The organism is Saccharopolyspora dendranthemae, assembly GCF_007829955.1.
GTDB lineage: Bacteria > Actinomycetota > Actinomycetes > Mycobacteriales > Pseudonocardiaceae > Saccharopolyspora > Saccharopolyspora dendranthemae.
Map to the genome: position 1 here is coordinate 227,385 of NZ_VIWX01000001.1, position 115,343 is coordinate 342,727.

Genomic DNA, 115,343 nt, shown 5'->3' on the forward strand with positions numbered 1-115,343 from the left:
TACCCTGCACGACAGGTCGATGAGCAGACCCTGCTCGCACGAACGAACGACGAAGCCGACCGCGGGTCGGCGAGGGCCATCGCGTCGATCGTCCAGGAAGGCCCCGGAGTCGAGCCAGCCGGCTGGTTGCACAGCTTCGGCTGGGATTCGGAAGTAAAGACCATCGGTGTGCAGCTCGCCGAGCTCGGCCGTCCGGTGCCGCCACTGCTCGAGGTTACCGAAGACCACGTCGCCATCTGGCTGCTCAGCGGCAGTCGTTCCTGATACCGGTCACAGCGGACCTGGACAAATACTCGCGCTGGGACCACCGCGGCCTGTGATGGCTACCTGGCGACACGATCGAAGTTCATGGTGAGACGTCGGCCGACGTCGATGCAGATGGCCCCCCCAAGGTTACCGGCACCCGTCGGTCCCTAGCAGATGACCGCACGATTCTTGGCTCACCGCTGTCGCGAAACAGTCCCGTTGACGTACCGACGTTCACTGACCAGTTCCCGCCGGGAGGGTAGATGATCCAGCCGACTGATGAGCCGGACGATCAGACTCCGGAGATCGTGCTGCGTCGTCATCCCATTGGTCCTTGATACGGACAATGCTCGGCCGGGGCGCCAGCGCCCGTACTCAACCGAGGTATTTGCGAACCCCTCAACCACGACGTCCGGATGCACCGGGAGATACACAACTGGCTCACCACCAGGGAGTCCGGCGACCAAACCGGGCAGTTGTGCTGGCGTAGGGCCCTCGTCGTCGGGACGCAGCCGGGCAGCCAGCTCGGCGCGCAGTGGAGCCGCGAGCGGCTGGGATACCCCGCTGGCCCGCCAACCCCCGCGTGCAGAAGGGCGGCCAAGCACGAGGGACGCGGCACCGACGACGCCGAGTACCACCGCCTCCGTGGTCACCAGTTGGCGGATCTTGAGCCTACGTGATCCCGGCATGTAGCGCGAGGCAACCGGTTTGGCCACCAGGCCCCCGACTCCGGCCTCACCCCAGCTCGGGTCCAGCCATTCCCGAGCAGCACTGGGGTCGAGGGTGTTGGTGACGAGTTGCAGGTGTGGTCGGGATTCGGCGAGCAGTTCGGCGAGTGCGGCACGCTGGTCGAGGGAGGGCTGGGTGCGAAGGTCCGCATCGGCCGTGGCCAGGAGATCGAAGGCCATGTAGATGACGGTGACGTGCTCGCGGGCGCGGCGTGCGGGTCCGGTCTGGAGCGCGGCGAACTCGAGGTGTTCGTCGCGTAGCGCGACCAGTTCTCCATCGAGGACGACGTCGCGGCCGAGGGCGGCGAGGTCCGCAGTGACTTCGGGAAACCGGGTGGTCAGGGCGGTCCGGCCCTGCCGGGATTGCAGCAGCCTGAGTCCAGCGAACGCGATCACCCGGTAGCCGTCGAGTTTCGGCTCGAACGCCCACCGGTCGCCGCTGGGAATCTCCCGGGCACGGGAAGCCACGGCCACTGGCACCGGCGGATGCAGCACAACCACCCTGGTCAGCCTGCCCCTGCCGCTCTCTGCTCGCCGGATGACGCGGGAGCGGATCTTCGGTTCCGTGATGACCGTGCCTCGAACGCACGCCGGTGCTGGGCGGTTCCACCCGTCCGGCACCGATCTCTAGACCTCTAGTGGTGTTGGTCAGCAGAAATAGGCAGGCCCCTGGCCTTGGTGAGAGAAGAACGCCGATACCCCGGTATTCGGCACTCGACAACAAGCGATCACCTCAGCCCGACTGGCCCGGCGCTGTCCACCCGGCGATCAGGCAGGCTGAACCGCGCGCAACGCGTCATCCCCGTCCCGCTCCGCACTCACACGCGCATCAGTAAGCAGACGACCGCACCACGCTCGTGTCGGCCCCAGCTCAGCGCGTGGGAAATGGTGGCGGAACTCGGTTTCCACCAAATGGATCGACATCAAGGTCCTCATGGTCGCCCCGCGCTTAGTCCCCTCTACGTGCCCGCTGCGCCATCTGTGTGGGGGTCGGCCATGCGCACCGCTGTCGAACTTGCGTTCCCTAGCGTGGAGTTGCTGGTGATCTTCCAGAAACTCCACACATAGGGAGAACGTGAAAGATGCGAACGCGAAAGCGCTCACAGTCGTTAGCTCGCGGTTGGTTATGGTCCGGTCGAGCGTTAGGGGCCGTGCTGGCTGCGGTCCTGTGTGCCGCGCCTGCCATGGCGGTGCCCGCAGAACAAGCCGTGGCAGCTCCGGCTAATGCACCTACGGCCGTCCAGGATGAGTGCGACCGACTGCAGACCCGACTGCCCGAGCTCGCCGAACAAGGACAGCGCCGGGCTCTGTGTGTGGAGAAGCAGCGAACTCCCGACACGGGGAGTTTTGCGGGTGCAGTAGCGATGACGGATACGGCAGTGCCCGAGCGTTGCTTGGGCGACTATCCCGGGGATGCGTGGATCATCGACCGCTACGTGGGTTGCCACCGAGAGCTGGTGTTGCTGCGCGTCATCGAGGTGCCCAGCGGCGAACAGATCGGCGAGGTTGACCTCTCGGTGGTCAATTCGATCACAGCAGACCCCCGTGCGCTGGCTTGGACCCACGACATTTCGATTTCCCGAGTGGGAGCTCGGGGCGATGTCAACGGGGTCATCGCCAACCCCGAGGCCGCCTGCGATGCCGGCTGCACCGTCACCGCCGCAGCTCCCCCGTCAGGCTTGGTGATGAACAATCCGCAGGGGGGGAATGACCGCCACGTCGATCGTCGATCCCGCTCTGCCGGGAAGCATTTCAGCGGCGACCACGAGCTGGACCATCCGCTACACTCAGATGGGCTCAGCCCCCTCGGAACCAGCCGTCTACGCCAGCGAGCCGGTGCGTTGCGATACCGCAACCCCCAACGCCGCGGCGGGTTGCGTGCTCTCGCGCTTCACCCCCACATTGACTTACACCCACGCCCGCAATGGGGAACTCGCCGCGCACGTCGCTGATGCCCAGGCCTCGGGATTGCCGGGCTCGCCGCTGCACAGTCCGTTAACGCGCCAGACCGACCCGGAACTGATCACCAAGAATCGCGCCGTTGCGTGCCCATCGAGTCGGCCGCGACCGCCAGGCGACGAATGCGATGAATACCCATTCGCCAGTACCAACCAGGGTGCTTTCCTCGGCGAAGGATATAGCCGGCGCATGATCCTCAAGGAGGACAACCGGCAGGGCGGGACCGAACTGGCGGTGTTCTACCTCGACAACCGCGTCATCAACTTCGATCCGTTTAATGTCGAAGTGACCGCAGGCTAGCCTGATCGACATGACACAGCCACTGCTTCGTCTCTCGGGAACAGTCCCAGTAAGCCATCACCAGTTCTTTTTACTGGACGCACGGACCTATCCCACCGACGGTGGCCGACTGTCATGGCGGGACAACGGACTGGCCACCAGCGCAGCCGGCATCCTCGCCCTCAGCACTGGGATTCATACCGGAGAGATCAACCTGGTGGTGGAGCGCTTCGACAACGCTCCACCACCAGACCTGCACGGCTGGGAAGACGTCACCGAACTCGACCTGCAAGTTCCGCACGGTGAGCTCCACGTCGCGGGGCTGATGCTGGAACCAGCTCCCGAACTACGCACACCGCTGACGATCGTCGGCGGGCGGTGCCGCGCCCGCATCCACGCCACCGGGCGCGACACCGACATCGACGGAGCCCCACCCGAACCCGTCGAGGACTACCTCATCCAGCTCTGGGACACCGACACCGACGCACCGGCCAATCTCTTGCGGTCCACCAGCCACTACGGAGCAAACGAACGAACATAGGGCTGCCCAAAACCTATTTGGGACGTGTCGGGACACGCCGCAACATCCGTCCCAGCACCTTCTTACGCGACGTTTCCGCATTTCACACAGCTAAAGTCCCTGTCCCAGGACGTTCTCCCAGGCATGCTCGCGACGGGACACCTGGGACAGCAAACACCCTCTGCTTCATCGTCTGTCGGGCAGCTGAAGCCGTGTGGTTAGTGCGCAACTCGCTCCTCGGACACGCGCACTATCCCTACGGCCCAGATTCACGGTGGCTTCCACAATCCGTGACTCTGGGTCGTAGGTCATTTCCAGGCCCATTCTCTCGTAGAGCTCCTGCAGCTTGTGCGGATCGGCCCTGTTCAAAGCTCCCCCGACATCGCCGAGTGAGTCGATCATGGCGTAGAGCTCGGCATCGGTCAGAGCGTCAGGTTTCGGAGCGTTGGCCAGCTCAGCTTCGGCAACCACCTACCGCCCACGTTCCTCGTCGGAGCCCACATCAAGAAACGCGCCACGTGCAGCGAGGACGAGCGCAAGGACTTCGACAACGTCGGCAACCGTCGCCCCCACCGTGCGTGCGCACGGGTTCGGATGCGCACCGGTCATCGTCCATTGCCGGCGACTGCCGCGTGGCCGTGCTCGTCCGCGCGGTTTCATCGATCCGCGCGGAGAATCTCGGATCGCCGCTGCGCCCGGGCGGACAGATGGAAGACTGTCTTGGTGCATCCCGCTCCAGCCCCTACCGCGACCACCTTCGTCATCACCCGTTCTCCGCACGCGTACCAGCGCGAACTCCGGCGCATGCGGATCCCGATCATCGCGCAGTCCGTGTTGGTCGTAATCCAGTTGGCGGCGGGGACCACCCTCACTGCACTGGGAAGCATCAGCGGCTTCGTGTACTTCCCACTCACGCTGCTCTTGGCTCTCGGTCTCGGCCTCTACCTGCGCGTGTACCGGGTGCACGCCGCGATGCGTGGTCTCCAGTTGGTTTTCGCCCCAGGCGGGGTGACCTACATGTCGCATTCCGGTGCGTTCACAGCACCTTGGTCCGCGGTGAAGCGGGTTCGTCTACGGCGGGGCCGGTGGATCTCGGTGCGGGTGCCGCACTGGGGAGGCCCGATCGGCAGCTTCGGCCTGGCCGGTGAACTGATCATGCCACTCCAAGACACGGGACTGAGCTGGCACGACATCCGTGGCGCGGTCACCTACATCAGCAATGGCACGGTGACACCGCACTGACGTTGGAATCAGCAGCCAGCAGGCAGCAGGCAGCAGGAGGGAATGCAAATCCCTCTCCGATACGCACATACCCGAACTCATCTTCAGCCTCACCACGCCTCCGCCAAGAACATCTAGGCCTTCAGCTCAGCGACTGCGGCGACCCGGCACACCTCGCGGGGTCCATCAATTCAGGCCTTCGGCGGATGGTCGTCTGCGACCAGGCGATCTAGCGTTCCGTCTGGCGAACCTGGCGCAGCTGTTGAATCGAGCTGTGATCGTGGCCCAAGAGTTCAGCGCACTGGTGGCGCTTCATGCTGGTGTTCAGACGCGCTAGGTCGTTGCCTATTACGCGCCCTCGTGAACCCTGTCGATGTTGGCTCGGGACCTCCGGGTGTCTGCTCAGTCGTTGACCAGGCCGCCGTCGACCACCAGGTTCTGGCCCGACGAGATCTCGCGCTCGCAGCCCACGGGAAGCCGATCATGTTCTACAGTGCCCCTTGCTCCGAGCGGTAATCGCATGAACACACTGCGCGACGACACTAGGGGAATTCTGTGAGTGACAACCGGTCTGCGAACATCGTCCGGTTCTGGCGAAGCATCGAGATGCTCAGTCCGCAAGACGTGCCGAAGACAAAACCCTACCGCCGCGGTGCCCACGAGCAGATCTTCGACCTGGACGCGGGGGAACTCGCCCCTTGGGAGTCGGGGCACCCGCTCCTCGACGATCCGATCCCCCCTCGGTACACGTGGCAGTTCACCGTCTACGGCGGCCTGTACTCCCGATCGGCCGTGGCCGAGGCGCTGGTGGAGGCGTTCGGGCAGGACACTAGGGAGGAACGACCGAGCGACGGGCGCACCGCCCTGTTCGCGCTCACGATCGACGCCGACGGGTGCCTGATCGAGAACGGCGCGACCCTGTCGGCCTGCGCATGGACACTGGGGAAGCTGACGTCCTCCAGGCTGGATCCCAACACCCTCGACGGGTTCGACGAGGAGGAACGGGCATTCGCCGAGGCGATGGACAAGCTGGTGCCGCCGGAACGTCGCTCCTCCACCGACGAAGAACACGACGGCAAGACGACCTCCGGCCCGTTCGATCGAGTCGTGCGCGCCTTCGGCGACCGCTTGAAGTCCGCGGGCATTGATGCGTGGAGCGCCGGAGCCGAAGCCGCGGGCACGGCTGTCAAAACAGCGACGGAGACCGCCGTGGGCCCGGTTCTCGGCGGTGTCGCCGGTGCCGCTGCGGGAGCGTTCACCGAGAGCGTGCTCGGCCCGGGCGACGCTGCGGACGACGGTGCTGGGTCCGAGACCGCCACCGCGCAACCGAGCGCACCTCGCCTTCTCGTCACCGCCTCGGCACTGCACGATTTCGTCGCCGAGATGGCCGCAGCGCTGGGCGTGCGCGATTCCCTCTACCCCACCGGAGTGCGCGTCCGGTGCCGTGCGATACCGATCCGCGACGACTCCGCCGATCAGGACTTCCTCAACAGCCACATCTCCAACGACCTCAGCCATGTCGCGGACGCGGTGGCCAGGGACGACATGGGCGCTGCCTTGCGGAACTACCTGACCGACGAGAGCGCGCTCGACACGGCGCGCCGGGTTGACGTCCGGGCGCACCCGGACGCGGTGATCGCCGGTGTCGAACCTCAGCACGTCCCGGCCGCGCGGTGGCCCGGCGACCCGGGCAAGCCGCTCGTGCTCAGTCAGCAGTTCGCCGTCAACCGCGTCGTCAGCGAGCTCAAGGACGACGCAGGGCTGTTCTCGGTGAACGGTCCGCCGGGCACGGGCAAGACCACGTTGCTGCGCGACGTGCTCTCCGCGATCGTCCTCGAGCGGGCGGACCGGCTCGCCGAACTCGCGTCCCCGTCGGAGGGTTTCACCGAGCGGCTCGAACTCGTTCCGGTCGGGCCGAAGAAGATCCCCACGCCGGTCCACGGCGTGTCCTGCGCGTTGAGCGGCTTCGAGATCGTCCTCGCCACTGCCACCAACGACGCGGCGAAGAACGTGACCGCTGAGGTGCCCGGGATCGACGCCGTGCGCGGATACACCGACGAAGCTCTCGACGCCGACTACTTCACCGACCTGGCCTCGCACGTCCTCGACGCCGAGGCGTGGGGGTTGGTCGCGGCAACGCTCGGCAGTCTCAAGTACCGCAACACGTTCGCCAAGCGCTTCTGGTGGGGCAACTACAGGACCTCGCGGAACCAGGACTCCCAGGACGCTGAGCCATCGGGCGCCGTGGGCATGTACCAGCAGCTCAAGGAATCCGCCCACGATCCCGACGCGGTCGACGACTGGGACACCGCAGTCGCCGAGTTTCGCCGTGCCCGCGAGGAAGTGGAGCGCCTCGCCCAGACGCGGCAGCACGCCGCTGACGCGATCACCGCGGAAAGCAAGTGCCGTCGGCGCTGGGATGAGGCCAAGAGGGCGTTCGCCGACGCCGACGCGTTGTGCGCCCTCGTGAGAAAGGACTTGGCGACCAGCGACGCCGAGGCGAAGCATGCCGACCGGGTGTTCCGCGACACCGACGACGACTACGAGAGCCACCTCCGGCACCGGCCGGGATTATGGGTCACGTTGGCCACGTGGTTCCGCGCACCGCGCGAATGGCAGGCCAAGCACGAGGGTCTCGAGGAGGCTCGGGATGCGGCGAAGAAGAAGCTCCGCGACGCCGAAGGGACGCAGGAACGACTCCAGCAGCGACTGAGCGCGAAACTGACCGAGCTGCAGAAGGCTGAAGACGCACGCGCCGCGGCCTCGTACGAGCTCGACCTGGCTCAGGGCAAGGTGACTCAGGCGCGCGACCGATGGCCCGGCCATGTGCCGATCCCCGACGATTTCTCCGGCGACGACGAGTTCCAGAAGTGCGCGCCGTGGTCCGACGAGGAGTACGTCACGGCCCGCAACCGGCTCTTCCTGAAGGCGCTGCGATTGCACCGCGCCTTCATCCTGCACTCCAGCAACCGGATCCGCAGCAACCTCAGCGTCATGACCGAGATCCTGCAGGGCAACGCCAAGCCCTCCTCGGCAGCGAGATTGGCGGCCTGGCAGTCCTTGTTCCTGGTCGTGCCGATGATCTCGACGACGTTCGCCTCACTGCCTCGCCTGTTCAACGGTCTCGGGCGCGAGAGCCTGGGCTGGCTCCTCGTCGACGAAGCAGGCCAGGCCACCCCGCAGCAGGTGGTCGGCGGTATGTGGCGCTGCCAACGGGCGGTCGTGGTGGGAGATCCGCAGCAGCTTGAGCCGATCGTGACGCTGCCGACCTCGGCACAACACGCGCTGCGCCGTCATCACCAGGTCGACGAGCAATGGACTCCGGAGACGACCTCGGCTCAGGGCGTGGCCGACAGGCTCACCCGTCACGGGACCGCGCTGCCCCTCCAGGACAGCGACGAGCAGGTCTGGGTGGGCGCTCCGCTGCGCGTCCACCGACGTTGCGACCGACCGATGTTCGAAGTGTCGAACGACATCGCCTACGGCGGAACGCTCATGGTCTACGGAACCCAGCACACTGGTCAGTTCCCGGACGAAAACCGCTGGATCGACGTCCGAAGCCAGATCTCCACCGGCCACTGGGTTGGCGATGAGGGAAACGCGCTCACCGATCTGTTCGAGCAACTGGTGGCGCAGGAAGTCGACCTGGATGACGTCCGGGTGATCAGTCCGTTCCGCGACGTCGTCAGAGGAGCCAAGAACCGGCTCAGCGCGCACGTCGGCCCTGAGTTCGCGAAGCGCAACGTGGGGACCGTGCACACCGTGCAGGGCAAGGAGTCCGACGTCATCGTCCTCGTGCTGGGGAGCGCTCCGAAAAGCCCCGGCGCACGGCTGTGGGCGGCCGACCGCCCGAACCTGCTCAACGTAGCGGTCTCCAGGGCCAAACGACGGTTCTACGTCGTCGGCAATAGACAGCTCTGGAAGGATCTCCGCTTCTTCGATCGGCTCGCTGCGTCGCTCCCCGTTCACGAGTGGCGGTGAGGCGCTCGCGCACAAGTGGTGTCGCCGCGGCCGCCTGATCGAAACATCTGACACCAGCACGAGGGAGATCAAGGCGAGCATGGGATCAGCCAGGTTACGTGTGTTCGAGTACGAGGCGACCGGCAGTCGGTCCCCGAAGTTGAAGGGGACTCCTACACAGGTCGGCAAAGATTTCCTGATCCCGGTGAACCTCGCCTCAGTGATCAAGACAAACGCCCTGGCCACCCCGCTGAAGAGCGCCAAACTCGACTACCGGACAAGGCGAAGTGAGCTTCAACTGTTGACCTCGTTCCTTGCGGACGAGGCCAACGCGATCAGACTCCGCAGGGCCGAGTTCAGTTCGAGCGCACACCACATCCAACGTTTCGTCAGCGAGTCCGGCGGGCTTGGCGTGCTCACCGCAGTAGTCCAAGCATGCTGGAATTGGAGTACGGGACACGGCCCCGTCCACAACGTCGACGTGATCAATGGAGCGCTGGCAAAGCAGTACAGGAGCGGGAACGGATCGCGGCCAGACCTGCTGTTCGACCTCGGCTTGAAACGCATGCTCGCGGGCGAAGCACGGGGCCGATCGAACAACCCGCATCGCTTGGTCACCTCGAAGCAGTACCAACGACTCGAAAGCTTGCTGCCCTGGAGCGCAAGCACCGGCACCCCGCTGTTGATGACCTGGGCATATTTCACCGACACTGAAACCGTTGTCGATCTCTTCGTGCCACGTGATCCGGGAGGGCGCGCCTTCACGCCGTTCACATCCGAGACGTGGTCGGGAACAACGAATCCCAACGTGAAAAGCCTGTCATCGTTCCTCACACCGTGGTGGCCGGAGGAGTCGAACGAAGTCCGTCATCGTAACAGCGGGCCGGAGGGCACCTTCACCATGGCGGCTCAGGAGCTACACCGGTTTGAATCCGAGCTCTTCCACTCAGCCGAAGAGGAAGACTCGGTCGGGTTTGCGGGGCGGAACCTACGGGGAGGCTGGGTGCCCACTGACCTGTTTCGCCGCGGACCGGGAAGGCTATTCCTGGGAGTGCTCAACGAGCAGCTCAGGCCCTCGGAGACCGCAGACATCATGCCCGAAATGCAAACCCGCTACGAACGTTACAGCGACGGATGGTTGGCCACCCGCCCCACCGTCGCTATCGGCGGCCGCATTGTCGTCGTCCACGACCCGTACGGAGCAACCGGCTGGGATCTTCTTCGGCTGTAGACGCGCGGCCACGGCATGGCCGCCGGCACCGGTGCACCGATTGAGATCGTGCAGCCGGTTCAGGGACACATCGGGACACCCAGCAACACCCGTCCCACCACGCACCCAACCCCTGTTCCTGCAGTTCGGAAGACCCGACGACCTGTCCCGTCCGGGTGTCCCAGATGGACTAGAGCTGGGACACCCGGGACAGCAAAAAGCCCTCTGCTTCAGGCTGTTTCGGGAAGCAGAAGCCGTGTGGTTAGTGCGCAACTCCCCCCCTCGGACACAAAAATGCGTGCAATTTCACCGACGCACGGCAGACACTTTGGGACCGCAGCGATCGCTTGATCGCTGCGGTGTTGCTGCGTTCACCAACCACCCGCTGAGGCGGTCGGCGCCGTGAACGAGCAGATCATCAGCAGGCGCCGACGTTCGTCGACTACATCCCCGAGGTCGCCAAGGCCGTTTCCCCCGGCACCAAGCATGTGTAGGGCACCTACTGGAACCGCATCCTCCAACACTGGGGACACCGACACCTCGACGAACCCACCACCCTCGAAATCCAGCAGCTCGCCGAAACCATCAGCTCACAGGTTGTCGTGCGCCGCAACGCCCGCGGTGGACGCGGCGCCGCCGAGCACTTCATCACCGCCATCCGCTGCCTCTACAACCACGCCGTCGCCGACAAGCTCATCACCGAAAGCGACAACCCGGCCAAGAACGCCACCAAGCCCCGACGGCTCGCCAGCACCCGCCGAGGACTACCGGACAACCGGCTCAACGAAATCAACCACATCGCCGCCACCACCGGCGACGACCCCCGCACTCGACACCCTCGTCCTGCGCCTGCACATCGAAACCGCCCTCCGAGTGGCACGCCATCGGCGTTCGAACGTAGGTTCTCTGGTGCGTGCTCCCAGCCGGACCTGGTGCTGACCGACCGGATCGGAGGCGTGGCGTCAACGGTTTCGAAGTGCGTAGCGCCTTTCGGCGTAGGCCAGATCGTCACGCCACAGCCTGGCTGCTCTCCGCTTCATGATCGGGCGAAGCGCTCCCGCGGCTCGCCGAGCGACCGCGAATCCCGGTCGAGTGGAATCGGCGATCACCGCCTCGACGACGGCGGTCCGGAAGCGGCCGTCGGCTCCCCGGCCCAGCGGTGTCGCATGTGTCTCGACCACGCTTCCCACGCCTTCGCCCTCGACGATGCGCATTACCACCGTCCTGGGCTCCGGGCAGACGAACTCGGCGCGCACCGGAACGCCGAACTGGCCGGCGACGCGGAAGGTCACCTCCACCAGGAACCGGTCCTGAGACTCGTCGTCCAGGACGGGCGGCGGAGCGCTGAGGACCGTCAGGCGGGTGAACGAGTAAGGGTGGAACCAGGCCCCGTGCCAGGGGTCCAAGCGGTTGGCGACGATGTCCGAGGGTTCGCACGCCCCGGCCATCGAGGCCACCGCTACGACGCCGGAAGCCGCGGGTGGCCGCGCGGCGATGACGGGTGTGTCCAGGGGCTCCTCTCCACCGACGTGATCCAGCCGAACCCACGCGAGAACCCCGTCGTCGTGACACGGCAGCGGTTTCCAACCCCGGCCCGCGCCCGGGCCCACGCGGAGCCCGTGCCATCTGCACACCAGTGAATCGCAGTCCACAGTGGCCTGGCTCAGCGGTGCGCCCAGGTGCGGGCAGGTCCCCGGGCCGACGCGGAGGGCCCCTGCCGAGTCGCGCCAGGCGACCAGTTCGATCCCGGCGACCTGGAAACCGCGGGGTCTCCTGGTGTCGATCTCCCGGCTGGCGGCCAAGACGTACCAGTTCCCGGACGGTCTGGTTTCTGCTCGCTTGAGCGCGGCGTCGATGATCGCCGGTTCGGCGTCGCGGTAGGTGGGCGCCTGGTCGGCCCACTGGCTCTCGACGACCGGTTGCACCGGCCAGTTCTGCGGCCAACGCCGTTGCAGCGCGCGCCAGGTCGTCATCGCGTGCCCTCCTTCACTCGCGTGGTGAGCCAGCGCAGCGCCGCCGTTCGCCCTGCTGTCGGTACCGAGAACAGGTCGTGGCCGCGCAATCCCCACCTCGCCAACAGGTGGTTGGCGGCGTGCCAACCGGTCGTGGCCGCACGCTCCATCAACGCCACCGGCAGGTCGATCCGCACCCCGTCGCCGGCCAGCACCAGACCGGGGTGCGGGGTCGCGACGAGGGGCCGCCGGGCGAAATCCCCCACCCCGAACAACGGGCAGTCCTCGCGCCAGAGGAACGATTCGGCGGCGATGCCGGACCGTGCGGTCTCCGGGTAGATCTCGTGCAAGCGGCGCAGCAGGTCCCGGCGCAACCGCTGGGTGCACGCCTCCTGCCCGACTCCGGGGTCCGCGGGTATTCCGTAGGCGTGCAGCTCGACGGTCGAGCCCCCGCGGCGCGCCGACCAGTCCTGCGCGTCGCGGTCGTAGCGGTCGAGCACGCTGATGTTGTCCAGCGGCGTCCGGCCTGCCGTGCCCAGGAATGCGGGGCGGTGAGGCGCGACGGGTTCGTCGAGCCAGAGGCGCTGGACGAAGAACGGCGGAGCCGATCGCAAGCTCCGCACCGATTCGGTCCAGTGCGGTGCGTGCAGGTCCGGGGACGCGTCCACCACCTCGCGAAGGCCGGGCACGTCGGCGGCCAGGACCACGCCGTTCACCGCGTCGGTGTTCCCGGCGTCGTCATGCACCCGGAACGACCGCCCGCCGTCCACGAGATCGATGCGCTGGACGGTTGTGCCGACCCGGAATTCGACGCCGCGGGCGGTCAAGTACTTGTGCAGCGGTGTCCACAGACTGCGGTCGAACCCCGCGTCCGGGACGTCGAAGAGGATTCCCTCGTTGGAACCGAGGAAGTAGATGTGGAACATCGCGGCCAGCTCCGCGGCCGACATCTGAGAGGGGTGCGCGAAGAAGCTTCGCGAGAAGACCTCGAACGCCAGGTGCCGGGCGGCAGGCGGGAAGTTGATCGACCTCAGGAAGCTCTCGGCGTCGACGTGGTCCAGCCTGTGGTAGATGCCGGGCACGGTGACGTTGCCGAGCGGTGCGGCGGCGCGGGGATCCAAGCGGAGCAGGTCCCGTTTGCGGAAGGTCGGACTGCGCAGTGCGAAGGCGACCGCGTTCCACGGCGGGTTTCGAGGCAGGCCGCGGAAGCTGTCCAGGCGTCCGCGCGAGTCGATCAGGGGGTAGTCGTCCAGCGCGGTCAACCTCTCCAGGCCGGGGTCAGCGCGTCGTAGCAGCAGGCGCAGGTTGTAGTACTGGCGGAAGAAGGCGTGAAAACCGCGGCTCATGGCGACCTGCCCGCCGTCGCCGAGCTGTTCGGTCCAACCGCCTGCCCTGCCGCCCAGGTAGGACTCGCGCTCGATGAGCCGAACTTCGACGCCGCGTTCGACGAGTCCGGTCGCCGCGCAGAGCCCGGCGATTCCGCCCCCGACGACGACCACTCGCGGTCTGCCCGCTCGTTCGACCGGATGCGTGCTCGCGCGGGGTCCCGGGTGGCGGACGATCCTGCGATCCTTGGCGATCTCACCGCTCATCTCGACCTCGGCCCGACTCCACCGGGCGCTCGGCGACGAAGGTGTGCACGATCCGCCGCTGCCAGCCCGTCATGGTCGCGGTGCGCACCGCCGTGAACCCCGCCTCGGCCAATCTGCGGCGGAAGCGCCCCACCCCGTCGAACTCCGCAACGCTGCGCCGCAGGTATCGGAACAGCGCGGTGTCACCGGTGGCTGCGAACCCGGAGGGGATGATCACGCCGCAGCACACCGCCTGCCACGTCGCCCGCGCCAGGAGCGAGTCTTGAACGGAGTACTCGTGGACGCCCAGCGCGCCGCCGGGCCGGAGCAGCGCCCGCAAGGCGCGCAGCCGTGCGTCCGGATCGGTCACGTTGCGGATCAGGTACGCGGCGAGGATCCCGTCGAACGGTCCGCGCACACCTGCTTCGGCCGGCGATTCGATCGGGGCGTGCGCGAACCGCACCGACTCCGGCCAGTCCTTCCGCCGCGCGCGCGACAGCATCTCCGCCGACGCGTCCACCCCCACGATCTCCGCGTGCGGGTACACCTCCAGCAGCGCCGCGGTCGATGCTCCCGTCCCGCACCCGGCGTCGAGCAGCCGCAAGCCAGATCCCGCCCCGGGCAAGCACATCCGGCGCGCCGAGGAGCGGAGGTGTCGGTGGTAGCCGGGGTTGGCCGCCACCAGCCGGTCGTAGGAACCCGCGGCGCGGTCGAAGGCCTCGGTCACAGCAGGGCCGCGCGTGCCGATCTCGCCTGGCTTCACGGCGCTTCCCCTCCCCTCTGCGGTGGCGTTCTCGCGCCCCGCTGGCGTTCCCAGAGCAGCAGCACGGAAGTCACCAGCGAGAACCCGAAGAGGAAGTCCTCGACGGGGATGTCCCACGGGAACCGCACACCGCTGAGGTGTTCCGCCGCGTAGATGACGGTGGGCTCGTCGAGCCTGGTGAGCAGGCCGTCGACCGGGATCTGGAAACCGAGCACGATGACCGTGGTCAGCCAGTAGCTCGGTTTGGCGAACAGCCCGGTGCGCAGCACAGCGGCCTCCCACACCAGCACGATCAGGACCGAGAGCACTGCGGGCACGGTGTAACCGATGCCGATCACGATGCACGCTCCTTCCGCGCCGGTGAGCTCCCCGTCCGGCGGAAGGCGGCCAGCAGCGCCTCGACGCAGCCGAAGGTCAGCAGGGCGCAGAGCGGGATCACCGCGAAGAACAGCACTTCCTCCAGCGGCAGGTGACCGAGCACTTCCACCCCGGAGACCCGGCGCGCGTCGAACGACCACACCCCAGCCGCGATGGCCACCGCATCCCAGACCAGGAACACCGCCGCGACCGGCAGAACACTCCTGATCGCCCGTCGCGGCCTGCGGTAGACCCTGGCCCCGAGGAATTCCAGCGGAGCTGTGATGGCCACGCACATGGCGAGGATGAGCAGGTAGCGCAGCTGATCAGGTTCCATGGCCCGCCTCCGGATGGTGGTCGTCCCGCTCCCCGGTGCTCGCGCCTCTCCCGATCGGTGGTCCGATCATGCGATCTCCCCTGCCCGCTCGGCCGGGCCGCGGTGCGCCCCTCGACTGCCGGGCCAGCGCCGCGCGGAGAAGGCCGGCGGCCGCGACCCGGCCCCGACGCCACCTGCCGACCACCGCGCGGCTGTGGAACACCGCGAAGTCCTGCTCCTCGATGCGGTCCAGGATCTCGGCGTAGAGGGTGCACGCGGTCTCGATGCAGGGGCGCGAAACCGGTTCCAGCAACTCGATCCCCTTCCGCGCGAACCGGTAGACCTCCCTGGCGGCGGCGTGTTGCTCTGCCAGGGCCCGGCGAACGCGCGGGTCAGTGCGCCGGTGCTGCCTGCACCAGGTGAGCAGTTCCCGGTCCACGCCGTGCGCGGCCAGCTCATCGGCCGGCAGGTAAACCCGGTCGCGGTCCAGGTCCTCGGCTACGTCTCGCAGGAAGTTGGTCAGCTGGAAGGCCTTCCCCAGCGCCGCAGCGTGCGGAGCCGCGTGCTCAGGCGGGCCCGTGGTGCCCAGCACCGGCAGGAGTTGCAGCCCGATGGCCTCGGCCGAGCCGCGCATGTACCGGTCCAAGGCTGCTCGATCCGGGTAGTCGGTCACCGAGAGGTCTGTGCGCATGGACGTCAGGAAGTCCTCGAACAGGCTTCGGTGCAGCCCGTAGCGCCGTGCGGTGTCCACCACCGGGGCGATCAGTTGGTCCCGGCTGCTCCCGCGATCGAGGCCGGTCAGCAGCTCGCGTCCCAGCTGGGCCAGCTCAGCACCGCGCTCGCCGGTGCTCGCCGGCGAGCGGGGCTCGTCGACGATGTCGTCGGCCCACCGGGCGAACCCGTACAACGCGTGCACCGCGGGGCGCCGCCCGCGGGGCAGCAGCCGAGTCGCCAGGAAGTAGGTCCGCCCGTGCCGCGCGTTGAGCCCCCGGCATCGCTGGTAGGCCTGCCGGAGCCCCGGGTCGGTGATCCCGGCGGCGTCGAGTTCCGCATCTCTCATGGGCGATTCCTCATCGCTCTCATCGGACCGCGCTCCGCCGAGCGCGGCGAGCCAGCTCCGGTGATGCGGTCCGCCGCCAAGCGCCCGGACACCAGCGCAGTCGGCACCCCGACCCCCGGAACGGTGGACGAACCGGCCAACACCACGTTCTGCGAGGATCGGGGGAAGTTTCTGGGCCGGAACGGACCTGTTTGCGCGAACGTGTGCGACCAGGCGAACGGGGTCCCTGCGACCATGCCCCTCTCGGCCCAGTCCGCCGGGGTCAGCACGTGCGAGGCGTCCACCGATGCGCGCACACCTGGGAGCAGCCGGTCTTCCAGCAGGCTGACGAGTTCGTCGGCGTAGGGCTCGGCACGCGTCCGCCAGTCGATGGGTCCGCGGCGGAGATGGGGAACCGGGGCGAGCACGCTCAACAGATCGCGCCCCTCGGGCGCGAGGGCCGGGTCAGTCGCCGTCGGTCTTGTCACCAGCAGCGAGGGATCGCGCATCACCCTGCCCTCGGTGATGAGCTCGTGGAAAGTCGAGCGCCACGCGTCTCCGAACGAGATCGTGTGGTGGGCGAGGGCCCCGGGTTGAGCGCGCACTCCGAGGTGCACGACGAAGGCCGACGGCGAGGGACGCAGCGGCACCGCACGACGCGGTTCACGCCCGAGCAGCCGGTGGGCCACCGGCGAGTCGACCGTGAGCACCGCTGCGTCGCAGGCGAAGCGCCTGCCGTCCGAGGTCCGGACGGCGCGGACCCGTGACCCCGAGCGTTCCAAGGACTCCACCTCGGCGCCGTAGTGGATCTCCACGCCAGCGTCCTCCGCCGCCCGCGCCAGTCCATCGGGGACCGCTCGCACGCCGCCACGGGGGAACCACACCCCCGCCACCGTGTCCATGTAGGAGATCACCGCGTACGCGGCGAGCGCTCGGTGCGGCGACACCCCAGCGTAGAGCGCCTGGAAGCTGAACACCCGGCGCAGTCGAGGGTCGGACAGGAACCGGCCGATGGCGCGGTCCAGCCGCCCGAACGCCCCCATCGCCACCAGCCGCGGGAGCTCAGGTGCGAGCAGGGACAGCGGAGAATCCAGGTTGGCGGCGATGAAGCGGTCGAACTCCACCCGGTAGAGCTCCGTCAGCCACGCCCGCAGCCGCTGGTAACCGGCTGCGTCGGCAGCACCGGAAAACGCCCTGATCTCCTCCGTCATCGCCGCGGCGTCGCTGTGCACCGCCAAGCTGCTCCCGTCCGCGAACACAGCACGGTAGGCCGGATCCACCGGGAGCAGTTCGACGTGATCGGACATGCGCGCCCCGGCCGCCGCGAAGGTCCCTTCGAGGATGTCCGGCATGGTCAACACGGTCGGACCGGTGTCGACGCGGTAGCCCAGCATGTCCAGCCGCCCGGCGCGCCCACCAGGAACGCACTCCCGCTCCAACAGCTCGACGCGCCTCCCCCGCCCTGCCAGGTGCAGCGCGGCTGACAGCCCGGCGAAGCCGGCGCCGACCACCACCACCCGATCAGTTCGACCACTCACCGTGCGCATCCGTCTCCCCCTGGGGACGGGGCGAGTCGGCCCTGGGCCCGGCCGGTCAACGCGTTCCGTCTTCGGTGCATCGAATCGCCATGTCCGCCAGCACTTCCCCGAGGAAGGGCTCCATCGGTGCCGAAGAGACCACGCGCAACGCCTCCGACACCCGATCGGCGATGAGTTCCTCCGCGCGGTCCCGCGCGCCCGTGCTCGCGATCAGATCACGCCACCGCTCGACAGCGGACGCGTCGAGTTCAGCGGCGGAGAACAACTCCGACATCCGCTCCCGAACAACCGGAGAAGCGAGGTCGCGGGCGAGAACGACGACGGTGGTCGCCTTGCGGTCCCACAGGTCGGCGCCACCGGGTTCACGCGGGGTGCCGAACACTCCGATCAGGTCGTCGCGCAGCTGAAACGCCTCACCGATGAGCGTGCCGTAGCGGCGGAAGACTTCCAGCACCTCCGCATCGCACCCGGCGAGGAGCGCGCCGATCTCCAGCGGCCGCTTCACGGTGTAGTTCCCCGACTTGCTGCGAGCGACCGCCAGCACCTCGTCGAACCCCGGCAGCCTCCGGGCGTCGTTGACCAAGTCGGCCAACTGCCCCACCGCCAGCTCGCTGCGCATCTGGTCGTAGGCCGGCCAAGCCCGGTCGAGAGCGGAGGCCGCCACCCCGCTCTCGCGGAGGAGCTGTTCGGCCCACACAAGCAGGAGATCCCCCAGCAAGACGGCGGAGGACGTGCCAAACCGCTCCGACGATCCAGACAGGCCTCTCGTGCGATGCCAGTCGGCCAGGCGCACGTGCGCCGCAAGTCGGCCTCGGCGAACCACCGAGCCGTCCATCACGTCGTCCTGCACCAGCGCGAACGCGTGCAGCAGTTCGGCGCTGCCTGCGGCTCGCAGCGCGCTGTCACCCGGCTCCCCGGCGCTGAGCCAGCCGAGGTAGGTGAACGTCGAACGCAAGTACTTTCCGCCCGTGCTGAACTCGGCCAGCAGGTCGGCCACGAAGTCGGGATCCGGCAGAGCGCGGACGTGGCACGCGCACCGGGCGCGGACGAACTCCCGCACGTGCTCGGCCACCCGGTCGCGCACACCGTCCAACCAACCGTCGAGACCGACTCGACGGCCAGCGGCCGACGGATCGGCTTCCGACCCCGCCGCGCTCGCTCCCACGATGGACACTCGGCGCACCTCGGACCTGCCTTTCGATCCGGATCACCCGGCTCGAACTGCTCTCGCTGCTGCGTCACCCGGTCGCGCGACCCCTCAGGCCTGAGCGCCTGCATCGATGCGGTGCACGACGTGCACCAGATGACTTCGGCGAGCAACGTCAGCCGTGGCGTCAGCACCATCTCCAATCGGAGAGGCGCACGACCGTTCCCAGCGGTAACCGTAGAAAGCAATGCACCACCGATGCAACTCGAATCGAGCGCTATCCGTCCAATGGGCGTCGGACAACACACGGGTGGTTTCGCACGAGCACCGTCGGATCACGACGACGTGACGCACCGACTCACCCGTGCCGGACGCCCTGCCCGGCGAGAACCGCCGCGTACCCCTCGCGGTAGGAGGGGAATTCGAACTCGAAGCCCGTCGATCGCAGACGATCGTTGCGGCACCGCTTGTTCGATCTGGCAGGCGCAGACGGAGCGGCGAGCGGGAGGTCGGCCACGCCGAGCTCGCGAGCCAGGAAGGCGAGCACCTCGGCGCGCTCGGCGGGTTCGTCGTCGACGCCGATGTAGAGCGGTTCGGGACGGTCGACCCGGGTCGCCAGGTGCACGATCGCGGATGCCGCGTCGTCGCGGTGAATCCGGTTGGTGTAGGTCGTCTGCCGAGGGACACTGGCCTTGCCCGAGCGGACCTGGTTGATCAACGAGTCGCGCCCGGGCCCGTACAGCCCGGCCAACCGCACGACGACCGAACGGCGGTCGTGCGCGTGCAGCATGCGTTCGGCGTTAAGCAGGGCCTCCGCGGTCGCCGATCCCGGTTCCGGCGGCGTCCGCTCGTCGACCCAGCCGCCTTCGGCGTGGCCGAACACCGAGACGGAGGACACGAAGATGATGCGCGGTCGAACCCGGCGCGCGCTCAGCGCGTCCACGACGTTGCGCAGACCGCCGACGAAGGTCCGCTGGTAGGCGTCCCCGCTCCGCTCCCCGGCCGCGAGGATGCAGATCACGACTTCGGTGTCCGCGGGGATGTCCGGTCGCTCCACCGACAGGTCGATCGCCCGCCCCTCGATCGCGGACGGGATGTGGTCGGGATTCCGCCGCATCCCCACGACACGACGTCCAGACCCGGCCAGCCGCAATCCGACCTCGGTACCGAGATCACCGCACCCCGCCATGAGCACCGTCATGAAAACCCTCCCTTCCCGGCCCACACCGGAGAAATCGATGCACCACCAAGAACCACGTGGACCGGGTGACCCCGTCCCGCGGAGACTCGGCTGGCGAACCGTACTGCGCAGCAGGATCGTTCGGTGCAGTCTGTGGCAATGCGCGATGACGCACCACTGTGGCTCTTCGGCGATCAGCTCGGTCCGCACTTCCACTCCGGCCCGGAGCACCGTCACCGGGAGATCGTGTTGATCGAGTCCACCAGCGCGTTGACCCGTCGCTCGTGCCATCGGCAGAAGTTGCACCTGGTCCTGTCGGGGATGCGTCATCTCGCCGACGAGCTGGGAAGCAGAGCCCGCATCGTGCGCGCGGACACGTATCGATCTGCCCTGCGCGAGCTGGGCACGTCCGTAGTGGTGCACGAGCCGGGATCGCACGCCGCAGCAGCGCTGGTGGACTCGATGTCCGACGAGGGGCTCGTGCGTGAGGTGGTGCCGACAGCGGGTTTCGCGCGGTCGAAGGATTCCTTCGCGCGCTGGGCGCGGGCGCAACGGCGTTTCCGGATGGAGGACTTCTACCGGGATCAGCGCCAGGAGTTCGACGTCCTGATGGAGCCAGGCGGCTCACCAGTTCAAGGGCGCTGGAACTTCGACTCGGAGAACCGCCAACATCCGCCCAAGAACGCCTCGGATCTCGGCGTCCCCGTTCCGTGGCACCCCCGCGAGGATCCCGTCGACGATCAGGTGCGCGGCAACCTGGACCAGTGGGAGCGCGACGGCGCTCTGCGCGCGATCGGAGCCGACGGTCCGCGGCTCTTCGCGGTGACCCGCGCCGAGGCCCGGGCAGCGCTGCGCCGCTTCCTCCGATACCGGCTGCCGGAGTTCGGGCCGTACCAGGACGCGATGCTCGACGCCGACTGGTCGATGGCGCACGCGCTGCTGTCGGTACCGATGAACCTGGGATTGCTGGCACCGCTGGAAGTCGTGCGCGCGGCCGAACGCGAATACCGCAGCGGGAAGGCGTCGCTGTCCAGCGTGGAGGGCTTCATCAGGCAGGTCCTCGGCTGGCGGGAGTACGTGTGGCACCTCTACTGGCACTTCGGACCGTCCTACCTGCGCGCGAACGAGCTCAACGCCACGCGTCCGCTGCCGGAGTGGTGGAAGGAGCTGGATGGCGATCACGTCGACGCGGAGTGCCTCCAGGTGGCGCTCAACGGCGTCCGCGACCGCGGCTGGGCGCACCACATCCAGCGGCTGATGGTGCTCGGCAACCACGCCCTGCAACGCGACTATCGACCTGCCGAGCTGACCGAGTGGTTCGCGACCGCGTTCGTCGACGGCTTCCCATGGGTCATGCCCGTCAACGTCATCGGGATGAGCCAGCACGCCGACGGCGGCCGGGTCGCGACCAAGCCCTACGCCTCCGGTGGTGCCTACATCAACAGGATGAGCGACTCCTGCCGCAGCTGCCGCTTCGATCCCGCCCAGCGCGTGGGTGAGGACGCCTGTCCCTTCACCGCAGGTTACTGGGCATGGATGCACCGGCACGAGGAACAGCTGCGGGGCAATCACCGCATGCGGCAGCCGCTGGCGACGATGCGCGGGCTCGCCGACTTGGACGCGATCGACCGGCAGGAACGCGGACGTCGCGAATTCTGAACCTTGGTGCGTATCAGAACTCGTTGGCGCTGACGCAGATCACCGAGAACACGCGACGGAACCCCGCCGAACGTCGGCCCACCGGAGGCTGCCGGGTTGCACGGGTTCTGCATAGAATTATCCCAGCCGTGCTGGCGGGCTCGGATCGCGCGTGGGCGTGTGTTCACGCGCGGCCCTTCGGGTGCGCCGGGTCGAAGAGGAGGAGCGCGGAGCGTGGAGCTGACTCATTCGAGCGTGGTCGACGCGCCTGTCGAGGAGGTGTTCGCCTGGCACAGCCGGCCCGGGGCGATCACTCGACTGACACCTCCGTGGCAACCCGTGCGGGTGCTGGCCGAATCGTCGTCGCTGCGCGACGGCCAAGCCGTGCTCGGCCTGCCCGGGGGTTTTCGATGGGTCGCCGCTCACCAGCCCGACGGTTACGACCCGCCCCACCGATTCGTGGACGCACTGGTGTCGCGGCCACCCGTGGGCGCTCTGCCCTGGCGCCACACCCACCGGTTCACAGCGGTGGGCGATCAACGGACACGCGTGGACGACGCGATCGACACACCCGTGCCCGGCTGCGCGCTGCGAGCCATGCTCCGCTACCGCCACGCTCAACTCGCCGAGGACCTCGCCGCCCATGCCCGATACCGCTCGCTGAGCGATCGGGCGCTGACCGTCGCCGTCACCGGATCGAGCGGCTTGGTCGGCAGCGCGGTCACCGCCCTGCTGAGCACCGGGGGGCACCGGGTGATCCGGCTCGTGCGTCGTGCCGCCCGCCATCGCGACGAACGCCGCTGGGATCCCCTCGACCCGGCGGTTGATCTCCTCCGCGGTGTTGATGCCGTGATCCACCTGGCTGGTGAACCGATCGTCGGCCGGTTCACCCAAGCCCACAAGGCCGCTGTCCGCGACAGTCGCGTCGAACCCACTCGGCTGCTGGCGATGCGAGCGGCCACCACTCCTGACGGGCCCGGCGCTTTCGTGTCCGCCTCCGCGATCGGGATATACGGGCCCGACCGGGGAGAGGAGCCGCTGACCGAAGACAGCGAGCGCGGCGACGGGTTCCTCGCCGAGGTGGTCGCCGATTGGGAGGCTGCGACCGCGCCGGCCGAGCGGGCTGGTCTGCGCTGCGTTCAGGTGCGAACCGGAATCGTGCAATCGCCTGGAGGCGGTACGCTGCAGCTGCTGTACCCGCTGTTCGCCGCCGGTCTGGGCGGTCGTCTCGGGGACGGGCGCCAGTGGCTGTCCTGGATCGGCATCGACGACCTCGCGGAGATCTACCTGCGCGCGGTGTGCGACCCGGCCGCAGCCGGTCCCCTCAACGCGGTTGCGCCGAACCCGGCGCGCAACGAGGACTACACCCGCGTGCTCGCCACCGTGCTGCGCCGCCCCGCGGTCGTGCCCGTCCCCGCGCTTGCACCGCGGATCCTGCTCGGACAGGAAGGAGCCGGCGAGCTCGCCCTGGCCGACCAGCACGTCCGGCCCGCGCGGTTGCTCGCCGCGGAGCACGTGTTCCGCCACGCCGAACTCCGCTCCGCGCTGCGGCACGTGCTCGGAGCCCTCCCGCCGAGCAGGGCGAGTGACGCTGCCTGAGGCGTTCGACGGCGACATCTCCCCCGCAGCGCTCGACTCCGCGTGAAGAGAGGAGGAGGCGATGAGCACACCAGCGACCGACGTGATCGTGGTGGGCGCCGGATTGGCCGGGCTCGCCGCGGCGACCGAGTTGCAGCGCGCCAACGTGCCTGTGCGCGTCGTGGAGGCCTCCGATCAGGTAGGCGGCCGTGTTCGCACCGATCAGGTCGACGGGTTCCTGCTCGACCGCGGATTTCAGGTGTTGCTGCCCGCGTATCCCGCCCTGCGGGAGATGGTCGACCTGACCGCGCTGAAGCTGCACCCGTTCTGGCGCGTGCTGCGGGTCGTTGGGGACCGCGAGGTGCGTTCGCTCGGAAATCCGCTCGACACCGCTCGCGCCCTGACCGGTGCGCTGCGGCCAGGGCAGCCGCGGTTCACCGATATCGCGAGGCTTTCAGCGGTCACGGCCCGGGATGCCCTCGCCCCGTCCCGAATGCTCACCCGCGCGGCGGACCATTCGGTCACGGAGGAACTCGACCGGTGGGGCCTGCGCACCGAAACGGTCAACGAGGTGCTGCGACCGTTCGTCGCCGGAATCTTCGGTGATGAGGACCTGGACACCTCGGCACGAGTTTTCCACCTGGTGTGGCGGAGTTTCGCACGCGCCGCACCAGCGCTTCCCGCCGCGGGAATGCAGTCCCTGCCCGACCACCTCGCGGACCGGTTGACGCCAGGCACAGTTCGGCTGAACACACCCGCTGAAGCCGTGGCTCCAGGGCAGGTCACCATCGCCGACGCCCTCCACCGCGCCCGCGCGGTGATCGTCGCCGCCGATGCCACGACCGCGAAGCGACTGCTCCCGGGCCTGTCGGTCCCGAAGTGGAACGGGCTGAGCACGTTCTACTACACGACCCCGGATCCGCCCCTGGCGCAGCCGACGATCAGCATCGACGCCCTTCGCCGCGGACCGGTGGTCAACACCGCCGTGCTCTCCGCTGTCGCACCCGGCTACGCACCCTCCGGGCAGGCGCTGATCAGCGCCACCGTGCTCGACGCAGCTGATGAGGCCCTGGAACCGGCGGTGCGCAGGCAGCTCGGCGCGATCTACCGGACCAACACCAGCAGATGGGAGTTCCTCCGCCACTACTCGATCCCGCAAGCGCTGCCCAGCATGCGGGCTCCGCACCCGTTGCGGCGCTCGGTGCGGCTGGAACCGGGACTGTACGTCTGCGGCGACCACCGCGACACCAGCTCGGTGCAAGGCGCCCTGGTTTCCGGTCGCCGCGCCGCCCGTGCCGCGCTGCACGACCTCGCCGAGGGCGAGGGATCGGGAAGCAGACCGCACTGACCGCACCACACCGCTTCGCCGGTCCGGTGTTTCGCGGAAACCGCTACCAGGCAGTCAGTTCGGTTCAGTTCAGCACGACGATGGACGAGTACAAGGCCATCGCGAACAAGCTCCACCCCAGATAGGGATAGAGCAGCGAGGCCGCGATCCGATCCAGACGAGCGAACAGGACGATGGTCACGATGATCACCAGGTTCAGCAACACGATGTCCGCCAGTGCAATGACCCTCGCATCAGCCGCGAAGAACAGCGGCGTCCACGCACCGTTGAGAACGAGACCGGCCGCGTAGATCAGAAACTCCGGTCGCGCCGCCTTCATGGTGCCCGCCACCCACCACAAGCGCCACCCCGAGGCAGCGATCATCAGGTACAACACCGTCCACACCGGACCGAATACCCACGACGGCGGCGCCCACGAGGGTTGCACCAACGCGGCGTACTCGGAGGAGGACGAGCCGGCGGCTACAGACCCGGCAGCGGCAACGGCCGCCACGACCAGCACGAACACCGTAGCCCCCAGCGTTCCCCGAACCAAGGGCCGTCGAACATTTCCCACGCTTGCCACAGCCAACCTCTTCAGCAGCTTCCGCGTCCTGCCACGACATCGACGCCGCCATTATCAACCAAGTTGCACTGGTTTTGCAACGATTTGGACGAGGGAGCGGGGCACCGCCGAGAGGTGGAATCACGAAAGCGCGATGAACGCGCACGAACGCACTCCGCGCATGTCCGTTCACTCAGCCCCTATCCCTGACGGGGACCAAGGATGGAGGCTCATGAACCAGCAGTTCCCGGGCGAACCAAGGCGAGGGCCGTGATCAGTGCGCTCGCGCCTTCTTCGACTCCTGCGACAACTCGGGCAAGCGCGGTCCTGATTCCAGAACGACGTTCACGGTCTCCTGCAACGAGCCGGGGCTCCGGTGCTCCCGCGCAGCGCGCACACCGGACCAGCCGGGCCCGCACAGCAGCAGGGACGGGCACAGCTCGCCGACCGCATCGAGGTCGACCTTCCGAGCGGTCCGCGCGGCGTGGGCCCACACGACCACGTTCCTGGGCCGAAGTTTGTCGACCGAACGGATCAGCACGTCCGCCGGTACGCGAGCGCCGAGAAATCGAGAGGCGCAGTCGCGCCAGGCGAGCGCGGCCTGCAACGCTTCGAGCGGAAGGCTGTGCTGCTCGTCAGGAGCGCACGCCAGCAACGCCGGCAGTCGACCGTGCTCGGGCGCAGGGCGCACACCGTGCAGAGCGGCGAGGATTCCTGCTGACGCAGCATGTTCCACCTCGACGATACCGTCCGCGCCCCGCTCGAAGCTCTCGCCGATGCTGCCCAGCAGGGGCATGAGAAGCTCTTCCCAGGTGGCCAGCGCACCGCGCTGCACCAGGCGCTCCTCGACCCGCTCCCGGATCGCTGCCACATCGAGCCGGGTGGCGGCCCGAGCCAAGCCGCGCACGGCCCGGTCGACCCGTCCCACCGCCAGGGCTCCGGTTCCCCCACCATCGCGCGCCGGTTCGGGATCAGATCGCGATTCCAGGACCACGCGTGCGGCGGCAGCCAGTGGTACTCCTTCGCCCATCAGCGCCAGCATGCGTCGAAGACGTGCCACGTCCTCGACGGTGTATCGGCGGTGCCGACCCGGATCGTGCTCGCTCGGCCCCAGACCGTAGCGGCGGTCCCAGCTGCGCAATGTCGGCACTGCTACGCCGAGCTGCCTCGCCACCGCACCAGCGGTCAACACCACCCCCGGCGCACCAGCCATGAGAATAAGCCTTCCGAACATCTGACGTGCAACGACACCAGCAAGCATAGTTGCATCGCTTGTGCACTGTTCGGGAGTGTCCTGATCTTTGTGTGTGGGGCGGTGATCCGACAGGCTGGAAGCGTCCGCTTTCGGCTGGAAGGGGATCATCGTGACCGATGACGACACGACAGCAGCGCAGGATGGCGAACCCGACGAGAGCGCCTCGGGTGGGTTGGATGTGCAGCTGGCCAGGGATTTGATCGAGCGAGCCCAAGCCGAGGGCGTGTCCCTGGTGGGCCCGGACGGACTGCTGGCCGGGGTCACCCGGACGGTGTTGCAGACCGCGCTGGAAGCCGAGATGACCGAACACCTCGGCTATGACAAGGGCGATCCCGCCGGCCGCGGAGCTGGTAACCACCGTAATGGCAGCTCGGCGAAAACGGTGCGGACCGAGGTTGGGCCGGTGCCCATCGAGGTCCCGCGGGACCGGCGGGGTGAGTTCGAGCCGCAGATCGTGCCCAAACACGCTCGCCGTATCCAAGGTTTCGACGAGGCCATTATCTCGTTGTATGCCAAGGGCTTGACCACCGGTGAGATCCAGGCGCACTTGGCTGAGATCTATCAGACCGAGGTGTCCAGGGACTTGATCAGCCGGGTCACCGACCAGGTCGTCGACGAACTCAAGGTCTGGCAGAACCGGCCACTGGATCGCGTGTACCCGGTCGTGCTCATCGACGCGATCCACGTGAAGATCCGGGAAGGCCAGGTCACCAACCGACCGGTCTACGTCGTGGTCGGCATCAACTGCCAAGGCGAACGCGACGTGCTCGGACTCTGGGTCGGCACCGGTGGTGAAGGAGCCAAGCAGTGGATGAGCGTGCTCACCGAACTGAAAAACCGCGGTGTCGCCGATGTGCTCATCGCCTGCTGCGACGGCCTCAAGGGACTTCCTGAGGCGATCAACGAGGTCTGGCCGTTGGCCACGGTGCAGGAATGCGTGGTGCATCTGGTGCGGGCCAGCCTGCGTTATGCCTCCCGGGCTCATTGGGGTGCGATCACCAAGTCACTGCGCACGGTCTACACCGCCCCGACCGTCGAGGCCGCCGAAGAGCGGTTCGACGAGTTCGAGCAGGTCTGGGGCGCGAAATACCCGGCGATCATCCGGTTGTGGCGCTCGTCGTGGGAGCAGTTCACACCGTTTTTGGCGTTCCCTCCGGAGATCCGAAAGATCATTTACACCACGAACGCCGTGGAGAGTCTCAACGCCCGGTTCCGTCAGGCCACCCGCCGGCGCGGGCATTTCCCGTCCGAGCAAGCCGCGCTCAAGGTGCTCTACCTGGTCATTCGCTCACCGCAGCGCAACCGGACTAACGTCACCGGGCGGACGCACGGCTGGAAACAGGCCCTGAACACCCTCGTGATGTTCTACGGCGACCGGATCAGCCTCAACTAGAAACCGACCACCGCCTCACCCACGAAAAATCAGACAGACCCCACTCAGAGTGGGTGTCCGCGTTGTCGGTAGTGGCAGTGTCGGGCTTGGTGTTGGCGTCGTCGGCGCCAGCGTGACCAGGACCAGACGTGCTCGGCTGGGTGTGGTGTTCGGGTGACGAGGTTGATCAACAGGCGGCGGAGCTCTGCTAAGGTGTAGTCGATCATGCCTTGTTCGCTGATGCTGGTTCCCCTTTTGTCGCAAGGGTTCTGGCCACGGCCAGCCATGCGAGGGCGAGCATCGACAGGGTGGTGTGGGCGTACCAGGCTCGCCAGGAGCGTGCCTGGTAGTGGTCGAGTCCGGCTTCGTTTTTGGCCTGTTGGAAGCATTCCTCGATATGCCAGCGGGATCCAGCGATCCAGGCCAGGTCGAGCAGCCGGGACCGGCGGGGCCCATAGGCGAGGTAGTAGGCGATCTCGTTGGGGTCGCTGATCGAGCGCCGCGCCAGCAGCCAGCGGCCCCGTCCGGGCGGCCAGCCGGCGCCCAGCGGCACGCGAGCCCAGTCGTAGATGCGTGGCCCGTGGGCACCGGCCCCGACCGACAACCGCCGCCAGGATTGCTCGGACAGTCCGTTGATGAGCTCGTCGGCCCGGTGCTTGTCACCGCAGGTGGTGGTCAGGGTGTCGTTACGTTTAGTGGCCAGCACGTACGCCGCGTCTTGGGCTTCGAGCCACTCCCGCAGGTAGGGGACTTGCCCATATGCCTCATCACCGGTGACCCACGAAAACGGCACCCCGGCGTCGAACGCCCGGGCCAGCATGGCCTGGGCCTGCTGGGGTTTGGTGGCGAAACCGACCTCGTCGGGTATCCCGGCCGCTCGGCAGCGAGTCCGGTCGTCGGTCCACGACCTGGGCAGATACAGCTCCCGATCGATCAATGCATGCCCGGACGCCGAAGCATAGGTCAGGAAGGTGCCGATCTGGCAGTTCTCGGTGCGCCCGGCCGTGCCGGAGTACTGACGCTGCACCCCGGCCGAGCGGGTGCCCTTCTTCAGAAACCCCGTTTCGTCGACGATCAACACACCCTCGGGCTCGCCGAGATGCTCGATGACGTAGTCGCGTACGTCGTCGCGAACCCCGTCCACGTCCCAGTCCGCCCGCCGCAACAGCCGCTGCATCCCATCCGGGCTGACCTCACCGGCCTGCTCGGCGATGGTCCACCCGTTCTTCCGCTCCAGCCCCGCGACCAGGCCCGACACGTACTCACGCACCCGCGCACGCGGCTCCGACCGCACGAACCGGCCCGCGATCCGCGCATGCACCCGCTCCAATTCCACCCACAGCACATCCAGCACCACACCCACCATGATCCACTACCGACCCACACGAGTGCCGTTGCAGTATTAAAGGCCCCCACGCCTGTGAACGACCATGCTGGGTCGCCTGACACCACGCGTCCCAGACCAATCCACCCGCATGTATTCCCAGTTCACAGCGGTGGCTAGCCTGTCCTGCCAACGTGTCCCAGGCGGCACTCCGACGAGACAGGTGGGACGGCAGAGAAGGCCCGCCTTCACGGCTACACCGGCAGCTGAAGCCGTGTGGTTAGCGAGCAACTCCCTCCTCGGACACAGAATTACCCCACGGGTTTGACCTTGGGGTCCTGGATATCAGCTGAGGCGAGGCTACGGTCTCGCCTCAGTCGCGTCTACGGCTGTTGTCGCAGTTCGCCGGCCTGGCGCTCGGCACTTCGACCGCGCCAAGGTTGTTCGCGGCACCCGGCCCGTGCCCTTGGTCCGCACACCGGAAAAGCCAGCTGTGTTCCGCTGGGCGGCAGCAGTGTGGGCGCCGTTTGCGCCTGGTGTTCTTCGAGTATCCAGTCCGGGCCGAGGTAAACGATCATCAACCCGTTCACGCGAAGATGCTCGGCCACCTCCTCATCGCCGCCCTCCGAGCTCGACCAACGATTGGCAACCGCCCACAACCGAGCGGGATCATGCGCGGGAACAGATCCACACCCGCCCCGGAACAACACCATGATCATGGTCCCGCCGCAGTCAGATGACGTCTCACGAGGACGCATCACGCTCTCGGAGGCCGGGCACCAGATCGAAAGTTCGCTAGTCGGGTCTACTTCGCCGTCGGCGTGCTCACGTACTCCTCGCCGGCCCTCGACGTCGGCCTGGATCTGCGCGGCTAACGGACGGACGCTCGGAAGGTGCCCGGTGGCAGGCCGGTCCGGTGCTGGAAGAACTTGGCGAAGTTGGTCGGGTCGGCGAAGCCCAGGCGGGTCGCGATCGAAGTCGCGGGCAGGTCGGCGTGCGCGAGCAGCCGTTTTGCCTCGAGGGTGACGCGGCGGTCGATGAACTCCTTGGCGCCGACACCGGCCGCGGTCTGTGTCGCCCGGCTCAGCGTGCGGGCGGAGTAGCCGAGCGCGGCGGCGTAGTCCGCAACCTGCCGAGTGCGGGCGAAGTCCTGTTCGACCAGGGCGCGGAACCGGACGAAGGTGGTGTCGTCTGCGCTGACCGGCTGAGCACACAGCGCTGCCACCCGCACCGCGACGACGGCGAGCAGATTGCGCAGAACCTCCCGCCGGGAGTCCACCGGCAGGTCTCCCGCATCGGTGAATTCCGCGGCCAGGTGAGCGACGGCCCGCTGCAGCGCGTCCGTGCCGGGGTCCGCGGCAGCGGCGACGGCGCGGCCGAACGGGTCGTCCAGCCGTGCGGCGGCCGCAGTCGCAGGACCGACCGAACTGGCCTGGAACACCGCCAGCACGCCGTCGGCCGCGGTCAGGTCGCCGAACTGCTGGACCTGCCCCGGTCGCACCCACAGGACCGAACCCGCGGCGACCCGGTGCGTGGTGAAGTCCACGCTGTGCCGCAGCGTGCCGCGGGTGACCGCGAAGAGCAGGTGGAACTCCGGGCGCTGAGGTGCGCTCAGGTCGGCAGAGCCGGCGCGGGCCGCCAGGTCGGCGAGCGTCATCACCTCGAGCCCGGGCAGCGGCGTGCCCTCAGGCGGCGCGAACCCGATCAACGGGATCGGATGTCTGTTTTTCACCATGACTGGTCGGCATTCTACCTGTCCGAACACTCAGATCGACGGAAAACTACAAACCAGGAACCCCCAAGAAGGAGCAGAAATGGCACACATCGCCGTCTTCGGAGCCAACGGAACGATCGGCAACCGCATCGTGGCGGAAGCCCTGAGCCGCGGACACGAGGTCACCGCGGTCGTCCGCAACCCGGCCAAGATCAGCACGGAGCACGAGAACCTGACGGTCAGCGAGGGCAACGTGCTCGACCCCGCGTCGGTGGCGACCGCAGCCAAAGGCCAGGACGTACTGGTCAGCGCAGTCGGTGGCGGCGACGGCCCGAGCACCATCGCCACGATCAAGCCCGCGGCCGAGGCGCTCGTGGCCGGCCTCCGCTCGCTGGACACGGACGCACCCCGGCTGATCGCCGTCGGCGGCGCCGGCTCGCTGCGCACCCCGGACGGCAATCAGGTGTGGGACGCCGAGGGCCTTCCCGAGTTCCTGCTGCAGATCATGCACGCACACGGCGACGCCCTCGACTACTACCGCACGGTCTCCGACGTCGAGTGGGTCAACGCCACGCCGCCCGCCACCATCGAGCCGGGCGATCGCACCGGGACCTACCGCACGGCCACCGACGACCTGCTGACCGACGACGCCGGGGACAGCCGCATCTCCACAGAAGACTTCGCCGTCGCGGTCGTCGACGAGATCGAACGACCGCAGCACACCGGCCGCCGATTCACCGTCGCCTACTGAGCCCGCATTCCTACCAGCCAGCGGTTGGCCAGCACGGCGGTGGCTGTCCGGGAGCGGCCGGCGACGGCGGTGCCCAGGTCGCGTTCTCGCTGTTTCCCGACTTTGAGAATTTCAGCGAGCTCACGCCGGGTGAGCACCACCTGCCCCCGCTCGAGGCGGTGGTCGACCAACTCGTCGCGTGGAGCTGTGCCCTTGCTCCGCTCCGCGTCGATGCCGCGGCGGCCTGACCACCGCCGCCGCCCACAGCGCCGCAAAATTCTGAATCGTCGAAGAAGGGAATCAGCATGTCCAGCAGTTCAAGCCCGTTCGACACCGCCACGGCATACGGAATCGCGTTGCAGGCCAGGGACAAGTCCAGCATCCTGGCCCTCTACACCGACGATGCCGAGATCGTCCCCGACCAGATCCCTAGCTTGTCGGGCCGGGCAGCCATCTCCCAGTTCTACGACGACACCTTCGCGGCCATCTCCATGAAGGTAGACCTGCAGATCGTCGACGTTGTAGAGCACGACGGGATGGCGATCGTCCGCTCCGAGCAACCGGTCGATGTCGTTGACGTCGCAGGCGGCCAAGTGACCAAGTCCTACTTCCGCGAATTGTTCGTGCTGAAGAACGACGACGGCTCTTGGAAGATCTTCAAGTACATGTTCTCGCAGAACCTCGCCCAGGCGCCCACGGACGTTCCGCCTCACGCACGCTAAGACGCGGCGGGAATGCGGGAGAAGGCACGGAAACCAGAAGACCTCGGCCGACTGCGGCTCGAACCGCCAACCGTCGGCGACATCGACGGGGTCCTCGCCCGCTACGAATCCGATGCGACAACGTATTACCAAGGCACCACCAGCATCGGGTTCGATGCGCTCGGCGCAGCGTACGAGGTGACGCTTGCCGGAAACAGCTGCCCGCGTTCCCCGCAACTTAACTCACGCCGGCGCCCCCGGACTTCCGAGGTCGGGGGCGCCGGCGTGTCCGCGCCGGGTCGGGTTTCGTCTCGCCCGAACCGCCTCGATCAGTCCAGTGTGACTGGCGACCGTCAACAGAACCGAAACCTGGCCCCATTCAACGAAACCGTCCGTTATTCCGGATGTCTTCGTTCGGAAATCACCGGTGGCTGGAATGGTTCCCAACAGCAGCGACGAGGCGCTCCCTCGAACCCCTGCTCCTGGAGGACCAATGCCCGAAATGCATTTCCAAGTGCGTTGGCCGGACGGTGCGGTCCAGCAATGCTACTCCCCATCCACGATCATCGAGGACTACCTCGAAGCTGGTGGTGTCTACACCGTCGCCGACTTCGTCGAGCGAAGCCGGCAGGCGCTGGAGATCGCCAGTGATCGCGTGCGGGCCAAGTTCGGCATGGGCTGCACCGCCGCGGCCGGTCAGCTGGCCGAGATCACCGCGACCTCCGACGGCCATCGCGCCGACGACCGGGTCACCGTCGAAGCGCTGATCCACCCGCCCGGGAGGACGTCATGAGCCTCACCGACATTCACTACCCGGTCGTGGTGGTCGGTGGCGGGCAGGCAGGACTGTCCGCCAGCTATTGCCTGCAACAACGGGGAATCCGGCACGTGGTGTTCGAAGCCGAGCAGCTGGGCCACGACTGGCGGTCCCGCCGCTGGGACTCGTTCTGCCTGGTCACACCGAACTGGCAGTGCGCTCTGCCGGGGTTCGCCTACAAGGGCGCGGACCCGGATGGCTTCATGGTGCGAGACGAGATCGTGGCTTACCTGGACAGTTACGCCGAGTCCTTCGGCCCGCCGCTGGTCGAAGGCGTGCGCGTCACCAGGCTGCGGCGCACCGAGACGGGCACGTTCCTGCTGGACACCACCGCCGGGGAGCTCACCGCTGAGCAGGTGGTCGTCGCCACCGGCGCCTACCACGTGCCCAGCACACCGCGCATCGCCGAACGCGTTCCGGCCCGGATCACGCAGCTGCACTCGGCTGATTACCGCAGTCCCGATGCGCTGCCACCGGGCGATGTGCTGGTCGTCGGCAGCGGCCAGTCCGGCGCGCAGATCGCCGAGGACCTGCACCTCGCCGGGCGGGGCGTGCACTTGGCGGTGGGCAACGCGCCTCGGGTGGCGCGGTTCTACCGCGGGCGCGACTGCGTGGCGTGGTTGGACGACATGGGCCACTACGCCAAGAGCATCGACGAGTTCGCCGATCCTGCCCAGGTGCGCAAGCGGGTCAACCACTACGTCACCGGGCGTGACGGCGGGCGTGACATCGATCTGCGCCGGTTCGCGTCCGAGGGCATGCGGCTCTACGGTCATCTGCTCGATGTCGACGACGGCAGAGCTGGTTTCGGCGACGACCTGAAGTCCAACTTGGACTCCGCGGATCAGGTGATGGAGTCCATCAAGGATGCGATCGACGCCCACATCGATGCGCGTGGCATCGACGCTCCTTCCGAGGCTCGGTACGTGCCGGTGTGGGAGCCCGACCCGGCGACCGATCCGTGCGAGTTGGACCTGGTCGCAGCGGGGGTCACCTCGATCATCTGGTCCACCGGGTTCCGGCCGGACTACACCTGGATCGAAATTCCAGTGTTCGACGGTCGCGGCTACCCGACGCACTGGCGCGGGGTCACCAGCGCTCCCGGCCTGTACTTCCTCGGGCTGCCCTGGCAGTACACCTGGGGATCCGGCCGGATGGAAGGCGTGGGTCAGGACGCGCACTACCTCGCCGAGCGGATCGACGCGGCCCGCCGCATCACCGACGTGTGCGGCACGCTGACCGGCCCGCCGTCGTCGCTGTCCACCGCACCCCTGATGAGCTGAGGAGAACGGTGAACGACCGACTGGTCTTCGACGCCCACCGGCACCTCGGCGTGCTGCCCGCATACCCCTTCTACGGTGGCCCGGCCATCAATCCGGATACCACCGCGCGGGCGACGGTCGACCAACTTCTGTCCGATCTGGATGCCGAGGGAACCGAACGGGCCCTGGTTCTGCCGAACTACGGCGTGCCGGATCCCGACGTCGCCTTCGCGCACAACGAACTGGTCCTGGAGGCCGCGCAGCGCGACGAGCGGGTCCGCGCCGGACTGTGGGTCTCGGCGCGGCCCGAAGATCGGGAGCGCACGGCCAAAGCCCTGGCCTTGGCGGGCGAACGGGGTGTCCGGGCGTTGAAGCTGAGCTTCCTCCTCGGTGGCTCGCCGACGGCGCCTGAATGCCGTCCGCAGCTGGACGAGATCTTCGCCGTCGCCGAGCGCCACGACCTGGTGGTGCACGTGCACACCTCGCCGGGGGCGGCTTCGGACATCGATCAGGTGGGAAACCTGGTCGAGTGGTACGCCGACCGGGTGCGGGTGCACCTGGTGCACTTCGGCGGCGGCATGAGCGGCCACATCAAGCTGGTCGGCTCGCGGTTCTTCGACTGGATCGCCGCCGGCAAGCACGTCTACACCGACCTCTCCTGGGCCATCGGGTTCGCCCCGCACTGGCTGGCTCGGGAGATCGAGCACCGCGGCATCGGCCACGACCGCGTGCTCTTCGCCAGCGACCAGCCGTGGGGCGACTTCCCCGGGGAATACGCCCGAATGCGCGCCGCGGCAGGTGATGGCGAACTCGGCGATCTCGTGTTCCGCGAGACCTTCGCCGCGCTCTACGACTGAAATCCCCGCAACCAGAGGAGACAACCATGTCCGAGGCCGTCGATCTCACCGACGTCGAGCAGAAGTCGCGCGAGGAGATCCCGCACCCGTCGTTGCCGGAGGGTTCCAGCATCTACGGGTCGACCAAGGTATTCCCCGACTACCAAGCTGAGAACGGCGAAACCTACTTCACCCTCGTGCACGGCATCGCGCACGAATCCTCGGTCAGCTTCGTGGCCGTGCTGCAGGCGACCCGCGCGCTGCGCAAGGGCTTCGAATCGGCCGTCTACTTCTACGGACCGGGTTCGCTGAACTGCCTGGCCACCCGCGGATTCCCGACCACGGGCAACTCCGCGTTCCCCGGTGAGCACAACATCAACAATCAGCTCAAGACCTTCATCGCCGAGGGCGGCAAGGTCTACTGCTGCCGATTCGGCCTGTCGCTGCACGGCGCGCGGGAGGAGGACCTCATCGAAGGGGTCATCCCGACTCACCCGCTGGACGTGCAGGACGCGATCATCCACTACGCGCGCAAGGGCGCGATCATCAACTCCACCTACCAACTCTGAGGTCCTGCCCTCGCGCGTGCTGCGAGGCGGGACCTGGAGAGAGGCCCGCCTCGCAGCGAGCGCCGACGTTTTCCGGAGGTGTGTCGTGAGCGTGGGTACCGAACGGACACGCAACAGCACGACAGTGGACGTGCGGATCACCACCCGCGCGGAGCTGGCCCTGCGCGGGGTGCGGCTGGACGCCGAGGTCGCGCGACCGGCGGGCGCGGGCCCCAGCGACGACGGGCACGTCCTCGTCGACGGTGCCAACGCCGCGCTGCCCACCAATCCCGCCAGCCCGTACTCGGTGCGTGACGGGCGGGTCTGGCTGGGCGAGGAGGACACCGGGATCGAGCTCTCCCCCGTGCGCAGACCGAAGTTCTACGACCTGACCACATCGGACGGTGTGCGCTACGAGCAGATCGCCCGGCTGCACGGGTCCGACGTGCTGGCCACGACCGTCGTGCAGACCTGCATCCGCTACGCCGAGTCGGACCGCTGCCGGTTCTGCACCATCGAGGAGTCGTTGCGCGGTGGTGCGACGGTGGCAGCCAAAACACCAGCTCAGCTGGCCGAGGTCGCTGAGGCCGCCGTCCGGCTTGACGGCGTGCGGCAGATGGTGATGACCACCGGCACCACCACCGGCCCGGACCGCGGCGCGCGCAACCTGGTGCGCTCGGTGCGCGCCGTGCTGGAGGCGGTTCCGGGACTGCCGATCCAGGTGCAGTGCGAACCACCCGGTGACCTGCGCTGGATCGGTGAGCTCAAGGACGCGGGCGCCACCGCGATCGGCCTCCACGTCGAGGCGCTGGACGAGCAGGTGCGGCGGCGATGGATGCCCGGCAAGTCCCAAGTCCCGCTGACCGAGTACGAAGCCGCGTGGGACGACGCGGTGCGCGTGTTCGGCCACAACCGGGTCTCCACCTACTTGCTGGTCGGGCTGGGAGAGGACCCCGACGAGCTGATCGCCGGCGCCGCCGGGCTCATCAAACGCGGCGTCTACCCGTTCGTCGTCCCGTTCCGCCCGATGGCGGGCACGCTGGCGGCCCGCGACGGCCTCGGTGCACCGAGTGGTGAGCTGCTGAGCTACGTCACCGACGCGGTCGCCGAACTGCTCAAGGCCGCTGGGATGTCGGGCGCCGATCAGGGTGCGGGCTGCGCGGCCTGCGGTGCCTGCTCGGTGCTCAAGACGGCGGGCGGGTGAGGACGTGATCGCCTACGAGGAACTGCTCGCCCCCGGCAGCGGTCAGGTGCCGGACATCCTGTCGCTACTCGGCGACCGCGCGAGCCTGGCCAGGCGCCCGGCGTTCCGCATCGAACCCGCCGACTCCACGACCCTGCCCGCCTACCAGAGGCTGCGGCACGAGGTGTTCGTGCGGGAACAGGGTCTGTTCACCGGCACCGATCGGGACGACCGCGACGACGACCCCCGCACGGTGGTGCTGGTGGCCCGATCCGCCGACGGCGATGTGCTCGGTGGCGTGCGGCTCGGCCCGGCGACCGACGGCCCCGATCTGGGCTGGTGGCAGGGCGGACGGCTGGCCGTCGACGGCCGGGCGCGCGGTACCGGCGGGATCGGCGCGGCGTTGATCAGATCTGCCTGTGCGCATGCCGAGACCGCGGGAGTCCTGCGGTTCGACGCGGCTGTTCAGGTCCGCAACGAGCCGTTGTTCGACCGCCTCGGGTGGCGGCGGGTCCGCGAGGTCGAGGCGGCCGGTGAGCCGCACGTGCTGATGCGGTGGCCGGTGCGCCGGATTCAGGACCTCGTCGAGGGCACCAAGGCCGCGCTGGGACCGCTGCTGGCCACTGCCGCAGGGCTTCCGAAAGCTCTCGGGGGCCCGGGTTTCGTCGGTGACGACGGTGCTCCGGTGCCGGGCAGCGACCTGGTGGCGGCCTGCGACGCGATCGTGCCCGCCATGGTCGAACGCGACCCGGACTGGGCGGGCTGGTGCTCGGTGCTGGTCAACATCAACGACCTGGCGGCGATGGGTGCCGAACCGGTCGGTTTGCTCGACGCGCTCGGAGCCCGCAACACCTCGCACGCCACCCGGCTGCTGACCGGGCTGCGGCGCGCCGCCGAGGCCTACGGCGGCATCCCACTGCTCGGCGGGCACACCCAGCTCGGCGTGCCCGCATCGCTGTCGGTCACCGCGCTCGGCCGCACCACCAGCCCGGTACCGGGCGGTGGCGGTCGTCCCGGTCACGAGATCCGTCTCACCGCCGACCTCGGCGGCCGATGGCGGTCCAACTACCCAGGGCGGCAGTGGGATTCGACGAGTCATCGGCGAACCCCCGAGCTGCGAACGATGATCGGATCGGTGGCCGCCGCGCGACCGGCGGCGGCCAAGGACGTCTCGATGGCCGGGATCGCGGGCACCCTAGGCATGCTCGCCGAAGCCGGTGGCTGCGGCGCGGTGCTGGACGTGGCGCGAATTCCGCGTCCCACCGGAGCGACGGTGGCGGACTGGCTGACCTGCTTCCCCGGCTTCGCGATGCTCACCGCCGACGGAGCAGGCAACACCCCGCCACCGGCGGGACCGGCCACCAGCGCGGTGTGCGGCGAACTGGTTCCGGGCAACGGTGTCGGGCTGCGCTGGCCCGACGGGGACATCACGGAAGCGGTCACCTCGACGGTGACCGGATTGGGGAACGCGTGAGCACGCTGCGAATGGCCGCCGTCGCCGCCGAATTCGGCCGCGACCTGGAACAGGACTTCGTCATCGTCGAGAAGCTCATCGACCAGGCGCGAGCAGCCGGTGCCGAGCTGCTGGCCCTGCCCGAGGCCTGCCTCGGCGGCTACCTGCTCAGCCTCGACGGCGCCGGTGATGACCCCGGACCGCCCGCGCTGGCGCTCGACGGACCGGAGATCCGGAGGCTCTCCGCGCTGGCCCGGGAGATGACGGTGGTCGCCGGCTACTGCGAACAGGCCGGTGACCGCCGCTTCAACAGCGCCGTGTGCGTCAGCGGCGACGGGGTGCTGGGAAACCACCGCAAGGTGCACCAGCCGCTGGGCGAGAACGCCAGCTACGACTCCGGCGACGTCTTCGGTGCGTTCGACACGCCGGCGGGGCGGCTGGGCATGCTGATCTGCTACGACAAGGCCTTCCCGGAGGCGGCGCGGGCGCTGGCGCTCGACGGTGCCCAGATCGGGGTCTGCATCTCGGCCTGGCCGGGCTCGCGCACCAACGCCGCCGCCGACCTCGCGGAGGACCGCTGGAAGCGGCGGTTCGACCTGTTCGACCGCGCCAGGGCTCTGGAGAACCAGGTGGTGTGGCTGTCGGCGAACCAAGCCGGGACCTTCGGTTCGCTACGCTTCGTCGGCAGCGCCAAGGTCGTCGACCCGGGCGGCGACGTGCTCGCCGACACCGGTGTCGAGGCAGGAATGGCGGTCGCCGAGGTCGACGTCGCGCACGCCCTGGAGGCCGCCCGTCGCCACATGGGCCACCTCCGCGACCGGCGCCCGGACACCTACCCCGCAGGAGCACGCATTTCATGAGCACGGTCCGCATCGGAGCGGCCGCCGCCCACTTCGGGCGCGACCTGGAGTTCGACCTGGCCCGCATCGCCAAGCTCATCGACGACGCCCGCCAGGCCGGAGCCGGGCTGCTGGTGCTGCCCGACGCCGCGCTCGGCGGCTACTTGGCCGACCTCCGCCACCCCGACCCCGACGCGCTGCCCCCTGCGCTCACACCCGATGACCCAGTGATCCAGCGGGTCGCCGCGCTGGCCGCCGAAATGGTCGTGTGCTTCGGCTACAGCGAGGACGGCGGCGACGCCCGCTACAACGCCGCGGTCTGCGTCAGCGGCGACGGCGTGCTGGGCAGGCACCGCAAGGTGCACCTGCCTGCCGGCGAGGTCGCTGCCTACTCCCCCGGCGAGAGCTTCGACGCCTTCGACACCCCGGTCGGCAGGCTGGGCATGCTCATCGACTACGACAAGACCTTTCCGGAATCAGCGCGGTCGCTGGCCCTGGACGGCGTGGAGATCCTGGCATGCCTGTCGGCGTGGCCGACCAGCATCACCAACCGCGCTCCCCGGATGGCGCAGGACCGCCAGGCCAAGCTCTTCGACCTCTACGACCAGACCCGGGCAGCCGAGAACCAGGTCGTGCTCGCCTCGTCCAACCAGACCGGAACCCTGGGCGGTATGCGCTTCCTCGGCCAGGCCAAGGTCGTCGGACCGGGCGGCGACATCCTGGCCCGCACCTGGTCGAAAGCCGGACTTGCGGTCGCCGAGGTCGACGTGGCCGCCGAGATCGAACGCGCACGACGAGTGCTGCGGCACCTCGATGAGCGACGACCGTCCGCCTACCGAGGAGGTGCCGTGTGAAGATCGCGCTGCTGAGCTACTCGACGAAACCCCGTGGCGGCGTGGTGCACACCCTCGCTTTGGCCGAAGCCCTGGCGGCGGCCGGTGAGAACGTGACGGTGTGGACGCTGGGACGCGGTGGCGACACGGGGTTCTTCCGTCCGGTCGACCCCGCGGTGCGGCTGCGGATCGTGCCCTTCCCCGACGGCCCGGACGACGAAACAGTCGGCGAACGGGTGTTGCGCTCCATCGACGCCTTGGGCGCGGCGTTCACCCCCGACGCCTACGACGTGGTCCACGCCCAGGACTGCATCAGCGCCAACGCCGTCGGCGACTGCGTGCGCACAGTGCACCACATCGACCACTTCACCACGCCCGAGCTGGCTGCCTGCCACGAGCAGGCCATCGTCACCCCGCACGCACACGTCTGCGTCTCCCAGGCCGTGGCCGGCGAGCTCGCCGACGGATGGGGCATCAAGGCCGAAGTCATCCCCAACGGAGTCGCCTACGAGCGGTTCGCCACCACCACCGAAGCAAGCCGTCGGCGCTGGAAGGATCGGCTGGGCCGCTACGTCCTGACCGTTGGCGGCATCGAGCCGCGCAAAGGTTCGCTGGATCTGCTGGAGGCCTACGCGCAGTTGCACGAGCAGAACCCGGACGTGTCGCTGGTCATCGCCGGGGGCGAAACTCTCTTCGACTACCGCGACTACCGGCAGCGCTGGGAGGCCCGCGCGGCCCAGCTCGGCATCGAACCGGTGGTGCTGGGACCGGTCGACGAGGACGAGCTGCCCACGCTGGTGGCCTCGGCCGACGCATTCGCCTTCCCGTCCACGAAAGAAGGATTCGGTCTGGCCGCCATGGAGGCGCTGGCCGCAGGAACTCCCCTGGTGGTGCGGGATCTGCCGGTGCTGCACGAGGTCTTCGGCGGCACAGCCCGATTCGCCGCCACCCCGCACGCCTTCGCGACCGAACTAACCCACGCGCTCACCGATGACGATCCCGACCGGCGCGCAGCAGGACGGGTGCTGGCCGCCGCCCACACCTGGCAAGCAGCGGCCGAGCGCCACATCGCGTTCTACGGGACGCTGATCTAGATGGGGTGATCGGATCGTCGAGCAAGGCCGACACCAAGATCCAGATCCTGTCGGCACGATGGAGCGCGCTAGACGGATACCTCGGCTCGAACTGACACTTTCGTGCGCCACGCTCGCCTTCACGACGGATGGAACGGCGGGCCTTTCTCGATTTTCGCCTCTACGAGGTCATTGTGTCGAGTTTCTCCGATCAGTGCGACGGAAACGAGCGAGATCGCGGCGACAGCGGCGATGCGTCTAGGGTGGTTTTCGCAGCTCGCGTGCCTGGCGCTCGCTCGGAGCCTCGACCACGCCAAGGTTCCTCGCGGTACCCGGCCGGTGCGGCAGTCAGCACACCGGAAAGGCCAGCTGTGTCCCGCTGGGTGGCAGTGCCGTTGTCACCGCTTCCGGCTCGATCCGTTCGAGCATCCAGTCCGGGCCGAGATAGACGATCACCAACCCGTTCGCGCGAAGGTGATCGACCACATCGGCATCGCCGGTAACCTCGGGCAGCTGCGAACGCAGCCCGTCGAGGAGGTGTTCCTCTCTGACATAGACGCTCTTGAGACCCGGTGCCTCGGCCCGGGCACTCGTGCGGCCGTGACGGCAACGGTAACCGGGGCGGTTGTGCGCCCAGTGCGAATCCAACCGCCGATCACACGCCCCACACACCACAAACCCCGACAGCAGATACGTTCGCGTTCCACCGTCCCGGGATTGCCTCACCGACCGGATCCCCTGCACTGACCGAAACGTCTCCTCGTCCACCAACGCCGCATGCGCAGGCGCGGTCGACACCACCCACTCCCCCGAGTCCGTACGGCGCCCCGTACCACCGGCACGACGAGCCGCCCCAGGACTCCCGGTCGTGCCGGTGCGGTTCCACACCTGTCTGCCCGTGTACCGCGGATTCTCCAAGATCCCCGCAACAGTCGGCGTTCTCCATGCCCGCCCCGAACGATGCCGATTCCGCCCCGGATCAGCACCCGACGGACACACCACCCCACGGTCATTGAGCTCCCGCGCGATGCCGGCAATGCTCCGGCCTGCCGCACGCTGCTCGAAAATCCACCGCACCCACGACCCCGTCACCGGATCCGGCTCCAACTGATGCAACCGACGACCCCACCGCGCATGCTCCGCAATCGGATGCGGCCCAGCGTCGGCAAGCCGATACCCATACGGCGGCCTCCCACCCAAAAACCGCCCTTGCTCGCACGCCTGCGTCCGCATCGCCGCCAACACCCGATGCCGCGACCGCACCGCCTCACGCCGCGACTGCGCACCCAGCAACACCATCAACGCCCGATGTTCCGGATCAGCTAAATCCACCGGCCCATCCGCCTCCGGCAACCACAGCTGTATGCCGCACTCCCCCAGAGCCGCCATCACCTCCCGGAACTGATTCCCGCAAAACGCCCGCTCATACTCCCCCACAATCACCGCATCAAAACCACAATCGGAACTCCCCGCCGCGGCCAGCAGAGCCGCCGCAGCCGGTCGTTTCCACCAAGACGCCCGGCGGGAACAGCCCTCATCGAAAAACTCCTCCACGACCACCCCACGCCCGGAGATCGTGGCCTCGGCAACCTCACGCTGCCACGCCAGCGACGTCTCCCGATGCTGAAACTCCCTGGTCGACATCCGACCGTAAAACGCAAACCGCACACCCACCTCGCGGTACCCACTAGTACGACATCGCCTCCTGCGACGACCACGGCCGGACACTCCCAATGACCCCGTCTCAGTCACAGCGCACCTCACATCCCGAACTGACCAACCAGCCCTGGAACGCCGGCACACCACCCCCATGACGACACCCACAAACACAACCACCCGAATAGCCGCACCCCACACCCCACCGCCAATCCCGCAACGACGACACCGCCGGCCGCCGGGCCCTGCGGATTGCCGAGCGCTTTGCGGCACCACACCAATGCCAAGGAACAGGGCCACACCGCGTGACCGGACGACCAACGCTGGCCGAAACACGCCGACAAACCCTCACGGGACGCGCACCGCACGCGCCGACACATACTCAACGCGAAAACAGCTGTGCTAACTTGACGGACATGGAGATGAATCCCACGAACGGGGATTCCTCCCACTGGAAGGGGTTCAAGTCCCCCCTCGGACACAAGAATAACCCCAGGTCAATCGGCTGACCTGGGGTTTTTGATGCAGATGTTGGGAACCGCTCAACTCCTGAGCGCCCTGACCTGCGTCGTTACCGGTGGGGTGCAAATCCCTCTCGGATACGCACCCTCCCAAGCTCTTCTTTGGCCTCGTCACGTCTCCGCCAAGAACAACTAGGGCCTCAGCTCAGCGACCACGGCGCCCCCGCACACGATTCGCGGTCCATCAATTCAGGCCTCCGGCGGATGGTCGTCTGTGGCTAGAAGATCTAGTGTTCAGCGTGGTTGAACCTGGCGCAGCTGCGGGATGGAGCTGTGATCGTGGCACAAGACTTCAGCGCGTTGGTGGCGCTTCGCGCGAAACGAGGCGAACTCACCGCGCTTCGCAGATGGAACCGAACGTCGCAGATCCGGCGGGTGCAACCGCTGCTGGAGCTGGTACCGGGTTCCTCACCGCACAGCCAGCTCGGCAAGGTCGACGAAGTCGCACGGAGCCTCCACGCGGCCGGGCGCCATCTGATGATCGATGCAACCGAAGTCGCTCACATGCCGAGCTTCGGCAGCGGACCCGCTGGCGCCCTGCGCACGCTGGCGGACCGACTGGACGGGCCTGTCGACCTCCTCGATTCATACCCGGTCCCGTTCGAACCCGTGATTCGCTCTGACGTCGAAGCCGACGTGCTGTCCGCATGCAGGAATCTGAGCGAGGAGATGGGACTCGGTGGCGCCATCCGCATGAGACCAGCCGAGTTCACCAGAGCGCGCCTGTCTGAACTGCTCGAAAGAACGCGGCTTGACAACGCCGAGCTCGATCTGATCATCGATCTCCAGTACGTTCCAGAGAACTCCCCGCGACTCCAGGAGCTCGCTGGCAAGGCTCTGCGGATCGTTGCCGAATTTGGACCGTTCCGCTCCACCACACTGCTCGCCGGCTCCATCCCGCGCATGCTCAACCGGACCTCCACGTGGGAGGAACCGCGCGTCGAGGAGGAACTGTGGCGGCAGCTGCGCGATGAGACCGCCGTCGACGTCCAGCTCGGCGACTACGGGGTGGTCCACCCGATTCCGGGCAAGGGATACCGGAGCAAGCACGTCAGTCTCAAGTACTCGTGCAACAAAAGCTGGATGTACTCCCGGGAACCGACGGGACAAACCCCGGAAGACGCCACAGAGTCGGTGCGCGCTTCCACGCTTCGCTCGATCTGCCGTGAGCTCGTCCATTCCGGGCGTTTCTCCGGCCCGGAATTCTCATGGGGAGACGAGGAGATAGCAGCCGCATTCAACAACGACACCTCGGCGTGGGGCGCCACGAGCCGCCCCGTTGCACTGGGGACCTCTCATCACCTCGCGTATCTCGCCAACACAAGCGAGGCGATGCCCCGGTGAACGGCTCTCGAGGCGTCTTCTGCACCTGTGCCTCGATGTCGGACCCAGCCAGCGACGCGTGCGTAACCATCAACCCGCACCAGATCTCGACGACCCAGCGTTAAGATCCACTTCGCGACCGACTCGCTGGAGTGACATTGCTGGGGGATCGTTTGCGGCACGTTCGTGGGAGCGCAGCCGAGCTGCTCACCAAAGCCGAGCAGGGAACGCTAATCGAGGAAGTCGCCACCGCCGTCGGTGGCCGGTACGACCTCAGTTCGAACCGCGGCGAAGTGGGGGCGTGGCGCAACAGCCTCCCGGTGCTGCTCGAAGTGCTTCGCGACGCCGGGCTCAGCCACGTCGAGGTGTTGCTCGAGCACAGGTTGCCCTACAGCCCGAAGAGGGTGGACGCACTTCTGTGCGGATGCCACCCAGAATCGGGCGAATCGTCATACGTCCTGGTCGAGCTGAAGCAATGGAGCCGGGCCGACGCCGTGGGCGACGGGCTGGTGAGGGCGTCGGGCTTGAAGAAGCTCCAGCTCCCTCCTGTTGCGCAGGTACGCCGGTATTGCCAGCAGCTGCTCGACTTCACCCCCTCGCTCGCGCGACGGGCCTAGCCTGTCAGCCCGACGGTCTGGCGTGGGCGTCAAAAAGGATAGGAATGCCAGGGATTCCTTTACTACCCGCACAGGACGACTACCGGGTCTGGTGGCCAAGAGCTTTGAGAACGTCGGCCAGCCAAACCAACGCGTAAGCCGGGACCTCGCCAGCAGCTTCGTTCAGCCGGGCGAGGTTGCTCCAGGACTCCGAGAGCTGGCCGACGGTCAACTGTTCTGGCTGCGGCTGCGTGTAGACGTCGTAGGCGAGCTCCGGCGGCACGGACCAGAAGAAGTCGTTGTCGAGTTCCACCCGCTCGCCCACCTGCGCCTGCAGGTTGTCCAGGGCTCTGTTCATCACCTGGCGCAGGTCCTCAACCGACACCACGGATTCGTCGTCGTTCATTGCGCACCCTTGTCGATTTTGTCTCGGAAAGTCCGAATCTCGTTGTCCAAATGCCTGACGCGACCATCGATGATTCGCTGGCGCCTCGTCATTCGGAGCCTTCCCACATTCGTCGTCGTCCACGCGGCCACCTGCGGCGATCACACGGCGGTGGGTTGCTGCTCGCCGCGCACACCACATCAGCACGTTGCTGGCGACCCTGGTCAGCTTCTACAACCCGTCGTTGTTCGTGATCGGCGGCGGCGTCGCCAAGGCGGGCGACCTGCTTCTGGCCACCATCCGGCAGAACGTCTACCAACGCTCCCTCCCTCTGGCCACCCGGGAACTCCGCATCGAGCAGTCCGCCCTCCACGACCGCGCCGGACTCACCGGCGCCGCATTCATGGTCCACGACGAGCTGTTCACCCCGTCCGCCTTGCCCGATGGCTCGACGCCACCACGCCCCACGAACAACCCGGGGCTGGCCGAGATCAGCGCTCGAGTTCGCCCCGGACGAGGACGGCGTCGGAAGAAGCACGGGCAGCCCCAGCAACTCTGGGACTGCCCGTCTTGCGCGCCATGATCGGGCCTCTCATTCGACCGCGGGCTGCACCTCTCGTCGCTCGGTCTCCTCCGCGTTCATGGCGCCACGGGTCTCCGGGCTCAGCGCTCCCGCGACGATGAAGACCAGGACCATGACGAAGAGGAACACCATGAGCCGACCCGGCACGTCAGCCAGCTCCGGACTGGCGAGGTTGACGAAGCTCGGCATCAGACCACCGATCATGAAGCCGAGGTTCCAGCAGATCGCGGTGCCCCGCCCTCGCAGCGCCGTCGGATAGCGTTCGTTGAGGAACACCAGAACCGGGGCGTAGGCGGCGTTGGCGAAGAAGGCCAGGGCCGACGCGTAGAACATGATCAGCCCGGTGCTCGCCGGATCGGTGCTCGTGATCAGCCACACCAGCAAGGGCAGAGCGATGAGGTTGAACGATCCGATCAACAGCATCGTGCGTCGGCGCCCGAAGTGCTCGCTGAGCTCCCCCGCGGCAACCGCGGCAACGATCACTCCCAGACTCGAGACCAGCAGGATCGTGCCCTGAGCGCTCTGGGCGACACCGCTGACCTTGCCCAGCAATGTCGGGAGGAAACCGGAGGTCAGGTAGTACTGCGAACCGGCACCGGAGACCAGCACCAGGTTCAGCACGAGCAGGCCGCCCCTGCCACCACGAGCCAGGTCGGTGAAGCGCGTCTTCGGACCGGGAGCCTGCTGCTGCGCCTTCCACAGCGGTGATTCCTCGACCCCGCGGAGCACGAGGAAGCTGATCAACGCTGCCATGAGCCCGGAGAAGAACATGACGCGCCACCCCCAGACGATGAACTGATCGCCTGGGAAGAGCGCGCTGACCAGGATGAAGACGCCGCTGGCCAGGGCCGCACCGATGCCCGCGCCGCCGCCACCGATCAGCCCGGACATCAGGCCTCGCCAGCGCTGCCCGACGCTCTCCGTGCCCAGGGTGTGCGTCGCCGCGACGACGCCGCCGACGAACACGCCCTGCACCAGGCGCAGTGCGAGGAACAGCAGCGGTGCGGCGATGCCGGCTGCGGCGTAGGTCGGCACGGCACCCATCGCCGCGGTGGACAACCCGACGCCGGCCAGGACCATGACCATCGTCTGCTTGCGTCCGCTGCGGTCGGCGACCGCTCCGAAGATCGCCGCTCCGGCCGGGCGGAGCAACACGCTCACCGCGAACGAGGCGTAGACCGCGGCGAGGCTCAAGGTCGGGCTCGCCACCGGGAAGATCAGATCGCCGATCGTGCTGGCGACGTAGAGCAGGATGAACAGATCGAACAGGTCGAACGCCCATCCTGCTACCGAGGCGAAACTCGCGTACAGCGTGGCTCTTCTGGACAGTCCGGTGTTCGTCGTGGACATGTCCACCTCCTCATCGAGGTCTGTTGGTGTGGTGTTGCGGAAGGGCGTTCGTGCGGGTCAGCGTGCGGACTGCCAGTCCGCCGGCGCGGGGGCCACCGCACGCTCCAGGTCGATGTCTTCGGCTCCAGGAACGCGGATCCTGGTGAACCGGTCTTCGTCGTCGACGAGCGGAATTGTCGCGTCGAGACCCATCTTCGCTCCCACACCGTCCGTTGTGGACGGATCGAGTCGTGAGCCCTGCGCGCCACCGACGAGCACCAGATCGCGGTCAGCCTGGAATCGGGTGGCGACGGCCCACTCGACCTCGTTGGGGTCGAAGACGTCCACATCGGAGTCGACCACCGTCACGTGCTTGATGTCGTAGTGCGCTCCGAGCGCTGCGAGGATGAGGTTCTTCACCTCGCCGGGTTCGGGATCGCTGACCTGCACGTGGAGGTGGTAGCGGCACACACCGCCGCGCGGCAGGTGCACGGCCCGCACGCACTGGAAGTTCTGCCTCAGGTGCGCCAGGAAGGAGCCTTCACGCGGAATGCATCCCAGCAGCAGGTGTTCCAATCCACCGCCGACGACGGTGTGGTAGATCGGGTCTCGGCGATGCGTCATCGCGTCGACGCGCACCACGTGGCGGTCGGCACGAGGACCGTAGTACTGGGGGAACTCGCCGAAAGGCCCCTCCGGCTCCCGGACATCGGCGAGCAGCCTGCCTTCCAGGACGATCTCCGCGTCGGCGGGAACCCGGACCTCGTTGGTGACCGCCTTGGTCACCGGCAGCGGGCTGCCGCGCAGCGCCCCGGCTATCTCCAGTTCGTCGTGGTCGATCGGTACAGCCGCTTGCGAGGACATCAAGGTGAGCGGATCGACGCCGATGGCGATCGCCACCTCCAGGTCGGTTCCCGCCGCTTCGGCCTGCCCGAAGAACGCTGCCGTGTGCCTGGGCAGCAGGAGGACCCCGAGCCGGTCCGGCCCGCTGACCTGCAGGCGGTGGATGGACACGTTCTGGGACCCGGTCGCCGGATTGCGGGCGATGAGCAGGCCCGCGGTGATGTACGGGCCGTGGTCGTGCTCGTTGTGCGTGGGAACGGGCAACGAGCCGAGGTCGACCTCTCGGATCACCTCCTCCTGGCAGGGGGCGTGCTCGACCTCGGTCCACGGAACGGGGTCCTGGCACGCCTGCTGGAAGCGGTCGATGAGTTCGGTCTCGGCGACCCCGAGCGCTTCTGCCATCCATTCGCGGCGCGACAGCAGCCCGGACACGACGGTGATGTCTTTCCCGCCGGGCTTCCCGAAGAGCACCGCGCGGTCGCCGTCGAGCCGGCTGGCGATACCGGGCAGCTCGAATCGCAGGTCCGCTCCCGGCCTGGCCGCGGACAGGCGTCCGGTCGCCTGCAAGTGGTCCAGCCAGCCGCGCAGATCAGCGCCGACGGGCAGGGCGTTGTTCGTCATGTCTTCTCCCCGGTGACCGCAGGGACGGTCTTCGACCGGCCCGATGTGAGGTGGGTGCAGGTCATCACCAGCAAGGGTGTGGCGACCGCGATGTAGGCGTTGTCGATGCCGAAGGGGTCACCGAGCAGGAACCAGCCGATGGTGGTCGGCAGCGCGAGCACGACGGCCCAGAACGCACCGGCCCTCGTGCCGTAACGGGGCGCGTAGAACATCAGCAGCACCAGCACCGCCAGTGCCGCGCGCAGCGATTTCGCCAGGAAGGTCACGGTGAGCACATCGGTGGCGAACAGCGCCAGCGCGATCGGAACCAAACCGGTCACCACCGTGGCCGCCCGGAGGAACAGCACGTCGCGGCGGTCGTCCCCAGCGGCGTTGAAGTGCGGTTGGTAGAAGTCCTTGAGCAGCAGCGTGGAAGCGCCGATGACGAGGGCCGCGATGGTTCCGAACATCGCGCCGGCGAGCCCTGCGACGACAATCCCGGCTAGAACCGGGTCGATGTCCACGGCGAACGCGGGCATGGCCTGGATGCTTTTGATGTGCGGGTAGACAACGGCGCTGCACATACCGATGAACGCGGCGAGCAGACCGTAGGGAACCAGGATCAGCGCCGAGTAGAACCCGGCTCGCTGCGCGCGGTGAGCGTTGCCGGCGGTGGTGATCGCCTGCACGACGTACTGGGTCGCGAAGATGGCACCGACACCGGCGATCAGCCACGCGAAGATCTGCCCGAAACCCACCCCGTGCCAGGAGAACATCGTCGGCGGCAGCGCTGCTCGCAGCCCGTCCACGCCTCCTGCGCGCTGAGAGCCGACGATCGCGAGGATGACCACCCCGGCCATCTTCACGATCGCGTGCACGACGTTGGTGTAGACGACCGATCGCATGCCGCCCACCACCACGTAGAACGTGGCGAGCACACCGACCAGGACGACGGCCAGGTCGTGGTCGATGCCGAGGAGTCCGCTCAGGATCGCACCACCGCTGGCGTAGACCGAGACGGCGACGATCAGCAAGGAACAGACCATGATCATCGACGTCGCGGTGCGCACCCTCCTCCCGTAGTAACGGTCGAGGGCACCGGAGATCGTGTTCTCCCCCAGCTCGCTGAACTTGCGCGCCAGCAGGAAGGCGAAGAGCACGAACCCGATTCCCAGCGAGACGATGTTCCACGCGGCCGAGATACCGGAATCGTAAGCCTCCTGCGCGGTCCCGATGCTCGCGCTCGTGCCGATGAACTCGGACGCGAGCAGGAATCCGATGAGGACGGCGGGAAAGCTCTTGCCGCCGCCGGTGAATCCTGACGCGGTCCGTGTCGACCGCCCGGCCAGGAAGCTGATCAGGGCGAGCAACGCGATGTAGCCCGCGACGATGAGTACCACTAACCAACCTGATTGCAAGGGAACCCTCCAACGCCGCTCCGTTGCGGCCAGAGAAACTACGAGCGAAGTTAGGCCGGTGCGAGAGGACCAGCCAGAACCTGTTGCGCATAGCTCCTATTGGCTCGGGTTATAGCCCGACCGGGAAGTGCACGTGCTTGAGTTCGGTGAACTGCTCGACGCCCTCGACGCCGCGGGTGCGGCCCATCCCGGACATCCGCACGCCGCCGGAGGGCATCTCGGCGTAGGAGTGGTTGTACCCGTTCAGCCACACGGTTCCGGACTGCAGCTCGCGGGCCACGGCGAAACCGCGCGTGAGATCACGCGTCCACACCGCTGCGGCGAGCCCGAAGGGCGTGGCGTTGGCCAACTCGATCGCCGTCTCGTCGGAGTCGAAGACCTCCAGCGACAGCAGCGGACCGAAGATGTCCTCCTGCACCACGGGTGATCGCGGATCCAGTTCGGACACGAGGGCCGGGGTGAGGAAGTGGCCTGGCAGGCCGTCGGGGTGCACCTGCTGTCCTCCGACTAAGACGCGACCGTCCTCACGCGCACGGTCGACGGCGGTGAGGACCTTGTTCACCGAGGCTTCGGATATCAACGGACCGAGATCGGTGCTCTCGTCCCTCGGATCTCCCGGGTTCAAGGCGGCCAGTCGTTCGCGGAGCAGCTTCTCGGCGTCCGTCGCGTGGTGCGCGTGCACGAGGATTCTGGTGCACGCCATGCACATCTGTCCGCTCGTGATCACGGCGGCACGGGCGGCCGCCTCCACCGCGGCTTCCAGGTCGGCGTCTTCAAGCACGAGCATCGAGGCCTTGCCGCCCAGCTCCAGCAGCGGCCTGGTCATGGTGGCGGCAGCGGCGCGCATGACCGCTTGCCCGGCCTCTGTCGAGCCGGTGATCGCGACGGCTCTGGTGTCGGGGTGCGCTACGAGCGCAGCGCCCACCTCGGCGTCGCCGGGGAGCACGTGGAGCACCTCCGGTGGTACTCCGGCCCGGTGGCCGAGCGCGATCACGCGTCGGGTGATGTGCGTGGTCTGCGGGGCGGGCTTGACGAGCGCCGTCACTCCGGCGGCGAACGCCGGAGCCAGATCGCGCAGCAACAGCAGCACGGGCCAGTTCCACGGGGTGATGAACACCGTCGGGCCGACCGGTTCGCGCACCAGGTGCGCTTCGCTCCCGTCGGGCAGGCCGGCGGCACGGCCCAGCGGTAGCCTGGCGAGTCCGGCGTTGAACCGGAGGGAGTCGATCGCGCCCGCGATCTCCTTGCGTGCCTCACCGATGGGTTTTCCGGTTTCTCGCACCAGGTCGTCGGCGAGTTCCGAGCTGTGGTCGCTGAGCAGGTCCGCCCAGGCGTTCAGGGACTGTGCCCGGAGCCGGTGATCTCGCGGCCACCCGGTGCGCATGGCGCGCGTCGCTTCCGACACCGCTTCGTCGATCTCGGCGTCCGCGGCTTGTTCGGCGATTTCCAGAGGTTCGAGGGTCGCCGGGTTGACCGGCTGGAGCGGTGTTCTCATCACTTCCCACCTCGGGAACGGCCGATTCGCTTGATCCGGTCCAGCAAGGTGCCGAACATCATCCGGAACGCGCTCGGTGCGGCGTGGGACTGTTGCGGTGCTTCTCCGGTGGTGGCGGCCTGGTGAACCGAGTCGGCGAACTGCTCGAACATGCGTCGGCTGATGTCACCGGCCAGCGCTCGGCCGAACTGGGCGATTCGCCCGGTCAGGTACACGGCCGCGTCGGCGCGGAGTTCCGTCCCCGCTGCGGTGGCGTGCGCCCGCAGCGTGATGTCGGCCTGGGTTTGCGCTCCTCCGGTGTCCTGCCCCTGCGCGAGCACGCGGATCGTCCCGGTTTCCCGGTCCTGCTCGAGCACCCGGGCGATCCCGTGGAACGAGAGCTTGATGGGGCCGACCGCGATCCGTGCGCGTCCGGCGTAGAGCTGCTCGCCGAGTTCCTCGGTGAGCTCCGCCCCGGGGAGGCATCGCGCCAGCACGTGCACGTCATCGAGAACGCGCCACACCTCGTCGAACGGCACGTCCAAGGCGGTGTCGACTTGCACAGCGATCGTCGGGTCTCCCTCGGGGAGCACGATCTCCACGTTCCGGTCAGGTTCGCCCGAAGGTTCCGCGCGCTCCTCGACGACCGTCGCCGACTGACCGCCGGAACGGCCGACCAGCGCCCGCCGAGCGCAGTTGCCCGGTCCCGGGATTCCTTCCGGGTGCTCGGCGCGGGTTTGGGAGACGGCGGTCAGGATGTTCCGGTATCCGGTGCAGCGGCAGATCACGCCGGACAGCTCCGCGGGGAGCTCCTCGTCGGTGACCTCGGGCTTGTTGCTGAGCAGGTCGTAGGAGCTGAGCAGGAAGCCCGGGGTGCAGAAACCGCATTGCAGGGCGTGGTTCCGGCCGAAGGACTCCTGCAGCGGGTGCAGGTCGTCCGGGCGCCCGAGCCCTTCGACGGTGACGACCTCGGCTCCGTCGAGCTGGCAGGCGAACAGCAGGCACGCGCGGGCGGCTTCGCCGTCGACCAGCACGGTGCACATCCCGCAGACCCCGTGCTCGCAGCCGACGTGGGTCCCGGTCAGCCCCAGGTGGTCCCGCAGCGCGTCCGCCAGCGTGACGCGGGCGGGGACGTTCAGCACCGCAGGCGTGCCGTTGACGGTGAACCTCACCTCGACGGTCTCGCCGGCTTCTGCGCGGACCGGTCGAAGGCCCTCTCGCACGGGTTCTTCAGTGCTCGTCATGATTCCACCTCCGCTGTGCCGCGCACCGCGCGGCGGTGCGCCTTGGCCGTTTCCCGGGCCGCCAGCGCGCGCAGGAGGCGCCGCCGGTAGCCGTTTGAGGCATGCACGTCGCCGTCGGTGTCGACGACCTCGCGCACCACGTCGTCGAGCGCATCGGCCAGTTCGGTTTGGTCTCCCCCGGTCGTGCGGACCAGGCTGGTCAGGTCACGGGTGACGGGCCGGTCGGAGACGCCGAACGCAGTCAAGGTCGCGGCGGACACGCCGCCGGCGTCGTCGACGCGGACGCGCGCTGCCACCCCGGCCAACGCGAAGTCACCGTGCCTGCGCGCGATCTCCGCGAATCCGAATCCCTCGCGCGACCTCGCCACGGGGAAGGAGACCGCGGCCAGGACGTCCTCCGGGCGCAATGCGGTCGTCATCGCCCCGTCGAAGAACTCACGGGCTCGAACGGCGCGTTCGCCTTCGGGACCCGTCAGCGTCAGCTCAGCGTCCAGGCAGCTGGCGACGGCCGGGAGCTCGGCAGCCGGGTCGGCGTGCGCCAAACTCCCGCACACCGTGCCGCGACTGCGCAGTTCGCGGTGCCCGACCCAGGGCAGCGCGAGCCGCAGCAGCGGCACCTGAGCCGACTCGGGCGCGTGCTCCACTCGACGCTGCCGGACGGTGGCGCCGACCTCCAGCCGGTCGCCGACCGTCCGCAACGCGTCGAGCCCGGTGACCGCGTTGATGTCCACCAGGGTGGTCGGCCGCGCCAGCCGCATGGCCAGCGCCGGCACCAGGGACTGACCGCCGGCGATGACCTTGCCGCCTCCGTCGGCGTCGACGAGTTCGGCGACGGCGTCGGACAACGCCGCGGGGCGTGCGTACGCGAAAGGTGCGGCCTTCATCTAGATCCTCACCGCCCCTGGAACTTCGGTGCGCGCTTCTCGTTGAACGCGGCCACGCCTTCGGCGAAGTCCTTGCTGGAGCGCAGCATCGCGTAGGCCTTGCGCTCCAGCTCGATCCCGCTGTACAGCGGGGCGTCGACGCCGCGGTCGAGAACTTCCTTGGCGGTGCGCGCCGCCAGCGGGGAGAACCCGATCATCTTGGTCACCAGCTGCTCGACCTTCTCGTCGAGCTCCGCTCGATCGGCGGCCAGGTCGGCGAGAAGTCCCCAGTCCTTGGCGTCGTCGGCGTTGATCCGCGACGCCGTCAGCACGTGGTACTTGGCGCGGGAGAGCCCGATCAGCCGGGCGAGCCGCTGCGTGCCGCCCGATCCCGGGATCATGCCGAGGTTCATCTCCGGCAGCGCGAACTGGCTGCGTTCGGTCGCCACGCGGATGTCGGAGGACAGCGCGAGTTCGAACCCGACGCCGAAGCAGTAGCCGTCGACGGCGGTGACCACGACCTTGGAGCTGCGGGCGGGCGCGGTCACGTTGTGGCCGAGGTCGGTGAAGTCGATCGGGTCGACCTCCATGAAGCCGGCGATGTCGCCGCCGGAGGAGAAGTGCTCGCCTTCGCCTCGGATGACCACGACCTGGATGTCGGCGTCGGCGTCGATCTCGGCGAACCGGTCGGCCATGACCTGCCGGGTCTCCCAGGTGATGATGTTGTACTTGCCGTGGTCCAGCGTCAGGTACGCGACCCGGCCGTCGTGGCCGCGGGTCAGCTTGATCTCGCCTCCGGTGAGGGCCATGTCGTCAGTTCTCCCCTTCTGTTCCTTCGAGCACCGCGGTATTCGTTGTCGCCGCGGTGAGCAGGCGGTGGATCACGTCGCCGTGGATCGGCAGCGTGGTGATGTCGGCGCCGGACGGCGCGAGTGCGTCGGCGACCGCGTTGGCGATGGCCACGGGCAGGCTCATGCAGCTGCCTTCGCCGCAGCCCTTGGCGCCGAGGCGGGTCAGCGGCGAAGGCGTTTCCAGGTGGTCGCTGCGCAACTCGTAGCCGACCTCCGCGGTGGTCGGGCACAAGTAGTCCATGAACGTCGCGGAGACGGGCTGGCCGTTGTCGGAGTAGCGCAGCTCCTCGTACATCGCGCCGCCGATGGCGTGCGCCAGGGCGCCGTGGACCTGTCCCTCCAGCAGCACCGGGTTCAGGACGGTGCCCGCGTCGTGCACTGTGGACACCAGCTCCAGGGTGAGCTCGTAGGTCTGCGGGTCGATCCGGCAGACCACGAGCTCGGCGACGAAGCCGTAGCACAGGCTGGAGTTGATCTGGTCGTCGCGGCTGGCGGCCTTGGCCTGCGGCGGCGTGAAGGCCGCCTCCTCGTACAACCGGGCCGAGGTGCCGTCCGGCAGCGAACCGGGATCCCAGTGCACCACGCCCGCGGCGTGGCGGAACTCCACCGCCCTCGAGTGGTCCTCGCGGTGCCGGATCCGCCCGTCGGCGAGTTCGAGTTCCTCCGGATCCAGTGCCAGCATCGACCCGGCCGCCGTCCGCATCGTGCGGGCGAGCCGGTCGCAGGCCTCGACCAGCGCGCTGGTCAGCAGCGGCGCGAACCTCGACGAGTAGCTGCCGGAGCTGATCGTCCACGGAGTGGTGGCCGTGTCCATCTCCACCACCGGCCGGACCTTCTCGAGTGGCAGTCCGAGCCTGTCGGCCACGACCTGCTGCGCGACCGTGGCGTGTCCCTGGCCTTGCGGGACGGTGCCCAGCAGGACCGAGACGACCCCGTTGACGTCGACGCTGACCCGAACGTGCTCGGTGGAGCCCGACTTCCCGCGCCCCGGTGGGCGTTCTTCGGCCGGAGTGGCCAGTCCCACGTACCCGATGTTGGTCGCCGACGGGTCGACGATGGTGGCCAGCCCGATGCCGAAGTGCTCGCCGCGCTCCCGCGCCTCCCGCTGGCGCTGCCGAAGAGCCGGGTAGTCGGCGTTCTTCAACGCCATCTCCAAGGCCTGCGGGTAGTCACCCGAGTCGTAGATGCCGCCGGTCGCCGTCTGGTACGGGAACGCGTCGGCCCGCACCAGGTTGCGCTGGCGGATCTCGACGGCGTCGACCCCGCAGGTCGCGGCGATCTTGTCCATCAGCCGTTCCAGCCCGAAGTAGAGCTGCTGGCCGCCGAAGCCGCGGTTGAGCCCGGTCGGCGTCTTGTTGGTCACCACCGCGCGCGAGCGGATCTGCACGGCTTCGACGTCGTAGGCGCCGGTGAGGTTGCCGAAGCAGCGGTAGAGCGTGCTCGGCTCTGGCGGGCGCAGGTAGGCACCTACATTGTCAACGAGATCCGCCCGCAGTGCCTGGACCTTGCCCTCGGCGCTGACCGCCGCTTCGAAGCGCATCGCCCGGTCCGAGCCGGCTGAACTGGCCAGCAGGTGTTCGCTGCGGTCCTCGGTCCAGCGCACGGGCCGTCCGGCGTGCTTGCTGGCCAGCGCCATCAGCACCACGTAGGGGTAGATCCCGGCCTTGATGCCGAAGCTGCCGCCGTTGTCGGCAGGGATCATCAGCCGCACGCGCGAGGTCGGGACGCCCAGCGCTCCCGCGATCACCGGGACCATGGAGAACGGACCGTGGAAGTTCGCCCAGGCCGCGATCGCCGGACCGTCCACTTCGTCCTGCCACTCGGCGATCACCGAGTAGCACTCCATCGGTGTCGACGAATAGCGCGGAAACCGGTACTCACCGGTGACGACGTGATCGGCTGCGGCGAAGAGCTCGTCCACGGGACCGAAGTGGAACGTGCGGTCGGTGGCGACGTTGCCATCGGCGTCCTCGTGAAGTCGCGGCGCCTCAGGGCGCACCGCGGTCTCGACGTCGACCACCGGCGGCAGCGGTTCGTAGTCCACCGCGACCAGCTCGGCGGCGTCCTCGGCGGCGTAGCGGTCGGCCGCGACCACGACCGCCACCGGTTCGCCGACGAAGCGCGCCCGATCGGTCGCCGTCGGGTAGTACGGCATCGGCGTCTTCAGCGACAGGGGGAACGGGTTCAGCGCTTCGAGGACCTCGTCGGGCCCGATCACCGCCGCCACACCGGGGTGCGAGCGAGCCTGGGTGAGGTCGACCCCGCGGATGCGGGCGTGCGGGTGCGGGCTGCGCACGATCGCCGCGGTCAACGTGCCGGGCAGCGGATCGAGGTCATCGAGGAACCGGCCGCGCCCGGTCAGCAGGGCCGGGTCCTCGATGCGTGCCGTGGTGCGTGCAGGGGTCATCGAGGTGCTCACTTTCGCGATCCGATCGAAGCGGCAGACAGCTCTGCCAGCGGGTTGAACCGCCCACCGGCGAGTTCGCGGCGCAGGATCTTGCCCACCGCCGACTTGGGGACTTCTGCGACCGCGACCACCTTCTTCGGCCGCTTGAGCGGCGGAAGCCCGGAGCCGGAACGGATGTAGGCGCTCAGCGCGGCGGCGGCGTCTTGCGGGGTCAACTCCGCTGCGGGGACGAAGAAGGCGGTGACGGCCTGTCCCCAACGGTCATCCGGCATCCCGACGACCACGACGTCGGCGATCTCGGGGCAGCGGATCAGCGCGTCCTCGATCTCGTCGGGATAGATGTTCTCGCCACCGGAATTGATCATGTCGTCGACGCGTCCGGACACCCACAGGTCGCCGTCATCGTCCGCGACGGCGAGATCGCCCGGGAAGTACCAGCCTCCGCGGATGGACTTCGCGTCGGCGTCGGGCCGGTTCCAGTACCCGGCGAACGCCTCCGGCGACTCCATCGAGATCGCGATCTGCCCCTGCTCGCCGGCACCGACCAGCGCATCCGGCATCGCCTGCGGGTGCGGGTCGACCAGGCGAACCCGCGTGAACACGCCGGGGCGTCCGGCGCATCCCGGTTTGGCGGCGACGTCCGGCCCGATGGTGAAGGTGTAGATCTCGGTACTTCCGAAGTGGTTGACGAACACCTCGGGTTCGAGCGCGTCGACGAGCGCCTCGGCCAACGCGGGGGTCATCGCGGCTCCGGCGTAGGCGAGCTTGCGGACGCCGGTCTCCCCCAGCCGGCCCGTGCCCAGCAGGCTCCAGTAGATCGTGGGCACCAGGTACAGCGCGGAGACGCGCTCCCGAGTGATCAGCTCCAACGATTCCTCGGCGTCGAAGCGGACCTGCGGGACCCACGTCCCGGCGCTGACCACGCTGGACAGCAGGGTGCGCAGACCCATCGTGTGGAACATGGGCATCACACCGAGAGTCGTCTCGAACGGACCCGACCGGCTCTGGTGCAGGTGCGCGACGGCAGCGTGGAACTCCGCCCGGTGCGTGCGCGGAACACCCTTCGGCTTCCCGGTCGTGCCGGAGGTGTAGAGCATCACGCTCGTGTCGGAATCGCGGACCTGCACGTCGATCGCGGTCTCGGTCTGAACGGCGGCGAGCTCCCGCAGCCCCGCGACACCAGCCGGAGCGCCTTCACCGACGTGCGCGTGCGGCACGGGCTCGGTGAGTCGCAGCGCCTCGCTCGCCGTCTCGACCGTGGACTGATCGGTGACCAGCAGCTTCGGTGCCGCATCGGCCAAGCAGTAGGCGAGCTCGTCAGGGCCGAAGCGGAACGACAGCGGAACCGAGACCGCTCCGAGCTTCTGCGCGGCCAGGTGCAGCGAGGCCATCGGTTCGCCACCGGCGAGTAAGAACACGACCCTGTCCCCGTGCCCGACACCGAGCCCGGCCAAAGCCCGAGCCAGCTGATTGGTGTGGGCGTCCCATTCCGCGTAGGTCATCGCGAGCTCGCCGCCGACCGCACGTCTGGCGGGGTACCGCTCGGCGGTCCAGCTCAGCACTGTCCCGAGATCCATTCCCAGTCCTCTCGCAGCATCAGCGATGCGAAACAAATCCGACACAGATCATCCGTTTCACATCGTCTGAAACAGACGATCGGAAACGTACTGTAGGGTTTGGAGCGTGTCAACGGTTCGGCTTTCCACGACCTCGTACGTCGTGCTGGGGATGATCGCCATGCGCGGGCCATCGACCTCGTACGACCTCAAGCGGGCCATCGGGCACTCGGTGGGCTACTTCTGGCACTTCCCGCACGCCCAGCTCTACTCGGAGCCCAAGCGGCTCGAACAGCTGGGACTGCTCGAGGTCGAGGAGGAGGACGACGGTCGCCGCCGCCGCACCTACACGATCACCGACACCGGCCTCTCCGCTCTTCGCTCGTGGCTGGCCGAACCCACCGACCAGCACTACGAGCTGCGCGACATCGCCGAGATCAAGCTCTTCTTCAACGAGCTCGCCGACCCCGGGGACATCAAGCGGCTCGCACAGGACCAAATCAAGCAGCACGAGGACCGCATCGCCGAGTACGAGCAGATGCAGGAGCGCTTCGGCCACGAATCAGCCATCTCACGACGCATGGTCACGCTCGGCCTCGGCCTGGAGATGGAACACGCGGCCTTGCGGTTCTGGACCTCGCTGGCAGAACGCGCCGAGCGGGGCGAGTTCGAGGATTAGCTGCGAGCGGGGCGATCGGCGGCGGCGCCGGCGAGCAGTTCCAGGAACAGAGCGGCAGGCGGTGACAGCGGGGTCCGGGCGCGGTGAACGATGCCCAGTTCCCGGGCCGCACCGTCATCGTCGATCGGAATCGTGACGGGATAGCCGGCACCGGCGAGTTCCGGCAGCAACGAAACGCCCAGACCGCTGGACACCATGCCCTGCAGCACCGACAGCTGAGTGGTCTCCACCGTCACCGTCGGCTCGAACCCGGCCCGGTTGCAGATCTGCTCCAGCAGCTCCCGCAGTCCGTAGTCCCGTTGCATGGCAACGAACTTCTCGGACTTCAGCTCGACCAGCGCTATATCGCTCCGCTCGGCCAGCGGATGCTCCGGCGGGAGCAGAGCGACGATCGGTTCGCGCACGATCGACCGGCCCGCGAGTCCGGGGCGCGCCCAAGGGGCCCTGATCACCGCGAGGTCCAATCGCCCGTCCTCCACCATCCGCTCGAACTCGGCGGAGACGTTGTGCTCGGTGAGCCGGACCTCGACATCCGGGTACTCGCGGCGGAAATCCGCGAGCACTCCCGGCAGCAATCCGGCGCCGACGCTGGGCAACACACCGATCGACACTCGCCCACCTTGCAGGCTGCGCACTGCGGCGGCGCCCGCCCGCGCCCGGTCGAGGTGCGCCAACGCCTGCTGGACGTGCGCGACGAACTCCTCACCGGCCGCGGTGAGCACCACCCTGCGGCCCAGGCGGTCGAAGAGGGCGACGCCGAGCTCCTTCTCGAGCTTGCGGATCTGCACCGACAACGACGGCTGAGCCAGGAAGAGGTCCTCGGCCGCTCGGCTGAAGCTCCCGGCGCGCGCGACCGCGAGCACGTAGCGCAGTTGGTGGAGCTCCATGCCGACATCATGCGCGAACGGACCGTCGATCGGTAGCCGACGACGCGCTCCGCTCTCCGGACCACCGGGTCGCGTGCGGGTGCGGCAACGACAGGGCGTCCAGCGCGCGAGCAACCGTGTGGGTGACCATCTCGTCGATTGACGACGGCTGGGTGTAGAACGCCGGCACGGGCGGCATCAGCACCGCACCCGCCTCCGCGGCCTGGGCCATCAGCCGGATGTGTCCTGGGTGCAGCGGTGTCTCGCGCAACATCAGCACGAGGGGCCTACGCTCCTTCAAGGTCACATCAGCGGCGCGCACCAGCAGGTTGTCGTCGAAGCTGTTGGCGATCGCGGACAACGTCTTGATGCTGCACGGTGCCACGAGCATGCCGTCGGCCGGAAACGAGCCGCTCGCGATCGCCGCACCCAGGTCGTGCTCCGAGTGCGTCACCGACGCCCGCTCCCGCACGTCCGCGACCGTCCAAGGTGTCTCCTGCGCCAGAGTGGCCCGTGCGGCGCGGGTGACCACCAAGTGCGTCTCGACGCCCAGTTGTGCCAGCAGCTCCAGCGCGCGGACCCCGTAGATCACACCGGAAGCACCGGTCATGCCGACGACGATGCGAGGGGGGAACTCCTCGGGCCGCATCACACGAACACCCCTCCGCCGTCGACCACGAGCGTCTGCCCGGTCACGAAACCGCTGCCGTCCCCGCACAACCACACCACCGCGCCGACCAGGTCCTCAGGATCCATGGAACGCGGCACGGAACGCGTGGACTTCATGCGTTCCAAGTAGTTCGCATCGTTGATGTCGCGAGTGGCCGCATCGTCAACCAAGCCGGGCGAGACGGCGTTCACCGCGATGCCCTCCGGTCCCAGCTCACGCGCCGCAGCCCTGGTCAAGCCCTCGACCGCCGCCTTGGACGCCACGTAGTGCGCGAAACCGGCCGCCCCGGTCCGGGACACGACTGAGGCGATGTTGACGATCCGCCCACCTCCTCGCTCCCGCATCGCGGGGACAGCCGCGCGAATCGACTGCCAGCAGCCGCGAACGTTGACCCGCAGCACGAGATCCCACTCGTCGTTGGTCAGCTCGGTGAGCGTTCTCTTCGGCCCCAGCGTCCGGTAGATCGCCGCGTTGTTGACCAGGCAGTCCAGACCGCCGAACCGGTCCCCGGCCACGTCCACGACACGCTGCAGGTCTTCGTCCGAGGTGATGTCGCAACCGGCGAAAACCGCTTGACCCGCACCTTGCGCCGTGGCCTTGTCCGCGATCTCCCGACCCGTTTCGGAGAAGCTCTCCAGGTCGGTGGCCACCACGTTCGCTCCCTGCTCGGTCAGCGCCATGATGTACGCAATGCCGATATCACCGGTCGCACCCGTGAGCAGAACAACCTTTCCGGCCAGGTCAGCACCCATTGCCGCACCCCTCTCCATCCGCACGAGCCCGCCAGGCGCTGTTGCCTCGCGGACGCCCTGTCATCGACTGAGTCAAAGCGCTCGCCCGGGGTGCCGACAATGAGCGATGCCCTACTCCGGCCATAGGCAACGCGTATGGGAGATCTCGCGTGAACTCGCTTCCCGCCTTGATCGTCTCGACGGCGCCGAAATTGCCCGACCTCCAGCCATCGAGTGGAACCGCACACGTGTCCCTCGGCAGCCGGCACCCGGTCCTTCCACCGCGGTCCATGTCTGGGGACGCGAAGGGACACCTAACGGCGGGCGTCCCTTCGCGCGCTAATCCGACATTTTTGCCGTTCGCACGGAAAGCCCAGCCTGTCCCGGACCATGTCCCAGGAAGACTGGTGAAGGGACGGGTGGGACACCGAAAACTCCTGCCTCAACCTGTTTCGGAAAACAGAAGGCGGATGGTCAGTGCGCAACTCCCCTCGGACACTCTTTTACCCCACGGATCTTCTAGACCCGTGATCAGGGATCACCGTCGCTGAAAGCCGATCTGCGCTCACCGGGCTTGGGGATGGAGTTCAACCCGAGTTCTAGCGGGACCTGACCAGGCTCCACCATCGGTCCAGCGGTCGCGTGGTGTGGTCTCGGCTTGAGTTCCCAGCTTCCGTGACCGCACACGACTTCCAGCCCGTTGCTCGAGAGATGTTCACCGATCGCGAGCCCCACAGCCGGGTCCAGTTCGCGGGAGTTGCGCATGCGGACGAGATCGTGGTGTCCGAGGACGACTCCGACGAGAAGGGATTCCTGGGCCTGTACCGCCGGGGGGACCGGCTCGTCGGAGCACTCGGGGTGAACCGGCGCAGGTCGACGGCTCGCCTGCGGTCAGCGATCAGCCAGGGGATCTCGTGGTCCGATGCCCTCGCATCGGTCCGCCAGGATCAACCCGCGCTGACCACGCGCAGTCCGGCCTCGTAACCGCTCAGCCGGTTCAGCTTCGTCTCCGTGGCCATGTCGCCGGGAAGCAGGACGATCAGTCGCTGCAGATCGTCGGCGAGCCGCATTGTCTCGAAGCTGAGCGTGAGAGTTCCGACCTCCGGATGTTCCAGGGTGCGGTTCCCGGTCCGCCTCGCTCCCACCGGGCGCCTACCCCAGCGCCGTGTGAACTCCTCACCCGCGGTGTGCGACAGCCGTTCGACGAAGGCGTCGACTTCGGGGTCGCCGCGCCGCAGTTCGTGCAGGTCTGCGACGTGCTCGTCGGCCACGCGCTCCCAATCCGGGTAAGCGGTGCGGGCACGTGAGTCCGTCAGCGTGAACCAGATGAGGTTCGGCTCATCCGCTTCGAACACCCCGAGCGGGCGCACCAAACGGTCGTAGCCGTCAGTCCACGCCAGCAGGTCCGCCATGTGGTTGACGACGAAGCACGGCGCGGGCTCCAGCTGGCGGAGGATCGCCTGCATCGACCGCGTGACGACCCGGGAGCCCTGATGCCGACGCGGGGAAAGCTCGGTTCCGCTTCCAGCGACCGCCAGCTGGTTGAGGAATCCGATCTCCTCGTCGCTGAGCCTCAAGGCCTCGGCGAGCGCCGTGAGCACCTTGCCGGACGGACGCTTGTCGCGGCCCTGCTCCAGCCGCGTCAGATACTCGACGCTGATGCCGGCGAGCGTGGCCAGTTCAGCCCGGCGTAGGCCCGGCGTCCGCCGTCGTGAACCGCTGGGCAGCCCCACTCGCTCCGGCGACACCGATTCACGTCGACTGCGAAGGAACGCCCCCAGTTCACCTTCGGTCATGGCCGCAGTATCGCATCCGCTGGGTGGCCCTACCAGAACTATCCACATCACGGTCTCCCCCGCCGTGCGGTGTTCGCCGCCGGCTTGGCCGTGGGCGCGGCAGGACTCGCCGTGATCGGTCAGGGAAGCGGTCTGGTCGTCGTGGTGACCGGTCCCGTCCTGGTTTTCAGGGGGATCATGCCGATGCTCGCGACCGGCGTGGACATCGTCATCGGTGCGACCCCACCGGAGCGCACCGGGGCGGCTTCAGCGCTCACCGAGACCACCCAGGAACTGGGCATCGCACTGGGGATCGCCATCCTCGGTAGCCTCACCGCCATGGTGTACCGCGCGCAGATGGGCGATCTCCCGGGATTGCCCGAAGCCGCGAAATCCACTCTCGGCGGCGCCAAGGCGTCGGGTCTTCCGGCCGAGCTGCTCGGCCACGCCGAAGGAGCGTTCACCGATGGCCTGCGCCTGGCCTCGGTGGTCTCCGCCATCGTCCTCGCGCTCGCAGCGACCGCCATCGGGCTCCTCCTGCGCCGAGCGCCGACGGACCCGCAGGCCTGATGCTCGGGGTGCTCACGGTCACCGGCCGGGTGAAGGCGGTTCGCCGGAGCGCCAGACGAGTTGGAACGACAGGTGTTCCAACCGCCACCCGGCTGGAACGCGCCGCGGCCGACCGCCAACGTCCCAGTCGTAAGGAGCGCGGGAGGGTCAGTACGCAACACCTGGGTGGACACCACGTTCGCCCGCAACCGGGCTCGGTCGCCGTCGACATCGACGACAGCACCGGAGTTGCGGTGCTGGGTGCCGGCGAACTTCGACAACGCAGCCCGGTGGAACTCCGCCATCCCGATCAGACCGCGGTGCGAGCCGAAGCGTCACGCAACTTCCGAACGTTTCAGAGATCAGCGGGCGGGGCGAAATGCACTTCCCGTTACTAGCGATGGCACGCATTCCTCTCTCCGATGAGAATCGGAAAGCTAGACGGCATGGTGCAGGTCCGCGTCCAGGTCTGCGCATAGTTCTGCCCCGCTCGTGCACACCGGGCACGAGCGGGGCAGGTGGGAAGTCTTGAGCTATCGGCCGTTCAGTCCTGGGGCGGCGGGCCGCTGGCTCCGGAGCCGACGGCCCGCGTCGACTTCTCGCTGCAGCGCGGCGCACGTCTCAGGACGGGAACCCGTAGGACCCAACAGGGTGCAGAAAACCTGTCGTCCTTGATTCGCACCGATCCTCCAGCCCCGCACGGAAGCGCTGGAAAGACACCATCCCGGGCAGCGGACCGGGCAGTTCCGGCGCCGCAGCGAGCTCGACGAAGTCATGCGGATCGTCCAGCTGGTAGCTGATGAACACGAGACTGCCGGGGTCCGTGTCGTTGATCTCCTTGAACACCTCGTTCAACAGCTCCAAGTGGCGTTCGAGCTCGTCCGGCTTCACCCGGTAGCGCATCAGCAAGTGTTGCATCGGCCCCTCCTTCCGCCCGCCCCCAGTTGAGTCCGTCGGGCGCGACGTGCTGATCGTGCACGCCGAACGCCCGCACCGGGAGGCCGCCCGGAGACTGGTCCTGCCAGGGCCACCCTGACCACGCATCGCCGCCAACACCCGATGCCGCGCCTTCAACACCTCACGCCGCGGACTGCGACCCCAGCAACAACATCAACGCCGGATGCGCCGGATCCTCCAGATCAACCGGCCCACCGGCCTCCGGCAACCACAACTCGATCCCGTGGTTCTGCTCGGGCCGCCGAGCCGAAGGGCACGGGACGCCGTCGCGGTTCAGCCCGTCGGCGATCGCCCGGTCTCCCCTGCCACTGAGGTACTCGGCAAAGATCTGCTTCACAACGTCGACGACATCCTCATCGATGGCGAACCCTGGTGGCGGCCTTCGTTGAGAACCTGAGCGTCGATGGCCGCCCGTACCCGGGCCTGCACGTGCTGGCGCTCCGATTCACTCATGCCGCCCAGCACGTTCATCAACATCTTGTGCGACGGGTTGCGCTCGTCGAACTGATCCGAGCGACGGGTGTGCACGGAGTCCCGGTAGTGGCAGAAGTTTCTCCCACCGGTGTGATGTGTTCGCCCCCACCGCGCGGACAGGCAGGATTAGGTTCTCCGGAGGGAAGACGTACGTCCTGGTTCCGCGAGCCAGGACAACCATCGGAGGGAATCAAAGATGCCCCAGCCGCCGGTCACCCGCACCGATCAGACCGTTCCCGACGAGATCGCCCGGCAGATCGTGCTGCCCGAGGGCCACCGCGACGAGGACAAGCTTTTCGCCGCTTACGCTTGGTTGCGCAGGAACGCCCCGCTGTCGCGCGTCGAGGTCGAGGGCTACGACCCGGTCTGGCTCGTCAGCAAACACGCGGACATCATGGAGATCGAGCGGCAGCCTCACATCTTCACCAGCGGTGGCGGCGAGCAGAAGGGTTCGCACAACCCGATCTTCCAAAACAGGGCGGGCGACGAGTTCACCAAGACCCTCACCGGCGGCAGCCTGCGGAACCTGGACACGTTGGCCTACCTGGACCCGCCTGAGCACACCACGATCAAGGCCATCACCAACGACTGGTTCCGGGTCGCCAACCTCAAGAAGTGGGAGGTCACGATCCGGGAGCTTGCTCGCAGCGCGATCGACAAGTTCCTCAAGCCGGGAGTCAACGAGATCGACTTCGTCAAGGACTTCTCGATCTACTACCCGCTGCACGTGATCATGAGCCTTCTCGGGGTGCCCGAGGAGGACGAGCCGAAGATGTTGGCACTGACTCAGGAGTTCTTCGGCGCGGACGACCCGGACCTGGTCCGCGATGACGTCGAGGCCCTGAGACCAGAGGCCGCCGCCGAGCATTGGGCCAACGCGGTGCGGGCCTTCTACGCCTACTTCGACTCCATCGTGAAATCGCGCCGCGAGCACAGCGTCGACGACCTCGCCAACGTCATTGCCAACGCGCGGACCGAGGACGATGAGTTCTTCGCCGAGGCGTACACCTCGAGCTGGTTCGTGGTCATCTCGACCGCCGGGCACGACACCGCGTCCAGCACCCTGGCCAGCATCATCGAGGCCCTCATCGAGAACCCGGACCAGCTGGCCCGCGCTCAGCAGGATCCGAAGACCATCGGCGACCTGGTGAACGAGGGTCTGCGGTGGGCGTCGCCGGCGAAGCACTTCGCCCGTCGCGCTACGCGGGATTACGAGATCCGAGGTGTCACCATCCCCGAGGGCGAGCGGCTGATGCTGCTGTACCAGTCCGCGAACCGGGACGAGGACGTCTTCGAGGACCCGACGATCTTCAACATGGGGCGCAGGCCGAACAAGCACATCGCATTCGGCTACGGCCCGCACATGTGCATCGGCCAGCACCTCGCGAAGATGGAACTGCGCATCATGCTGGAGGAACTGCTGCCTCGCCTGACGTCCATCCAGGCCAACGGCGAGCGGAGGGTCGTGCAGACGAACTTCGTCGGTGGCCTGAAGAACCTCCCGGTCCGGCTGGAGCTCGTGTGAGTCCGGCAGCGGGCGCCGACGCAGTGTGGTCGTGATCGGCGCCGGTCACGGAGGTGCCGCCTCGTGATCCTTGGAGGCGGGTACACAATCACAGATGCTTTCCGACACGAGACGGCGCGGTGCATCGCATCCGCCGTCTTGTTGCGTGTTCTGTCCCTGAGATTCGCTGTTCCAGCGATCGAGCTGCATCCGCTGTCGGTGGATGAGCGCGCCGAGTTGATCGCCGCCCGCGGGACCGCCCGGCGGGTGCCGCTCACGCAGCCGGCGCGCTGCCCAACGCCACCCCGATGGTCTACCGGATCGCCTCGCTGGATCCGCAGGGCCGCACCGCCAAAAGCAGCATCGTCACCGCCCTGGACTGACAAGCCGGGCGACGGCTGCACCTCGAGGTGCTCTCCCACACCACGGCTACCATCCAAACCGACTCCGACAGGGTGTTCACCCTCGCCCGCCGGGTTTTCCGGCCGCTTCGAACCGGGCGCCGCCAGGACTCCCGACTTCCTGGAAGGACCTCATGCTCGCGCCTGCGGCACTGCCACCGGAAACCCTCCTGCTCGCCGCGATCTCGCTGGTCCTGCTGACCGGCATCATCGTCATCCCGCTCACGATGAAACTCGGCCAACCGCCCGTCGTCGGCGAGATCGTCGCCGGGATCGCGCTCGGGCCCAGCGTTCTGGGGCTGCTGCCCGGAAACATCGTCGAAACGCTGTTCCCGCAGGAGGTCCGACCGTACTTGCATTCCGTCTCCCAGATCGGCCTGATGCTGTTCATGTTCCTCACCGGCTGGGAGCTCAACATCGGTCTTCTGCGCAGGCGCGCGCGAACGATCGCGTTCACCTCGGTCTCGTCGATGCTGGTCCCGTTCGGACTGGGCATCGGCGCGGCGATCCTGCTCTACCCGCAACATTCCACCGTGGAAGGACAACCGGTGGACCGGACCGCGTTCATGCTCTACATCGGAACCGCGCTGTCCGTCACGGCGTTGCCCGTGCTGGCACGGATTCTGTCCGACAGGGGAATGCACACCAGCCCGCTCGGTTCACTGGCCCTGGCCTGCGCGGCGGCCGCCGACGTGCTCGCCTGGTCCCTGCTGGCCGTGGTGGTACTCATCGTCCACGCGTCCGGACCCGCTTCTCTGATCGCCACGCTCGCCGGATCGGTGCTCTTCGTGCTGGCGTGCACTTTCATCGTCCGTCCGATGCTCGTGGCGCTCGTTCGCCGTTCGGCCGCGGGGAATTCGTCGGCACCGCTGTTCGTCATCGTCAGTGCGGGAGTTCTGCTCAGCGGCTACACGACATCCCTGCTCGGCATACACGCGATCTTCGGCGCGTTCGTGTTCGGGCTCGTGATGCCGAGATCACCCACCGACCTGCTGCACCGCTCCGTGGAAGTACCGGCCCGCAACACCAGCACCCTGCTGCTACCGATCTTCTTCATCGTCACGGGGCTGTCGGTGGACATCACCGCACTTGACACAGCGGGGCCCATCGATGCACTGCTCATCTTCGCCGCCGCCTGCGCGGGCAAGCTGATCGGCGCCGCCGCGCCCGCCCGCCTATCCGGCATGAGCTGGCGCGACAGCACGGCGCTCGGCGTCCTGATGAACACCCGCGGTCTCACCGAACTCGTCATCCTGGAGATCGGACGCCAACTGCACATCATCGACGGCCAGCTGTTCACGCTGATGACCCTCATGGCGCTGAGCACCACCGCGATGACATCGCCGCTGCTCAGCGCTCTGCGGCTGACGCCCGAACACGCCAGGACCTTCGCACCCGCGCACACCGCGCCGAAATGATGACCGCGCACAGCTGGGCGGTCAGGCCGTCGCCTCTCAATCCAGCGGTCGGTCGCTCGCGGTCCGCGCGAAGAAGATTCCCGCCGTGACACCCTTCCTGCGATGGTTCGGAGATGCACAGCGCAGATCGACTCGACCCCGGGCCCGCGCCGCTCGACCAGCCGATCGCAGCGGGCATCGATGCAGGCGTTGGCCACCGCGAGCGGAACCTCTCGAGGATTCGCCGGAATTCTCCGGTTCCTTCCCGAAGGAGCCTCGCCCAAGGCATGGCCCTCACCGCTCGGGGGATCGCCCCTCTCCCCCCGCAGCGCGGTCTCGAGCATTTTCTTCGTCATAGCCACCGTGTTCCCGGAACGCCTCGTACTCGCCGAGGAGCGTTTCGAGGCTGCGCACCATGAAGGTGTAGAACTCGTGCATGTCGCGCAGGCGCGCACGCTGCCGCTCGGGTAGCGCCGCGTCTCGTGCCTGCGCGTTCTCGGCCAGCGCCAGCAGCTCGGTCGTGCCCTCGATCTGGTGCTGCAAGCAGCCGATCCAGGCATCGTCGCGCCATTCGTACACGTACCGGCGAGATCCCGGTTCCTTGAAACGCCGGACGGTGCCGCTCAGCACCAGCAGGCGCGTCGTCTCGGACATCGAGCCCTTGCTCGCGTGGAGAGCGTCTTGGAGCTGCGCCATCGTCATGGGGTTCTCGCTCAGCATCAGCACCCCCGCGGCACGCCCGGCCATCGGCGGCCAGCCCATCGCGCGCCCGATGTACGAGCCGAAGTCGTCGATCAGGGAGTTCGCATCGTCAGGAGGACCGTCGCCGACACCGCTGGACACCACCGAACTCCCTTCGGTCAATCAGAAATGAACATTCACTATTGACTGAACTTAGCCGAGGCAGAACTATACGGGCCAGCAACGGTCCGGAGATCCCCGGGCCGGTACTCCTGATCCGAAGCCAGGAGGTTCACCGTGACAGACCCGGGCTGGGACATCATCGTCGTAGGAGCGGGCTCCGCAGGCGCGGCCCTCGCCGCTCGGTCGGCCGAGCGCGGCAAGCGCGTCCTCCTCCTGGAAGCCGGTCCCGACTACCGGACGGCGCAGATGCCTGAGGCGTGGCGGTCGCCGAACCCCGCCCGCGCGCTGCTGGATCCCACCGCCGTGGCGGGCTTGGTCTGGGAGGGCGTCAACTCGGCTCGGACCGACGAGCAGCCCCAGGCACCGTACTGGCGCGGCCGGGGTGCGGGCGGCAGCTCGTCGATCAACGGGCAGATCGCCATCCGCCCGCCGATGGAAGATTTCGATGACTGGGCTGCCGCCGGTTGCACCGGATGGTCGCCCGAGGACGTCCTCCCCTACTTCGCCAAGCTCGAGGACGACGAGGAGTTCGGGGACGAGCCCTACCACGGGCGCGGCGGACCGACGCCGATCTTCCGGACGCCGCAGGAACGGTGGGGCGGGGTGGACGGCGCATTGGCGGCGGCGGCCCGGGCCGCCGGACACCTCTGGGCGCCGGACGTGAACGCGCCTGGCGCGTCGGGGGTCTCGCCGTACCCGATCAACTCGCGTGGCGGCCGCCGGGTCACGGTCAACGACGGGTACCTCGAACCGGTTCGGTCGCTACCCGGGCTCACCGTCCGCGGCGACGCGCTGGTCGACCGCGTCGTCTTCAAGAACGGCCGCGCCGTCGGCGTCCGCGTGATCGCGGAAGGCTCGGTGACGACCGAGCACGCCGACGAGGTCGTGCTCAGCGCCGGTGTGGTCCACTCACCGGCAATCCTGATGCGCTCGGGGATCGGCCCGGCGGAGGACCTGTGCCGCCTCGGCATCGCGGTCCTGGCGGATCTCCCGACTGGTCACGGCATGCAGGACCATCCGATGATGGTCGTCGGGCTGCCGCTGACCGCGGGCGCCGCGAGCAAAACCGAGGACGACCGCCACACCAACGTCTGCGTCCGCTACAGCAGCGGTGCGCCCGGCGCAGTCCCTCACGACATGATGCTGGTGTCGCTGAACATGAACGTCCTGTCCATGGCCAGCGCTGACACGCGGTTCCCGATGGGCGGTTTCGGGGTGTGGCTGAACCACAACCACTCGCGCGGAGTGCTGACGCTGACCTCCACCGACCCGCAGGCTCAGCCCGAAGTCCGGGAGCGCATGCTGTCGGACGAGCGCGACCTCGCGCGACTGCGCGATGGTGTCCGCACCCTGGTGGAGATGGCCCGCGGCTCCGAGGCCGCGACGGTCGTCGACGGGTCGATCGAGGACGTCAACAGCGACCTGTTCGCGGTGCTGGACAACGATGTGGCGCTCGACGGCCACCTGCTCGCGACCGCGGTGGACGCCCAGCACGGCACCAGCACCTGCCGGATGGGGGCGCCCGACGACGCCTCCGCGGTGGTCGACCCCTCCTGCCGCGTGCGCGGGGTCGACGGCCTTCGCGTGGTGGACGCATCGATCTTCCCGTCCGTTCCGCGGGCCAACACCAACGTCGCATCGATCATGCTCGGCGAACTGATGGCCGGCCGCCTCAGCTGACCGCCCGCCGACTGGCGAAGGAGTACACCTTCGCTCGCTTCCTCAAGGACGCAGCCGCGGCGCACGGCGACCTGGCCGTTCTGGTCAACAACGCCGGAATCATGCCCAACGGCGGCTTCGTCGACATCGACGAACCAACCAGCTGATGGTTGAGGTGGACCTGTTCGGCGTTCCCTCCGCGGTCGACACCGCGCTCTCCTGTGGTTTCGACGTGAAACCCATCCCCAAGGCCATGCCGGACGACATCGCCGAGGCCGTCCTCCCATCGCTGACCAGCCGCAAAGCAGAGATGGCGGTGCCGGGCTACGCGGGAGTGCTGGCAGCAGTCGCGGCGGTGATGCCCGAACCGGTCCTCAACGCCGTTCGACGACTGCTCCGCGACGACCGCGCGCTGCACCCCGACACCGAAAAGCGCGCGGCGTACCGGGCCAGCCTTGAGAACCGCTTCGGAACCTCCGAGGTACCTGGTCAGTCGTTGACCAGGCCGCCGTCGACCACCAGGTTCTGGCCCGTGACGGCCCGCGACCAGGGTGAGGCGAAGAACAGAGCCGCGTCGGCGAACTCCTCGGGTGTCACCACGCGACGCAGCGGCGTGTTCGCGGCGATCGCGTCGAACACCGCCTCGGGAGTGGCGGCGCTCGCGTCGGTGGTGCGCAGCAGCCCACCCGAAACCATGTTGACCGCGATGCCATCGGGACCGAGATCGGCAGCGAGGGTGCGGGTCAGCGACAGTAGAGCCGCCTTCGCAGCCGTGTAGTCGTGATAGGGAACGACCGGGTTCTGGAACAGGTTGGTGCCGACGTTGATGATCCGGCCAGCACCGAGTTCTCGCATGCCCGGCAGAGCCGCCTGCGTGGTGTGCAGCGCACCGCGGACGCTGCCCTCGAACTGTCCGGCGAACTCGCCCCACGTGATCGGGTCGGCGTGCGAGCGGGCGTCGCCGTTGAAAGCGAAATCGGCAAGAGCGTTGTTGACCACCGTCGTCACCGGAGTCCCGAAACGCTCATGGGCCGTGGCGAACAGGGCATCGACCTGGGCTTGGTCCGTGACGTCGGCCGCGACAGCGATCACCTGGTCGCCGAGCTCGCCGGCCAGAGCTTCAGCCTGTTCACGACTGCCGCGATAGTCGATCACGACGCGCGCGCCCTGCTTCGTGAACGCGCGCACCAACGCGGCGCCCAGTCCGCGCCCGCCTCCGGTCACCACGACAAGCTGGTCGGCGAAATCCATACGCCGCACGGTAGCGGCCAGAAGTCAGACACCGGTGCCGCGGTACCCGTGACGCCCTAAGAGGAGAACGCGTCTTTCGCTTGGCCCTCAGCCACATTTGGCATCGAACCCATCCCGTCGCACTGACCTTGGAAATGCACGCCGCTTGATGGCGATGACCAGTGGCCGCGGCGGTCACCGCCCATACCGGCGACTGCCGCGTGGCTTTGCTCGTCCGCGCGGTTTCATCGATCCGCGCGGAGAATCTCGGATCGCCGCTGCGCCCGGGCGGACAGGTGCAAGACTGTCTTGGTGCATCCCGTTCCGCCCCCTACTGCGACCACCTTCGTCATCACCCGTTCTCCGCACGCGTACCAGCGCGAACTCCGGCGCATGCGGATCCCGATCATCGCCCAGTCCGTGGTGGTCGTAACCCAGTTGGCGGCAGGCACCACCCTCACTGCACTCGGAAGCATCAGCGGGTTCGTGTACTTCCCTCTCGCTCTGCTCTTCGCTCTTGGCCTCGGCCTCTACCTGCGCATGTACCGGGTGCACGCCGCGATGCGTGGTCTCCAGCTGGTTCTCGCCCCAGCCGGGGTGACCTACGTTTCGGAAGCCGGTACGTTCACAGCACCTTGGGCCGCGGTGAAGCGGGTTCGCCTGCGCCGGGGCCGGTGGATCTCGGTGCGGGTGCCGCACTGGGGAGGCCCGATCAGCAGCTTCGGCCTGGCCGGTGAACTGATCATGCCGCTCCAAGACACAGGACTGAGCTGGCACGACATCCACGGCGCGGTCACCTACATCAGCAATGGCACGGTCACACCGTCACCGCACTGACGTTGGCTCGATTGGTGAGACGTGGTCGAGCTGGGAGTGTCGTCGCTGGCAGTTGCAGAAGATCTCGATGTAGCTGAAGATCTCGTTCGCCAGGTCGAGCCGTGCCCTGCCTCCGGCGAAGCGAGGAACCTCAACCGGGGCTCAGCCGCGCAGCGCGTACTGGCGGATCCAGTCGACCTCCATGCTTCCGGGCCCGCGCGGGCCGTCGCCAGGGAACCAGTCGAGCTGGATGGTGGGGTGCATGGGCCGCGGTGGGAAGGTCGCCGGGTCCTGGGAGCGGAAGAACTCGACGCCGTCGACGTAACCGACGATGTGGTCCGGGGTCCACTCGACCGCGTAGACGTGCCACTGGGTGGTGTCCACTGGCCGCGTGGCGGAGACCTGGTCGTTGTCCGACCCGAAGTGGAGGAAGAACTCCAGATTCTGCCGCTGCTGGTCGGAGACCTCGGAGTAGTCGACCTCACCGCCTTCCGGGAAGTCCTCCGCGTCCGGCCACAGGGTCAGCACCTGGTGGTAGGCGGCGGTTCCCGGCGCGTAGCGGGCACGGGTTTCCCAGCGTCCGTACCGCTGTCCTGCGTTCCAGGACATGCCACCGGTGGTGCCGTCCGCGGTGCCGTCGATGTGCAGAACCCCGTTGACGACGTTGATCTGCTCCGGAGAGCGAACACCTTCGCCGGCGTGGCCCGGGCCGTCGTACCGATACCAGCTGGGGTCGAGCGCCGGCCGGTTGAAGTCGTCCTCCCGCACCAGGGACCAGCCGGCCTCGGCTGGTACGGCCTGCGGCGGTACCGCGAGGAGGGACCCGAACAAGCCGCAGCTCAGGGAGATCAGGCATCGGGCGTGGAAAGCGTGCACTGGATCCTCCAGATGGGTGAGAGTGCGTCACGCTAAGCCCTGCCACGCCCGGAAATCCCGGGATCGGTGACAAAACCCCTCTCACCTGCCGTAGCGCTGCACGATGTCGCGGGCCATCTGGTAGGTCTCCGGGCTGGACTCGACGTACTTCTCCTGCCAGAAGCTCCACGCGAACAGCCCTCGCGCGGTGAGCGAGGAAATCCGATCCGGTGCGAAGACCTGGCTGAGATCGCTGCGCGCCCGCGCGCCCGATTCATCCTTGTTCGGGCCGAAATTGGACACCATGATGGGGCCGTACCGACCGAGCTCGTCGACCATGCTGGTGACGTCGCGGGAGTTGTCCTCCGACTCGAAGGCGTTGAAGCTCTGGAAATCCGAGATCGCCAGGACGTCGGAGAAGTACTGCATGAGCGATCGACCCTCACCGATGTCAGGATCGTCGTGCGAGGCCTGCCAACCGTTCCAGTTCAGCGCGACTCGTGCGTTCGGAGCGTACCGGTGGAAGATCTGCCGCACCTCGCGGTAGCGGTCCTTGAGCGCGTCGTAGTAGTTCCGGGTCTGCGGGTCGGCGTTGTAGCCGGTCTGGTCCTTGCCGCAGATCGTCTTCTCCGGCCCGTCCAAGACCGAGACGTACAGCGGTGGACCGTCGGGTGCGCCGGCGAAGGCCGTCGCGAGCCTGCGCATGTCGTCCAGGAATCCGGCCGACAGCGGGTACGCCAAGCCGCAGGCGGGACCGTGCACGGTGTCGACCTGCTCCGGGGACTCGAAGCCGGGGTGGATGATCAGATGCATCGCCTTCCCCCGGGCGTAGTGGCCTGGGACGAGATCACGGCTCCAGGCCTCGTACCGCGGTAGTTCGTCCGGCCCGTCGAACCAGGTCGTGAGCATCCCGATGGGTGCTTGGCCGACGAGGCGCTGCTGGTCCGCGGTCGAGGCCTTGGGCCCCATGCCGAACAGCAGCCGGGGCTGTTCTCCGGGGATGGTCGCGACGTGCGGCACCGAACGTCGGGGGGCGGTCCCGCCGAGTCGAAGTTCGGCGGGCACCGGATCTTCCTCCGTGTTGAACAGCGCGGGAGCGGCCACGGCAGCGCCGAGAACGAGCATCGCGCACGCGGTCAGCGAAGTGGCCAGCACCCATCGGTCTCGCAGTCGCCCCGGGAAGCGCCGCTGGGCGCCCTCGGCCGCCGCATCGCCGGGCTCGGGCTCCGCCGCGGCTCCCGCGCCGGCGGTGACTGCCTCCGTCTCGGGTGTCGGGTTCCCGACCACTTGGGGCTGCGGGTCTGCCAGCGTCTCCTGGAGCTGTGTCTCCCGGACCGGCTCAGGGATGGGCTCGTTGCTCTGTTTCACGAGTTCGGGGAACACTGCTCGCAGTGCCTTCCCCGGGCCGCCGCCGGTGGCGGCCCGGATGTGTTCCAGCGCCTCGCCGTACTCGGTCGACGCCTCGGCGCGGCGACCATCCTGCATGAGCGCGGTGATCAGAAGCGCCCAGGCCCGTTCATCGATCGGGTTCTCGGCTACGACAGCCCGCAGCTTGGACACCGCCTCGTCCGGACGCCCGGCGGCCGTGCGACAGCCAGCGAGGTGCATCCTGGCCGCCCGCCGCACTTCCTGCAGGTTCGGGGCCCCGGTGCCGACATGCCTGTCGGCGAACCCCGGATCCATGAAGCCTTGCCATAACGAGAGTGCGTCCTGCAGGTAGCGCTCGGCCCGCTCGGTTTCGCCGTCGTCCAGCGCTGCCTTGCCGCGGGCGACGAGTCGCTCGAAGACATCGGCGTCGAGCTCATCCTCGGAAACGGTCAGCCGGTACTTGCCCACGCCGCTGGCGATCGGCGACGTCTCCCCTTCTCGTGCCAGAAGCCCCCGAAGCCTGAAGACATAGCCCTTCAGGTTCGCGTTCACCGTCTTCGGCGGTGCCGCGCCCCAGAGCGCCTCGATCAGATCCCGGGAGTCGACCCAGCCGTTGCGCCGCATCAGCAGCTCGATGAGCAGTGCGCTCAGCTTGCCCTGCGTGACTTCGGTGATCGAGCCGTTGGACTTGCGCACGCGCAGCGGCCCCAGCACGAAGTACCGGATGGTTCCCACGTGGGGCTCGCGCACTGTTCCACACTCCTCGCCGCGCTCGGACCGCGGGCAGTCTACCGATCTGTCACTCACCGTATGCATGCCGTGTGACCTGCGTGATGTACCGCGGATGCACCGGATTCCACCGGTGATCAACCGGCGTCCGCAGGATCTGTCCTGCGATCGGCGCACGGCCCGGCCCGGCAGTGCTCGGGGGCGGGGCAGCCCGGCGATGGATGAGTTGTTGCTCGCCTCCACTGCGCGGGGTGCGGAGGCGAGCAGCGGCCCTCGCGGAGATGCCCCGGCCGGCCAGGTCGGCCCGATCGTGGTGCGGGTGGAGCCGGACGGTTCCACCCGCACCGACCGACCACCCGAAGACATCGCCCCGCTGCAACGAGCGTGGCGCGGAACTGATCGCAGGAGGATTCGATGCGGGAGAACACCAGACTGGAGATCCGCGAGATCGCCCACCACGTCGCTTTCGACGTGTTCCGGGCGCACAACGTCGAGAACATGACGTCACGTCTGGCCGAGCCGGCCGTGGCCAGGGCGCTCTCGGAGCAGGTGGAGGTCACCGCCGCACTACTGCGCGGTCGAGCAGATGAGGAGGTGCGCAAGTCGCTTGCCGAGGTGGACCTCGATGGTCGCCTGGTGGCCCAGAACCACGTCGTCGAGGAGCTCACGCGACGCGTCGCGGCCGAGGCTTGCGATGACCAGCGCCAGGAGGTTCTCCAGATCGCCCGGGACGAAGCGGCCCGAGCCTACGCCGAGGCGAACCCACCGGTCTTCAACATCACCTTGCCCGATGCCACCAAAGTTCGGTTGGACGAGGCCACTCACGAGGTGTTCCCCGACCTGCTGATGGCCCTGCGAGCCCGCTGTCACGCGCTCCTCGTGGGACCGGCCGGAACCGGCAAGTCGATGCTGGGCAAGCAGGCGGCCAAGGCGCTCGACGTCGAGTTCCACGCGCTCTCGCTCGGGCCGACCACCCCTATGAGCAAGGTGTTCGGCTACTTCGACGCCCACGGCAGGTACCACGACACGCCGTTCCGGCGGGCCTTCGAGTTCGGTGGGGTCATGCTGCTCGACGAGCTCGACAACGGACATCCGGGCCTGGTCGGCGAGCTGAATCAGGCGTTGGCGCTGGGCAGCTGCGCCTTCGCGGACGGGATGGTCGACGTGCACCCGGACTTCCACGTCGTGGCCACCGCCAACACGTACGGCAACGGAGGCGATCGGCACTACGTCGGCAGGCAGGCTCTGGATGGTGCGACTCTGGACCGGTTCCTGGTGCTCGACGTGCCGGTCGACGAGGTCCTGGAACGTCGGCTCGCGCTGTGCCACGCGCCCTCCGAACCAGAGGCGGTCGAGGAGTTCGTCTCCTTCGTGCAGGACCTGCGCGAAGTCGCCGAGCGTAAGCGGCTGCCGGTCGAGTTCTCCCCGCGCACCAGCATTGACGGGGCCAAGCTGCTGGAGGTCGGTGCCACCTTCGGAGAAGTGCTGCGCTGGCGCGTGATCCGAGGGTTGTCCGAGGCGCACTGCCACGCGCTCGGGTTGGACGAGCTCGCCGAGGAGGCATGACCGATGACCGAGTGCACGCTTTTCCCGCTGCGGTCTTGGCAGGAATTCGTCGAAGCCGCCCAGGCGCCACCCACCATCCGGCACGGCGCCGGGCGGGAAGAAGGCGATGACTGGTGCGGTGCGAGCTGGGAGGAGGCCCTGCGGATGGCGGTCGACGGTTGGCACGTACCGCTGCTGGAGACCGCGGCCGCCGTCGCCGAGCTGGGCACGAGGTCAGGCCTGGGCGTCGGAAGTTCCCTTGAGCCTTCCCGGGACGTCACCGGCAGCGAGGTGGACGTCGGCGCGTACCTGGCGGGAGAGCCGGAGTGCATGGTGGACGCGGTGCCCCGGCAGACCTCGCACCGCGGACGTGTGGTGACCTTCCTCGTCCCAGCCGTGTACTCGCACTTCGTCCCGCACGATGTGATCGTCAATCGCGGGATTGCATTGGCGACGTTGAGCGCCGCCATCGTCCGGGCCGGGCACAGCGTCGAGCTCTGGTCCGGGTTCGCAGCCCAGCTCAACGTCCTGTGGGAGAGCCGCTGCTCCGCGGTCGCCAAGGTGATCTCGGCGGGTGAAGCATTCGACGCCGGCCGACTCGTGTTCGCACTGGCCCATCCGGCGATGTTGCGCCGTCTGTGGTTCTCCGTCTGGGATTCCCAGGACGCGGCGATCGCCCGAGCCCTGAACTCGTCCCATTACGGAAGCCCTCCGTTCAGCTGCACCGTGGAAGACCTCCCACCGGAGATCGAGGATGCGTACGTCCTGCCGTACCTGGACACCGACATGCAGCGTTGGAAGACCTTGGAGCGCTCGCTGTCCTGGTGTGAGCAGACCTTCGCCGAACTCGGCCTGGTCCGGCAGCCGGGGTCGCATATCCACAGTGGACATACAGCCTAAGCGTCACCCGGACTTTCATTCCGCGGAAGTGCGCCCGCCGCGCGCAGGGGTCACAGGACCGCGGCGTAGCCGGAGTGCGCCACCGCTGCCGCGCGCGGGACCTGCCGGTTGATGCCGATCGCTCAATTCTGGGCGCGGATCTCCTGCAGTTTAGGGAAGTACCAGCGCAGGATGCTGCGGAGTTCGTCCGCGCGGGCACGGCCCCAGTCACGCTGCAGCTCGGCGACCAGCGAGATCGCGTTCACAGGTTGGGCTCCGGCCTGGATCATGCGCTGCATCGCGTTGTCGTGCGCGGTCGGGCTGATACCGCCGATGGCATCGGCCACCGGGTAGATCTCATAGCCCTCGCGCGAGCGTCTCACCGGCCATGTCAGCCTCCTCTGGGAGTCGTTCGAGCGGTATTCTCCGGTGTTCCGTTGTAGTGGGGTGGTGCCCAGCGTCGCTCGGGACATGCACGAATCCCGACGAACGGGCCGCTGAAACCGCCTGCCCGCACGTCACGATGTTCAGAGGATCTCCAGCGGCGTTGCCCGGTTCGGGGCTGGGAACTGCGCGTCGAGCTCGGCGAGATCGTCCGCCGACAACCGGATCTCCAGTGCCGCGTGGTTCTGCTCGACGTGATCGCGAGTCGCAGCCTTGGGAATCGCGCAGACACCTTCGCCGGTCAGGACCCAGGCCACGGCGATCTGCGCGGGCGTGGCCCCGTGGCGCTCCGCGACCCGCTCCAGCACCGGATCTCCGAGCACGCGCCCCTGCTCGATCGGTGAATACGCCATCACCGGCAACTCCCGCTCCCGGGACCACGGCAGCAGGTCGAACTCGATCCCGCGCCGTGTCAGGTTGTAGAGCACCTGGTTGACCGCGCAGCCGCTTCCGCCCTTCTGCGCCCACAGCTCCCGCATGTCGTCCGGGTCGAAGTTGCTGACCCCGAAATGCCCGATCTTGCCGCTGTCGCGCAATTCCTCGAACGCTTCGAGCGTTTCGGACAACGGTGTTCCGCCTCGCCAGTGCAGCAGGTAGAGATCGAGATGATCGGTCCTCAACCGACGCAGGCTGCGCTCGCACGCCTCGATCGCGCCCTTCCGGTCGGCATTGTGCGGAAACACCTTGCTGACCAGGAAGACCTCGTCCCGCCGACCGTCGATCGCCTCGCCGACCACTTCCTCGGCGCCACCACTGCCGTACATCTCGGCGGTGTCGATGAGACCGATGCCGAGGTCGAGTCCGCGTCGCAGGGCCGCGGTCTCCTCGGCGCGGTCCGAACCGCGCTCGCCCATGCCCCAGGTGCCCTGCCCCAGCACAGGCAGGTCGCCGCCGGACGGTAGCCGCAGGTGTCGCATCGTTCGCACTCCGTTTCGCGTTGTTGCCGAACAGGCCGTGCCGGGCGCGTACCCGAGTCTAGGCAGAGCTCCGCCGAGCTGCGGTCGCTGGAATCCGAGCCCGTTCGAGCGCCAAGGCAGTGCGGCGTGGCCACTCGCAGGAAATGCCCTCATCATCGGCTGGTCACGTTCCGCGCTGGGCGGTGCGAGCAGGGTGAGGGGAGTCCCCGCTGCCTGCACTGGCGTGGTGCGGGCATTCCGGGCCGCGATGCTGTCCACGGCCGGCTCCACCGCATGTGACAGGCTACGGGCATGGCACTGCCTCATGATGATATCGATCCCGGTGGCCTGCTCGAGTACTCGGTGGTGTTCACCGACCGCTCGCTGAATCACATGTCCCAGCGCTTCGTAGGCGTGATGCAGGGCATCGACGAGGTCCTGCGCACGGCCTACCGAGCGCACAGCGTTGCGATCGTGCCTGGAGGGGGCACCTACGGCATGGAGGCCGTCGCCCGCCAGCTCGCGACGGGCCGCCGCTGCCTCGTGGTGCGCAACGGGCTCTTCTCCTACCGCTGGTCGCAGATCCTCGACATGGGGTCGATCGCGCAGGAGCACACCGTGTGCCGGGCACGACCGATCGATGGGTCGCATCAGGCCCCGTGGCAGCCGGCACCGATCGATGAGGTCGTCTCCGCCATCCGCGAGCAGCGGCCCGAGGTGGTCTTCGCGCCGCACGTCGAGACCGCCGCGGGCATGCTGCTGCCGGACGACTACCTCCGCCGCCTCGCCGAAGCCACCCACGAGGTCGGTGGCCTGCTGGTCCTGGACTGCATCGCCTCCGGAGCGCTCTGGGTCGACATGGCCGACCTCGGCGTCGACGTTCTGCTGAGCGCGCCGCAGAAGGGCTGGAGCGGATCGCCCTGCGCCAGCTACGTCATGCTCAGCGAGGCTGGCCGGGCTGCGGTCGAGGCCAGCACGTCGACGAGCTTCTCCGCCGACCTGAAGAAGTGGCTGTCGATCGCGGACGCGTACACGCAGGGCCAAACCCCGTACCACGCGACCATGCCGACCGACACCCTCGCGCACAACCTGGAGCTGATGCTCGCGACCCGCGACCGCGGGTTCGAAGACCTGCGCGCCGCGCAGGTCGACCTCGGCGGCCGCGTGCGCACGCTCCTCGCTGAGCACGGGCTCCCCTCGGTCGCCGCCGACGAGTTCGCAGCGCCCAGCGTGGTGGTCGTCCACACCGACGACCCGGAGTTGCGCAGCGGTGCCGCCTTCAAGCAAGTCGGCATCCAGATCGCGGCGGGCGTGCCGCTGCACTGCGACGAGCCCGCCGACTTCTCCACGTTCCGCATCGGCTTGTTCGGGCTCGACAAGCTCGGCGACGTCGAGGGCACCCTCGCCCGGCTCCAGACGGGCTTGGACAAGGCCGGCCGCTGACGATCACCCGCTGAGCAGCCCTTCGCACCCGGAGGCTCTTCGGCCAGATCCGCGTCGAGGCGTTGAGGGGTCACCGCCACGTGTCCGGCGGTGACCCCTCAACCCGCGCCACCGGCCCGTGGCACGTCCACGGCCCGGTTCGCGGACGGGGTCTGACCAGCTGGAATAACCTAAGGGGCAGGCACGTTGCCCGCACCTCCGCACGGCAAGTGGTTCCCGCGCACCCTCATTCCGAGGATTCTGGGGTGATCCCTCACGGATAGCGAGGTGTCCCATGCGCCAGAACGACCAGCGGGAACCCGAAAGTACCGAGCGCAGGACCACACCACCCGTCACCGCGGCACATCAGGCCATGGCGGCTCGGGCCGGGACGCTGTTGGGACCTGGGGCACTCCTGGATTTGCAACGCACCGTGGGCAACACCGTCGCGGCCGGGATGATCGCCCGCCGGCGCGATGACGCAGTGCAGGAGTACAGCGTGCAGCGCTCCGAAGTTGAGCAGGAACTGCGCAGACCTGGGCATCCGCTCGACCACGCCGTGCGATCTGAAATGGAAACCCGACTGGGCGCCGACTTCTCCGAAGTCCGGGTGCACACCGGCCCCTCGGCACACACCGCAGCCGAATCCGTGCGAGCCCGAGCTCTTACCACCGGGTCACACATCGTCTTCCAGAACGGGCACTACAACACCACGGCGGCCGGAAAGCACACCCTCGCCCACGAACTCACCCACGTGCTGCAGCAACGCTCTGGGCCAGTACCCGGTGCCGACCGCGGCGACGGCGTCACGGTCTCCGACCCATCCGACGCCTGCGAACGCGCCGCCGAAGCCAGTGCCGACAGGGTCATGCGCACCTCAGCACCGGTACAACGCACCCACGCCGAGTCGGTCGGCACCTCGGCAAGGACGGCACCCAACACCGTCCAACGATCAGCATGGGTGGACGGAACAAGGGTCGACCCCGCAGACAGCGGGTTGTCATCCGAAATGAAAGAACTCGCAGGCGACCAGGACATCCGCGCTTACAAGTCCGACGATGAATTCCGAGAACACGCTGATAAGAAGACCGACTACCTGGGTAACCTGACAGACGGAGATTTTGAAGGAACCTGGGTCCGATTCCACCCTGATCGCGTCAACGTGCTGGGAGAGAAGCACGGATTCATCACGCTGCCCGACGTGCTCCGAGCGGTCCGATCGAGCAGCTTCATCTATGAGGCTTTCACTACCGACGACTTGACCAAGCAGCCCAACACCAAAAACGCCTACCTCGCCGAACTGGGTCCGGTGCTCGAGAACTTTCATGGGATAGACCTCAACTCCACCTCTGATTACTGGCAACACGGCGCCGAGCCGCTGGACCCCAAGCTCGGGGAAGCCATGTCCTTGCTCATTCCCCGCCTGCGACAACCGGCCGAACTGGAAAAACTCACGAGCGAGGGAGAAGATTCGCATTTCGGCCATGTTGCGCAACGGTTCTTGAAGATCACATGGCAACGGAGCAGGGACTCGCAATCCCGCGGAAAGCCGGGCACCAAAACCGATCTGAGTCGCAGTTACACGAGAGCCAAGAAGCAGAAGGGATTCGACGAATTCGTCACCAAACTTCCCGTCGGCGGCCACATTGGCGATGCGTTCAACGGCCTCGACAAGAAGGAGAGGCGAAAGTATGCCGAACTGCTGGCTGATTACCTCGAAGATTTCGTGAAGGAAGTAGTGCAGTCGAAATCGATGACACCGGAGGAGGCAGCCCCTGAGCTGAAGAGAAGAAGGGACGAGCACCTCGGCTACACGGTGGAGCAGGCCGCGATGAACGGGGTCCGCTATGTCGGCATGGGCTGGGATCATTACAACGAATTGGAAAAACTGTTGGGCGACGATTCACGGTTCAACTTTGTCGATATGGCGAAGAGCTCCGGGCTCGATGGTCTTTCACAGTTCATCAGCGAGACCAGTTTGCTCCGGAGCGAGGCGGGGGGCTGACGGCGCCGATGTCCCGTTGAGGCGCGAGCAGACCCGGCCTGGGCAAGACCTCCAGCGGGGAGTCGGCTCGGCGGTCGCGTGCGGACGCGCGTCAGGTGCCGCGCGCGGGGCGGGTCAGGGGGAACGGCAACGTGTCCCGAATCGGCCGGCCGGTGAGCAACATCAGCAGGCGGTCCACTCCGAGCCCGAGTCCGCCGGTGGGCGGCATGGCGAATTCCAACGAGCGCAGGAAGTCCTCGTCCAGTTCCATCGCCTCCGGATCACCGCCGGCCGCCTGCAACGACTGCTCGGTCAGACGGCGGCGCTGCTCGATCGGATCGACGAGTTCGGAGTAGGCGGTACCGATCTCCACGCCGAAGGCGACCAGGTCCCACCGTTCGGCCAGCCGCGGGTCGTGGCGGTGCGGGCGGGTCAGCGGAGAAACGTCGACGGGGAAATCGGTGTAGAAGGTCGGGCGCGTCGTGTGGCGCTCGACCAACCGCTCGTAGAGCTCGACCACGTACGCGCCCCGCGGCCAGTCCGCATCGCAGGGCACGTGCGTCCGCTCGCACAACGACCGCAGGTGCTCCGGCGGAGTTTCCGGAGTGATGTCCTCCCCCAAGGCCGACGACAACGCCTCGTGCACGGTGATCACCGGCCAGCTTCCGGACAGGTCGACCTCCTCGGCGTGATCCCCGGTGCCCTGCCGCCGAGCGACCGGCGCCCCGTGCACGGCCACGGCCGCGGCCTGCACCAGCTGCTCGCACAGCTGCCGCATCACGCCGTAATCGGCGTGGGCCTGATACGCCTCCAGCATCGTGAACTCCGGGTTGTGCCGGGCCGAAACGCCCTCGTTGCGGAACGTGCGTCCGAGTTCGAAGACCCGCTCCACCCCGCCGACGCACAGCCGCTTCAGGTAGAGCTCGGGGGCGATGCGCAGGTACAGCGGCATGTCGTAGGCGTTGATGTGAGTCCGGAACGGCTGCGCCGAGGCACCGCCGTGCACGGGTTGGAGGATCGGAGTCTCGACTTCCAGGAACCGGTGGCCGGTCAGCGTCGAGCGCAACGCCTGCAGGGCGGCTGAGCGGGCCCGCAACATCTCCCGGGAGTCGGTACCGACGATGAGGTCCACCGAGCGCGCTCGGGATCGGGCCTCCGGATCGGTGAGACCGGCGTGCTTGTCCGGCAGGGGACGCAGGCACTTGGAGGCCAAGGTCCACTCATCGGCCAACACCGTGGTCTCGCCGTGGCGGGTGGTGATGACCTCCCCCTGCACCGAGACCTGATCGCCGATGTCGATCTCGTTCTTCCACGCCCGCCACCGATCCGTACCCGTGTCGGAGGTGGTGAGCATGGCCTGCACGTGCCCGGACCAATCGCGCAAGGTGGCGAAGCACAACCGCCCGTGGTCGCGCATCAGCACGACTCGGCCGGTGACCGCGGTGCGCTCGCCGGTGCGGGTGTCCGGCGCGGTTCCGGCATACCGGTCGACGATCTCCGCGCAGGAATCGGTGCGCGGGACCTGCGCCGGGTACGGATCGCCCCCGGCTTCCCGGATCTTGGCGACGGTGTCCAGGCGAACCCGCATCTGCTCGGGGACCGATCGCCTGCGGGACTCCTGCTCGTCCGGCTCGATCACCGGCATCCGGTTCTCACCTGGTGCGGCCGCGGCGGGGGTGGCGGTGCCACTCGCACCGAGCAGGGGTACGAACCCCTCGGCCACGGCCGAGGCGAACCCGACTCGGGCCAGATCGCGCCGGTCGCCGAAACCGATGAACCGAGGCACCCAGTCGGGTTGGTACTTGGCGTTCGAACGGTACAAGGACTCCAACTGCCACCAGCGCGACAAGAACAGCAGGATCCCGCGCCAGGACCGCAGCACAGGACCCGCGCCCAATCGGGCACCCTCTTCGAACACCTCTCGGAACACGGCGAAGTTCAGCGAGATCCGCTGGATGCCCGCGAGCGTCGCGCCCCACCCTCCCGGACGCGCCAAGGAGCTGATCATCAACTCGACCAGACCGTTGTCACTCCCGGGCGCTCGGCGCATGGCTTCCAAGGACAGGCCGGTGCGTCCCCACGGCACGAGCGACAGCATGGCGCACACCTCACCGCCGGTGCTCACGGCTTCGACCAGCACGCACGCGCCATCGGCCGGATCGCCCCACCGGCCCAGCGCCATCGAGAAACCGCGTTCCGTGTCGCTTCCCCGCCACCGCGCAGCGCGGTGCGCCACCTCTGCCATCTCCTCCGCCGAGATCTCCTCCTGCCTGCGGATCCGCACCCGGTATCCGGCGCGGTGCAGCCGGTTGACCGCCTGGCGCACCGGCCGCATCTCGCGGCCTTCCAGGTTGAAGGTGGACAGGTCCAGAACCGCCTCGTCGCCCAGCCGCAGAACCTTCAACCCGGCTCGCGCGTAGGCGCGGGCACCGCGCTCGCCTGCGCCGATCACCGCCGGACGCCAGGTGTAGTCCCGGCACATCCCCAGCCACCGCTCGATCGCCGGCCCCCACGCCTCGCGGTCTCCCAGCGGGTCGCCGCTGGCCAAGCAGACGCCTCCGACCACGCGATAGCTGATACCGGCCTTGCCGCTGGTCGAGAAGAGCACCGCCTTGTCCCGCCGCGTCGCGAAGTAGCCCAACGAGTCGACCTCGCCGTGCTCGGCCAACAACGCCCTCACCCGGCGCTCGTCCGCCGCGGGCAGGACCGAGGCCGTGCGCTGGGACCGGAACAGCACCGCCAGCGCCGCGAACAGCGTGACCATCCCGAACGTGCCGAGCACGAGGTTCACCCAGCCGGGAGCTTCCCCGGCTCGGGTGATGTCCAGGGTCACCGCACCGCCCAGGACTCGTTCGACCGTCCAGCTGAACTGGTCAGCGGGTCCGTGCAACGAGCCGGGGAACAGCAAGACCAACCCGTAGCCCAGCACGACGAACACCGCGACGAGTCCCGCGAACGTGCCCAGCGCCTTGGGCACGCTGGCACGCTGCACCCGGCCGTAGAACTGCCGCGAGGCCAACCCCAGGACCACCATCGCCGCCGCGCTGAGCAGCGCGTTCGCTCCCAGCGACCAGCGCAACCAGGCCGGCAGCACCTGGTCGACGACCCCCGGGTCCATCAGGTCCGCCAGGACGATCAGCAGCACCAGCACCGACAGGACGAGTTGCAAGGCCAGCACCAGCAGCAGGATCCAGTAGGCGATGCGCTTGCGGCGCCCCAACGCCCCTGCCAGGACCAGCAGGAAGGCCGCATATCCGAGGTTGGCGGGAGCGGGGAACAGCACCAGGTCGATGCTCTCGCGCACCGGCTGCATCCCGCTCCGGAACGCCGCTCCGACCGCGGCCAAGGCGCACAGAACCGCGATGCACACCAACGTCACGACCACGATCCGCGGGACCCGAGCCGTCCAGGCAGGCCCGGTCGCAGGCACCCACTCGCTCGGTGACCGGCCCACCGATGCTGCCCGACCCATCCGTACCTCCCCCGCTTAAGCTGGCGTGCAGCGGACGATCGATGTTGACCTCACGACCCTAGGACAGTTCATGCTGGCCGACTCCGACGCCCGGGTCGCGGCCCGGTGGGAGGCACGTGCGGTCGCCGGGTGCTGCGCGTGCGCCGCTGTCCTCTACAGCTTGTGGCTGCTGGGACCCTGGATCAATCCGGGTCTGGACGCGCTCAACGGCTACGTCAGCGAGTTCGCCGCCCGCGACCAGCCGGGGAGCCGGCTCTTCCGCACCGGTGACGGACTCGCCGGGCTGCTGGCCGCCGCAGCCGCCGTGGCCGGGATCCGGTGCGGCGGCGGGGTCGTGGGGTGGAGCGGCCTGCTCGTCTTCGGCGTCGCCACCGGGCTGGACGGAGCGCTGACCCCGATGACGTGCGCGAGCTACGTCGACTCGGGATGCGCGGTGCGGGAGCTCGTGGGAGCACTGCCCGCCACCCACGCGGTGCACGAGATGACCAGCTCGGTTGCGGCGCTCGGCATGCTCGTGGCCATGGGCGGACTGGCCTGGGCCGGTATCGGGCCGCGCGCACGCTGGGGCTGGGCGTGGTGTTCGGCGACCGGGCTGGCAACCGTGGTGACGCTGGGAGCGCTGTGGCTGGGCGCGGGAGCCGGAGTGGCGCAGCGAGCGCAGCTGAGCCTGATCGCGACGTGGCTGATCGCGATGGCCGTCAGCCACGCCCGTCGAACGCGATCCGCGGGTGGTTGCGATGCCTGAATCGCCCACCGTGCTTCTGACCTCGGGAATGGCCGGTGCCGCCTACGACTGGGAGCCGGTCCTGACCGGGTTGTCGGCGTCGCATCGCGTGCGTCGGCTGGAACGCCCCGGCCTCGACGGGTGCACGCCTCGACCGGGGTTGCCCAGCCTGCACGACGAGGCCGACCGGCTCGCTGCCGTCGCGGACCGGCACGGCGGCGCCGTCGTGGTCGCGCACTCGGTCTCGGCGCTGCACGCCGAGGCGATGGGTCGACGGCACCCGAGCTCGCTGCGCGCGCTCGTGCTGCTGGATCCGAGTTGCGGCAGCGCTTCGCCGCACCCGGAGCGGTCGCTGCTGGCCGCAGAAGCGCTGGGCCGCCGTGCGGCCACCTGCATCGCCCCCTTCGGACCGGCCATCTGGACGGCCGGTGCGCGTGTGCAGACGTCCCGGCCGCTGCCACCGGCGGTGCGAGCGGCCGGACGCGCCCGGTTCCGCTCACCGGCCGCGATCACCGCGGCGTGGCAGGAATACCTCGCCTTCGAGCCGATGCTGCGGGATCTGGCCGTGCTCCGGCAACGCACGACGTTTCCTCCCGTACCCGTGCGGGTTCTCACCGCCCTCGGGGGGATGCGCGCGAACTCGGCCGTGCGGTGGACGAGGTGCCACACCCGACTGGCAGCGCTGTTGGGAGGTTGCCACCGCCTGCTGCCCAGCAGTCGGCACCAGGTGGCGTGGGAATGTCCGGACGTGGTGGTGGAGACCATCGAGGCCGCGACGGAAAGTGCGCGATGAGAACCGGATTGGCGCTGGCAGCGATCGCCCTGCTGCTCACCGGCTGCACGGACCCGGCCAAGGCGATCTCGGCCGCCGGGTACCGCAACGCCGTGTCGCTGGGCACTCGGACGGAGCTGGCGCAGCACGGCGTTCCGCTGCGGGAACGGCCGACCTGCCGCAGCACCGGCGCCGAGAACGCCGGTCTCGGCTCCCGCTTCACCGTCGAGTGCACGGCTTCGACACCCGGCAACGCTGCGGTGACCGTGCACGGCGTGGTCACCGCAGCGGGCACGCCGGACCAACGCGAGGACTACGTCATCCGACTCGACGGCAGGACGTTCCTGCACGTCGACTGCCTGGGCGCCGGCTGCCGATGACGTCCGGCCCTCGCCGTCCCGACAACGCCGCATGCCTCAGAGGTGCGTCGGTTCGAACATCCGCAAGGTCGCGGGCAGGACGACCACGCTCGGTCCGCGCGTGCTGAGCGACTCCACGAGATCCGCGCGCAGCGACTCCACATCGGACAGAGTTGCCGGAACGCCGAAAGACCGAGCCAGCGCGACGAAATCCGGCCTGACCAGCTCGGTAGCATGTGCCTGCCCGAACGCGCCGGTCGAGTACTCACGCAGGATCCCGTAACCGCCGTCGTCGATGATGAGCCACGTGACGTCGAGCTGGTGCTGCACAGCGCTCGCCAGCTCGGCGATGCCGTACATCGCCCCACCGTCACCGGACACCGCGAGCACCGGCCCTGCGCCTGCCACTGCCGCGCCGAGCGCAGCGGGCAGCCCGAAACCGAGCCCACCGGCTCCTTGTGCGCTGTGCATCGGTGCGCCGTCGGCATTCCACGCCGACCAGGCCCAGTAACCGAGAATCGTCATGTCCCAGAAGGAAGGTGTCCCGGGCGGCAAGGCCGCTCGGACGTCGCGCAGCACCCGCTGCTCCACTTCGAGCGGTTGCGCATCGAGGCGTTCCCGAATGGAGGCGAGCAGCCCGGCCACCGCGCGCTCGGCTCCGCCATCGGGATCGCGCCGGGGCAGGAGGTCCAGCAGTGCTCGGAGTGTCTGCCGGACATCGGCGTGGATTCCGAGTCCCGGATGGTTGGATCCGAGCTTGCCCGCGTCGGCCTCCACCTGAACGACGTGGCCCCGCGGTCGCAACGTGTGATACGTGCTGGACAGCTCACCCAGGCCGGAACCGAGCACCAGCAGCACGTCGGCGCCTGCAAGGAACTCGCGCGAATGGGTGTCTTCCAGCCAGGACTGCCCGGACAGCGGATGCTCCCACGGGAATGCGCCCTTGCCGCCGAATGTCGTCAACACCGGTGCCCGAAGCGTCTCCGCCAGCGCCAGCAGCTCGGCGCCGGCACCGCCTCGCCGCACTCCACCGCCCGCGAGCACGACTGGATTCTCCGCTGCGGACAGCAGATCAGCCGCGGTCGAGACCTGTTCCGCCAACGGTTCCCACACCGCAGGCGCAGCAGCGACCGAGGTGATGTCCGGCGCGGTGGCGGGCGCCAGCAGGACGTCCTGGCTGATCTCGACCCACACCGGGCCGAACGGCGCCGTCGCGGCCGACTCCCACGCCGCACGCAGAGCGGCGGGGATTTGACTCACCGACCGGGCGGTGTGCACCGACTTGACCACGCCCTCGAAAGCGGCCTGCTGGTCCGGCAACTCGTGCAGGTAGCCATGTCTGCCGCCACCCAGCCCCGCCAGCGGAATTTGGCTGGAGATGCCGAGCACCGGCACCGAGGCCGCACGGGATTCCTGCAGCGCGGCGAGCGTGAGCAGCGCTCCAGGGCCGGTCGAGACGATCATAGGAGTGACCGGGACGGGCCCGTCCGGCGCGGCGTCGAGCCGCGCGCGGGCGTGCCCGTCGGCGGCGAACGCGAGGTTGTTCTCCACCCGGGCGCTGACCAGCCGCAGGTCGGGTGCGCGCCGTAGCGCCTCGAACAGCCCGAGCGCGTGCTGGCCAGGCAGCCCGAACACGGTGTCGGCGCCGAGCGCCCGCAGTGTCCGGACGACGACGTCGCCACCGATCCGGCCGGCCCCGCTCATGCGGACACCGCCAGGCTGAGCAGGCTCACCAGGTCGTAAGTCACGTGGGAGGCGGCGATCGCGGTGATCTCCGCGTGGTCGTAGGCGGGAGCGAGCTCGACCACGTCCGCGCCGACGATGCGGTGACCGGCGAGGCCACGCAGGATTTCCAGCAGCTCCCGGCTCGTCATCCCGCCCGCTTCCGGGGTTCCGGTGCCCGGTGCGTGCGCCGGGTCGAGCACGTCGATGTCCACGGAGATGTACAGCGGCCGGTCCCCGATGCGCTCGCTCAGCGCCGCCACGGTTTCCGCCACACCGCGGCGCAGCACGTCGCCGGAGGTCACGATGCCGAAGCCGAGCCTGCGGTCCTCGTCCAGATCACGCCTGCCGTAGAGGGGGCCGCGGGTACCCACGTGGCAGAGCGCGCTCGTGTCCAGCACCCCCTCTTCGGACGCCCGGCGGAACGGGGTGCCGTGGGTGTACGGCTCACCGAAGTAGGTGTCCCAGGTGTCCAGGTGCGCGTCGAAGTGCAGCAGCGCCACCGGACCGTGCTGGGCGGCGGCAGCGCGCAGCAGCGGCAGCGCGATGGTGTGGTCGCCGCCGACCGCGACCATGCTCGTCCCGGCGGCTGCGAACCGCTCCGCTTCGCTCTGCAGGGTCTCGATGGCTGATCCGATGTGGAACGGGTTCAGCGCGATGTCGCCGGCATCGACCACCTGCGCCCGCGCGAACGGGGACACGTCGAGTTCCGGGTGGTAGGGGCGCAGCAGCCGGCTTGCCTCCCGCATCGCGGCCGGCCCGAACCGGGCCCCCGGCCGGTAGGAAACGCCGGTGTCGAAGGGGACGCCGACCACGGCGATATCCGCCCGGGGCACCTCCTCGATGCGGGGCAGCCGCGCGAAGGTCGCGAATCCGGCGAACCGCGGTACCTCCGAGGAATCGACCGGACCGATCGGAGACTGTTCACTCACTTCTGGACTCCTCCTCGTGTTTCGTGCGCAGCGCGAGCTCAGCCGTGATCGGCACCGGTGGGAACGTCGTGGGCGGCGTCCGTGCCGCTGAGCCGGGCATCCCACGCTGCGAGCACCGGCTGCGGGGTCGGCGGCGTCGCCAGGCTCACCGCGACGTAGCTGAGGAGGCCGGCCCCGAGCCCGAAGTAGATCGGCTCGTTCGCCTGCAGTCCGTGTCCGATCATGGACCCGATCACCGCGACCGAGCCGACGCCCATCGACGTGAGCGCACCCGCCTTGGTCCCCCTGCGCCAGAACAGGGCACCGAGGATCGCCACGAGCAAGCCACCCACCAGCAGGTTGTAGGCCACGGTCAGCGCGGCCACGACATCGCTGATGAGCAGGGACACGGCGATCGCCACCACACCGAGCGCGATGGTGGTGAGCCGGTTGGTGCGCAGGCTCGACTCACCACCTGCCCCGCGCAGGCCCAGCTTCCCGAAGATGTCGTTGGCGCTGACCGTGGAGCAGGCGATCAACGTGCCGCTGGCCGTGGACATCAGTGCCGACAGGGCCGCGGCGAGCACCAGACCGCGCAGGCCCGCCGGCAGCAGGTCCTCGACGATGCGGGTGAACGCGTCGTCCGCGTTCGCCAGATCCGGGTAGCGCGCTTTGGCCACGGTACCGATCACCGCGCCTGCCACGGCGTAGATCAGGCAGTACACGCCGGATCCGATCCCACCGGCGGTCGCGACCCGCGGCGATCGCGCGGTGAACACGCGCTGCCAGATGTCTTGCCCGATCAGCAGGCCGAACCCGTAGATCAGCACGTAGGTGAGGATGGTGTCCCAGCCGATGCTGTCGAGCTGGAAGTAGCTCGGGTCCAACCGCGCGCGCAGTCCGTCCACTCCACCTGCGGCCGTCAGCGCGAAAGGCAGCAGCACCAGCAGGAAACCGATCGTCATCACCACGAACTGGGCTATGTCGGTCAGCGTCACCGACCACATCCCGCCGAGCACCGTGTAGAGCAGGACGAGACCGCCGCCGATGGCGATCCCGGCGACGCTCGGCAGGTCGAACAGGGCGGTGAACACCTTCCCGAACGCCACCATGGACGTCACGGTGAGCATCAGGGTGTAGGCCCACATCACGATGCCGGAGACCGCGCTGGACGCACCGCCGCCGTAACGCAGGTCCAGCATCTCGGACACGGTGTAGAGCCGCAGCCGCACGAGCTTGCGGGCGAAGGCCGCGTGCAGCACGAAGATGCCCAGCCCGATCGTGGCGACGAGCCACGATCCCGAGATGCCGAACTCGTATCCCAGAGCGACGCCGCCGACCGTGGAGGCGCCGCCGAGCACGATGGCGGACATCGTGCCCGAGTACAGGAACGTGCCCAGCCGCCTGCCCGCGACCAGGTAGTCGCTCTTGGTCTTGGCCAAGCGCATGCCGAACCAGCCGATCCCGAGTATTCCGGCGATGTAGAGCGCGATCACCAGGTAGTCCACAAGCACGGCATCGCTCCTTCAGGAATGTGCTCTGAGACACTGTTCGGGCAACCGTAGGTCCAGGGAGCTCCTGTCTTGTGGGGATGTTTCAGCCAAGATCTCGCTATCATCGGGTCGAAATGACCGCTGCCTCATCGCATTCCGCGCACGTACCACTACGAAGCGTGATCGAGAACCCGGCTCTGGACATCCGAGTCGTCCCCGACTCCCTGCGCCCTGGTGCGCAGGAGCTGCCGGTGCGCTGGGCGCATGTGAGTGAGCGGCGCGATCCGACGCCCTACCTGCTCGGGGGCGAGCTGCTGCTCACCTCGGGCGTCGACCTGCCGGAAACCGCGCAGGAGGTCGACGCCTACGTTCGCGAGCTGCGAGACGCCAGGATCACCGCGCTGGCGTTCGGGATTTCCCCGCCCCGGCACGACCGGCTACCGGAGGCCCTGCGCGACGCGTGCGTCAGGCATGGCGTTCCGCTGCTGGTGATCGGTGCGAACACGCCGTTCCTCGCGGTCAACCAGGCGGTGGCGGTCGAGCTGATCGAGGCCGAGCAACGCGAGCAGCGCTACATCGACGACGCGCGGCAGGCGCTGACCCGGGCGGCATCGACCGGACTCACCGAGCTGGCGCGGGCCGTCGCCACGTGGCTGCGTGGCTGGATCGTGCTGCTCGGCGCGGCCGGCGAACGCACGGCCGAGCACGGCGCACCACGGGTGTTGCCCGCGCAGCTGGACGAACTCGTGGCGAAGGTGTCCGGTGGAGTCGGCATCCGCACCGCCGCCACCGAACTCGACGACGGGACCTACATCGTCGCGCAGCCGGTCTACACGCAGGCCAGCACCGCCAGGGTGCTGGTGGTCGCACGCAGCGACCGGTTCGGCGACACCGACCGCGCGATACTCGCGATCGGCGCGGCACTGTTCGGCTTGACCACCCGGGCGGGCACGGATTCGGCAATGCTGGGCGGCGCGACCACCGCGCTGCTGCTCGGGGAGACGATCGAGGACGGTTCGCTGCGCACGCTGCTCGGAACCGGCCAGTGCCGGGTCGTCGCCGCCACCGCGCACGGCAAGGGGCCGGTCGACGCCGCAGCGGGCTACGACTGGGTGAGCGCCACTCTCGGCACCCCGCTGGTGCGCCTGGGTGGTGAACCGGACATGCACGCGATCGTGCGGACGCTCCCCCGCGACGAAACCCTCGCGACTCTGCGGGATCACGGCTGGCTCGCCGTCGTCAGCAGCCCCAGGCCCGCGGACAGGCTGGCGGACTGCGTCCTCGAGCTGCGGTCCCTGCGCGAGCGCGCCCGCAGACTCGGCACCCCACTGGTCGCGGATCGCGCGGAGCTCAGCCTCAGCGGGATCATCGAGCCGGGCCGAGCCGCCGATTTCAGCACCCACGTGCTGGCGCCGTTGTGGGAGCTCGACGCCGCCCGCCCCTCCAACCACGTGGTGGAGACTCTGCGCGTGTGGCTTGCCAACCACGGCAGCTGGGAACGCACGGCGTCCACTATGGACGTTCATCGAAACAGCGTCCGGCACCGGATCAGGCAGATCGAGCGAGCATTGGACTCCGACCTCGACGACCCGGAGATCCGGATGCAGCTGTGGTTCGCGCTGCGGTGGCACCCGTAGCCGAGCGCGGCATCGCTTGCCGCTCTGCCGGCACGTCTAGCCGTATCGCAACGAAGCTGCAGCCACCGCTACGCACGTCGAAGAGGGCGAGCCGTGTGTCGGCGGCGAGTCAGGCCGGGGCCGTCTGCGCGCCCCGCTGGATGCCTTCGGCCCAGGCATGCTCCAGCTGGGTGCGGAAGGTGGCGGGCTCTCGCCCGATCAGCTCGGTCAGCGTCGGGTCGACAGCGGCGAACTCGCCATTCCGCGCCGCGACGAAGATGCTCAGCATCATGTCGACGATCGGGGCCGGGGCGCCGTGCGCCAGGACCTGCTCGCGGAAGGCGTCGTCGGGGACGACGGTGCGGGTGAAGGGCCGTCCGGTGGCCTGGGACGCGATCTCGGCGACGGCGTCGAAGTCGAGCGTCGCCGGGCCGGTGAGCGGCGGGGTGGGCCCCTCGAAACGGCGCTCCTCGGCGAGGATCGCCGCGGTGGCCTCGGCGAGGTCGTCGTGGCCGGTCCAGGCGACGGGGCCGTCGGCGGGGAGGGCGATGTCGCCGGTGCGGCGGGCGGACTCCAGGAACTGCAGGGCGCTGGAGGCGTAGAAGCCGTTGCGCAGCGCGGTCCAGGGCAGGCCGGTGGCGCGCAGCAGGTCCTCGGTCTGGGCGTGGTCGCGGCATGCCTGGAACCGGGCGTCGTGGGCGGCGCCCATCTGGCTGGTGTAGAGGATGCGGCCGACGCCGGCCTGCACGGCGGCGTCGATGGCGGCGCGGTGTCCGCTGACGCACTCCTGGCCTGTGCGGTCGAGGGAGACGAGGAGCAGTTGCTCGGCACCCTCGAAGGCGTGCACGAGCGAGGCGGGGTCGTCGAAGCTGCCCTGCCGGACGCGGACGCCGCGGTCGGCGAGGTCCTGGGCCTTGCGGGGGTCGCGGACGCTGACGCCGACGCGGTCGGCGGGGACACGCTCCAGGAGGCGCTCGACGATGCGGCGGCCGAGCTTTCCGGTGGCTCCGGTCACGATGATCATGGGGTTCTCCCAACACTATTTCCAGTGGAATCACTTCAACGGTAACACTGGAAGTATCGTTGGAACCAGTTTCTCGGTACCATCGGTTCATGACTACCCGCGACTCCACCGACAGCCCTCGCCGCCGCATCGTCGAGGCGGCCGTCGAGCTGCTGGAGAACGGCGGCCCTGACGCGGTGAGCACCCGCGCGGTCGCCGCCGCGGCCGGAATGCAGCCGCCGGCGATCTACCGCCTCTTCGGCGACAAGGAGGGACTCCTGGAGGCCGTCGCCGAGCACGGCTACGCGCAGTTCCTGGAGAGAAAGCGCGCGCAGCTCGACCCCGCTTCGCAGGACCCGGTGGAGGAGCTGCGCCGCAGCTGGGACATGGTGGTCGAGTTCGGGGTCTGCCGCCCGGAGTTGTTCGCGGTGATGAACAGGGCCACCGGCCGGGGATCGGACGCAGCACACCGCGCGGGCCTGGAGATCCTCCACGGGCGGGTGCGTCGGCTGGCGGCCGGGGGCTGGCTGCGGGTCGACGAGGAGCTGGCCGCCCAGATCATCCACGCCACCGGCCAGGGCGCGGTCACCACCTGGCACTCCACCCCTGCGGACCGCCGCAATCCGGCGCTGTTGACCGTCCTGCGCGAGTCCATGGTCGCGGCTATCACCCGCGCCGAGCCGGCGGTCTCCACCGCGGAGTCCGGTCCCGCCGCAGCGGCCCGCGCCCTGCGCGCCGCCCTCCCCGACGGCGCCGACGTCCTGAGCGACGCCGAGCAGCGCCTGCTGGGTGAGTGGCTCACACGCCTGGCGGCGGACCGTGACGCGCCGCATGCCTGATCGCGCTCAGGCGCCCTCGTGCAGGGTGAACCGTCCGAGGAGAGATCGTGCGATCTGGCCCGTGCCGAGGTGTCCCGGTGGTCAGTCGCGGAGCACGCCGACGCCGCCGAGCACGTTGCCTCGGGCCGCTTCGTCCTCGCTGACCGGGGTGTCCGGACGCCAGTGGGCCGCGGGCACCACTCCCGGGTCGACCAGCGCGTACCCCGCGAACAGCTCTGCGACCTCGGCGGCCGTGCGAACGTGCAGGTGCGGGGTCGATGTTCCCGCCAGCAGGGAACGAAGCGCAGCGACCTCCGCGTCGGTGCGCGACAGCTGCGCGTTGTTGGACACGGCCAGTGCGCTGCCCGGAACGCACGCGTCGCGGTAACGCTCGACCAGCGCTGCTCCGTCGGCGCTGGGCACGAGGTCCAGAATCCCGAACGCCAGGACCGCGACCGGTTGGGAGAAGTCGAGAAGCCCGGCCACGCCCGGGGAGTGCAGCACCTCGTCGACGTCGCAGACGTCGAGCTCGGTGACCGAAACCAGCGGATCCTCACCCAGGAGGTGGCGAGCGTGGTGGCAGGCGATCGCTTCCCAATCGACGTAAGCCACCTTCGCCTGCGGGCTGTGCACGCGGGCGATCTCGTGCACGTTGCCGACGGTGGGGACCCCGGATCCCAGGTCGAGGCCCTGGTCGATACCGGCCTCGGTCACCAGGTAGCGCACCGCGCGACCGAGGAAGGAGCGGTTGATGCGGCTGTAGTCCCGCTCCGTGGGGACGAGTTCGAGCGCTTGATCCGCTGCCGCGCGGTCGACCTCGAAGTGGGCGGACCCGCCGAGGAGGTAATCGTACATGCGCGCGATGTTCGGCCTGGTGAGATCCGCGTGCGAAACCTCAGCCGCCCACTCGACTTCCCCGGCCTCGTCGTTCATGGCTCCACGGTAGCCAAACCAAGCGCTGCTGATCACCCGAGCAGCACGATCAGCTGCGGCCCGCACCCCACGAGCCTCGTCTAACCGGCGGCCGGTCGGCCTGACGCCAACGTTCGGCGCGAGCTGCCCCGGTAGACCACGGCGACGTTCCCGCTGCTGTCGTGGCCGATCTCGGCGTCGACCTCGAAGACGTCCCGCAGCCGCTCGGCTGTCAGCACCTCCTCGGGCGGTCCGGCGGCGACGAGTTCGCCCTGGTGCACGAGCACCAGTCGGTCGCAGAACCTCGCTGCCAGCGACAGGTCGTGCAACGCCACGAGAACCGTCTGCTCGGTACCGGCGAGCATGTCCATCAGCTCGAGCTGATGGCGGATGTCGAGGTGGTTGGTCGGCTCGTCTAGCAGGATCGCCCACGGGCGCTGCGCGAGCGCCCGGGCGATCTGCACGCGCTGGCGCTCGCCGCCGGAGAGGGTGTGCCAGTGCCGGGAGCGGATCCCGGTCAGCTCCAGCCTTTCCAGCGCGGCTTCGACGATCGCGTGGTCCGCTCCGCCGGCTGCTCGCCAGGCCGCTCGGAACGGACTGCGACCGAGCGCGACCACATCGCTCACCCGCAGATCGGTGTCGGTGTCGGCGGCCTGCTCCACGAAGGCGACGTGACGGGCGAGCTCACGCGTCCCCCAGCCCGCGATGGCGCGACCGTCGAAGCGGACCGCACCGGACGCCGGTCGGCGCAGACCCGCGACGCACCGCAGCAGCGAGGACTTGCCGGAGCCGTTCGGTCCGATCAGGCCCACGGTGTGTCCGGATTCGATGCCGAACCGGACGCCGCGCACGATCGTCCTGCCGGCAACTCCCCAGCTGATCTCGTCGACGTCGATCCTCACAGCTCACCTCGCTTGCGCAGCACGAGCAGGAACAGCGGAACCCCCACGAGCGCGGTGAACACGCCGACCGGCAGTTCTCGCGGCGCGAAGGCGACCCGGGCCAGCGCATCGGCCCAGATCAGGAACACGGCACCGGCCACGGCGGTGAACGGCAGCAGCACGCGGTGCAACGGGCCGACGAGGAATCGGACGCCGTGGGGAACGATCAGGCCGACGAAGCCGATCGCACCGACCGAAGCCACTGCCACCGATGTCAGCAGCGCGGTGGAGATCAGCAGCACGATCCGCGTGTTCCGGACGTTGATGCCCAACGAGGCCGCGGTGTCGGCGCCGAACGCGAACCCGTCCAAAGCCGTGGCGCACAGCCAGATCACGGCGAGTCCCACTGCCGCCGCGATCGCGCAGAGCACCACCGAGTCCCACCGCGCGGAGGCCAGCGATCCCAGCAGCCAGTGGGTGATCCCGCGCGTGGTGTCCGGATCGGCCGAGAACGTCAGGACCAGCGAGGTGATCGCGCCGAAGAGCTGCCCGGTCACCACGCCCACCAGCACGATCCGAACGGTGTTCATCCCGCTGCGCCGCAGCAGGAGCAGCATCAGGCCGAAGGAGACCAGCGCACCGGCGAAAGCCCCACCGGTCAGACCGATCGCCGCTCCCCCGGCTCCCACGACGATCACGGTGACCGCGCCGGCCGAGGCACCGTTGGACACGCCGAGCAGGTACGGGTCGGCCAGCGCGTTGTTGGTCACGCCCTGCAGCGCGGCCCCGCTGACGGCCAGCATCGCGCCGACCAGCGCGGCCAGCAGGACGCGCGGGAACCGCAAGTCCCAGATCAGCGAATCGAGCAGGCGCGGCAAGGGTTCCACGGGAAGTCCCAGCCGGAGTCCGACCACCCTGCCGATCTCGGCGTATCCCAGATCGCTCGTCCCGATCCTGACCGAGAACGCCACCGAGAAGCCGAGGAGCACCACACCGGCGATGAGCATGCCCGCAAGGGACAAGGCCGACCGCCGTGCCGGTGGGCGCTCCGCCCGAACGCACTCGCCGGGACCGCCTGCGGGGTGCAGCAGGTCAGCGGAGGAGGCCAAGCGACTTCATCCCCTCTGTGACCAGCTCGAGCGTGTGGGCGCTGCGCACGGTCGGGTCCATCTCGATCCCGGGAACCTCGATGAACCGGTTCTCCCGAACCGCCGTGAGCTGGGAGACGACCGGGTGCTCGTGCAACACCCGGATCTTGTCCGCAGCGCTGTCCCCGAGCCGACCGCGATCCGACAGGTCGCCCACCACGATCACGTCCGGATCGCGCTTGGCGATCTCCTCCCACGCGACTTCCGGCCACTCGTCGCGAACGTCGTCGAAGGCGTTTCCCACACCGAGGATCCGGCTGATGTCGCTCGGAATCCCGTTGTGGCCCGCGACGTAGGGAAGACCCTGCGTCATCGAGTACAGGTACATCACCGACGGCTTGTCGTGCGGGTTGGCGGGGACGGCGGCCTCGGCGTTGTTGATGATCTGCCGCTGCTGCGCCGTCAACGCCGCCGCCCGCTCCGGCACGCCGAAGATCGTGCCGAGGTTCTCGTAGTCGCGGAACAACCGCTCGAACGGGGTCTGACCCGGCTCGTGCTGCGGGCAGTCCACGGCGCTGACGAACGTCGGCAGACCGAGCTCGTGCAGCTCTTCGCGGGTTCCGACCTTGTCCTTCGCGAAGTTGGACCCGAAGGAGGTGACCGCCACGTCGGGCGCGGCGGCGCGCAGTTGTTCGGCCGTCAGCTCGTTCGGGTTGAGCACGGGGATCCGGTCGTACGCCGCTCGGTAGTCGGGGTGGATCTCGGCCGTGGGGAACGCGGTGCCCACCATCTTCTCGCCCAGCCCCAGCGCGAGCAGGGTCTCGGTGGACGACTGCTCCAACGTGACCGCGCGTTCCGGTGCGCGATCGAACCGCAGGTCCACACCGCAGTTTCGCACGCTGATCGCGCCCGGACCCTGCGTGGATCCGGGATCAGGTGCCGCCCCGCAGGACGACGCAGCGACGACGGCCGCCAACACCACACCGATCTTGGTCGGTCGAGCCAAGGGAACCTCCCGGATCCACATGTTTCCTGTTCCGCTTCAGCCGCGGGGTTTTCGCAGCGATGAGGCGGCACTCCTCCTGCAGCGGGCAGGAACCGCCGCGCTGCCGGGTGTTTCGGCGTCTGGGGCGGGGGCGCGCGGAACGCCGCGCACCCCCGCCCGATCACCTCGGCCTCAGTCCCAGCTGAGAGCGGCGCCGGACTGGTATTCCGTGACGCGGGTTTCGAAGAAGTTCTTCTCCTTCTTCAGGTCCATCGCCTCCGACATCCACGGGAAGGGGTTGTCGGTCTCCGGGAACACCGGTTCCAGGCCGAGCTGGGCGCAGCGGCGGTTGGTGATGAAGTGCATGTACTGCTCGCACAGGTCGGCGTTGAGGCCGAGCATCCCTCGGGGCAGCGTGTCGCGCCCGTAGGCGGTTTCCAGCTCGCAGGCGTCGCGGAGCATGGTGCGGGCCTCCTGCTGGAACTCCGGGGTCCACAGGTGCGGGTTCTCGAGCTTGATCTGGTTGATGCAGTCGATGCCGAAGTTCAGGTGGATCGACTCGTCGCGCAGGATGTACTGGTACTGCTCGGCGATGCCGACCATCTTGTTGCGCCTGCCCAGCGACAGGATCTGCGCGAAACCGGTGTAGAACCACATGCCCTCGAAGATCACGTAGAAGGCGATCAGGTCCCGCAGGAAGGCCTGGTCGGCCTCCGGAGTTCCCGTTGCGAAGTCCGGGTCCTCCAGGTTCTGGGTGTAGCGCAGCGCCCACGCGTCCTTGTCGGCGATCGACGGGATCTCGCGGTAGGCGTTGAACAGTTCGCCCTCGTCGAGCCCCAGGCTCTCGCAGATGTACTGGAAGGTGTGCGTGTGCACGGCTTCCTCGAACGCCTGCCGCAGCAGGTACTGCCGGCACTCCGGGTTGGTGAGGTGCCGGTATACGGCGAGAACGATGTTGTTGGCCACCAACGATTCCGCGGTGGCGAAGAACCCGAGGTTGCGCTTGAGCATGGTGCGCTCGTCGTCGGTGAGCCCGTCGCGGGACTTCCACAGCGCGATGTCGGCCTGCATGGACACCTCGGTGGGCATCCAGTGGTTGTTGCAGCCGTTGAGGTACTTGTCCCAGGCCCAGCCGTACTTCAGCGGCAGCAGCTGGTTGACGTCGGCCCGGGAGTTGATCATCGCCTTCTCGGTGACGTCGACCCGCCCGCCGTCGCGGTCGATGGTGCCGAGTCCCGTCGTGTCGACGTTCGTCTGTTCAGCAGTCATGGAGAGCTCCTCGTCGGATGGCCGGTGCGCCCGACCGGCCCGTGCGCGGGTGGCGTTACTGGCAGGCTTCGCAGTCGGGGTCCTCGACCGAGCACGCCGCGGCGCCGGGCGCTTGCGCGTCCGGGACGGCGGCCGGGACCGCGTTGAGCTTGCCGTCGGTGCCGCGCAGCGTGGACTTCTCCACGTGGGTCGCGCTGGTGGAACGCAGGTAGTAGGTGGTCTTGAGACCCTTGCGCCAGGCGAGCCGGTAGAGCTCGTCGAGCTTGCGTCCGCTCGGCGTGGCCAGGTAGAGGTTCAACGACTGGGCCTGGTCGATCCACTTCTGCCTGCGCGCGGCGGCTTCGACCAGCCACTGCGGCTCGATCTCGAACGCGGTCGCGTAGAGCGTCTTGAGCTCATCGGGAACCCGATCGATCGGGCCGAGGACGCCGTCGAAGAACTTCAGGTCCGCCACCATCGCCTCGTCCCACAGGCCGGCCTTCTTGAGGTCGGCCACCAGGTGCGGGTTGACCACGGTGAAGTCACCGGACATGTTCGACTTGACGAACAGGTTGCGGTACAGCGGTTCGATGGACTGACCGACCCCGCAGATGTTGGCGATCGTCGCGGTCGGCGCGATGGCCATCACGTTGGAGTTGCGCATCCCGTTGCCACGCACCCGCTCCCGCAGCGACGACCAGTCCAACGTGGACGAGTAGTCGAACTCGGCGCCCTCGCGGGCCTCGTCGAGCATCCGCAGCGAATCGATCGGCAGGACGCCACGACTCCACAGCGAACCGTCGAACGACTCGTAGCGGCCGCGCTCGACCGCCAGCTCGCTGGAAGCCGCGATGGCGTGGTAGCTGATCTCCTCCATGCTGCGATCGGCGAACTCCACCGCCTCCTGCGAACTCGGAGCCAGGCGCTGCAGGACCAGCGCGTCGGCGAAGCCCATCAACCCGAGCCCGACCGGGCGGTGGCGCATGTTCGAGCGCTCGGCCTCCGGGATCGTGTAGAAGTTGATGTCGATCACGTTGTCCAGCATCCGCACCGCCGTGCGGGTGGTGTTCTCGAGCCTCTCGCGGTCCAGCCCGTCCGATGTGACGTGCTGGGCGAGGTTGATCGAACCGAGGTTGCACACGGCGACCTCGTCCGAGCTCGTGTTGAGCGTGATCTCGGTGCACAGGTTCGACGAGTGCACCACGCCCGCGTGCCGCTGCGGCGAACGCAGGTTGCACGGGTCCTTGAAGGTGATCCAGGGGTGCCCGGTCTCGAACAGCGAGGTCAGCATCCGGCGCCAGAGGTCCACAGCGCGGACCTGGCGGTAGATCCGGATCTCGCCCCGCTCCGCAGCGGCCTCGTACTCCCGGTAGCGCTCCGCGAACTCGGCGCCGTAGAGGTCGTGCAGTTCCGGGGTCTCATCAGGGGAGAACAGCGTCCAGGACCCGTCGGCCTCGACGCGGCGGAGGAACTCGTCGGGAACCCAGTTCGCCGTGTTCATGTCGTGGGTGCGCCGCCGGTCGTCGCCGGTGTTCTTGCGCAGGTCCAGGAACTCCTCGACATCGATGTGCCAGGTCTCCAGGTACGCGCACGCGGCGCCCTTGCGCTTGCCGCCCTGGTTGACCGCCACCGCCGTGTCGTTGGCGATCTTCAGGAACGGCACGAGCCCCTGCGACTGGCCGTTGGTCCCCTTGATGTGCGCGCCGATGCCGCGCACCGGAGTCCAGTCGTTGCCCAGCCCACCGGAGTACTTGGCCAGCAGCGCGTTGTTGCGGTAGGAGCTGAAGATCGACTGCAGATCATCGTCCACAGTGGTCAGGAAGCAGGACGACAGCTGCGGCCGGGTCGTGCCGGAGTTGAACAGCGTCGGCGTGGAACACATGAAGTCGAACGACGACAGCAGCTGGTAGAACTCGATCGCCCGCTCGTCGCGGTCGTCCTCCCGCAGCGCCAGCCCCATCGCCACCCGCATGAAGAACGCCTGCGGCAGCTCGAACCGAGTCCCGTCGTGGTGCAGGAAGTACCGGTCGTAGAGCGTCTGCAAGCCCAGGTAGTCGAAGGTCAGGTCCCGGTCGGCGCGCAGCGCCCCGCCCAGCCGCTCGAGGTCGAACTCGGCGAGCTGCGGTTCCAGCACCTCCAGCTCGACACCCCGCCGGACGTAAGCGGCGAAGTACTCCGGGTAGCGATCCCGGATCTGCTCCTGGTCGGCCTCCTGCGCTTCACCTGCGATGAACGACAGCGCCTCGCGCCGGAGCTTGTCCAGCAGCAACCTCGCGCTGACCCGGGAATAGCCGGGGTCGCGCTCGACCAGCGTGCGAGCCGCGAGGGTGAGCGCCTCGTCGAGCTCCGCACTGCGGATGCCGTCGTAGAGGTTGCGCCGCGCTTCCTCCAGCACGGGTGCCGCGTCCACTTCGGCCAGACCGGAGCACGCCTGCCCGACGATGGTCCGCACCCGGCCCCAGTCCAGCGGCCGCGACCGCCCGTCCGGATCGGTGACGCTCAGCTGCGGAGAATCCACGGTCTCGGGTGCGGTACCGGGTCCCGCGGCGGCGCGGCGGGCATGCGAACGCTGCTCCCGGTACAGCACGTAGTCGCGGGCGACCTGGTGGTGCCCGCCCCGCATCAGCACGAGCTCGACCTGGTCCTGGATCTGCTCGATGTGCAGGAGCGTGCCGGGCCCCGCGTGCCTGAGCAGGGAATTGGTCGCCTGCTCGGTCAGATCGGTCACCAGCGCGTGCAACCGCGACGATCCACCGGCGGCGTCCCCCTCGACGGCCAGGAACGCCTTGGTCAGCGCCACTGAGATCTTGCTCGCGTCGAACCCGGACGTGGAACCGTCCCGGCGCAGGACGCGGACCTGCGCCGTCTCCGCTTCGATGGCGTGCGGTGTGTTGGTGGGTGACTCGGTCACGGGACTCCCTCTCCCTCGCGAAGCTCTTGATCAGCGTCCGGGGACGCTGGAGAAACGCGCGAAGACCCACGACGGGCCCGGAGACCGGACACCGCCCGCCCCTCATCCGCGTCGGCCCTCCCACGAGGCCCCGGACACAGCGCACCCCTCGGGCGCGCACCGATGGCAGGTCTTCGGACTCGCGGGCATCCGGCCTCGGCCGATCTCCTACTGGCCGTCGCTTCCCAGGCACCACTCGGCACCCAGTGCGTGTTGACGGCGGTCGTTCCCACTCACCGCTGCGGGGCAGTCCCGGATTCGCACCGGGTTCCCTCTTGCCCCACCGACCCGGGAGCGGGCCGGTGGACCATCGGCAGATCGAATACTACATCTTGTGTCCGGCGGTGTTGGACCACCCAAAATCGGCGTGTCGCGATGCCGTCGTGTATCCCAGGCAGCTCCCCCGCCTCCACTGCGCCTCGCGGCCCTGGTAGACGTCGGCCCCCACCGATCAGCGCATCAAGCCGCACCCCCGCACGAGAGTCGCGCCACCACTGAGCGCGATCACGAGCGCACCAGAGGCACCTGCCTCCGGACGCTCCGCCGATTCCCGGCATCGCGGAAGACGCCGCATGTGGTCCACAGTGGACTTCGAGCAGGACGCATGCGTCAGGAGCCGTCGCCATCGAGCTCTCGACGCCCATCGCGCAGAGCGGGGACTCGGCCTGCGTTGCGGCCGCGCCCTTCTCGCACGTTCGACTCGGATTCGCGTTCTACCCGCGTCTCTTTCGAATCGATTCGCGGAGTTCCCGAGCCCAGCTCGGCTCACCGGGCTCGACGACCGCGCACCCACACCGCGACCGGCTCGCGCAGCTCAGCGAGGTCGAGCTGCGTTCCCCGCGCGAGCACGAGGTCGGCGCGCTTGCCGACGGCGATCTCACCGCGATCGTGCAGCCGCAGCACGAGTCGCAGGACTCACCGTCGCCGCGACCGAGCACGCGTGCCGAGGTAACAGCGGTGACGTCGTCCATTGCTACTCCCCTACCGTTCGGCGCCGACCCCTGCGCGGGCCGAGTGCCGCCTCGCACTCCGAGCGTCGCTCGGGCAATTCCCGGTTCGCTCGGCCACCACCCATGTCTGGGCGCGATCATGCCGCACTGCGGGGCACGACCGGCTCAGGAGGTCACGATCAGGACCGAGCAGCCGCAGGTCCCAGCAGGTGCGCTCTCGCTTGCCGGACGGCTTCTCCCGCGCATCCGCGCTCCTCGTCATTGGCTCAGCGCGAGCAGGTCGAAGACGCGCATCCGCCCGGGAGCGGTCGCGGCGCAGGTGAGCGGGCGGTCGACATCGACCCAGCGCTCTCGCAGCCGCACGGTGCAGTGCGGGTTGGCGAGGTGCACGTGCCAGTGACCGTCTCCCTCCGGAGCGGCGCGCAGCAGGCGCAGGGCATCGAGGTGTTCGTTCCCGGTGGCGACCCGGGCGTAGTGCTCGGCTGCCTGGGCGGCGGGCGGCAGCGACGACCGGCCGCGAGCCCCGTGCGGATCCAGCTTGCCCGCGCGGTAGTTCCGCACGGCTGCGATCGCTTCCCCGATCGTCGTACCGCCGAGGACGTACCCGTGCGGCAGCAGCACGACCGCTGGGGCGAAACGACAGCCGCCGACGTGACTGCACTCCCAGGTGGTGACCGGGTCCGCCTCCGCGAGGGCGGAGGCGACCGCTCGGCCGTGCACCGCGCAGCACGGGTCGTGGCGACCGTGGGTGCACACCAGGTTCAACGGTTCGGCGAGGAGCTCCCCCGCCCCGTGGACCGCAACCGCCAGTTCGTCGTCGGAATCCGCGGTCCCGGTGCGGATCGACTCCCGTCCCGGGCGCGAATCCACCCGGAACCAACGACGAGTGCGTGTCACCGGCCGGCGTCCTGGACGGCGCACGAGGGCAATCCGAGCTTCTTCCGCGGCGGCCCAGTCCGACAGCGCGGTCACGACGGCGGGCGGGATGCCGGAGTCGGTGAGGGCGTTGAACCCCCACGGTCCGGGATGCTCGATCAGGAGCCAGCGCTGCGCCGGCGGCGCGGAACCCTCGCGCGGGTCGCCTGCTGAGCGCGCGGCGTGGGCACAGCGGTTCCACAGGGGCATCAGCGCGGGTTTCAGGATCCGGTGGCGGGCTTGAGCACGCCCTCGCGCAGCAGCCGTCGCACCAGCACGATCTGATCGCTCTCGTCCAGCTCCGGCAAGCCGCCCACCTGGACGGTGCCGCCCTGCAGCAGCGCGCGCAGCGCCGCCGCGGTGGTCGCGGGGAACGAGATCTGGCGGTCGGTCAGTTCGAGCACCACCGACTCGTCTCGCGTCGTCAGCCGGCAACCGAGTCCGGCGCGTCGTCGCACCGAGTCGCCGACTGCCAGACCGTCGGTGAAAGCGGCGTTGGCCACCGGGCCGACCGGTTCGGGACGTCCGCCGGACCACACCCGGTCGCGGAGCTGGCGCGCCACGTCCTCGGCCGACACGTCCTGCAGCGCTGACGACAACACCGCGCGCACGGCGTCCAGGTCCGAAGCGAGCTGGTCGGGGTCGGCCGCATCGATGCCCAGGGGCAACGACGCGCGGAGCCGCGCATCCTGCGCCACGAGCGAGGTCAACGCCTCCACCAGGCTGAAGCGCGTCAGCACGTGCACCCCCACGGTCAGGTGAGCGGAGGTGTCCCCGAGCGCGGTCGCGGCGTGCAGCCACCCTCGGGGCAGGTACATGGCGTCTCCCGGCCGCAGAACCGCGTCGATCACCGGAGCTTCGCGCGCCCGATCGGCCACGGACTGGGCGTGGCCGGTCCACGGCTGGTTCCGCAGCGGGTCGGACTGCACGGGAGCGTGCACGCGCCAGTGCTTCTGCCCGGCGAGTTGCAGCACGAACACGTCGTGGACGTCGTAGTGGGCCGAGAACCCGCGCGACGAGGGTGGCGTCACGTAGGCGTTGGTCTGCACGGGGTGGCCGAGTTCGTCGGCCAGCGCGGTGCAGAACTCGATCACGCTCGGCCACACGCGATGCAAGGCCTGCAGCACCACCGTCGTTCCTTCGGCGAACAACGCGGCGACCGCGTCGTCACGCACCTGGTCGTCGATCTCGGCGCCCACACCACCGGTTCCGGTGAACGAGCTCGAATCGACCACCACCCCGTCCTTGGCCAGCCGGAGGAACGGCACCCGCAGACCGCGGCACGACAGCAGTTCGTCGACTCCGTCGAGATCCAGCAAGTCGCCGAACGCACCGCGGTCGGCCCCCCGCACGAGCAGGGGTTCCCGACCCCAGTGCTGATCTCGGAACGTGGTCACGTCTCCGCCGACGACGCGCGCGAGCGCCCCCGGTGCGACGGCAGGATCCTCCGCGGAGCCGGTTCCGTCAGCGGGCTCCGCGGTCGGCTCCACCGTCGGCCCCTCCGTCATGCTGGCCCGGCTGTCCACGACCGGTGCCGGAGTCCGCGGGGCCCTCGGCCGAACCGTCGGCTCCGCCGTCGTGCTGTCCCGGCTTGCCGCGGCCGGCACCCGAGTCGGCAGGGCCTTCCGCCCCGCCGTCGGCGCCACCGTCGGCTCCGCCGTCGTGCTGCCCCGGCGTACCGCGACCGGCACCCGAGTCGGCAGGGCCTTCCGCCGACCCGCTGGTCGTGTTCATGTCGTCGTCCGAGAGTGCCATCGTCAACCTTCCTCCGGTCCCGGCTACGCGCTTCGGATGTTGGAGGATTACCCAGCTCAGGCCCGCGGTATGCCCCGGGCCGACCGTCCTGACTCCACGTCACCCGGTCGCGGTCACCCGGTCGATGGTCGATTGCCGGAACGGTTCTGCCGTGTGCATGATCACGTGATGGGCGATCCGCTGGGGCGTGGTCGACCACGCCCGGCACGACCTCGGAGTCGGCAGGATCCCGCGGTCACGACGTGGCTGATCCGGGCGACCCGCCGCTGTGCGGTGACACGTTGTAGAAGCTGCTGGGTGTGTGAACGATGGTGGTCAGCGCGTGGTGACCGGACTGGGACGGCCCGTGCCGGATCGGACGCAGGGCGCGTCCGATCCGCTGCGAGTCGAGGTAGGAGAGTCCGTGTTCGCGTGCTGGGGGACGGTCGCCCACCGATTCCGCTCGACCTCGTTGATCTTGGTGCTGCTCACCGCGGTCGCGGGCGGGGTCTGGGGCCTCGGTGTGTTCGACCGGCTCGGCCAGGGCGGGTACGACGACCCGGCGAGTGAGGCCGCCCGGGCGGATGAGATCGGGGACGCCGCGCTGGACGCCGCCGACGCCGACGTCATGGTCCTCTACACCGCCCCGCCAGGGCGGACGGTCGACGACCCCGACATGGCCTCGAAGATCAACGTGAAGCTGGAGGCGTTGCCCCGCACCGAGGTCGGTGCGGTCACGTCGTACTGGCGCACACCGGTGCCCGACCTGGCCGGCCAGGACAAGCGCGTCGGGCTGGCCGTGATCGGATTGGCAGGCGACGATCCCAACGCCAAGCTCCGGTCCTACGAGCAGATCTCCGGAGAGCTCCAGGTCGCGGGCGTGCCGACGCAGGTCGCCGGCGAGATGCCCATGCAGGCCTCGCTGCAGGAGCGGGCGAAGCGGGACCTGGCCCTGGCGGAGGCGGTCTCGATGCCGATCGTCCTGGTGCTGCTCGTGCTCATCTTCGGCGGTGTGGTCGCCGCGAGCCTGCCGGTTCTCGTCGGCGGGCTCGCCGTGTTCGGGTCGCTCGGTTTGCTCCACCTGATCAGCTTGTTCACCAGCGTGAACGTGTTCGCGGTGAACGTGGCGAGCCTGCTCGGTCTCGGCCTCGCCATCGATTACGGGTTGTTCATCGTGGGGCGTTACCGGGAGGAGCTGGGCCAGGGCCGGCGCGGTGTCGAGGCGGTTCGGCGCACCGTGGCGAGCGCGGGCCGCACGGTGGTCTTCTCCTCCACCCTGCTGATCATCGCGCTCGCCGGTCTTCTGCTGTTCCCGCAGGGCTTCCTGCGCTCGCTGGCCTACGGCGGGATGTCGGCCGTCGCGCTGGCGGCGACGATCTCGCTGACCCTGCTCCCGGCGTTGCTGGGACTGCTCGAGCACCGGGTGGACGCTCTCGCGCTGCCGTGGCATCGCAAGGCCACCGAGGGCACCTCCGAGGGACGGGGATTCCGTCAACTCGCGGACAAGGTGATGAAGCGGCCGCTGCTGACCGCCGTGCCGATCGTCGTAGCTCTGGTCATTCTGGGCGCGCCGTTCCTCCACGGCCGGTTCGGCACACCCAACGAGGTGATGCTGCCCTCCGGTGACCCCGCACGGCAGGCCGTGGAGTCCCTCAAGCGCGACTTTCCCGCGATGAGCGACAAGGACGTGCGGATCGTGCTGCGCGGGCAGGGCGAAGCCCCACCCAGCCCGAAGGACGTCGAGCGCTTCCAGTCCGAAGGGACGGAGATCCGCGGCATGCAAGAACTCCGGCCGGCGGGAGCCCGGGGCGCCGTGGTGGTCTTCAACGCCACGCTGGAGCACGACACCTACAGCGATCGGTCCGCGCGGGCGGTCCAGGACCTCCGGGGATTGACGCCGCCGCCCGGCACCGAGGTGCTGGTCGGCGGGCCGACCGCCGAGAACCTAGACAGCCTGCGAGCCACCTCCCAACGGCTGCCGTGGATGGCGCTGCTGATCGTGGGCGCGACGCTGGTGCTGATGTTCCTCGCGTTCGGATCGGTGCTGCTGCCGATCAAGGCGGTGGTGGTCAGCGCGCTCAGCCTCTCAGCCACGTTCGGCGTCCTCACCGGGGTTTTCGTGGACGGGCACGGTGCCGGTCCGCTGGGCATCACGCCATCGCCGATGGAGGACGGCGTGCTGGTGCTGATGGCGTCGATCGTCTTCGGCCTGTCCACCGACTACGAGGCGTTCCTCCTCTCCCGCATGGTGGAGGCACGGGCGGGCGGTGCCTCCACTGCGGAGGCGGTGCGCACCGGGCTGGGACGGACCGGCCGGATGATCAGCGCCGCGGCGCTGCTGCTGATCGTGGTCACGGGTGCGTTCGCGACATCGGGCATCCTGATGATGCGCTTCATCGGTGTCGGCATGGTGCTGGCGCTGGCGCTGGACGCCACGGTCGTGCGGATGGTGCTGGTGCCGGCCCTCTTGCGGCTGCTGGGCGATGCCGCTTGGTGGGCGCCGCGTCCGCTGCGGCGCTCGCAGGCTCAGGTCCCGATCGACGAGGCGGGACCAGCCGAAGACGCCGACGAGGCGACCAGGCTGACCGAGCCGGTGGAGTGCAGCGCCGAGATCACCGGCCCGATCGCACCGGTGCCCCACCCCGCCGAGACCACCTTGCCGATCGCGCCCGCGCCGCGACCCATCCGGCGGGTCGCGCCCGCGCCGCGACCCGCCGAAACCACCCGCCCGTCCACCTCGGTCAGGTGATGCAGCCAATTACGCACCGCGCAACGTCATTCGACGGGCTCTTGCCGAATCATCTTGTGCGGGTGGAGTCACCGCTGTCCGCCGTCAGGCTGGCTTCGATCTCCTCCAAGCTGCGGTTCTTGGTCTCGGGGAGCCACCGGTAGAGGTAGCCGAGGCACAGCGCGCCGAGCAACGCGTAGATCCAGAACACCATCGAAGCACCGAGCGCGGAGATGAGGGTGAGGACGGTCAGCGACACGACGAGGTTCATCGCCCAGTGCGTGACGATGCCGAACGACGCCGCTTGTCCTCGAACGTTGTTGGGGAAGATCTCGCTGTTGACCAACCAGATGGCGATGCCGAGGCTGCACGCGAAGGCCGACTCGTAGATCATGAGCACGACGATCAACCAGGTCACGGTCGCGCCCTGCAGCGGGAACAGGAACACGATCCCGATCGCCACGAGCGCGAGGACGATGACGGCCGTGCCACCCAAGATCCAGGGGCGCCGGCCCACCCGGTCGATCCACAGCAGCGCGGGCAGCGTGAACAGCACGTTGACGACCCCGATCGCCACCGAAACACCGATCGCCGCGGTCTTGCCGAACCCCTCGTCCTCCAAGATCGTCGGCACGTAGTAGATGATCGCGTTCACACCGACGACCTGGCTCGCCCCCGCTGCGACCACTCCGACCGACACCCATCGGCGGTACCGCGGACCGAGCAGCTCGCGGTAGGTGATCCGTCCTTCCGCGCGGACCGCTTCCCGGATCTCCGCTATCTCCGCTTCCACCTCGTCCGCTCGCCGGGTGCGCGTGAGCACGCCCCGCGCTTCGGCCTCTCTGCCGTGGGAGAGCAGCCACCGAGGAGTTTCCGGGAGCACGAGCAGCCCTGCCGCCATCAGCACGGCGGGAAGGACGCCGACGCCGATCATCCAACGCCACGAAGCGGATTCGGACAGGCCGTAACCGATGAGGTAGGCCATGAGGATTCCCACGGTCACCATGAACTGGTGCAGTGACACGAGCCTGCCCCGGTTTCGAGGCGGCGCGAGCTCCGCGATGTAAGTCGGTACGACCAGCGAGGAAATACCGATCGCCACGCCCAGGAACACGCGCGACACGATCAGCCAACCGGCAGCCGGGGCGACCGCTGAACCCAGCGTTGCCAGTGCGTACAGGACGGTGACACCAGCGAGGGTTCGCTTCCGGCCGAGCCGGTCCGCCAGCTTGCCTCCGACGATCACGCCGACGACGGCCCCTGCCAGCAGCGCAGCGGTCACGACCTGCTTCATCGTCTCGCCGAGCGCGAACGCGTCGCTGATGTAGGGCAGTGCTGCTGCGACGACTCCCGTGTCGTACCCGAACAGCAGCCCACCCAGCGCGGCGACGATCGAGGCGCCGACCACCAGCGCCCCTCCCGTCGCTTTCCCCGTGCCGGGGGCCTGGGTGTTCTCTCCTCCTGGAGCGCGCGCCATCGTCTCCTCCGTCCGCCGCCACCTGAGCGATCGTGCGATTCGACCTGGCGATCAGTGTCAAGTCGGTGGTCGACCTCTCGCAACCACGGCCTGAGCCCGTCCGCCCGGTGAGCGGTGGCGACACCACCCACGCAGAAGGCCGACCTGCGCGTGGACGCGACGCAGCGCAGGCGCACACGATCGGGGTATCGCTGACGTGTGACCACCCTCGTGGCGGCGTGTGAGGTTCCGCCACCCGCACCGCCAAGCAACCCGATACCGCAATGACCCCTGCTACTGGGGCAGGAGGTCAGGTACGAGCCGGGTGATGTCGGGCAGCACGTCGGTGATCGTGCTGGGCCTGGTGGTGCACGTGCTGCGGTAGTGCTCCGCGTTCGTTCCAGTGGTTCCCAGGGCCTGGTCGGCGAAGTGGGCGATCGTCGCGGACACCTGGCGGGAATTGCGGTGCAGCGTGATGTTGTGACCTGCGGCGGGGATGACGGCCGTGCGCAGGCACGCTTGCGGGCCGAATCCTGGTGTCTCGTAATCGGTGAGCGCGGAGGAGTTCTGCTCGAGGGTTGCGGGCGCGTCCTGGGTGCCGGCGTGGGTGCGGCACTTGGTGGTGGCGGGACCGCAGACGAAGGCGTCGTGCTCGCCGTTGATGAGGAAGGTGGGGATGCGGATGTTCTTGTGCGTCCCGTCGTATTCGCGGATGAGGGCGAGCGGTTCGGTTGCTGTCATGGGGTTCTGCAGCCTGTCGTCGACGGCGAGCATCGCGGGGTCCGTCCCGGGTTGGTGGAAGAAGGGGAGTTGGAGGCGCGTGCCCGGGCGGGAGGCGAGATAGCCGGGGTCTGCCTTCCACGGCGCTGCGGGGAGTGCGGGATGCAGTGCTGCGGGCATCATCGTGGAGAGCAGCCTGACGCCTTGGTCGAGCCGAAACCTGTTGCTGTAGCCCGTTCCGATGACGAGATCGGCGTCGTTGTGCATGGCCGTCTCCAACCAGACGACGGCAGTGCCGTAGGAGTGACCGACGAGGCCGACTCGGGGGTAGGCGGTGCCACCGACATCGCCGTTCCGGAGCTGGGTGATGAGCTGGTGCACCGACTCGGCCGCGGCGTTGGGTGTGATGAGCGCGCTGAGCGGGTGGTCACTGCGACCGGCGCCGACGCGGTCGATGGTGAGCGTCGCGTAGCCGTGGTCGATGAGGTCGTTGACGGTGGAGTACGTGGCGGGCTGGTAGGGCGAGTCCCAGTACCAGGTTCCGTAGGTGAGCCCGTGCACGAGGACGAGCACGGCGGGCGCCTCGCCGGTGGCTGCTGCCCGGGCCCGGGTGGCTTCGCTCATGCACAGCTCCGCGTGAATCGTGCTGGGCACGGACGGCTGCGGCAGCGTGATGTGGCTGAGCCCGGGCAACGAGGTGCCCACCGGGGCTGACACGGCTGGGAGCTCGACGGGGAGGTCACCGACGAACGGGCAGGTCTTTCCAGGCGCCTGGGTCGGTGTGCCGAAATCGCGGGTATCACCGCGATCGGGTTCGAGCACGGCCGCTGCCAGACTCGCGGGCGGAGAGATCACCCCCGCCACCAGGAGGGCTCCGGCCGTGGCGATCGTGGCGAGAACTCGCGGCCACGCCCCCTGCCCCCTTGCATGCATGATTCCCCCCGAAGAACGTGCCGCGACCACGACCGGGTGGGCGAATGACCGAAGAGGTCATTCGCCTGCGAGTGGCGCGTGCTGAAATCACGTGTCGCAGCGCGAGAAGTCGCGGCTCCGGATGCGTCCCGCGCGCGCTGGAATTCGCGTGCCGACGTTCAGCGATGAGAACGCGGCACGAAAGATGACCATCCAGCGGCTGTTAAGAACGGAGCCATGGATGCGCGGACCTTCGCGTTCTCTCGCAGCGCTGCCACAACCCCTCCCCCAGTTCCTCGAAGCGAAGCCTGACGCGGGAACCGCTCGGAGTCCTGCGATACCACGGCGACTTCACCGATCGGCGTCATTCTCATGTGGACACACGAGCTCCGCCACTCGAAGATCGACCGGACCTCCGGTCCCTCACGCACACCGGAGGCAGCGAGCGGAGAACGGCGCGATAGGTGGGCAACCGACGCGAACGTCCACGCGCTTCGGCTGCCCACCTATCGCGCCTCACCGGAACACCGGAGGAGAAGGCCGAGCACGGGGTGGCCGCCCCTACGGCAACCGCGTCCCGGCGCGGGGTGTTACCGAGCCAACTGGTCTGCGACGGCGGCCAGGATGGCTCCGCACTGGACGCCGACCAGCTTGCGGATCGGGATCGGAGTGGGTGGTACGTCGGCGTCGGCCTCCGCCGCCCAGCGGTCGAAGACCTCGGTCAGCCGGTCGTGCTCGAGGCGGAGCACCTCGGCGTCGTTGCCCCGGGCGATCTCCGCGTTCAGCGCCGAGAGCAGCATGCCCGCGAAGCGCACCCGCGTCGAGTGGGTCGTGGCCGTGACCATGAAGCGTTCCGCCACGACCGCCGGGCGCCGGTTGTCCTCCGCGCGGGCACGCACCCGATCGGCTTCGGCGGAGGTCCGCAGGAACGGCAGGAAGCACTCCATCGCCCGCAGGTGCGGCGAACGGGTGCGCAGCTCGGACCGGACGGTGTCGAACGCGGTCGTGAGCACCCGGGACGTCTCGCTGGTGAGTTCGGCGCGCTCGCTCAGCAGGTCGGCGTAGGACACGTCGAGCGGCGTGTGATCATCGGCGTCGGCGTTCGCCCAGTACGGCACCTCGGTCGCCAGGTACGCGGTGCCGTAGCGGCGCGCGTAGGTGTAGCTCGACTCGCCGCCGGCGCGTTCGGTCGGGTCGATACCGAGACCGTCGAGGTAGTCGTACTCCTGCTCCGCGGTGAACGCACGGAACACCGCCGGGGCCAGCTTCTCGATGAACGGCGCCTCTCCCTCCCCGGTGTGCAGAGGCAGGTCGAACCGGCCCGGAAGGCTCGTGAGCTGCTCGTTCAGTCGCGGGCTGGTGCTGCTGAGGTAGTAGAAGACGCCGCCGTACTCGCCGTTGTGCAGCGAGCACAGCATCATCGGCCGGGTCTCGTCGATGAGCTTCCGCAGCGCGTCGGTCTCGGGCATCACGCGGTCGAACGCGGTCTTCTTGTAGGTGAAGGGGAACGACCACTCGACCTGCTCGTCGGTGGCCGGCCGGTAGAACGAGCGCCCGTACTTCGCCATCGTCAGCGGCGGCTCGAACCACGGCTCGT

At 68.4% G+C, this 115,343-nt stretch carries 96 protein-coding genes, 2 pseudogenes and 1 riboswitch (2 of these 99 cut by a window edge); of the genes and pseudogenes, 41 read left to right on the forward strand and 57 right to left on the reverse strand.

Annotation, left to right across the window (positions count from 1 at the left end; translation table 11 throughout):
* Positions 1 to 264: the final stretch of an SAM-dependent methyltransferase gene (locus FHU35_RS01055; RefSeq protein ID WP_145735786.1), read on the forward strand. 615 nt of this gene lie to the left of the window's left edge; 264 of the gene's 879 nt are visible here — the last part of the coding sequence; its start codon lies off the left edge, out of view; it ends in the stop codon at positions 262 to 264.
* A 176-nt stretch (positions 265 to 440) separates the two neighbouring features.
* Here the strand turns inward: FHU35_RS01055 and FHU35_RS01060 are convergent, their stop codons facing one another.
* Entirely contained in the window at positions 441 to 1,475 is a 1,035-nt protein-coding gene (locus FHU35_RS01060) for an ATP-dependent DNA ligase (RefSeq protein ID WP_186459207.1), read from the reverse strand.
* A 1,206-nt stretch (positions 1,476 to 2,681) separates the two neighbouring features.
* On the opposite strand from FHU35_RS01060, the gene FHU35_RS01065 reads away from it, so the two are divergent.
* The 5 genes from FHU35_RS01065 (at position 2,682) to FHU35_RS01085 (ending at position 10,144) form a co-directional block, all read left to right on the forward strand.
* The gene (locus FHU35_RS01065; RefSeq protein ID WP_145735788.1) at positions 2,682 to 3,233 is read left to right on the forward strand and encodes a NucA/NucB deoxyribonuclease domain-containing protein; all 552 of its coding nucleotides are present in this window, start codon (positions 2,682 to 2,684) and stop codon (positions 3,231 to 3,233) included.
* A 10-nt stretch (positions 3,234 to 3,243) separates the two neighbouring features.
* A complete protein-coding gene (locus FHU35_RS01070) occupies positions 3,244 to 3,753 on the forward strand; it encodes a hypothetical protein (protein ID WP_145735789.1) in 510 nt (169 codons plus the stop codon).
* 783 nt (positions 3,754 to 4,536) lie between these two features.
* Positions 4,537 to 4,974 (forward strand): hypothetical protein, encoded by a 438-nt coding sequence (locus FHU35_RS01075; protein ID WP_145735790.1) that lies wholly within the window; start codon positions 4,537 to 4,539, stop codon positions 4,972 to 4,974.
* Positions 4,975 to 5,559: 585 nt separating this feature from the next.
* Positions 5,560 to 8,934 carry a DEAD/DEAH box helicase gene (locus FHU35_RS01080; RefSeq protein WP_145735791.1) on the forward strand — a complete coding sequence of 1,125 codons (3,375 nt, stop codon included), beginning with the start codon at positions 5,560 to 5,562 and terminating at the stop codon, positions 8,932 to 8,934.
* A 100-nt stretch (positions 8,935 to 9,034) separates the two neighbouring features.
* On the forward strand, positions 9,035 to 10,144 hold the full coding sequence (locus tag FHU35_RS01085) for a hypothetical protein (protein WP_093422306.1): 1,110 nt from the start codon (positions 9,035 to 9,037) through the stop codon (positions 10,142 to 10,144).
* A 941-nt stretch (positions 10,145 to 11,085) separates the two neighbouring features.
* Here the strand turns inward: FHU35_RS01085 and FHU35_RS01095 are convergent.
* The 9 genes from FHU35_RS01095 to FHU35_RS01135 all read right to left on the reverse strand — a co-directional run bounded on the left by FHU35_RS01095 (position 11,086) and on the right by FHU35_RS01135 (position 20,007).
* Complete coding sequence (locus FHU35_RS01095) at positions 11,086 to 12,096, reverse strand: DUF5914 domain-containing protein (protein ID WP_145735792.1); 1,011 nt, start codon at positions 12,094 to 12,096, stop codon at positions 11,086 to 11,088.
* Positions 12,093 to 13,667 carry an FAD-dependent oxidoreductase gene (locus FHU35_RS01100; RefSeq protein ID WP_093422301.1) on the reverse strand — a complete coding sequence of 525 codons (1,575 nt, stop codon included), beginning with the start codon at positions 13,665 to 13,667 and terminating at the stop codon, positions 12,093 to 12,095. The genes FHU35_RS01095 and FHU35_RS01100 overlap by 4 nt, the downstream gene beginning before the upstream one ends.
* Positions 13,657 to 14,409 carry a class I SAM-dependent methyltransferase gene (locus FHU35_RS01105; RefSeq protein ID WP_093422298.1) on the reverse strand — a complete coding sequence of 251 codons (753 nt, stop codon included), beginning with the start codon at positions 14,407 to 14,409 and terminating at the stop codon, positions 13,657 to 13,659. The genes FHU35_RS01100 and FHU35_RS01105 overlap by 11 nt, the downstream gene beginning before the upstream one ends.
* Entirely contained in the window at positions 14,406 to 14,747 is a 342-nt protein-coding gene (locus FHU35_RS01110; RefSeq protein WP_093422296.1) for a lycopene cyclase domain-containing protein, read from the reverse strand. Before FHU35_RS01110 ends, FHU35_RS01105 begins: the two co-directional genes overlap by 4 nt.
* The gene (locus FHU35_RS01115; RefSeq protein ID WP_093422293.1) at positions 14,744 to 15,103 is read right to left on the reverse strand and encodes a lycopene cyclase domain-containing protein; all 360 of its coding nucleotides are present in this window, start codon (positions 15,101 to 15,103) and stop codon (positions 14,744 to 14,746) included. The genes FHU35_RS01110 and FHU35_RS01115 overlap by 4 nt, the downstream gene beginning before the upstream one ends.
* Positions 15,093 to 16,142: a phytoene/squalene synthase family protein gene (locus tag FHU35_RS01120; protein ID WP_093422291.1), complete on the reverse strand. Its 1,050-nt coding sequence runs from the start codon at positions 16,140 to 16,142 to the stop codon at positions 15,093 to 15,095. The genes FHU35_RS01115 and FHU35_RS01120 overlap by 11 nt, the downstream gene beginning before the upstream one ends.
* Positions 16,139 to 17,668, reverse strand: coding sequence for a phytoene desaturase family protein (gene crtI, locus FHU35_RS01125; RefSeq protein WP_145735793.1), 1,530 nt, complete (start codon positions 17,666 to 17,668; stop codon positions 16,139 to 16,141). Before crtI ends, FHU35_RS01120 begins: the two co-directional genes overlap by 4 nt.
* Positions 17,669 to 17,714: 46 nt before the next feature.
* Entirely contained in the window at positions 17,715 to 18,833 is a 1,119-nt protein-coding gene (locus FHU35_RS01130; RefSeq protein WP_246110000.1) for a polyprenyl synthetase family protein, read from the reverse strand.
* A gap of 331 nt (positions 18,834 to 19,164) precedes the next feature.
* Positions 19,165 to 20,007: an SDR family oxidoreductase gene (locus FHU35_RS01135; RefSeq protein ID WP_145735795.1), complete on the reverse strand. Its 843-nt coding sequence runs from the start codon at positions 20,005 to 20,007 to the stop codon at positions 19,165 to 19,167.
* 123 nt (positions 20,008 to 20,130) lie between these two features.
* Between FHU35_RS01135 and FHU35_RS01140 the strand changes: the two genes are divergently transcribed.
* The 3 genes from FHU35_RS01140 to FHU35_RS01150 all read left to right on the forward strand — a co-directional run bounded on the left by FHU35_RS01140 (position 20,131) and on the right by FHU35_RS01150 (position 24,550).
* Positions 20,131 to 21,645, forward strand: coding sequence for a cryptochrome/photolyase family protein (locus FHU35_RS01140; protein WP_342788481.1), 1,515 nt, complete (start codon positions 20,131 to 20,133; stop codon positions 21,643 to 21,645).
* A 213-nt stretch (positions 21,646 to 21,858) separates the two neighbouring features.
* The gene (locus tag FHU35_RS01145; RefSeq protein ID WP_093422447.1) at positions 21,859 to 23,223 is read left to right on the forward strand and encodes a TIGR01777 family oxidoreductase; all 1,365 of its coding nucleotides are present in this window, start codon (positions 21,859 to 21,861) and stop codon (positions 23,221 to 23,223) included.
* 61 nt (positions 23,224 to 23,284) lie between these two features.
* On the forward strand, positions 23,285 to 24,550 hold the full coding sequence (locus tag FHU35_RS01150; RefSeq protein WP_145735797.1) for an NAD(P)/FAD-dependent oxidoreductase: 1,266 nt from the start codon (positions 23,285 to 23,287) through the stop codon (positions 24,548 to 24,550).
* A gap of 64 nt (positions 24,551 to 24,614) precedes the next feature.
* Here FHU35_RS01150 and FHU35_RS01155 read toward each other — a convergent pair whose 3' ends face one another.
* Together FHU35_RS01155 and FHU35_RS01160 are read right to left on the reverse strand one after the other, a co-directional pair.
* Complete coding sequence (locus tag FHU35_RS01155) at positions 24,615 to 25,058, reverse strand: TspO/MBR family protein (RefSeq protein ID WP_246110001.1); 444 nt, start codon at positions 25,056 to 25,058, stop codon at positions 24,615 to 24,617.
* Positions 25,059 to 25,368: 310 nt separating this feature from the next.
* Entirely contained in the window at positions 25,369 to 26,307 is a 939-nt protein-coding gene (locus FHU35_RS01160; RefSeq protein WP_186459208.1) for a MerR family transcriptional regulator, read from the reverse strand.
* A gap of 214 nt (positions 26,308 to 26,521) precedes the next feature.
* Here FHU35_RS01160 and FHU35_RS01165 point away from each other — a divergent pair, with 214 nt between their 5' ends.
* Positions 26,522 to 27,742 (forward strand): IS256 family transposase, encoded by a 1,221-nt coding sequence (locus tag FHU35_RS01165; RefSeq protein ID WP_145737879.1) that lies wholly within the window; start codon positions 26,522 to 26,524, stop codon positions 27,740 to 27,742.
* A gap of 202 nt (positions 27,743 to 27,944) precedes the next feature.
* Here the strand turns inward: FHU35_RS01165 and FHU35_RS01170 are convergent, their stop codons facing one another.
* Positions 27,945 to 29,078 (reverse strand): IS701 family transposase, encoded by a 1,134-nt coding sequence (locus FHU35_RS01170; protein ID WP_145735802.1) that lies wholly within the window; start codon positions 29,076 to 29,078, stop codon positions 27,945 to 27,947.
* An 838-nt stretch (positions 29,079 to 29,916) separates the two neighbouring features.
* Positions 29,917 to 30,780 carry an AraC family transcriptional regulator gene (locus FHU35_RS01175; protein ID WP_145735804.1) on the reverse strand — a complete coding sequence of 288 codons (864 nt, stop codon included), beginning with the start codon at positions 30,778 to 30,780 and terminating at the stop codon, positions 29,917 to 29,919.
* Between the two features lie 79 nt (positions 30,781 to 30,859).
* Between FHU35_RS01175 and FHU35_RS01180 the strand changes: the two genes are divergently transcribed.
* From FHU35_RS01180 to FHU35_RS01230, 11 genes are all read left to right on the forward strand, one after another.
* Positions 30,860 to 31,510 (forward strand): NAD(P)-dependent oxidoreductase, encoded by a 651-nt coding sequence (locus tag FHU35_RS01180; protein ID WP_145735806.1) that lies wholly within the window; start codon positions 30,860 to 30,862, stop codon positions 31,508 to 31,510.
* Between the two features lie 284 nt (positions 31,511 to 31,794).
* Positions 31,795 to 32,211: a YybH family protein gene (locus tag FHU35_RS01185; protein WP_145735809.1), complete on the forward strand. Its 417-nt coding sequence runs from the start codon at positions 31,795 to 31,797 to the stop codon at positions 32,209 to 32,211.
* A gap of 472 nt (positions 32,212 to 32,683) precedes the next feature.
* On the forward strand, positions 32,684 to 32,983 hold the full coding sequence (locus tag FHU35_RS01190) for an MSMEG_0570 family nitrogen starvation response protein (RefSeq protein ID WP_145735812.1): 300 nt from the start codon (positions 32,684 to 32,686) through the stop codon (positions 32,981 to 32,983).
* Entirely contained in the window at positions 32,980 to 34,290 is a 1,311-nt protein-coding gene (locus FHU35_RS01195) for an MSMEG_0569 family flavin-dependent oxidoreductase (protein WP_145735815.1), read from the forward strand. The genes FHU35_RS01190 and FHU35_RS01195 overlap by 4 nt, the downstream gene beginning before the upstream one ends.
* Positions 34,291 to 34,298: 8 nt before the next feature.
* Positions 34,299 to 35,126: an amidohydrolase family protein gene (locus tag FHU35_RS01200; RefSeq protein ID WP_222429254.1), complete on the forward strand. Its 828-nt coding sequence runs from the start codon at positions 34,299 to 34,301 to the stop codon at positions 35,124 to 35,126.
* Positions 35,127 to 35,152: 26 nt separating this feature from the next.
* On the forward strand, positions 35,153 to 35,674 hold the full coding sequence (locus FHU35_RS01205) for an MSMEG_0572/Sll0783 family nitrogen starvation response protein (RefSeq protein ID WP_145735816.1): 522 nt from the start codon (positions 35,153 to 35,155) through the stop codon (positions 35,672 to 35,674).
* 85 nt (positions 35,675 to 35,759) lie between these two features.
* Positions 35,760 to 36,857 (forward strand): MSMEG_0568 family radical SAM protein, encoded by a 1,098-nt coding sequence (locus FHU35_RS01210; protein ID WP_246110002.1) that lies wholly within the window; start codon positions 35,760 to 35,762, stop codon positions 36,855 to 36,857.
* Between the two features lie 4 nt (positions 36,858 to 36,861).
* Entirely contained in the window at positions 36,862 to 38,310 is a 1,449-nt protein-coding gene (locus FHU35_RS01215; protein WP_246110003.1) for an MSMEG_0567/sll0787 family protein, read from the forward strand.
* Positions 38,307 to 39,149 carry a carbon-nitrogen hydrolase family protein gene (locus tag FHU35_RS01220; RefSeq protein ID WP_145735818.1) on the forward strand — a complete coding sequence of 281 codons (843 nt, stop codon included), beginning with the start codon at positions 38,307 to 38,309 and terminating at the stop codon, positions 39,147 to 39,149. Before FHU35_RS01215 ends, FHU35_RS01220 begins: the two co-directional genes overlap by 4 nt.
* Positions 39,146 to 39,982 carry a carbon-nitrogen hydrolase family protein gene (locus FHU35_RS01225; protein ID WP_145735821.1) on the forward strand — a complete coding sequence of 279 codons (837 nt, stop codon included), beginning with the start codon at positions 39,146 to 39,148 and terminating at the stop codon, positions 39,980 to 39,982. Before FHU35_RS01220 ends, FHU35_RS01225 begins: the two co-directional genes overlap by 4 nt.
* Entirely contained in the window at positions 39,979 to 41,055 is a 1,077-nt protein-coding gene (locus FHU35_RS01230; protein ID WP_145735823.1) for an MSMEG_0565 family glycosyltransferase, read from the forward strand. Before FHU35_RS01225 ends, FHU35_RS01230 begins: the two co-directional genes overlap by 4 nt.
* Positions 41,056 to 41,382: 327 nt before the next feature.
* Here FHU35_RS01230 and FHU35_RS01235 read toward each other — a convergent pair whose 3' ends face one another.
* A complete protein-coding gene (locus FHU35_RS01235) occupies positions 41,383 to 42,846 on the reverse strand; it encodes a recombinase family protein (protein ID WP_281290223.1) in 1,464 nt (487 codons plus the stop codon).
* A 644-nt stretch (positions 42,847 to 43,490) separates the two neighbouring features.
* Here FHU35_RS01235 and FHU35_RS01240 point away from each other — a divergent pair.
* A complete protein-coding gene (locus tag FHU35_RS01240; protein WP_186459209.1) occupies positions 43,491 to 44,555 on the forward strand; it encodes a beta family protein in 1,065 nt (354 codons plus the stop codon).
* A 131-nt stretch (positions 44,556 to 44,686) separates the two neighbouring features.
* On the forward strand, positions 44,687 to 45,151 hold the full coding sequence (locus FHU35_RS30285; RefSeq protein ID WP_145735830.1) for a hypothetical protein: 465 nt from the start codon (positions 44,687 to 44,689) through the stop codon (positions 45,149 to 45,151).
* 79 nt (positions 45,152 to 45,230) lie between these two features.
* Here FHU35_RS30285 and FHU35_RS01250 read toward each other — a convergent pair whose 3' ends face one another.
* Complete coding sequence (locus FHU35_RS01250; RefSeq protein ID WP_145735832.1) at positions 45,231 to 45,536, reverse strand: hypothetical protein; 306 nt, start codon at positions 45,534 to 45,536, stop codon at positions 45,231 to 45,233.
* Positions 45,537 to 45,723: 187 nt separating this feature from the next.
* Here FHU35_RS01250 and FHU35_RS30360 point away from each other — a divergent pair, with 187 nt between their 5' ends.
* The gene (locus tag FHU35_RS30360; RefSeq protein WP_425474088.1) at positions 45,724 to 46,098 is read left to right on the forward strand and encodes an ROK family protein; all 375 of its coding nucleotides are present in this window, start codon (positions 45,724 to 45,726) and stop codon (positions 46,096 to 46,098) included.
* Positions 46,099 to 46,107: 9 nt separating this feature from the next.
* Here FHU35_RS30360 and FHU35_RS01260 read toward each other — a convergent pair whose 3' ends face one another.
* The 9 genes from FHU35_RS01260 to FHU35_RS01300 all read right to left on the reverse strand — a co-directional run bounded on the left by FHU35_RS01260 (position 46,108) and on the right by FHU35_RS01300 (position 58,704).
* Complete coding sequence (locus tag FHU35_RS01260; RefSeq protein WP_145735833.1) at positions 46,108 to 47,448, reverse strand: MFS transporter; 1,341 nt, start codon at positions 47,446 to 47,448, stop codon at positions 46,108 to 46,110.
* A gap of 57 nt (positions 47,449 to 47,505) precedes the next feature.
* Positions 47,506 to 48,891 (reverse strand): UbiD family decarboxylase, encoded by a 1,386-nt coding sequence (locus FHU35_RS01265; protein WP_145735835.1) that lies wholly within the window; start codon positions 48,889 to 48,891, stop codon positions 47,506 to 47,508.
* Positions 48,888 to 50,270 (reverse strand): sodium:solute symporter family protein, encoded by a 1,383-nt coding sequence (locus tag FHU35_RS01270; RefSeq protein WP_222429255.1) that lies wholly within the window; start codon positions 50,268 to 50,270, stop codon positions 48,888 to 48,890. The genes FHU35_RS01265 and FHU35_RS01270 overlap by 4 nt, the downstream gene beginning before the upstream one ends.
* Before the next feature lie 127 nt (positions 50,271 to 50,397).
* The gene (locus tag FHU35_RS01275) at positions 50,398 to 51,783 is read right to left on the reverse strand and encodes an aldehyde dehydrogenase family protein (protein WP_145735839.1); all 1,386 of its coding nucleotides are present in this window, start codon (positions 51,781 to 51,783) and stop codon (positions 50,398 to 50,400) included.
* Positions 51,783 to 53,006: a xanthine dehydrogenase family Fe-S subunit gene (locus FHU35_RS01280; RefSeq protein ID WP_145735841.1), complete on the reverse strand. Its 1,224-nt coding sequence runs from the start codon at positions 53,004 to 53,006 to the stop codon at positions 51,783 to 51,785. Before FHU35_RS01280 ends, FHU35_RS01275 begins: the two co-directional genes overlap by 1 nt.
* Positions 53,003 to 53,890, reverse strand: coding sequence for an FAD binding domain-containing protein (locus FHU35_RS01285; RefSeq protein ID WP_145735843.1), 888 nt, complete (start codon positions 53,888 to 53,890; stop codon positions 53,003 to 53,005). The genes FHU35_RS01280 and FHU35_RS01285 overlap by 4 nt, the downstream gene beginning before the upstream one ends.
* Before the next feature lie 8 nt (positions 53,891 to 53,898).
* Entirely contained in the window at positions 53,899 to 54,678 is a 780-nt protein-coding gene (locus FHU35_RS01290) for an enoyl-CoA hydratase/isomerase family protein (protein WP_145735845.1), read from the reverse strand.
* A gap of 4 nt (positions 54,679 to 54,682) precedes the next feature.
* Complete coding sequence (locus FHU35_RS01295) at positions 54,683 to 57,127, reverse strand: xanthine dehydrogenase family protein molybdopterin-binding subunit (RefSeq protein ID WP_145735847.1); 2,445 nt, start codon at positions 57,125 to 57,127, stop codon at positions 54,683 to 54,685.
* An 8-nt stretch (positions 57,128 to 57,135) separates the two neighbouring features.
* Positions 57,136 to 58,704, reverse strand: coding sequence for a class I adenylate-forming enzyme family protein (locus FHU35_RS01300; protein ID WP_145735849.1), 1,569 nt, complete (start codon positions 58,702 to 58,704; stop codon positions 57,136 to 57,138).
* Between the two features lie 106 nt (positions 58,705 to 58,810).
* Here FHU35_RS01300 and FHU35_RS01305 point away from each other — a divergent pair, with 106 nt between their 5' ends.
* On the forward strand, positions 58,811 to 59,362 hold the full coding sequence (locus FHU35_RS01305) for a PadR family transcriptional regulator (protein WP_246110004.1): 552 nt from the start codon (positions 58,811 to 58,813) through the stop codon (positions 59,360 to 59,362).
* Here the strand turns inward: FHU35_RS01305 and FHU35_RS01310 are convergent.
* From FHU35_RS01310 to FHU35_RS01320, 3 genes are read right to left on the reverse strand one after another with little or no spacing between them, the layout of a single operon-like run.
* Positions 59,359 to 60,249: a LysR family transcriptional regulator gene (locus FHU35_RS01310; protein ID WP_145735851.1), complete on the reverse strand. Its 891-nt coding sequence runs from the start codon at positions 60,247 to 60,249 to the stop codon at positions 59,359 to 59,361. The genes FHU35_RS01305 and FHU35_RS01310 overlap by 4 nt on opposite strands.
* A 7-nt stretch (positions 60,250 to 60,256) precedes the next feature.
* The gene (locus FHU35_RS01315) at positions 60,257 to 60,877 is read right to left on the reverse strand and encodes a UbiX family flavin prenyltransferase (protein WP_145735853.1); all 621 of its coding nucleotides are present in this window, start codon (positions 60,875 to 60,877) and stop codon (positions 60,257 to 60,259) included.
* Positions 60,877 to 61,650, reverse strand: coding sequence for an SDR family NAD(P)-dependent oxidoreductase (locus FHU35_RS01320; protein ID WP_186459210.1), 774 nt, complete (start codon positions 61,648 to 61,650; stop codon positions 60,877 to 60,879). Before FHU35_RS01320 ends, FHU35_RS01315 begins: the two co-directional genes overlap by 1 nt.
* A gap of 690 nt (positions 61,651 to 62,340) precedes the next feature.
* Here FHU35_RS01320 and FHU35_RS01325 point away from each other — a divergent pair.
* The gene (locus FHU35_RS01325; RefSeq protein WP_145735856.1) at positions 62,341 to 62,613 is read left to right on the forward strand and encodes an oxidoreductase C-terminal domain-containing protein; all 273 of its coding nucleotides are present in this window, start codon (positions 62,341 to 62,343) and stop codon (positions 62,611 to 62,613) included.
* Here FHU35_RS01325 and FHU35_RS01330 read toward each other — a convergent pair.
* Complete coding sequence (locus FHU35_RS01330; RefSeq protein WP_145735859.1) at positions 62,577 to 63,425, reverse strand: helix-turn-helix domain-containing protein; 849 nt, start codon at positions 63,423 to 63,425, stop codon at positions 62,577 to 62,579. The genes FHU35_RS01325 and FHU35_RS01330 overlap by 37 nt on opposite strands.
* Positions 63,426 to 63,536: 111 nt before the next feature.
* Here FHU35_RS01330 and FHU35_RS29785 point away from each other — a divergent pair, with 111 nt between their 5' ends.
* Complete coding sequence (locus FHU35_RS29785) at positions 63,537 to 63,974, forward strand: MFS transporter (RefSeq protein ID WP_246110005.1); 438 nt, start codon at positions 63,537 to 63,539, stop codon at positions 63,972 to 63,974.
* Between the two features lie 143 nt (positions 63,975 to 64,117).
* On the opposite strand, the pseudogene FHU35_RS30365 reads toward FHU35_RS29785, so the two are convergent.
* The 4 genes and pseudogenes from FHU35_RS30365 to FHU35_RS29795 form a co-directional block, all read right to left on the reverse strand.
* A pseudogene (locus FHU35_RS30365) lies at positions 64,118 to 64,270 on the reverse strand (nuclear transport factor 2 family protein); the annotation flags it as partial.
* A gap of 304 nt (positions 64,271 to 64,574) precedes the next feature.
* Positions 64,575 to 64,871, reverse strand: coding sequence for a hypothetical protein (locus FHU35_RS29125; RefSeq protein WP_186459348.1), 297 nt, complete (start codon positions 64,869 to 64,871; stop codon positions 64,575 to 64,577).
* 160 nt (positions 64,872 to 65,031) lie between these two features.
* Positions 65,032 to 65,247 (reverse strand): recombinase family protein, encoded by a 216-nt coding sequence (locus tag FHU35_RS29790; RefSeq protein ID WP_246110006.1) that lies wholly within the window; start codon positions 65,245 to 65,247, stop codon positions 65,032 to 65,034.
* Positions 65,244 to 65,438 (reverse strand): recombinase family protein, encoded by a 195-nt coding sequence (locus FHU35_RS29795; protein WP_246110007.1) that lies wholly within the window; start codon positions 65,436 to 65,438, stop codon positions 65,244 to 65,246. The genes FHU35_RS29790 and FHU35_RS29795 overlap by 4 nt, the downstream gene beginning before the upstream one ends.
* A gap of 142 nt (positions 65,439 to 65,580) precedes the next feature.
* On the opposite strand from FHU35_RS29795, the gene FHU35_RS01350 reads away from it, so the two are divergent.
* Together FHU35_RS01350 and FHU35_RS01355 are read left to right on the forward strand one after the other, a co-directional pair.
* Positions 65,581 to 66,909 (forward strand): cytochrome P450, encoded by a 1,329-nt coding sequence (locus FHU35_RS01350; RefSeq protein ID WP_145735863.1) that lies wholly within the window; start codon positions 65,581 to 65,583, stop codon positions 66,907 to 66,909.
* Positions 66,910 to 67,423: 514 nt separating this feature from the next.
* Positions 67,424 to 68,707 carry a cation:proton antiporter domain-containing protein gene (locus tag FHU35_RS01355; protein WP_145735865.1) on the forward strand — a complete coding sequence of 428 codons (1,284 nt, stop codon included), beginning with the start codon at positions 67,424 to 67,426 and terminating at the stop codon, positions 68,705 to 68,707.
* A 273-nt stretch (positions 68,708 to 68,980) separates the two neighbouring features.
* On the opposite strand, the gene FHU35_RS01360 is transcribed toward FHU35_RS01355, so the two are convergent.
* Positions 68,981 to 69,529 (reverse strand): GbsR/MarR family transcriptional regulator, encoded by a 549-nt coding sequence (locus tag FHU35_RS01360; protein ID WP_222429256.1) that lies wholly within the window; start codon positions 69,527 to 69,529, stop codon positions 68,981 to 68,983.
* 135 nt (positions 69,530 to 69,664) lie between these two features.
* Between FHU35_RS01360 and FHU35_RS01365 the strand changes: the two genes are divergently transcribed.
* Entirely contained in the window at positions 69,665 to 71,230 is a 1,566-nt protein-coding gene (locus FHU35_RS01365; RefSeq protein ID WP_145735867.1) for a GMC family oxidoreductase, read from the forward strand.
* 468 nt (positions 71,231 to 71,698) lie between these two features.
* Here the strand turns inward: FHU35_RS01365 and FHU35_RS01370 are convergent, their stop codons facing one another.
* Positions 71,699 to 72,460 (reverse strand): 3-oxoacyl-ACP reductase, encoded by a 762-nt coding sequence (locus FHU35_RS01370; protein WP_145735869.1) that lies wholly within the window; start codon positions 72,458 to 72,460, stop codon positions 71,699 to 71,701.
* A gap of 372 nt (positions 72,461 to 72,832) precedes the next feature.
* Here FHU35_RS01370 and FHU35_RS01375 point away from each other — a divergent pair, with 372 nt between their 5' ends.
* A complete protein-coding gene (locus FHU35_RS01375) occupies positions 72,833 to 73,276 on the forward strand; it encodes a PH domain-containing protein (protein WP_145735871.1) in 444 nt (147 codons plus the stop codon).
* Positions 73,277 to 73,417: 141 nt separating this feature from the next.
* On the opposite strand, the gene FHU35_RS01380 is transcribed toward FHU35_RS01375, so the two are convergent.
* Both FHU35_RS01380 and FHU35_RS01385 read right to left on the reverse strand, forming a co-directional pair.
* The gene (locus FHU35_RS01380) at positions 73,418 to 74,131 is read right to left on the reverse strand and encodes a glycoside hydrolase family 16 protein (RefSeq protein ID WP_186459211.1); all 714 of its coding nucleotides are present in this window, start codon (positions 74,129 to 74,131) and stop codon (positions 73,418 to 73,420) included.
* An 81-nt stretch (positions 74,132 to 74,212) separates the two neighbouring features.
* Positions 74,213 to 76,228: an AfsR/SARP family transcriptional regulator gene (locus FHU35_RS01385; protein WP_186459212.1), complete on the reverse strand. Its 2,016-nt coding sequence runs from the start codon at positions 76,226 to 76,228 to the stop codon at positions 74,213 to 74,215.
* A 393-nt stretch (positions 76,229 to 76,621) separates the two neighbouring features.
* On the opposite strand from FHU35_RS01385, the gene FHU35_RS01390 reads away from it, so the two are divergent.
* Positions 76,622 to 77,773 (forward strand): AAA family ATPase, encoded by a 1,152-nt coding sequence (locus FHU35_RS01390; RefSeq protein ID WP_186459213.1) that lies wholly within the window; start codon positions 76,622 to 76,624, stop codon positions 77,771 to 77,773.
* A 3-nt stretch (positions 77,774 to 77,776) separates the two neighbouring features.
* Positions 77,777 to 78,652 (forward strand): DUF7192 family protein, encoded by an 876-nt coding sequence (locus FHU35_RS01395; RefSeq protein ID WP_145735878.1) that lies wholly within the window; start codon positions 77,777 to 77,779, stop codon positions 78,650 to 78,652.
* 122 nt (positions 78,653 to 78,774) lie between these two features.
* Here the strand turns inward: FHU35_RS01395 and FHU35_RS01400 are convergent, their stop codons facing one another.
* Together FHU35_RS01400 and FHU35_RS01405 are read right to left on the reverse strand one after the other, a co-directional pair.
* Positions 78,775 to 79,104 (reverse strand): cysteine hydrolase family protein, encoded by a 330-nt coding sequence (locus FHU35_RS01400; protein ID WP_145735880.1) that lies wholly within the window; start codon positions 79,102 to 79,104, stop codon positions 78,775 to 78,777.
* A 54-nt stretch (positions 79,105 to 79,158) separates the two neighbouring features.
* Positions 79,159 to 79,992 (reverse strand): aldo/keto reductase, encoded by an 834-nt coding sequence (locus tag FHU35_RS01405; RefSeq protein WP_145735883.1) that lies wholly within the window; start codon positions 79,990 to 79,992, stop codon positions 79,159 to 79,161.
* 291 nt (positions 79,993 to 80,283) lie between these two features.
* Here FHU35_RS01405 and FHU35_RS01410 point away from each other — a divergent pair, with 291 nt between their 5' ends.
* Entirely contained in the window at positions 80,284 to 81,414 is a 1,131-nt protein-coding gene (locus FHU35_RS01410) for an aminotransferase class V-fold PLP-dependent enzyme (RefSeq protein ID WP_145735885.1), read from the forward strand.
* 274 nt (positions 81,415 to 81,688) lie between these two features.
* Entirely contained in the window at positions 81,689 to 83,398 is a 1,710-nt protein-coding gene (locus FHU35_RS01415; protein WP_145735887.1) for an eCIS core domain-containing protein, read from the forward strand.
* Between the two features lie 91 nt (positions 83,399 to 83,489).
* On the opposite strand, the gene lysX is transcribed toward FHU35_RS01415, so the two are convergent.
* On the reverse strand, positions 83,490 to 86,849 hold the full coding sequence (gene lysX, locus FHU35_RS01420) for a bifunctional lysylphosphatidylglycerol synthetase/lysine--tRNA ligase LysX (RefSeq protein WP_145735890.1): 3,360 nt from the start codon (positions 86,847 to 86,849) through the stop codon (positions 83,490 to 83,492).
* A gap of 70 nt (positions 86,850 to 86,919) precedes the next feature.
* Between lysX and FHU35_RS01425 the strand changes: the two genes are divergently transcribed.
* From FHU35_RS01425 to FHU35_RS01435, 3 genes are read left to right on the forward strand one after another with little or no spacing between them, the layout of a single operon-like run.
* Complete coding sequence (locus tag FHU35_RS01425) at positions 86,920 to 87,594, forward strand: DUF998 domain-containing protein (protein WP_145735892.1); 675 nt, start codon at positions 86,920 to 86,922, stop codon at positions 87,592 to 87,594.
* Positions 87,587 to 88,366, forward strand: coding sequence for an alpha/beta fold hydrolase (locus FHU35_RS01430; RefSeq protein ID WP_145735894.1), 780 nt, complete (start codon positions 87,587 to 87,589; stop codon positions 88,364 to 88,366). Before FHU35_RS01425 ends, FHU35_RS01430 begins: the two co-directional genes overlap by 8 nt.
* Positions 88,363 to 88,725, forward strand: coding sequence for a hypothetical protein (locus FHU35_RS01435; RefSeq protein WP_145735896.1), 363 nt, complete (start codon positions 88,363 to 88,365; stop codon positions 88,723 to 88,725). The genes FHU35_RS01430 and FHU35_RS01435 overlap by 4 nt, the downstream gene beginning before the upstream one ends.
* A gap of 36 nt (positions 88,726 to 88,761) precedes the next feature.
* On the opposite strand, the gene FHU35_RS01440 is transcribed toward FHU35_RS01435, so the two are convergent.
* From FHU35_RS01440 to FHU35_RS01450, 3 genes are read right to left on the reverse strand one after another with little or no spacing between them, the layout of a single operon-like run.
* A complete protein-coding gene (locus FHU35_RS01440; protein WP_145735898.1) occupies positions 88,762 to 90,408 on the reverse strand; it encodes a thiamine pyrophosphate-binding protein in 1,647 nt (548 codons plus the stop codon).
* Positions 90,405 to 91,358, reverse strand: coding sequence for an agmatinase (gene speB, locus FHU35_RS01445; RefSeq protein WP_145735900.1), 954 nt, complete (start codon positions 91,356 to 91,358; stop codon positions 90,405 to 90,407). Before speB ends, FHU35_RS01440 begins: the two co-directional genes overlap by 4 nt.
* Positions 91,359 to 91,396: 38 nt before the next feature.
* Positions 91,397 to 92,851 carry a sodium:solute symporter family protein gene (locus tag FHU35_RS01450; protein ID WP_145735902.1) on the reverse strand — a complete coding sequence of 485 codons (1,455 nt, stop codon included), beginning with the start codon at positions 92,849 to 92,851 and terminating at the stop codon, positions 91,397 to 91,399.
* 158 nt (positions 92,852 to 93,009) lie between these two features.
* Here FHU35_RS01450 and FHU35_RS29130 point away from each other — a divergent pair, with 158 nt between their 5' ends.
* The gene (locus FHU35_RS29130) at positions 93,010 to 94,467 is read left to right on the forward strand and encodes a PucR family transcriptional regulator (RefSeq protein ID WP_281290198.1); all 1,458 of its coding nucleotides are present in this window, start codon (positions 93,010 to 93,012) and stop codon (positions 94,465 to 94,467) included.
* A gap of 109 nt (positions 94,468 to 94,576) precedes the next feature.
* Here the strand turns inward: FHU35_RS29130 and FHU35_RS01465 are convergent, their stop codons facing one another.
* Complete coding sequence (locus FHU35_RS01465) at positions 94,577 to 95,470, reverse strand: SDR family oxidoreductase (protein WP_145735907.1); 894 nt, start codon at positions 95,468 to 95,470, stop codon at positions 94,577 to 94,579.
* Positions 95,471 to 95,559: 89 nt separating this feature from the next.
* On the opposite strand from FHU35_RS01465, the gene FHU35_RS01470 reads away from it, so the two are divergent.
* A complete protein-coding gene (locus FHU35_RS01470) occupies positions 95,560 to 96,288 on the forward strand; it encodes a TetR/AcrR family transcriptional regulator (protein ID WP_145735910.1) in 729 nt (242 codons plus the stop codon).
* Between the two features lie 81 nt (positions 96,289 to 96,369).
* Here FHU35_RS01470 and FHU35_RS01475 read toward each other — a convergent pair whose 3' ends face one another.
* The 10 genes and pseudogenes from FHU35_RS01475 to FHU35_RS01515 all read right to left on the reverse strand — a co-directional run bounded on the left by FHU35_RS01475 (position 96,370) and on the right by FHU35_RS01515 (position 107,951).
* Positions 96,370 to 97,200 (reverse strand): SAM-dependent methyltransferase, encoded by an 831-nt coding sequence (locus tag FHU35_RS01475; protein ID WP_145735913.1) that lies wholly within the window; start codon positions 97,198 to 97,200, stop codon positions 96,370 to 96,372.
* Positions 97,201 to 97,280: 80 nt separating this feature from the next.
* On the reverse strand, positions 97,281 to 98,081 hold the full coding sequence (locus FHU35_RS01480) for an ABC transporter ATP-binding protein (protein WP_145735915.1): 801 nt from the start codon (positions 98,079 to 98,081) through the stop codon (positions 97,281 to 97,283).
* A complete protein-coding gene (locus tag FHU35_RS01485) occupies positions 98,078 to 99,169 on the reverse strand; it encodes a FecCD family ABC transporter permease (RefSeq protein ID WP_246110008.1) in 1,092 nt (363 codons plus the stop codon). The genes FHU35_RS01480 and FHU35_RS01485 overlap by 4 nt, the downstream gene beginning before the upstream one ends.
* Positions 99,153 to 100,154, reverse strand: coding sequence for an ABC transporter substrate-binding protein (locus FHU35_RS01490; RefSeq protein ID WP_222429257.1), 1,002 nt, complete (start codon positions 100,152 to 100,154; stop codon positions 99,153 to 99,155). The genes FHU35_RS01485 and FHU35_RS01490 overlap by 17 nt, the downstream gene beginning before the upstream one ends.
* A 171-nt stretch (positions 100,155 to 100,325) precedes the next feature.
* A pseudogene (locus tag FHU35_RS01495) lies at positions 100,326 to 101,408 on the reverse strand (ribonucleotide-diphosphate reductase subunit beta); the annotation flags it as partial.
* Between the two features lie 49 nt (positions 101,409 to 101,457).
* Positions 101,458 to 104,292, reverse strand: coding sequence for a ribonucleoside-diphosphate reductase subunit alpha (locus FHU35_RS01500; RefSeq protein WP_145735923.1), 2,835 nt, complete (start codon positions 104,290 to 104,292; stop codon positions 101,458 to 101,460).
* Positions 104,293 to 104,439: 147 nt separating this feature from the next.
* Positions 104,440 to 104,658: riboswitch (cobalamin riboswitch) on the reverse strand.
* A gap of 438 nt (positions 104,659 to 105,096) precedes the next feature.
* Positions 105,097 to 105,234 carry a hypothetical protein gene (locus FHU35_RS29135; RefSeq protein ID WP_186459215.1) on the reverse strand — a complete coding sequence of 46 codons (138 nt, stop codon included), beginning with the start codon at positions 105,232 to 105,234 and terminating at the stop codon, positions 105,097 to 105,099.
* A 305-nt stretch (positions 105,235 to 105,539) separates the two neighbouring features.
* A complete protein-coding gene (locus FHU35_RS01505; protein WP_145735925.1) occupies positions 105,540 to 106,406 on the reverse strand; it encodes a ferredoxin family protein in 867 nt (288 codons plus the stop codon).
* Between the two features lie 11 nt (positions 106,407 to 106,417).
* A complete protein-coding gene (locus FHU35_RS01510; protein ID WP_246110009.1) occupies positions 106,418 to 107,686 on the reverse strand; it encodes a cupin domain-containing protein in 1,269 nt (422 codons plus the stop codon).
* Positions 107,661 to 107,951, reverse strand: a complete 291-nt coding sequence (locus FHU35_RS01515) for a BatC protein (RefSeq protein ID WP_145735930.1) — start codon at positions 107,949 to 107,951, stop codon at positions 107,661 to 107,663. The genes FHU35_RS01510 and FHU35_RS01515 overlap by 26 nt, the downstream gene beginning before the upstream one ends.
* Positions 107,952 to 108,273: 322 nt before the next feature.
* On the opposite strand from FHU35_RS01515, the gene FHU35_RS01520 reads away from it, so the two are divergent.
* Positions 108,274 to 110,679 carry an MMPL family transporter gene (locus FHU35_RS01520; protein WP_246110010.1) on the forward strand — a complete coding sequence of 802 codons (2,406 nt, stop codon included), beginning with the start codon at positions 108,274 to 108,276 and terminating at the stop codon, positions 110,677 to 110,679.
* Between the two features lie 49 nt (positions 110,680 to 110,728).
* Here the strand turns inward: FHU35_RS01520 and FHU35_RS01525 are convergent, their stop codons facing one another.
* The 3 genes from FHU35_RS01525 to FHU35_RS01535 all read right to left on the reverse strand — a co-directional run.
* Positions 110,729 to 112,135, reverse strand: coding sequence for a sugar porter family MFS transporter (locus FHU35_RS01525; protein ID WP_145735932.1), 1,407 nt, complete (start codon positions 112,133 to 112,135; stop codon positions 110,729 to 110,731).
* Between the two features lie 273 nt (positions 112,136 to 112,408).
* Positions 112,409 to 113,689, reverse strand: a complete 1,281-nt coding sequence (locus tag FHU35_RS01530; protein WP_186459216.1) for an alpha/beta fold hydrolase — start codon at positions 113,687 to 113,689, stop codon at positions 112,409 to 112,411.
* A 647-nt stretch (positions 113,690 to 114,336) separates the two neighbouring features.
* Positions 114,337 to 115,343: the 3' portion of a M14 family zinc carboxypeptidase gene (locus tag FHU35_RS01535; RefSeq protein ID WP_186459217.1), read on the reverse strand. 349 nt of this gene lie beyond the right edge of the window; only the last 1,007 of its 1,356 coding nucleotides appear in the window; its start codon lies beyond the right edge, outside the window; it ends in the stop codon at positions 114,337 to 114,339.

What these genes read in the sequence shown, in the direction of transcription:
- FHU35_RS01225 (WP_145735821.1), top strand. Translation starts at nt 39,146, where the DNA reads ATGAGCACGGTCCGCATCGGAGCGGCCGCCGCCCACTTCGGGCGCGAC.
- FHU35_RS01525 (WP_145735932.1), bottom strand. Translation starts at nt 112,135, where the DNA reads ATGGCGCGCGCTCCAGGAGGAGAGAACACCCAGGCCCCCGGCACGGGG.
- FHU35_RS01465 (WP_145735907.1), bottom strand. Translation starts at nt 95,470, where the DNA reads ATGATCATCGTGACCGGAGCCACCGGAAAGCTCGGCCGCCGCATCGTC.
- FHU35_RS01185 (WP_145735809.1), top strand. Translation starts at nt 31,795, where the DNA reads ATGTCCAGCAGTTCAAGCCCGTTCGACACCGCCACGGCATACGGAATC.
- FHU35_RS01275 (WP_145735839.1), bottom strand. Translation starts at nt 51,783, where the DNA reads ATGAGAACACCGCTCCAGCCGGTCAACCCGGCGACCCTCGAACCTCTG.
- FHU35_RS01180 (WP_145735806.1), top strand. Translation starts at nt 30,860, where the DNA reads ATGGCACACATCGCCGTCTTCGGAGCCAACGGAACGATCGGCAACCGC.
- FHU35_RS01120 (WP_093422291.1), bottom strand. Translation starts at nt 16,142, where the DNA reads ATGAGAGATGCGGAACTCGACGCCGCCGGGATCACCGACCCGGGGCTC.
- FHU35_RS01405 (WP_145735883.1), bottom strand. Translation starts at nt 79,992, where the DNA reads ATGCGACACCTGCGGCTACCGTCCGGCGGCGACCTGCCTGTGCTGGGG.
- FHU35_RS01475 (WP_145735913.1), bottom strand. Translation starts at nt 97,200, where the DNA reads ATGAACGACGAGGCCGGGGAAGTCGAGTGGGCGGCTGAGGTTTCGCAC.
- FHU35_RS01330 (WP_145735859.1), bottom strand. Translation starts at nt 63,425, where the DNA reads ATGACCGAAGGTGAACTGGGGGCGTTCCTTCGCAGTCGACGTGAATCG.
- lysX (WP_145735890.1), bottom strand. Translation starts at nt 86,849, where the DNA reads ATGGGTCGGGCAGCATCGGTGGGCCGGTCACCGAGCGAGTGGGTGCCT.
- FHU35_RS01075 (WP_145735790.1), top strand. Translation starts at nt 4,537, where the DNA reads ATGCGGATCCCGATCATCGCGCAGTCCGTGTTGGTCGTAATCCAGTTG.
- FHU35_RS01290 (WP_145735845.1), bottom strand. Translation starts at nt 54,678, where the DNA reads ATGGCCCTCACCGGAGGCGAGATCAAGCTGACCCGCGGCCACGACGGC.
- FHU35_RS01375 (WP_145735871.1), top strand. Translation starts at nt 72,833, where the DNA reads ATGCGGATCCCGATCATCGCCCAGTCCGTGGTGGTCGTAACCCAGTTG.
- FHU35_RS01160 (WP_186459208.1), bottom strand. Translation starts at nt 26,307, where the DNA reads ATGGCTGGTGCGCCGGGGGTGGTGTTGACCGCTGGTGCGGTGGCGAGG.
- FHU35_RS01470 (WP_145735910.1), top strand. Translation starts at nt 95,560, where the DNA reads ATGACTACCCGCGACTCCACCGACAGCCCTCGCCGCCGCATCGTCGAG.
- FHU35_RS01505 (WP_145735925.1), bottom strand. Translation starts at nt 106,406, where the DNA reads ATGCCCCTGTGGAACCGCTGTGCCCACGCCGCGCGCTCAGCAGGCGAC.
- FHU35_RS01100 (WP_093422301.1), bottom strand. Translation starts at nt 13,667, where the DNA reads ATGAGCGGTGAGATCGCCAAGGATCGCAGGATCGTCCGCCACCCGGGA.
- FHU35_RS01310 (WP_145735851.1), bottom strand. Translation starts at nt 60,249, where the DNA reads ATGGAGCTCCACCAACTGCGCTACGTGCTCGCGGTCGCGCGCGCCGGG.
- FHU35_RS01115 (WP_093422293.1), bottom strand. Translation starts at nt 15,103, where the DNA reads ATGGAACCTGATCAGCTGCGCTACCTGCTCATCCTCGCCATGTGCGTG.
- FHU35_RS01315 (WP_145735853.1), bottom strand. Translation starts at nt 60,877, where the DNA reads ATGCGGCCCGAGGAGTTCCCCCCTCGCATCGTCGTCGGCATGACCGGT.
- FHU35_RS01065 (WP_145735788.1), top strand. Translation starts at nt 2,682, where the DNA reads ATGACCGCCACGTCGATCGTCGATCCCGCTCTGCCGGGAAGCATTTCA.
- FHU35_RS01515 (WP_145735930.1), bottom strand. Translation starts at nt 107,951, where the DNA reads ATGGCACTCTCGGACGACGACATGAACACGACCAGCGGGTCGGCGGAA.
- FHU35_RS01080 (WP_145735791.1), top strand. Translation starts at nt 5,560, where the DNA reads ATGCTCAGTCCGCAAGACGTGCCGAAGACAAAACCCTACCGCCGCGGT.
- FHU35_RS01350 (WP_145735863.1), top strand. Translation starts at nt 65,581, where the DNA reads ATGCCCCAGCCGCCGGTCACCCGCACCGATCAGACCGTTCCCGACGAG.
- FHU35_RS01250 (WP_145735832.1), bottom strand. Translation starts at nt 45,536, where the DNA reads ATGAACGACGACGAATCCGTGGTGTCGGTTGAGGACCTGCGCCAGGTG.
- FHU35_RS01205 (WP_145735816.1), top strand. Translation starts at nt 35,153, where the DNA reads ATGTCCGAGGCCGTCGATCTCACCGACGTCGAGCAGAAGTCGCGCGAG.
- FHU35_RS01415 (WP_145735887.1), top strand. Translation starts at nt 81,689, where the DNA reads ATGCGCCAGAACGACCAGCGGGAACCCGAAAGTACCGAGCGCAGGACC.
- FHU35_RS29125 (WP_186459348.1), bottom strand. Translation starts at nt 64,871, where the DNA reads ATGCAACACTTGCTGATGCGCTACCGGGTGAAGCCGGACGAGCTCGAA.
- FHU35_RS01285 (WP_145735843.1), bottom strand. Translation starts at nt 53,890, where the DNA reads ATGAAGGCCGCACCTTTCGCGTACGCACGCCCCGCGGCGTTGTCCGAC.
- FHU35_RS01370 (WP_145735869.1), bottom strand. Translation starts at nt 72,460, where the DNA reads ATGGATTTCGCCGACCAGCTTGTCGTGGTGACCGGAGGCGGGCGCGGA.
- FHU35_RS01395 (WP_145735878.1), top strand. Translation starts at nt 77,777, where the DNA reads ATGACCGAGTGCACGCTTTTCCCGCTGCGGTCTTGGCAGGAATTCGTC.
- FHU35_RS01260 (WP_145735833.1), bottom strand. Translation starts at nt 47,448, where the DNA reads ATGTCCACGACGAACACCGGACTGTCCAGAAGAGCCACGCTGTACGCG.
- FHU35_RS01135 (WP_145735795.1), bottom strand. Translation starts at nt 20,007, where the DNA reads ATGACGGTGCTCATGGCGGGGTGCGGTGATCTCGGTACCGAGGTCGGA.
- FHU35_RS01235 (WP_281290223.1), bottom strand. Translation starts at nt 42,846, where the DNA reads ATGGGGGTGGTGTGCCGGCGTTCCAGGGCTGGTTGGTCAGTTCGGGAT.
- crtI (WP_145735793.1), bottom strand. Translation starts at nt 17,668, where the DNA reads ATGCGCACGGTGAGTGGTCGAACTGATCGGGTGGTGGTGGTCGGCGCC.
- FHU35_RS01095 (WP_145735792.1), bottom strand. Translation starts at nt 12,096, where the DNA reads ATGACGACCTGGCGCGCGCTGCAACGGCGTTGGCCGCAGAACTGGCCG.
- FHU35_RS01355 (WP_145735865.1), top strand. Translation starts at nt 67,424, where the DNA reads ATGCTCGCGCCTGCGGCACTGCCACCGGAAACCCTCCTGCTCGCCGCG.
- FHU35_RS01175 (WP_145735804.1), bottom strand. Translation starts at nt 30,780, where the DNA reads ATGGTGAAAAACAGACATCCGATCCCGTTGATCGGGTTCGCGCCGCCT.
- FHU35_RS01325 (WP_145735856.1), top strand. Translation starts at nt 62,341, where the DNA reads ATGTTCACCGATCGCGAGCCCCACAGCCGGGTCCAGTTCGCGGGAGTT.
- FHU35_RS01190 (WP_145735812.1), top strand. Translation starts at nt 32,684, where the DNA reads ATGCCCGAAATGCATTTCCAAGTGCGTTGGCCGGACGGTGCGGTCCAG.
- FHU35_RS01400 (WP_145735880.1), bottom strand. Translation starts at nt 79,104, where the DNA reads ATGTCCCGAGCGACGCTGGGCACCACCCCACTACAACGGAACACCGGA.
- FHU35_RS01280 (WP_145735841.1), bottom strand. Translation starts at nt 53,006, where the DNA reads ATGACGAGCACTGAAGAACCCGTGCGAGAGGGCCTTCGACCGGTCCGC.
- FHU35_RS01195 (WP_145735815.1), top strand. Translation starts at nt 32,980, where the DNA reads ATGAGCCTCACCGACATTCACTACCCGGTCGTGGTGGTCGGTGGCGGG.
- FHU35_RS01435 (WP_145735896.1), top strand. Translation starts at nt 88,363, where the DNA reads ATGAGAACCGGATTGGCGCTGGCAGCGATCGCCCTGCTGCTCACCGGC.
- FHU35_RS01440 (WP_145735898.1), bottom strand. Translation starts at nt 90,408, where the DNA reads ATGAGCGGGGCCGGCCGGATCGGTGGCGACGTCGTCGTCCGGACACTG.
- FHU35_RS01265 (WP_145735835.1), bottom strand. Translation starts at nt 48,891, where the DNA reads ATGACGAACAACGCCCTGCCCGTCGGCGCTGATCTGCGCGGCTGGCTG.
- FHU35_RS01410 (WP_145735885.1), top strand. Translation starts at nt 80,284, where the DNA reads ATGGCACTGCCTCATGATGATATCGATCCCGGTGGCCTGCTCGAGTAC.
- FHU35_RS01295 (WP_145735847.1), bottom strand. Translation starts at nt 57,127, where the DNA reads ATGACCCCTGCACGCACCACGGCACGCATCGAGGACCCGGCCCTGCTG.
- FHU35_RS01300 (WP_145735849.1), bottom strand. Translation starts at nt 58,704, where the DNA reads ATGGATCTCGGGACAGTGCTGAGCTGGACCGCCGAGCGGTACCCCGCC.
- FHU35_RS01150 (WP_145735797.1), top strand. Translation starts at nt 23,285, where the DNA reads ATGAGCACACCAGCGACCGACGTGATCGTGGTGGGCGCCGGATTGGCC.
- FHU35_RS01070 (WP_145735789.1), top strand. Translation starts at nt 3,244, where the DNA reads ATGACACAGCCACTGCTTCGTCTCTCGGGAACAGTCCCAGTAAGCCAT.
- FHU35_RS01390 (WP_186459213.1), top strand. Translation starts at nt 76,622, where the DNA reads ATGCGGGAGAACACCAGACTGGAGATCCGCGAGATCGCCCACCACGTC.
- FHU35_RS01430 (WP_145735894.1), top strand. Translation starts at nt 87,587, where the DNA reads ATGCCTGAATCGCCCACCGTGCTTCTGACCTCGGGAATGGCCGGTGCC.
- FHU35_RS01425 (WP_145735892.1), top strand. Translation starts at nt 86,920, where the DNA reads ATGCTGGCCGACTCCGACGCCCGGGTCGCGGCCCGGTGGGAGGCACGT.
- FHU35_RS01320 (WP_186459210.1), bottom strand. Translation starts at nt 61,650, where the DNA reads ATGGGTGCTGACCTGGCCGGAAAGGTTGTTCTGCTCACGGGTGCGACC.